The sequence below is a fragment of the Williamsia sp. z34 genome (genome assembly GCF_059553395.1).
The window spans coordinates 57,672-170,739 of record NZ_JCANWW010000007.1 but is presented as its reverse complement, the minus strand read 5'-3'; the positions used below and the strand labels follow the sequence as shown (position 1 = coordinate 170,739).

The window sequence follows — 113,068 nt, the reverse complement described above, 5'->3', positions numbered from 1 at the left end:
TCTGGGACTGGGTGGGTGGCCGATACTCGGTGGATTCGGCCATCGGGCTCTCGGTGATGGCGGCGATCGGCAAAAAGTCCTTCGCCGAGTTCCTCCACGGATTCAACATCGTCGATCACCACTTCCTCACCGCGCCACTGCATCAGAACGCGCCGGTGATCCTGGGCCTGATCGGGTTGTGGTACTCCAACTTCTGGGACACCTCATCGCGGGCGGTCCTGCCCTACTCCAACGACCTGGCGCGCTTTCCCGCCTATCTGCAGCAGCTGACGATGGAATCGAACGGCAAATCGGTCGACATCGAAGGCCATCACGTGACCACCAACACCGGTGAGATCTTCTGGGGCGAGCCCGGTACCAATGGACAGCACGCTTTCTATCAGCTGCTGCACCAGGGCACCAGGATGATCCCGGCCGATTTCATCGGCTTTGCCGAGCCCACAGACGATCTGCCGACCGCCGATGGCACCGGAAGCATGCATGACCTGCTGATGAGCAACTTCTTCGCACAGACCAAGGTGCTGGCGTTCGGCAAGACCGCGGACGAGGTCGCCGCCGAGGGTGTCGACCCACATGTGGTCGCACACAAGGTGATGCCGGGCAACCGTCCGACCACATCGATCCTGGCGCCCAAGCTCACCCCGTCGGTTGTCGGGCAACTGATCGCACTCTACGAACACCAGGTGTTCGTCGAAGGTGCCATCTGGGGCATCAACAGTTTCGATCAGTGGGGTGTCCAACTCGGGAAGACCCAGGCCTCCGAGCTGTTGAAGACGATCACCGAAGCCGATTCGCCGCGGACCCAGGATGATTCGTCCACCGATTCGCTACTGCGCTGGTATCGAACACATCGCGGCCGCAACGCATGAAACGCAGGGGAAGGTCCGGCGATACCACCCGCCCCGGGGTCCGGAGCGAGCGACTCGGTGTGCCAGATGACATCTTCTGGCGGACCCATCAGGGCCTGGGCCTTCCCCTCTACATGCAAGGACTCTGGCGTTTCGAGGCGGTTCTGACCGCGGCCGACCTCGAGCCGGCCCGTCGCGCCTTGGCGATCGGACCACTGAACCGGCGGGTCGTCCGGCCGCGGATCTGGCCCGCCCGCAACGCCTTTGTCCCCGACGCCGAGGTGGCACCGATCTACGAAGAGCCCGGACCCCTGGCTCCGGGGACCATCACCGCCTGGGCCGACGAGCGCGGGAACACCGATCTCGACATCGGTTCGGGTCCGGTGTGGGAGTTGTCGGTCGCCCGGCTCGAGACCGGCGGCAGCATCGTCTCGCTGGTCTGCTCGCACGTGGTCGCCGACGCGCGATCACTGGTGGTGGCCGCCGGGATCGCCGCGGACCAAAGCACCGCCGCCGCACAGCAGCTTTCCGGGACGACCGGGTCCCCGTCGTCACCCGGGCTCGTCGATGATCTCCGGGACGCGGCCTCGCAGCTCCGGATCGTGGTCGGCGGCGTCGCGCGAAGTCTCTGGAAGGGCTGCCGGGATCGAGAGCACCGCGCCGAGCTGTTCGCTGCCGCCAAACGCCCTCCCGCTGGGCCTTCCAAGGCCTTCGGGTCACCGCAGTGGCGAGAGCCGACAGCCATCTTCTCCGTGGATGCCGCCGCCTGGACCGCGACCGCCACGCAGCACGGTGGCACGCCGAATACCCTGTTCACGTCGCTGATCGGCGAACTCGTACTGCAGATCCGGGGTTCGGGCCCCGTTGATCTCTCGATACCGGTTGCCCAGAGCGGCGGCGAGGCAAACTCTTTGGCGGCCGCCGCGATCGCCGTCAGCTCGATCGACGAATGCCATGACCTGCCCCTGCTACGCCGGCGGGCCCGAGCCGGTTACGCCGCAGCCGGCGCCGAGTCCGGGATGGGACCGCCGGCGGGCATGCCCGCCGAACTGTTGCAGGTCATCGGACACCGCGCCGCGCATGCCCTCGTACCCGACCCTGGCTCGCGAGATGGTCTGGCCTCCAACCTCGGTCGGCTCGACGGCATCCTGTCGATGCTGGCCGGTCATCGCGGCCAGGTGATCGCGGCCCGCTCCGTACATCCGAGACTGACCGCCCAGGCCACGCGGACGACGCGGACGTCCGTGTCCGGCTGGGCGGCGACGTCGGATGGGGTGATCACCATCGCCCTGGCGATCCCCGACCCGGCAGTAGCAACCAGTGACGACCTACATGAATTGATCGACAAGGCTCTCGGACACTGGGAACTGGCAGCGACCTATTGGTGATCGACCCCGACTTTGCATCGCGGCGTTTGGACAGATGACACAAAGTACGTACGGTCAGTTGAATGACTGCCCAACCCCTGAGCACTCTGGCGAGCTCGTACTCCGCGTTCGAATGGACTGAGACCAACCGACTTTGGCTCATCGAGAACCCGATCCGCATAGTCGTGTACATCGTTGCCGGACTGCTCGCCCGGTATGTCGCGAACCGGGTGATCGACCGGGCCACGCGGCGTCCACCGGCGGATTCCCGCAACCCCCACGCACAGCCGGCGCTGTTGCGGCACCTCCGGGAACGGACACCCAGGTCCCTGCGGGATCCGAAGGTCGCGCAGCGACGTCAGCAGCGCGCCGAGACCATCGGATCGGTCCTCAAGTCGACGGCCTCGATCGTGATCCTGGTCTGGGTGGTACTGACCTGCCTGAGCGTTCTCGAGGTCGACATCGCCCCGTTCCTCGCCTCCGCCGGGCTCGTCGGCCTCGCCATCGGCTTCGGCGCCCAAAATCTGGTGAAAGACTTCGTCTCCGGCGTGTTCATGCTGCTCGAGGACCAATACGGGGTCGGTGACATCGTCGACCTCGGTGAGGCGATCGGCGAGGTCGAATCGGTGGGCCTGCGGGTCACCACCGTCCGCGACATCGACGGCACCCTGTGGTACGTCCGCAACGGTGAGATCATCCGAGTCGGCAACATGAGCCAGGACTACGCCGTGGCGCGGATCGAGATCCCGGTGGCACACAACGTGGACCTCGAACGCGCTCAGGAGGTCGCCCTCGAAGCAGCGCAGCAGGTGGTGGCCGACGAGTCGGTCGCCGACGACGTCCTCGGACCTCCGGAAATGCTGGGTGTCCAGGACATCTCGGCGGACATGGTCACCCTGCGCATCCTGCTCAAGACCCGGCCGAATGCCCAATGGGCGCTACAGCGACGGATCCGGAAGGAAATCCTGGCCGCCTACGAGGCCAACAACATCCGGCTCCCCTACCCCAGCGTCCGGGAGTTCGGCCCCTCGGCCATGTCCGGTGGTGCGGCGCAGGACGACGGATAGTCCTCAGTTCCAGCGAGACTCGTCGAACAGCTCGTCCGGGATCGGGTCGCCGGGCTCCACGCCGAGCACTTCCAGCCGGCCCATCATGACCGCGGCCAGGGCGACGTGGGTCACGATGTCGCGGGGCCCGCTGACCCGCACATCGGGTGCACCCCCGATGAATTCGAGTTCGAGGGTGGGAGCGCACGTCCCCATCGGCAGGCTGTTGTGCCCGGTCTCGGCGAGCCAGGCCTCGAACCCCGCGCCGTCAACGGCCTCGACGATGTCGCCGTTGTCGACGGCCGCCATCACCTCCGACAGCGTCGCCAGCTCTCCGCTCTCCCCGGTCGACGGATCGAAGCCGACCACCTGCTGTGGATCGACTGCGGGGTCGTTGTCGAGGGTGAAGTACAGAACGCCGCGCCAATCGCCGGCGTAACAGGTGATGTCGTCCCGACCGAAGATGTCGGACAGGAGGTCACTCATCGTGACCTGCATCTCGTATCCGTACAACTGGAACGCGCCGCGTCCGTGGACCTCGCCATCATCTTTTGCCATGGGTGTCAGCCTACGTCCTCCACCCCGGGCCGTTGACCACATCCGGTCGGCAGGTCCGCGTACACCATCCGACGCCCCGGCCCCCACCGCCGACCGTGCCGAAATCACCGCCGACCGTGCCGAAAACGACTGTATTTCAGTGTCTTTGGAACTCACACTTGTCGAACGTCAGAGATGCACACCTCACGCACTGACCGACTGCTCCTCGGTCAACGCCGCGACCACCGAATCTGTGGCGGCCCGATCGCCGACAGTGATCCGCACGCCGCGCAGTGCACCGGGCACCGCGCACACCTTCGCCGCCACACCGCCGCACCGCAGTTCGGCGGCCAGTTCCTGCGGCCGTTCCGACGGTACGAACACATGGTTCGCCTGACTTGCCAGGCTCGTGATCCCGATCTCCTGCAAGCCGGCCCGCAACCGGGTCCGCTCGTCACGGACAACCCGGACCCGTTGCCGTAGTGCGTCGGTGGCTGCCAACGCCGCAGGTACGGCAAGCGCTGCCGCCGATCCCACGGCGAACGGAACTTCGAATCGGCGCACCTTCTCGATCAGCGGCGCACCCCCGACCGCATAACCGACCCGCAGCGCAGCGAGTCCGTGCGCTTTGGAAAATGTGCGCAGCACAATGACATTCGGGTGATGGAGCAGCAACAGATGCAGGTCTGGTGTGTAGTCGGCGAACTCGAAGTACGCCTGATCCAGGATCACCACCACATCTTTGGGCACGCGGCGCAGAAAGCCGTGCAGTGCGGGCTCATCGATGACCGATCCGGTGGGGTTGTGGGGCGAACACAGCACCACCACCTTGGTCCCGGCCCCGATCGCTGCCGCCATGGCCCGCAGGTCCGTGCCACCGTCCGCACGCAACGGGACCGCGTCGACATGCACATCAGCGAGATCCGCCAGGATCGGGTAGCCGTCAAAAGTCGGTGTCGCGGTGAGCATCCGACCACCGGGCGGACAAAATGCCTGCAGAACCTGGTACGCCAGGCCGGTCGCGCCGGCTCCGATACTGACCCAGTCGCCGGGTACACCGAGGTGATCGGCCACTTGAGAACGCAGGGTGTCCGGGATGAACTCCGGATACCGGTTGGCGCTGCCGACACACTCGTGTAGGGCTGCCGCAACACCGGGCAGGGGCGGATAGGGACTTTCGTTGAGGTTCAACGGGATCAGCGCGGTCATCGCCCACCCCATCGGATCGCGGTGGCAGCCGCATAGTCACCGGCGTGGGCGAAGGCCGCCATCAGCACGATGTCGCCGGCCTGGATGCGGCCGTCGGTGATCGCCGTGTCGAGCGTCAGTGGCACACCCACGCCGAACAGATTCCCGCACTCCTCGAACGTATCCGGATGACGCTCCTTCGGCAGTTCCAGGGCGTCGCGCCAGTTGCGCAGGAAGATCCGGTTGGGCTGATTGGTGACGAACCAGTCGACGTCTTTGGTCGCGACCCCGATCTTGTCTGCAACGTCGTAGGCGACCTCCGGGACCAGCCGATTGCCGCGTGCGAGGACCTTGGAGATCTTGGTCTCGGTGAATCCGATGTGCACCTGACCCGGGCCGGCCTCCCAGTACTTTCGTTGGGGGTACGCCACCGACGTCATGTCACCGGCGTACTCGCCGTAGGACCGGCAGGTGGTGGCCAGGATCGGGGAGTCATCGCTGATCTCCAGCAGCGCCACACTCGATCCGTCACCGGGAATCGACGCCTGCGGTTTGCCGCGGACCTGATCCTGGACGAAGACCTGGCCGGCACTGTTCTGGGCATTGGCTATCAACGCTTTTCGGGCACCCGAGGCGATCATCAATTGTTGGGCCATCTTCATCATGTGGATGAACGATGCGCATCCGCCGTTGTGGACGTCGATCACCCACTCCGGTTTGATGCCGAGTCGCTGCGAGACCTCCCCACCGCATCCCACCACCGGGAGTTCCGGCAGCTGACTGTGTGTGATGAGGATGTCGACGTCGTCGAGGACCTCGGACCCGCGCCGGTCCAGCAGTCCGGACATCGCGCGTTCGATCATCTCGGCCGAGGTCTCATTCGGATCCGCATGGTGCCGGTACTCCGGCGCCCGGAACATGAGGTTGTCTGCCAGATCATCGGATTCGGCATACTGGGCGAAATAGGATGCCGGGACCCGGTTCTCGGGCAGGTAACTGGCGACATCGACCAGGGAGACTGTCGGGGGTGTCATCGGCTCATCCATTCTGGCTTGATCGGCAATCCGTTGTGATTGCGGTATTCGGCAATGGCTTTGAGGTTGTCCATCTCGAGTTGGTGTCCGGCGGAGAACATGTCCCAGAAGTCGCCGACCCAGACCGGACGCTCCGGCGGGGCCGTCTCCGGATAGCCGTTGTCGTCATAGAACGGGTGTTTGCAGTTGTTCCACAACACCACCGACCCCGGCTTGTTCAGCACCACCTGCGCATCGACCACGCGCATCAGATAGATCATCCACAGGTGTTTTCCCTGGTCCCAGGCGCAGTGGTAGTCGACGGTCATGGCGTCGGCGTGGGAGACCGTGCGGGTGAAGCACTTGGTGTCGTCGCCGAGGCGGTCCTGCGAGACCCACAGCCCCGGTTCGTCGGTAGGTGTGAATCCCCGCAGGCTGTAGGTCCACTCCTCCAGGGATCTGGTGTCGGAGAGCCAGTCGAAGAGCTCGCGCGGCGGCGCATCGACGTAGGCCTGAACCGGGCAGAACTCACCGAACACCTGGTCATGGGGGTACACCGACCGGAGCATGTCCAGGATGATCGGGGTCGCCTTCTTCCGGTCGTGGGTCTCGATCCGGTGCAGACCCGGGAGGCCTTCGGCATTGTGGCCGAGGTCTTCCAGCGCGGGCAGGGTGACGGTCATCGGTTCTCCTCGAGTGTTGTACGGGCGGCAAGAAACGGGGCAAAAGGTGGGAGTTCGTCCGGATCGGTCTGCACCACGAGGCAATGTGGGCCGTCTCCGTCGAAGGCGGTGTCGCCGCAGGCAAGCAGCTCGGTACGTGACCGGGCGCCACCGACGGTCAGGGAGGGGAACATCGCGGAGAGTCCGGCCTCGAAGTCGGTGGGCCGAAACCGATTGACGCTCGGGGTGTTCGGGAAGTAGAGCTGTTCACGGGTCACACACATTCCGTGGGCATTGTTGTTGAACAGGACAACGGTCAGCGGCAACCGGTGTTCGATGGCGGTGTGGATCTCCATGCCGTGCATGAGAAATGCCCCATCTCCGGCCAGGACCACCGAACGACGACCGGTGACCATCGCGGCGCCGATCGCGGCGCCGAAGGCGTATCCCATGCCGCCCATACCGAGCGCGACGACAAATCGTCCGCCGCGGTCCACCGGCAGGTGATGGATCGCCGCCGCGCCGACATTACCGGCGTCGGCAAAGACGTTGGAACCCAGCGGTATCCGATCTCCGATGGTCTGGATCACCTGGATGGACGTCAGCAACCCGGCGCCTCCGGGGCTCACCCGCGCCGGGGTCGGCAACGCTTCGATCCCGGGCCTGACCCTTCTCGTCCGGACCCCTCCGGTGTCGATGTTCTTGGTGATGACCTGCACCGCCCACCGTAGGTCGGCGATCTGGACATGGGTGTCCACATCGATCGTCGGCGACTCGGCACCGAGGTGGATGACGATGGTGTCGCCGGTATCGAGGCCGGCCCGGTCGGTCAGGCTCAGGCGGCTCCCCAGCACCAGCAGGACGGCCGACTTCGCGACCGCGGCCGCTGCCGACGGGTGTCCCATCACACCGGTCAGTCCCACCGTCGGTACGCCCGAATCGAGGACGTCGCGACCACCCGGTGTGGCGGCCAGGACCCCCTCGGCCGCGGTGACCAGGTCGGCCAGGTCATCTCCGAGCTGTTGCCGGGACGCCTCCTCACCGGCCAGGACCGTGACCGCGCCGCGCGCTTCGGACAGCGTTGCGGCGACCTCTTCCAGCTCCGCGACCGGTGCGACGGTGCGATCGGGAACACATCGAAGCCGTGGGCGGTCGACGACCAGGGAACTCTGGACGTCCTTCGGGATGATCAGTGCGACCGGAAGATTGGCTGCGAGAACTTCTTCGGCGGAGTTGAGGGCCGCATGGATTTGCTGCGGCGCATCGATTTTCAGACACAAACCGGTCACGGCCGAGAAGATCGACATGGCATCGATGGTGTCCGGCGGACTGAGCATGTCCTGAAAGCCGCCGTGACCCTCGAGTACGGCGGGAGCCGAACCGATCAAAGCCAGCACCGGTACCCGGCTGTCGAAGGATTCGGCCAGTGCCGCAACCACGTTCATCGCGCCGCCACCGGAGGTGGTCATCACCGCCGCCGGCTTCCCGGTGAGCCGGGCGGCCCCGTCGGCCATGGTCCCCGCCGAGAACTCATGTTTGGCCACAACAGGTTCGACGTCGGAGCCGGCCAGTGCCGCGGCGTACAGGTCTTCGATGTTCGCACCGTGTACGCCGAATATCCGATCGACACCGAGGGCACCGAGCCTCCGGATGATCACGTCGGCAACCGTTGCCTTCGCGGACTGTGGATCTGTCATGAACCAACCCTGCGCCCGCCGGCCTGAAGGGTTCCTGAAAGCGTTCCCCTGGTATCTGCCGATCGGCGGACATACTCTGGGGACTACCCGCAGCAACAGCTGGAAGGCCTGCCGATGGCCAGGACATGCAATGTCCGCGCGATGTTCCGCCGGAATCAGGGAGTGCGAATGCGCTCCACGATCGTGGCGACCTGCATCGTTGCCATCGCCATGTTCGTCGGCGCCGTCATCATGTTGTTCATGTTGCAGCGGTACCAGGACCGGCAGATGTACGAGTCCACCGGCACCCGGTCGTATGACATCGCGCATCAGATCAACGAGGGAGGTCTGGACTCGGTGGATCCTGATCTCCTCTTCACCACAACAGGTATCGACATCATCCAGGTCGTCGACCAGAACGGTGTCGTGGTGGCCGGCAGTCCAGGTGCCACCCAGGAACCGATCTCGACGGCGGCCCCGGGGTGGTGGCGGACGCAGCGGATCGACGACGTCGACATACCCGGGCGATCCGGACACTACTGCGGGCAGATCACCGGTGCCCGATACGACGGGATCGGCTACAGCGTCATCACGGTCGTCTCCACCAAGGTGTACGCATCGGCATTGCTGAATACCGCCGCCATCCTGGCCATCGAGTTCCCGATCGTGATCCTGATCGCCGGAGCCGCCATCTACTACTTCGTCGGCCGCGCCCTGGCCCCGGTCACCCGCATCACCAAGCAGGTATCGGCGATCACCAGCTCGGACCTGAGCCGCCGCGTCCCGGTGCCCTCGACCGACGACGAGGTGACGACGCTGGCGGTCACCATGAACACCATGCTCGACCGTCTCGAAAAGAGCCGGGCCAGCCAGCTCGAGTTCGTCGGCGACGCCTCACATGAGTTGCGGTCGCCACTGACCACCCTGGTCGGCATCCTCGACCTGGCCGACGACACCGATTCACCGATCGACGTCGACACGGTCCGCACCATCCTGTTGCCCGAAGCCCAGCGGATGAACACCATGGTCGCCGACCTGCTGCTACTCGCCCGCGCCGACGAACGCGGTATCCCGCTGACGGTCGACGAGGTCGACCTCGACGACATCGTCGGTTCAGAGGTCCAGCGACTCCGGTCGCTCGGCCTGGCAAAGGTGGTCGCCGACGTCACACCGATCCGGGTCATCGGCGACTCAGACAAATTGCAGCGGGCGATCCGTAATCTGACCGACAACGCGGCCCACCACGCGAACTCCACGATCACCATCAAGATGAAAAAGGACACCGACCGCTCCACCACGACCATCGAGGTCAGCGATGATGGGCCCGGTGTCCCGGAAGCTGTCCGGGACAAGATCTTCGACCGGTTTTACCGACACGAACTCGATCGTGGCCGCCATCAGGTCGGGTCGGGTCTGGGACTTCCGATCGCGATGGAGATCGCCCGCGCACACGGCGGGACGATCACCGTCACCGAGGCGCCGGGAGGCGGCGCATGCTTCGCGATGACCATTCGAACCGAGACCACGGTTCCACCGGTGGACGATCCCACCCTTCGCGACAGCCGAGAAGGCACACTAGCCGTCGGCCAGACAATACCCGGCACCCCGGACCGTCTGAATTGAGTTGGCGCCGAACGGGATATCGATCCGTTTTCGGAGATATCGGATGTACACCTCGACGATGTTCACATCACCGTCGTAGTTCACGTCCCAGATCGCCTGCATGATCTCCGTTTTGGTGACCACCCGACCCTTGTTGCGCATGAGGAACTCGAGCACCGAGTACTCACGGGGGGTCAATTTGATCGGGACGTCGCCGCGATGCACGCCATGATCGGACGGGTTGAGGCGCAGCGACCCGGCGGACAGGACCGCGGGCCGCTCCCGGACCCCCCGCCGCAACAATGCCCGCAATCGCGCCTTGAGAACAACCACAGAAAAGGGTTTGACCAGGTAGTCGTCGGCTCCGTAGTCGAGCGCCTCGGCCTGGTCGTACTCGCCATCCTTTGCCGAGAGCATCAGAACGGGGGTCCACACATGCCGGCCGCGCAATTCTTTGATGACCTGATAGCCGTTCAGCTTCGGGAGCATGATGTCGAGCACGATCACGTCGAAGTCGTTCTCCGTGCCCTGCCACAGCCCCTCGGCACCGTCGCGGGCGATGACCACGCTCCAACCATCGCTGACCAGCATCCGCCGGACCGTCTCGGCCGCGCGAACGTCATCCTCGACCACGAGAACACGCACCACCAAGCCTCCTCCGCGCTGACCAACGCGATTCCAGCGTACTTCGGCCGGTCCATGCAGACCGTTGACACCGAACACCTACCGATCGACATCCATCAGCACGAGAACCCAGATCGAAAGGATCAACCATGAGCAAAGTCTTGTCCACGCCACCTCCCGGTTCCGGATTGCGCGCGGTTCTCGGCCCCCGAAGCCTCCCGCTGGTCTCCACGGTCAGACTGGTCCGCCGACCGGCGGATCTCGCGGTCTCACTCCGCCGGGACCACGGCGACATCGCGCTGACCACTGCCCTGCGCCACAACATCGTGGTGGCACAGGGGCCGGCCGCCGCCGAAGAGCTGACATTGAACCGCCACAAGGCGTTCTCCACGGAGCCCGTCTACGGGTTTGCGCTGGGACGATTCTTCCAGCGGGGAATCCTCCTGATGGACTTCGAGGAGCACCATAGGGATCGGCGGATCATGCAAGAGGCGTTCACCGCCGACCGGCTGACCGCCTACCATCGGGACGTCGAGGCAAAGGTGCGTCGGTCGATCCGGGCGCTTCCCGTCGGTCCTGCCGTCGACCTGCGCACGGAGTTCAAGAACCTCACGTTGGACATCGCCCTGGAGGTGTTCGCCGGTGTCGAACTCGACCGTGCCGAGGCGATCGAGCTCAACCGCGCCTGTGTCGACCTGATCGAGGCCGGCGGAGCATTGGTCCGCTTCCCGATACCGGGACTTCGGTGGAGTCGTGGCCTGTCGTCCCGCCGACGGCTCGAGACGTTCTTCGGTGACCTCGTCACCGCGAAGCGGACCGGCGACGGGGACGACCTGATGTCCGAACTGTGCCGCGCGGAGGTGGACGGTCATCGACTCAGTGACGATGCGGTGATCGACCACATGATCTTCATGATCTTCGCGGCCCACGACACCGCGACCATCGCACTGACGGCCACCGCCTTCGAACTCGCGAAGAGCCCCACGTGGCGCGATCGGGTACGGACCGAGATGCAGGCGCTACCGGAGACGATCACCTACGACGACCTGGCCTCGATGCCGCTGGCGGAACGTGTCATGAAAGAGGCGATCCGGTTACGACCACCGGTCCCGGTGCTGCCGCGCGCGGCCGTGAAGGACACCGAACTGTGCGGTCACCACATCCCGGCCGGGACGTTTGTGGTGGTCCTGGTGGGGGCGAACCATCGCATCGACGACGTGTGGCCCGACCCGGGCCGCTTCGACCCCGACCGTTTCCTGGTTTCCGAACGCGAGGCCGGCAGGCATCGGATGGCGTGGATGCCGTTCGGCGGCGGGGTGCACAAATGCCTGGGCATGAACTTTGCCCGGATGGAGGTCCTCACGGTCATGCACCGCATGCTGCGTGAATTCGACTGGTCGGTGCCACCGGACTTCTCGATGCCCGCCGCAGACCGCTCACTGACGGTGAACACCGGATTCCCGGCGACGATCTGCCGACGGCGATCAGACCATCCGGCGGGTGATCGCGGCCGGCAGATGGCGTAGGGCCAGGTCGACCGCGGTCCACGGCCAGCGCGGTACCACCGCCCGACCGCGTTCGGACTCGATGGCCGCGACCAGCGCCGCCACCCCGGTATCGCGGTCGGTCATCATCTTCGATTTCACCCCGGCGTTGATGTCGGTGGCGATGTATCCGGGCAGGATCACGCTGACCTTGATGGGTGAACCGGCCAGTTCCGCCTGCAGACCCTCGCCCAGTGCGGACAGTCCGGCCTTGGACGCCGAATACGCGGCCTGGGCCTTCGGGAGTCCGTGTACCGCGCTCATCGAGCTGATCAGCACCAGATGTCCGGAGTTCTGCGCCCGGAAGATCTCCATCGCGGCCTCGATCTGCGCCAGCGCCCCGATCAGGTTCGTCCGCACGGTCTCGAGGTTGGCGTGGGCCTTGCCCGTTCCGATCGGCGCGCCCTTGCCCAGGCCGGCGTTCACGATCACCCGGTCGAGTCCGCCGAGCTCATCACGCAGGGCACCGAAGACGACCGGGACGGTGTCGACGTCGGTCACATCGAGCCCGGCCACCGCGATCTGCGAGGCCTGCCCGCCGAGCTCGGACTTCAACTCGTCGAGCCGCTCGGTCCGCCGTGCGCACAGCGCCAATGCACGCCCCTGTGCCGCATACGTTTTGGCCATACCCTCGCCCAATCCCGAGCTGGCACCGGTGATCAATATCCTGTTACGGCTCATGGCAGGCAACCTACCCTTCGCCGATGCCGGCCGCAGTCACCGGATTCGGTCGCACCGCCGAACCATCCGGCAGCCGGGACACAAATGTGCCGTCGCCCCAACGGAACGCCAACCCCGGCACCGGGAAGTCGGTGCTGATCATGTGGGCACCGGAGGCCAGCGCCAACATCGGGCGCCGGTGGTCATCGGCTTTGGCGGTCGAGACCGGGTCATCGGATCGGGTCCGGACCAGATATCCACGGTTCACCAACTCACGAATTCGGAGGAAGCCCTGACCGCGGGGATCGTTGTGCATCATAAACGCCGAATCCGGTTGTCCGGGAGGTGGAGTCGTGAACGCGACGCGGCCTTCCAGACTCGGCCTGCCGATCCGGTAGTTGTCGCGGATGTAGGTGCGGTCGCCGTAATCGAAGAAAACCAGGACAGTTCCGCGGACGTCGTCCACCGCGGGCCATCCCGAGTCCAGCACGGCCTGTTCCAGGGTGGGCGCGGTGCCGCGGACGCGGTCGGGTGTGAGCAGCGCCGACTCGTCGAAGACCGACCGGATCTCCACGTCGAGCAGTTCGAGTATCTCCGGTGTCCACCGCGGCACCCGCGCACCTCCGAACAGCACGGTCCGGGGCCAGGGGCCCTTGAGCTCGAGTTGGATCACCACCGGGACATGACCGGGATGCGCGGCCGACCAGCGCCGCACCGCCTGCAGGGCACCCCGCAGCGTCGGACAACTCGTCCGATAGTCGGCATCGGGGGCGTGCATGATCTTGAAACCCGGTTCGTCCCAAAGGGATTCGGGCCGGGGTCCCCGTCCCCGCCACGCCCGCGCCACCGGTTGCCGGTATCGCCCGCCCTCGGGATCGGGGTAGACGTCCAGTTCGATCCCCCTCACGTTCTGCTCACCGAGCTGCCGATCGAGCGGAGGGTGTTCGTAGCGGTACGAATCCAGATTCGATCCCATCAGCACACCGAATCGCTCGTCGGGCGCCATCAACCGGTGCGACGAGTTGTGGGTGGCCATGAACTGGATCTCGCCCAGCCGCAGACCCGCCGGAAGGCGGTCGCGACTCACTTGAGCAATCTCGACATCCGGCGATCGGCCAGGACCTTGCCACCGGTCTGGCAGGTCGGGCAGTACTGGAAAGATCGGTCGGTGAAGGAGACCTCCCGCACGGTGTCACCGCAGATCGGGCAGGGCAGACCGGTGCGGGCATGGACCCGCAGACCGGACCTCTTCTCCCCCTTGAGTTTTGCCACCTCCTGGCCCTCGAGGCGCCCGATCGCACCGCGCAGGACCTCACCGATCGCCGAGTACAGCGCGTCGACCTGTTCGGGGGTCAGCGTTTTCGAGGTCGCAAAGGGCGACAACTTGGCGGTGTGCAGGATCTCGTCGCTGTACGCGTTGCCCACACCGGAGAGGATTCTCTGATCGGTCAGCACCGTCTTGATCCGCGCCCCCGAGGTTTTCAGCAACTCTGCCAGTTCGTCTCGGTTCAGCGACAACACATCGGGACCGAGTGTCTTGATCCGTTCCACTTCGGCGGGGTCCCGGACGATCCAGACCGCCAGCCGTTTCTGGGTGCCGGCCTCGGTGACGTCGAATCCTTCACCGGGCAGACCGCAATGCACGCGCAGCGCGATGGGCCCCTTGCCGCCCGGACGTGGTGGCGCCGGGGACAGATTCTCCGACCACCGCAGCCAACCCGCCCGGGACAGATGGATGATCAGGTGGATCGGTCCGTCGCCGTCGGCCCCGTCACCCGATGCGGCGGTGGTGATGACCAGGTACTTCCCGATCCGGGTCACCGATTCGATGATCCGTCCCGCCAGCGCCGTATACGGCGGATCGGCGGTTTTGAGCACCGCCAGCGACGCCACGTCGACGCGACGAATCGGTAATCCGGCAGCCCGGCCGTCGACATAGTCGGCGATCGCCTGCACCTCAGGTAACTCAGGCATGAGGACAGTATGTTCTAGTAACCAGATGCGCTCCAGTGGTTCGGTGACCGATGCCGAGTTGGCCAGGATGTTGGCCGAAGGCGCCGGGAAGATCCTGGTGGACATCCGGTATCAGCATCTGCTGAGCGGATATCTGCTCGGCGATGTCGGTGATGCAATGGCCCAGGCCTGGATCGGTGCGGTTCTCTCCCAGCACCGTCCGGCCGACGCGGTGCTCTCGGAAGAGGCCACCGACACCGGCAAACGACTCACCTCTGACCGGGTCTGGATCATCGACCCGCTCGACGGCACCCGGGAGTTCGCGTCCGGACGCAACGACTGGGCCGTCCACATCGCCCTGGCCATCGATGGTCAGCCCGCGGACTGTGCGGTCTCGCTGCCGGCCACCGGCGAGATCTACACGACCGACACCGTGCCGACCGTCACCGGTGAGCTGACCGGCCGTATGGTCGCCTCCCGCGGTTGGGCCTCCTACGAATCCGGCCACGTCTCACAGCGCCTCGGACTCGACATGGTCCCGATCGGTTCGGCGGGCGCCAAGGCCATGGCCGTCGTCCGCGGTGACGCCGATGCCTACGTCCACGCCGGCGGGCAGTACGAATGGGACAACTGCGCGCCGGTCGGGGTGGCCCGGGCCGCCGGACTGCATTGCAGCCGCATCGACGGCACCGAACTCGAATACAACCGCCGCAGCCCGTTCATGCCCGACTTCGTCATCTGCCGCTCAGAACTCCGCGACCCGATCCTGTCCGCCCTCGCCGAGATCGCCTGACCCCAACCCCCGACCCCCGACCCCCGACCCCCAATGATGTGCCCTTTTGGCGAACAAAAGCCCAGGTGGGCTCCGCCAAAAGGCCACATCATCGGGGTTTGCGGAGCAGGTAGATGTCCATGATCCAGCCGTGGTCCGCCCGGGCGGCGTTCCTGGTTTCCCGGATCTGCTCACCGACCTCACCGACGGTGCCGGAGATCAGGAGCTGGTCCGGCGTCCCGAGGTAGGCGCCCCACCAGATCTGATCGTCGGGCGCGGCCGTCTGCAAAAAGGTGCAATCGGCGTCGAGCATCACCACCTGGTTGGCCGCGGCCCCGGCCGGGGTATCGGCCAGTCGACGTCCGGTGGTGATGTGGATGGGCTCGCCGATGCGGTTGAGCAGGATCTTGTGCGCAGCGGTCAACGAGGCAAAACTCGTGATGCCCGGGATCACCCGGTAGTCGAGCTCCAGGCGCCCGCGCGCGACGATCGTGTCGACGATGCGCAATGTGCTGTCGTACAGCGCCGGATCACCCCAGACCAGGATTCCCCCGACACCGTCTTCGGACAGCTCCCCGGCCAGCGCCTGCTCGATCAGATCGGCGCGAGCATCGTGCCAGCGCCGGACCTCGGCCGCGTAGTCGTCCGGACTTCGGTCCCGGGCTGGATCGGGGACTTCGACAAACCGGTAGCCCCCGTCGAGGTAACGGTCGCAGATCTCCTTGCGCAGACCCACCAGCGACTGCTTGACCGCCACGCCGCGTTCGGGCGCCTTGTCGAGGACAAAGAATGCGTCGACGGATTTCATCGCATCGATGGCCTCGATGGTGACCTGACGTGGATCGCCCGGCCCGATGCCGATGACCAGTAGTGTGCGCATGTCGTCAGGGCCTGGCCTTCGGGAGTCCGTGGAATCTGCCGGTGATGTCGCCGATGGTGCGGCGCGGCAGCAGGCGGCGCAACGCGAAGACGATGGGCGCCCGGTTCCCCTTGGCGTACAACGGCTTCGGGTCCTTCGCCAGCGCCGCCTCGACGATCACCTCCGCCATCGGCCCGACGGCCAGACCGGCATCCTCGTTGCGGCGGGTGGCCGCGGCGACCGTGTCGTAGTCACCGCGATAGGGCGAGTCGTCGGCGATGAAGTACTCCCGCCGATCACCGATACCGGTGGCGATGGTGCCCGGTTCCACCGTGCAGATCGCCACGCCGAACGGCGCGAGTTCGCGTCGACTGCCATCCGCGAACGCCTTGAGCGCCGACTTGGTGGCACCGTACGACGAGCGGAAGGCCAGCGGGAAACTGGAGAGCATCGAGCCGACCATGACGATGGTGCCGCTCCGGCGCACCCGCATCCCGGGGAGGATCGCCTTCGTCAGTGCGATCGGGCCGAACACATTGGTGGCGAACAGTTTTTCGATGGCCTCCATCGGGGTGTCCTCGAGTGGACCCATCTGCGACTGCCCGGCGTTGTTGATCAGGATGTCGACCGCACCGGCATGGTCGGCGCACCGCGCGATACTGGCCGGGTCGTTCTGGTCGAGTTCCAGGTAGGTCACCCCGGGGATCGGATTCTCGATGGCAGCGGGATGTCGGCTCGTCCCCAGAACCGTCAGTCCGCGGGCAACCATCTGCCGGGCGACTTCGGCGCCGATTCCGCTCGATACGCCGGTGATCAACACGGTTTTGCTCATCGCTCAACCCTAGGTCCAGGTTCTCCCGGAGAGCACCTGCACACCCCCGGCGTCGGTCGAACAACGCAAAATCAGTGGCGAAGCCGGAAAAATCAGTGGCGAACCTGGGAAATACCTGAGCATCCTGGATGTGTTGCACCCAAGAAGTGCACCCAAGAAGTGCACGCGAAGGGGTAGTCGAATGTTGCTCGGAGTGGGCTTGGCCGTACTCGCGGCGGTGGGCTATGGCCTGTCGTCGGTGATGCAGGCACTCGGAGCACGGCAGACGGCACGCGCGAACGCCGGTGATGAGCGGATGTCCACGGCGGCCGGGTCCCCGTCCTGGCGGTCCACCGTGGCCACCGCGATGACCGGCGTCTTCGTCGCCGGTGCGGTATTCGACGTCCTGGGCTTCGTGGCCGGGGCGGGCGCAGCCCGGATGCTGCCCCTGTTCCTGTCGCAGACCATCGTCGCCGGCAACCTCATCGTCACGGCCGTCCTCGGGGTCCGGCTCCTCGGGATCAAGCTGCACACCCGCGACTACATCGCGATGGGCACGGTCCTGCTGTCGCTGCTGCTCCTGGGTTCCGCGTCGCAGCCGCTGACCGAATATTCGACGCCACCCTCGTTGCACTGGGCGCTACTGGCGATCACCATCGTGTTGGTGTTGCTGTCCCTGTTCACGGTTCGCAAGATGGGACGAGCGGGGTCGGTTGCCGCCGGTGCCTCGGCAGGCCTGCTGTTCGGTGCGGTCGTGATAGGCGTGCGCATCCTCGACGGCATCGACCCTCTGTCGCTGCCGACCATGCTGACCGATCCCGCCGCCTGGGTGATCGCCATCGCCGGTGCGGCAGGGTTCTATCTGCACACCGTGGCGTTACAGCTCGGTGAGGTGAACGGGTCGACGGCGGCACTGGTTGTGGGGGAAACCACGGCGCCCGGGATCGTCGGGGTGCTCTGGCTCGGTGACTCGACGGTGCCGGGCATGCAATGGGTTGCCGTCGCCGGATTCACGTTCGCGGTTCTCGGCGCGGTTGCCGTGGCGATGTTCGGGTCCGCCGAGGCCGAACGTTCGGCCCAGGAGAACCTGGCCGGCACGGCAGGAGCCCATGAATCGGAGTCCGGTCGGGACAACGATTCGTTCAACGTACCGGCTGACTGCAGCTCGTCGGCGCATCCACGAGAGAACAAAAATCCGCCGGGCGGGTGGGCCGATAACTGGCCGGAACGCCGGCGTTGGCGATGATCTCGGAATAGGCGGCGACGGCCGGGGTGGGCCTGCGGGTCAGGCTCGGATCCGAGGTCGCATCCACCTGGTACAGACCGAAACGTGGTGTGTAGCTGCCCCACTCGTAGTTGTCGGTGATCGACCAGTAGTTGTAGCCGACAACGTTCATCCCGTCGGCCCGGGCCCGGGCGATCCAGTAGGCCGCGTCGCGCAGTTGGTCTTCTCGGCGGTACTCGTCGGGGCGGGCCTGCCCGTTCTCGGTGGGGATGCCGTTCTCGACGATGTACAGGGGCATACCGGGGAACTTCCGCGCGTAGTAGCGCAACGCGTAGTAGAGGCCATCGGCCGACGACGACGCTTTCCAGAATTGCTCGGATGCGGCGTTGTAGGTGTTCAGGTCGGTTGTCGCCACCGAGTAGTAATAGTCGATGCCGACGAAGTCCTGCTTGTCGGCGATCCGGTCGAGGAACATCGCATCGAGCGCCGGCTGAACGGTCGGCAGATACGCAGAGTTCGATGTCACCCAGGCGTCGGGCTGAATCGAGTGGATGTGGTCGTAGATGTCGCGATGCACTCGGACCAGCTGATCGAGCATCAACGGAACGTTTCGGGCTTCCACACCGCCGAAGGACAGTTCTTTGAGGTAGGTGTAGACCATCGGCTCGTTGATGGTGACCCAGATGGGATCGAACCGGGCATAGCGGTCAACGACCTTGCGCGCGTTCGTGAGCCAGCTCTGCGCCATCTCCGGGTTGTTCCAGCCACCGCGGTCGGCGACCCACCCCGGGTACACCCAGTGGTCCAACGTGATCATCGGCGTCATCCCCGCCAGCAGGATGTAGTGCATCACGCGGTCGTAGTATTCGAGCTCGCGCTGATCCCAGACGCCCGGCGAGGGCTCGATTCGCGCCCACTCGACGCTGAACCGATAGACGCTCACGCCCATGGCCTTGGCATTGTTGATGTCCTCTTCGAACCGATTCCGAAAATCGACCGAGGTGCCCACCTGCTCGTCGACGCGACCGCTGTTCGAATACCGCAACCAGTTGCTGTCCGGAGAGGAGCCCTCGGACTGAAACCCGGCCGACCCGACGCCCCAGAGAAAGCCCGGCCCGAGTCCGGGATCCTGGCCGGCCGCCGGTGCGGCCGGAATCGCGATGGCACATATCAGCGGAAGGATCACCGCCAACAGTCGTCGCATCTTCCCTACCCAGGATTCGCTGCCCGCTCACATCACATAGGCCAGGTTGGCCAGCACCTTCTCGAGCACCCGGTCCCCGTCGATCACTGCGGACCGAACATCACCAGTCGATCGACCCCCGACCAGCCGGGCGAATTCAGCATAATTGATCACCAAGGTCAGATCTGGAATTCGATCGAGTTCATCAACAATTCGCGCGCGGCCGATCCGCCTGGCTCATCGTTGCCAACGCGCCCTGCCGCCGAGCCATCACCGCGCGGTAGTCGGGTGAGTGGGCCCGGGAGATGCCCGGGGTACGTAGCCGTTGATTGCCGTCCTGAACTGCTGCGATACCCGGCCGCGGAGGCAGTGGTGCCCTAGGCAGGATTCGAACCTGCGACCTACCCTTTAGGAGAGGGTTGCTCTATCCCCTGAGCTACTAAGGCGCTTCGCGTCACGACATTACCTGCGCGGTCGGCGACACCGGGGTTCGGGCACAAAGAAACGCCGTACCCGCCCCGAGCGGGATGCGAGGTATGCCGGAATCGGCAACCAAGCGTAACCATTCCAATGACTGCTGTAATACTTAACTCGCTTGTCGCCGTTCGAGAGGGGTATGACATCAAGAAAATTTTGGCACCGGCGTTGATCTTCATCGGAATCGCCCTGGTGACCGCCGCAATCGCAGTACCGTTGTGGCTGGTTCCCAAGCTCAAAGTGGTTCCTCTGGACCTCGATATCACCTCTGTGGCGACGTCGGTTCCGGCAGGACTGACCGATGACAACAACACCCCGGCACGCGTCTTCAACCGCTGTTCGGTCAGCGAACCGAAGGCACAGGTCCTTGATGCGCATCTGACGCAGCAGCGTCGCAGCATCATCATCAACCCGTCGAACTCCGATCAGGCAACACTGCAGTCCGGGCAGACCGTGATGATCGATCTGATCCGCGACGGCGACGAGACCTACGAACCGACCGCAGGGGCGGCCAACGCCAAGCTCACCTGTGAAGATGCCGTTCTCACCTCGAACGTCGACGTCGTGTCTGTCGATCGCGACACCAGCACGCCGAATGGCAACATCGCTCGCATCCACACCGTCCAGGCACCCGAAGGCACGGTGACCATCGAGGACACCGACAACTTCGTCGAAGCGCCTCGCGAGGGATACCAGTACAAGTTCGGCTTCGACGTCGAGAAGACCGACCAGATCTACTACGACTCCAATTCCCGACAGGACGTCACCGCCACGTTCGTCGAGGAAGAAGAGATCAACGGCCTCACCGCATACCACTTCGTGAGCGATGTTCCCGAGGTCGATCAGGTGACACTTCCGACGCCGAACGGGGAGCCCGCACTGGGCACCTCGCTGGAGATGCCGGCCAGTTGGTGGGGTATCCAAGGTGTTCCGGCAGGCGAGAAGATCGTGATGGACCGTTTCGCCAAGGCCACCCGCCACGTCTGGGTGGAACCGCAGACCGGCACCATCCTCAAGGGCATGGAAGAGCAGCGTCAGTACTTCAAGTCTCCGGGCTGGGAAGACCCTGATCTGGCCGCGCCGATCCGCGAATTCGAGATGGACGCATTCGCCGCGACCATGGAGTGGGACGAGGCCACCGTCGAACGGCAGTCGGACAAGGCTTCCGGTTACGTCGATCAGCTTCGCCTCGGTGGGGTGATCCTTCCGGCGATCCTCGGAACCGTCGGCGGACTGCTCCTCATCGCAGGTGTGATCCTGCTGCTCCGGCGCCCGACCCCGGCCCCGGTCTCGGTCACCGACAACACCGAGCAGTTCCCCAGGAGCTGACCTCGCACGTCGCCTCTCTGACAGATCGCCGCAAGAGCCCTCGAGCGAACGCTCGGGGGCTCTTGTCATCTGCAGACCGGGGGTCCGCGGATCAGATGCGCAGGGCCAGGGCCACGACCAGCCGGGACGCGGCATCGGACAGATCCAGGCCCGTCAATTCCCGGGTTCGCCGCAACCGGTACCGCAGTGTGTTCGGGTGGATGTGCAACTCGCCCGCCGCCGCCCGGACATCGCCGAATGCGTCCAGGTAGGCCCGCAGGCTCCTCATCAACTCGGTCCCGTGCGCGGCGTCGTAGTCGCGCAGTGCGGTCACCCGGGGATCGACCAATTCGGGGTTGGCGGCCAGCAATCCGACGATCTCACCGAGCAACACCGGCGTCCGCGACTGCTCGATGGTGGTGACCGGGTCGATGAGCGCGCCTTCCCGGCGCGCGGCGTCGATCACCCGGTCCACCTCGCCGCGCAATCTGGCCGCATCGGCCACCCCGGCGCCTTCGGCGAGCACCGCCCGGATCCGGACACCGAACCTGCGTTCGGCTGCCGCGACGGTCTGGTGTGCCCACTGCACCGTCGCGGGCCCCCCGCTCGTCTGCGGGAACAGCACGTAGACCCGTCCGCCGACCGCCGCGGTCACCGAGTCGGGCCGAAAGGCGCTGGCGTGCAAGGTGAGCGCCGGCAGGTTCTGCTCCCCCGGACCCTCGTCGTGTCCCCGGGCCGCCAGGCCGACGACAACCACCGGGCCCTCATCCGGAATGTTCAGCGCCTGAGCAAGGTAGGTGACGTCCACCCCCTCACCCCGGAAGCCGAGCAAGCGCTGAACCTGCTCGCCGTGCACGGACGGCATCGCCGCCGACTGCGCGATGATGCGGGCGGCGACGGCGGATGCACCGGCGATCACCTCCGCGGAGTCCACCGCCAGGTCGGCGTCGGCCTGTTGCAACCACAGGGTTCCCAGATACGTCGTGCCGCCGGCTCCCCGGATCCCGACCGCCAGTCGGTGACGGAGCCCGAGGTCGTCGCGTCGGGCCACCGACACCACGTCCGTCCCGGCCCGCAGAGCACCGAAAACACCCCACTGTCGCAGCCAGTCGAGCATCTCCGGTGGACCTTCCCGGCCAAGGATCGACAAGCGCCGCAATTCGTCGGCGTGCTCGCCGGAGGTGCTGTAGGCCAGCACATGCGAGTCGGCGTCCTCGATGCTGACCAGTCCGCCGGTCCGGTCCGCGACTGCCTGCGCCAGCGCGAACAGATCGCCGGCGGTACCGCCGGCCATCGATTCCGCGGTTCCGGCGCGCGCCTGCTCCAGCACCCTCCCGATCAGGTTGTAGATCCGCTCCCAGCGGGCGTGCGGATCGACGGCGACCACCGCGACGCCCGCACCCGCCGCCCGGCGTACCAGCGTTGCCGTGGGCGACTTGACCAGGATCGCGCTGGGGGGCCGCGCCCCGAGCGTTGCCAGCCAGGTGATCACCCGTTCGGCACCGATACCGACCAGCAGTGCAAGGTCGGCTCGGCGGGCCGCACGGCCGACGCCGAGGTGAAGATCATCGTCGTCGAGCAAAGCCATCGACGACACCGGCCGATCCAGACCCTGCGGCGCCTCCACCAGCGTCACCAGCGTGCCGTCCAACGCCAGCAGTAGACGCCCCAGCGTGACCGAAGGCGGTAAACCGGGCTGGGACATCGCCATCTCCCTTGTTCAGCTGGACCAAGGATAAGCACACTCTTTGGCCTGTCGGCTATCGTTTCCGCGGCACAGCCCGGCTGTGATGGGTAGATGGACGCCATCACCACACCCCCACGCGCACACAACGAACCCGTGCACACCTACGCCCCGGGATCGCCCGAACGCCAACGGATCATCAGCGAACTGAACACTCTCACCGCCGACGGCCCGATCGACCTGCCCCATGTGATCAACGGAGCCCACGTCACCGGCGCCGGTACGCCGACCCCGGTGGTGCAACCCCACGCCCACCACGAGGTTCTGGGCACCTTCACGAACGCCACCCACGACGATGCCCGGGCCGCAGTGGACGCAGCCCTGGCGGCCGCACCGGCGTGGGCGGCGACCGATTTCGATGCCCGCGCCTCGATCCTGCTGCGGGCCGCGGATCTGATGTCCGGGCCCTGGCGCGAGAAGATCGCGGCCGCCACCATGCTCGGACAGTCGAAAACGGTGCAGCAGGCCGAGATCGACGCACCCTGCGAACTGGTCGACTTCTGGCGGTTCAACGCCGGATTCGCCCGCGAGATACTCGCCGAACAGCCGGTCTCGAGCCCCGGGGTGTGGAATCGACTCGATCACCGACCCCTCGAGGGGTTCGTCTACGCCATCACGCCGTTCAACTTCACCGCCATCGCCGCAAACCTGCCCACCGCCCCCATGTTGATGGGCAACACGGTGGTCTGGAAACCGGCACCCACACAGACCTTTTCGGCGTATCTGACGATGAAGCTGCTCGAAGCGGCGGGATTGCCCCCGGGTGTCATCAATCTCGTCACCGGTGACGGAATCGCGGTCAGCGATGTGGCCCTGCGTGATCCGAATCTGGCCGGAATCCATTTCACCGGTTCGACGAAGACCTTTCAGCGGCTGTGGCGTGAGGTCGGGTCGAACATCGACCGCTACCGGGGCTACCCCCGGCTGGTCGGCGAGACCGGTGGCAAAGACTTTGTCCTCGCGCATGTTTCGGCCGACGCCGACGTACTGAAGACCGCGCTGATCCGGGGCGCGTTCGAGTATCAGGGCCAGAAGTGTTCGGCCGCATCGCGGGCCTACATCCCGCGCTCGGTGTGGGACACGATGGGCGACGACTTCCTCGCCGAAGCGAACGACCTGAGCTACGGCGATGTGCGGGACCTGACCAATTTCGGTGGCGCAGTCATCGACCAGCGCGCCTTCGACAAATCGGCGGCGGCCATCGAACGCGCCAAATCCGTTCCGTCCCTGACCATCGCCGCCGGTGCCGATCACGATGATTCCGACGGCTTCTTTGTGCGTCCCACCGTCTTGCTCGGCGACGATCCGACCGACGAGGCGTTCAGCACCGAGTACTTCGGCCCGATCCTGTCGGTCCACGTCTATCCCGACAACGGGTTCGATTCGATTCTGCAACAAGTCGATTCGACGGCCCGGTACGCTCTCACCGGCGCCGTCATCGCCGACGACCGGTCCGCGGTCGCCGCTGCGATGTCGGGGCTGCGCAATGCCGCCGGCAACTTCTACATCAATGACAAGCCCACGGGCGCGGTCGTCGGACAACAGCCCTTTGGTGGCGGGCGCGCCTCGGGCACCAACGACAAGGCCGGATCCAAACAGAATCTGATGCGCTGGACCTCGACCCGGACCATCAAGGAGACGTTCATCCCGGCGACCTCGGCGGCCTATCCGCACATGGCCGACGACCCAGACGATGACCGATGAGCGGCCCGCTGGCAACCGCAAGCCGCGCCATCCTCCTCTCGGCAGGGCGCAGCGAGCGGATCAAACGGGCCGGCGAACGGCTACCGATCACCCGAAACGTTGTGCAGCGCTTCGTTGCGGGCCAGACCCACGCCGATGTCATCGAGGCGGGCCAGGCCCTGCTCGGCGCCGGCCGGATGATCTCCGTCGACCATCTCGGCGAGGACACCACCGACGAGGCACAGGCCGAACTCACCGTGTCCGCGTATCTGCAACTGGTCGGGATGCTCTCCGGAATCGATGCAGCAGAACATAATTCGGCATCGTCAGGACATCCGATGGAGATATCACTGAAGTTGTCTTCGCTGGGAAGCGCTCTGCCCCGACATGGAGAGAAAATCGCCCTGGAGAACGCCCACCGGATCACCTCCGCCGCCACCGCGGCCGGGGTGTGGGTGACCGTCGACGCCGAGGATCACACCACCACGGACTCAACCCTGCGGATCGTCCGCGAATTGCGCACCGACTTCCCCGATCTGGGCACCGTTCTGCAGTCCTGTCTGCGCCGCACCGAGGAGGACTGCCACGAGTTCGCCGGGCCGGGTTCACGAATCCGGTTGTGCAAGGGCGCCTACGCCGAACCTGCGAGCGTGGCCCACCAGAGCTCTCGTGACGTCGACGCTGCGTACCTGCGCTGTCTGAAGGTCTTGATGGAGGGCGACGGCTATCCGATGGTCGCCGGCCACGACCCGGTGATGATCGCAGCCGCCGAGCAGATGGCCGCCGACTCCCGTCGCAGCACCGACGAGTGGGAATACCAGATGCTCTATGGCGTACGGGGTTCCGAGCAGGAGCGCCTGGTCCGGGCCGGGCGCCGGATCCGGGTGTACGTCCCGTTCGGTTCCCAGTGGTACGGATACTTCATGCGCCGGCTGGCCGAGCGCCCCGCCAATCTGATGTTCTTCCTACGGGCCCTCGTCTCGCCCGATTGAACGGCTCTCGGTCACCCGGCCGGCTGCTCAGACGCCGATTGTCCGACGACGGCGTCGGTGTCGCCGATGAGCCGTCGCAGGAATGCCTCCTGTTCGCGGCGGCCCCGCACCGCGGCGCGTTCCGCACCGCCCGGTGTCACCCGGAACCAGGCACTGCGCGCCAGGTTCACCGGGATCCGCAGCGCCGGGTACCACGGTGGTACCCAGGCCGGCAGCCCGAGGGTCTTCATCGCCCTGGGTCCCAGGAACGCGCTGGTCACCGAGAGGTGCTGGGCTCGGGCGATGCGGCCGCGCAGTCCGGCCAGGTTCGGGTAGTCCCAGTTCAGCGGATCGTCGAGCATGGGCAGGGCCAGCCGACGTGTGGTCTCGTCGGGGTTGGTGATGGCGCCGAGGCAATGATGCAGCAACGCGACGCCGTCACCGAAGCTGTGCGGCAACCACTGATCCTCGACACCGATGAGCCAGCCGACATAGCGGGACAGGTGGGCCGCGGCGGCCGCTTCGCCGGGGGTGGGAATGAGGCCGAAGGCCATCCCGCCGACAAATGGTGCGAGTAGCGCCCCCATCAGGGTGGCCGCCATGTCGGTCTGGTTGATCGGTAGTCCCCAGTCCTCGCTGCGCCAGTCGGGCATGTCGGCGACATGGCGGCGGACGAGGGAATGGATCAGACGTACGTGCAGGGTCGAGCGGTAACCCGGCCCGAACTTGTCCATGCCGTGGTCATCGGAGATGTCCATGGCCCATTGCAGCGTCTCGGCGAACCGCCGGGCCGGCCCGGTTTCCAGTGCGCCCGTGCGGATCAGGGTCTTGTTGAAACCGGAGGCCAGGTATCCGCCGAGGAACGACACGTCGCGGGCAAAATAGACCGAGTCGGCGCCACCCGAACGAAAGACCCGTTCGCCGAGGCGCAATTGGCCGACTTCAACCCAGTCCGGGGTGTCCTCGACCATCTCGAAGAACGACCGCAACGGCATCGGCGCGTGCGGGACGCTGTCGATACCGGACCGGACCGCCTGCTCGAACAGCGGACGGGTCGACACCATGCCTTCGGCGACCATCCACTCGACCAACCGGTCCATCGGTTCGTCACCGACGAGCAGTGACCTGCCCAGCTCCTGCCAGCGCTGTTCGGAGGGCTCTCCGATCCCGAACAGCACGGCGAGGGGTCCGAGCCCGGGTGCCTTACGGGGTCGGTCGGGATGGCGCGTGGGAACGGCCTGGGACGTTGTCATCACGGTCCTCCTCCGGCGATGAGACGATGCCGTGTTTGATGAGCGGCACGATGGCGGTACGAACGAATGCGCGGGCCTGTTCGGTATCGGAGAAGTCCACACTTCCCCCGCTGCCCGGGGTGAGCATCAGTGAATGCGACAGCCTCGCAACGAGTTCGGCGACCGGACGCGGATCGTAGCGATCGATCAGGCCGGCCTGCTGCGCGTGGTTGAGCATCCCGACGATGTAGTCGATACCGATCCCGACCAGCCGCTCGCCCTGGACGGTGTAGAAGCTCAGCGCCTCCTCCGGTGCCACCCGCAGCAACTGCGTGACCAGGGTGTGGATCCTGGTCTGCAGCAACACATGCAGCATGGTGTCCTCGATCTGCGCATCGATACCCGGTGCCGTCGTGGCGATCGCGGTGACCTCGGCGAGCATGCGGCGGGTTTCCCGTTCGATGACCGCTTCGATCAGGTTGTCCTTGCCGATGAAGCGGCGGTGGATGGTGGCTCGATTCATCCCCACCCGGCGCGCGATGTCCTCGAGACTGGCCCGGCGGATCCCGACCTGCAGGATCCGCTCGAGGGTGGCATCCAAGATCTTCTCGTCCACTTCATCGCGCTCCGGCGTCATGTGACAACCCTACAAATTCTGTTGCATCGCGGGCAACGGTCGAAGACCTGCCACCTCCCCGGGAACTCGGCGCCCGGAGTCACGGGAGGTCGAGGACGTTGGGCTGGCCTGCGCGCCAACGGTCCTGGTCCAGCCGACGGGCACCGTCGAACTCGGCGATGGTCACGTGCGGCCACAACCGGGCCCGCGGCGCGTTCGAACCCGAGGCGTCCAGCACCGCGTTCGCCGCATTGCGGCCACCCTCGTTCGCGCTTTCCATCGTGGCCAGGTCGATTTGGCTACGGCAGTAATCACCGGCCAGGAACAGATTGGGGATCGCCGTCGGGGCGTTCGGCCGGTTGTCCCATGACCCGGCCGTGTTGATCAGCAGCGGATCCTCATTGCTGATCACCCCCGTCTGCGGGTTCCAGCCGATACCCGGATCGAGGTACCAACCGCGCAGATTCGCATCGGTCAGCTTGTCCGGCAACAGCAGTCGTCCGGATTGGGTGGTGACGACCTGGTGCCAGGTCTCCCGCGCGATCTCCTGCGGACTGCATTGCTTCGCCGTCTTGCCGGTCAGCGAACCCGGTGCGTTCCATTCGGAGATGTCGATCGAGAGGATGTCGCGGACGGTGCCGTCGCCGTAATCGCGGGCGATGTCGCGGCCGGGCCAGAACTGGCCCTGCTGGATGCCGGTGAGCCGCCACGGCGACTCGATGAAACCGATGTGTCCGGGCGCGATCGGCTCGTTGACGTCGAGGTAGAACTGGATACCGGTCATCCAGTCCACGTACAGCTTGGCGAGGCGCTCCAGCGACGGATCCAGACGCAGGATCTCCGACCCCAGCAGTGGCAGCACCCGCTCCGGCGGCACCGCGACGACGAACCAGTCCGCCTCCACCTCCCCCGGCCTCCCGTCGGCACCCACGATTCGTGCCGAGCGGATCCGCCCACCATCGGTGGTGAGCGACGCGATCGTGCTGCCGACCTCGAAGCGGACACCGAGACCGGTCAGATGCGCCACCCACGGGTCCATCCAGGCCTCATTGGTGGGCGCGTTGAGCACCATGTCCGGAAAGCCTTGCGCGCCACGGTTGATCAGGTTCAGCAGGAAGGCCTCGGCCATGTTGCACATGGTGCGGGCACTGGCGATGTTCTCCTTGGCCGCGACCAGGGTCCGGGTGACGGTGGAGATGACCCACATATAGCTCGGATGCGCGTTGACGCCGCGAGCAAACTGGGCAAACGACTGGTATTCGTATTGTCCGTAACGGCGTTCATCACAGCTGGTGAAGTACACCAGCAGGCGCTGGGCCAAGCCCAGCAGATCGAGATATGGCAGCCGTGGGGCGTAAATCAAACCACCGAGCATCGTCTTCGCCAAGCGCTCCGGATGCGCTGCCAACCCGATCGCATTGAAATCCAGGGCGAACGGCGCGGTGATCTCCGGGCCCTCGTAGACCCCGGTCGCCGTGAGCGCAGGCACGAGGTTGTCCCGGACCCCGTTCGGGTTGCCGGGGAACGGTATTCGCCGCATGGTGTCCGGGACCGCCTGATAGAACCCGGGGAAGAACCGGAAACCGTGCTCGCCGGGCAGCGGCCGCCGACCACCGGCGACCGGCATGGTGGTGGCGCCCATACTGCGGGCCTTGCCCCCGAGCGCACGTCGCTCGTAGACGGTGACCTCATATCCGCGCTCGGCCAATTCGTGTGCCGCGGTCAGCCCGGCGATTCCCCCGCCGAGCACCGCCACCCGGCGCGCGGCGGGCGCGGTGTGGGCCGGCCCGAGACCCCACCGTCCGGCCGCGGCCGCTCCTGCCAGCGCTGCTGAACCTGCCGCCATGCCACGTAACACCGCACGACGGGGCACACCCGGATTCGCCATGGGAAACCCCCTGCATTCGACCGGCGGCACGTCCGGTCAGTGCCGCCGTCTGTTCATCGCAACAAGTCAATGCAACATATATAGATACACTGTTGCATCGAGCTGGGGTGGCGAATTCGAAGAACTCGGGTGGTCAGTACCCGATGAATCGGTCGGTGTGCAGACGCCAGGGCTGCCACCGCAGTCCGGGTTCGGCACGCAGCAGCATCGGTTTGAGGGCGTCGAGCATCGCCGGCGGACCCGAGAGGTAGTAGTGCGATCCGGGATGCGCCACAGCGGCGATGTCGTTGGCGCCGACCAATCCACCGGTGACGGTCACGACCGTGGCGCCGGCCGCACGGGCCGCGTCGAGAACATCGGTGTACACCAGCCGATCGTCGCCGTTGGCCGCATAGATCATCGAGACCTTCGAAAGGTCCGCGCCGCGGTCCAGCAGATCGGCGAGCATCGATCGGAACGGGGTGACCCCGATACCGCCCGCGATGAACACCATCGGCGCCGACAGCGTGCGGGGCAACGTGAAGTCGCCGCCGACCTCGTCGATGTACAACTTCGCGCCGGATCCACCCTCGATCAGCCGCTGCTTGAACGCCGAGACGTTGCCTGCGGCGGTGAAGCCGAAGCGGGTGGCGGATTCGCCCGGCGCACCGGCGAGCGAGAACACTCGTCGCGTGCCCTGCTTGTCGGGTGCCGGATTCCAGGTCGGCGCCGAGATCTGAGCCCACTGGCCGGGCCGGAAACGCAGCCCCGGCGACGCGAGCACCTCGTAGGTGTCGACACCGATCGGTTGCACCGAGGTGACCGTCAACACCGGACGCCGCCAGCGGCGGGCGACGATGAAGGTGAACAGACTGCCCGCGAGCAGGGCGATCTCCGGGACAAAGGCCAGGGTGTAGTCGGAGGTGATCTCGAACGTCTGACCCCAGTACATGAGCACGCCGACGCCGGCCGCGTAGATCCCCTGCGCGATGCGGGTGGCCGGTGAGGTCAACGGTTCGGTGAGCATGATCGCCGCAACGAACAGCAACGGTGTCGACTGGAAACTCAGATCGAGGGCATCGCCGACCGGCGTTCCGTCGTCGAGCGCCACCACGATGATCGTGATCACCGAGGCGAGCAGGAAGACGCCGGCCATCCACCAGTCGCGGAGCTTCCAGACGACCGCTACGCCGATCACGATCATCGGGATCAGCAAGGCGTCCGCGGCCACCCACCAGATCGGGTACGCGAAGTAGCCGACCGAGAAGTACGCGAACAGGTAGCTGACCACCGCGCCCACCACGGCCGGATTCACGATGTGCCGACGTCTGATCGCCAGCACATACTTCGACGCACTCGCGATGGTCGCAGCCAGCACCAGACCCCAGGCGGTATCCGAGTCGGTCAGACCCGGGAAGATGAAGAACAGGATCAATGCGGTGATCAGCCAGGATTCACTACCCGGTGGTACCCGGACGATCGCCGCGCACAGGTATGTGACAGCGGCACAGACGACCACCAGGATCGCCAGCGAACCGACCAACTCTGTTGCGGTGTATTGGAAGTCGACGTCGGTTGCCGCCACGGCAATCGAGTAGACGGCCAGCACCACCAGGGCGAGCAACACGAACCGGTACATCGAGAGCCGGTCGACAAGCCGTAGGTACCTCACAGAAACAACTCCAGTTCTCGCGCATGCGAATGTTCCACGGTGCCGTTCGCCCGCACCACCACATAGTCAAACCGAAAGCGGCTCAAGAGTTTCTGAGGTGGACAGAAGAACAACGCGGTCGACAGGCCGTCGGCGGTCATCGCGTCGTCGGCAATGGCCCAGGTGGCCAGGACTTCTCGGGTGGGTGCTGAGGTGGTCGGATCGATGATGTGATGCCACTGGGCCCACGCCCGGCGATTGCTCGCCGATCCGCAGATCGCGTTGCCCTCGATCACCACCGTGCCGATGGCTTTGGTCGGATCGACCGGATGCTCCAACGCGATTCGGTGCCATTGTGATCCGGCCGCGATGTCGCCGCTGCCGTTGACGAGATAACTCTCGAACCCGCGGGCGGCGATCAGACCGGCGACCCGGTCGACGGCAAATCCCTTACCGGTGGCACCCACATCGATCAGGGCAGGCCTGACGAGTTCCAGCCCACCGGACCAACTGGCCAGTATGTCGTCCCACAACGGGACGGCGGCAACATGTTCCGCCGGCCGCAGCGAATAATCGCCGTCATATCCGGCGTCGTCGAGCGTCTGGCCGACGAACGGTGTCACTTTGCCGTCGGTGAGCTCGTAGAGTTCGCGATACAGGTCGATCATCGGCTGATCGGTCGAGGCAATCGGATACCGGCCGGCGCGCGATGCCATCCGAGCGACCGTCGAGTCCGCGCGAAACCGCGACCACACCTGATCGATTCGGTTGAGCTCGTGCGTGATCTCGGCCCTGAGGTCATCAGGGATGGGCACCGGCAAGGTCACGTCCCACGCCGTGCCGAGTGCCTCGAACTCCCAGACCGTCGGATTTGTCACCGTCGTGGAGGCGTCAGCCCTGGGCTTCGGTTTTGATCTGCTCGATGGCGTCGTTGAAACCGCCTGAGGTGAGCGATGATCCCGACACCTTGCTCACATCGAGCTCATCGATGCTCTTTCCGACCACCAGATCGTCGATGCCGCCGGCGAACTTGCCCTGGAACTCCGCGGACGTGCCCTTGGTCTGACTGGTATCGAGCGTCAGTGCGGTGATCACCGAGTTCGACAACGTGACGGTCACGCCGACCTCTTGCCGACCACCCGGCGATTGGTAGCTACCGAAGGCGCTGTATTCGCCGTCGGCGTACGGCGATGCCCCAGTACCGGATTCCGCCGCCGTCGACGTTTCGGCGACCGCGGAGTCGCCGGTTGCGGCGGTGGTTGTGGTGGCCGACGAGCCGCTGTCACCGTCATCGCCACAGGCGGCGATCACGGCGCCGGTGGCCGCGATGACCGCAGCAACCTTGCCTGCGTTGACAATTCGATTCTTCACTGCTGACGATGATGTCGAGGTCATGGCTTCCATTGTGCTCCCTGAAATTTGACCGTGGTCCGTTTGAATCCCGTTTTTCAGGAGACTCTCAGTTCTCAGGCATACCCGCGGGCCCTTTTACGCTGTCGCCTCGGTCTTGATCTGATCAATCGCATCATTGAATCCGATGGAGGTCAAAGAGGATCCCGACACCTTGCTCACGCTCAATTCGTCGATGCTCTTGCCGACAACGAGGCCCTGGTCGCTCACGCCGGTCTTGAACTTCCCCTGGAAATCCGCCGATGGACCGGTCGTGTTGCTGGTGTCGAGCGCCAACGCGGTGATGACCGAGTTCGACAACGTGACCGTGACACCGATCTCCTGCTTGCCGCCCGGAGACTGATAGTCACCGATTGCGGCGTACTCACCATCGAGGTACGGCGACTGCCCATCCGCCACCGGAGCGGACCCACCCGCGGCGACGGTTTCGGCGGCAGTCGAGTCCGCAGCCGGAGCGGCCGTGTCGTCGCTGTCGCCGCCACACGCCGCGACGACCATGGTTGCTGCAGCAACAACTGAGGCGGCCTTGCCTGCGTTGACAATTCGGGTGCGGGTAGACGCCGCCTTGAGACTCATGATCTCGATAGTGCCGTATCAATCCGGCCCACGGTCCGCTTTGACCGATTTTGTTAGGTTAGTCTCACCTATTCCGTGGCAGTAATCCGCCCGCTATCACCGGCCGGCGGCCTCGATCCGGGCGGCAACCGCGTCGACGAACACCGTCGAGATGTCCGCCGGGGTCTTGGCGATATAGCTGGTGCCCCCAGTGGCGTCCGCGATCTTCTTCAGCGATGCCGCGTCGGCGTCCTCGGTGATGCCGATGGTCAGGATCAGCACCGGTCGAGCCGGGTCCTCGAGTCTTTTCAATTCGGCCAGGAGTTCATCGAGAGTGATGGAGTCATCGTCCTCGTTCTGTCCGTCGGTGAGCAGGATGACGCTGTTCGAGAAGTTCGGGTCATACGTGTCCTGCACCTCCTTGTACGCGGCCAGGGTCGTGTCGTAGAGACCCGTCGCGCCACCCACCCGGCCCGGGAACGTCAGGAGCTCGGCCTCCACACGTTCGCGGTGCGTCCGCCCGTCGTCGCCGACGGTGTCGAGGCGTTCGATCGGCACCAGCGGCAGCCAGTCCTGCCCCCGGCCGCCCATGTTGATGGAGAACAGCCAGGTACCCATCGCCGTGGTGTTGGGGAACAGTCTCAGTCCGTTCTGACTGGCTTCGACCAGCATCTGGGCCCGGGTCGAGTTGCCCGCGGGAGCCGCCATCGACCCGGAGGCGTCCTCGACCACCAGGGTGCGAATCGGCACACCGAGCACCGCCCACTGCCGCAACGCTTTCGCCTCACGCTCCGGGTCAGCAGATGTGAGAACGGTCACATCGCCAACGCCTCCCTCAGGCGACGGTGCGTCGACGCCGGTGCGGAATCCGGCGGCGGCCAGGGTCTTGGCGCCGTTTTCGGACGTGATCGCCTCGAGCAACTCGTGCCCGGCCTTGGCCGCCGTGTCCTTGCGGGCCGCCGACGCCGTGTTGAGCATCGGGAAATCGAGGACGACCGTGCCGTCGGACGGGACGGACGCCGACAGTGCGCTGGTGGGATCAGCGACCTGATATTCGATGAAATGCTGTTCACTGACCACGGTCGGGAAGTCGCCCACCCCGGCGAGCGCGAGCCGGTCTCCGTCGGCGTCTCCACCGACCCGCGTGTTGCCCTGCTGCAACGCGAGCAGGGTCATCGCGTCGGTGAACGCCTTGCGGTCGATGGCACCGGCCTGCTCGGCGGCCAGCGCGCCGATGATCGGGGCGTCACCGGTACTCGAGTCGATCGGATTGCCCAGCCGCAGCCCCGGCAACTTCATCACCTCGACCCAGTTCTGCAGGGGCGGAACGTCTTTTCCTGCCACCACAACCGGACTGGCAGCAACTGACGGGGCGATCACATCGTTGCCGACGCGGGCCTGATCGGTGACCGTGCGGGCCCGGGTCGTCGAATCGGCGATCCAGAGGTCCGGTGCCGCCTCGCCCTTGGTGAGCTGCCCGGCAACGTTGGCACCACTGACCGCCGTCACCGTGAAGTCGTAACAGGAGCCACCCGACGCGGTACCCGCGAGTGGCTTGATGGTGGCCGCCATCGAGGGATCCGCGATGACCGCGACCGACTCCCGCGAGTCGCAATCCGACGCTGATCCATCCCCGACCGTGCGCCACAGGATCACACCGGCGACGAGCAGCGCCACGATGACCAGCGCCCCCAATATCCACGCTGTTCCGTGCCCCCGGTCGCCATCTCGGTGTCCGCTGAATCCGAACTGGCCTTCAGCGTTACCGTCGACCCCATGCCGCCCCATCCGTTACCGCCCTTGTTTCGAGGTTCGCCGGATTCTATACACAGTCACCGCCAGGCGTTGCCAATCATTTGGGAACCGAAATCGGCAATGTGCCAGGGGTCTTCACTCAGGCGTACAGATCGTGAAATTTCTCCAGCGACGACTCGATCTCACTCTTGACAACCTTGGCCGTGATCTTGCCGACCGGACCGATCATGGCCAACCCGCCGAGCTCTATCTCGAAGGTCAGTTTCGAGCCTTGCGGTGCCGGGTCCACCGCGAGGATCAGCGTCACCTTGACGCCCCCCTTACCGGAGCCCTTCAGGCTGACGCGATGGGGCGGATCGAAGGCGTCGACTTTCCAGTCGAACCTGACCCGGGTACCCCGGGAGGCGATGACAGAGGACATCTTGAGGCCCTTGCCGATCTCATCCGGGCCAGGAAGCGGACTGCGCCAGGCTTCGTGGAGCGTCAACCATTCGTCGTAGCTCGACAGATCCAGCACCCGCTCCCAGGTCGCCTCCGGCGTCACACCTACCTCTATCGTGTCCTTCACCTTTGCCATGGCGCTGACGTTAGCGGTCCGGCGCCGGCTTCACCGCTCACGCCGGGCACGTGTCGGGTGCGGGTTGCCCGGCGAACCGATCGGCGATCCATGCGACGGCGTCATCGGTGACACCCAGATTGGTGTGCCCGCCCTCGGGCTTGCGAACGATCTCGATCACGTCGCCCTGCGCACAGGCGCGCTCCAGGGCGGCAGTTGTCCAGGCGGACAGGATGATCGAGTCCTTGTCCCCGTAGGCCACGAACAGTGGGCCGTCGGCCGGTTCGGCGGGCAGCGCATCGGAGCTCAGGATCCCCCGGAGCCGCGCGAGTGCCTCTTCGTCGGCGATCCTGGCGTCACCGGGCTCGATGTCCGTGGCGGCGGAGAACTTGTCCGCCATCGAGGTGGGGCCACACGAGGTGAATGCCTCGGCCCCGGCGGCCAGGCCGCCGCGCATGTAGTCGTCGGGATCGAGATCGGGGTGCACCTCACGCAGTCCCGCGACAAGGTTGGGGATGAAGATCTTCTGAGCGTCGGTGTAGGCCAGATCGAGGCCCGCATCGGTGATCGGAGACAGATCGGCGGCCGGTGCGAGCGCCGCCGAGCCGACGAAGTCGAGCCCCTGTCCGTAATCATCGGCGTGCTCGGCAGCCGCCCACGCGGCCTGTCCACCTTGAGATGCGCCCATTGCGGCCCAGGTGCGGGAGGCTTCGGGAACCACGTTGCGGGCTGCGCGCACCGCGTCGATCATGTTGTACGCCGCAGTGTTCGGTTCCAGATAGGGATGCGTTCGCGGGCTCTCGACACTGGTCCCGAGTCCCTGGTAGTCACTCGCGGCGACCACGTATCCGCGAGCCAGCAGACGCGCGACGTTGCCGTCCTCGCCGAGCAGGTCCGGATAATCGGACGGACCGCACTTCACGTCGGTTCCGGTGGTGCCGTGGCCGAGCGCGACGACCGGCCACCCACCGGGTGGCGGAACACCGGCCGGCACGGCGATCACCCCGGACACGTCGGTGCCGAAACCACCGGCATATCCGGCCGTCGAGCGGTAGACGACTCGCAGCATCCGGCCGGCGTCGGCCAGTACGCTGCTGCCCTGGAACGGTCGTTGCGTCAACACCGCGCCGCGGTCGGCCAGGGCCGGTGGTGGTGGCGGCGGGACTGTCGATGATTCAGACAAAGCCGGCGAAGACGGTGGATTCACACCATCGTCTCCGCCGCTCGAACAGGCCGTGAGGACCAGAACACCGGACATCAGCAGACCTCCGGCCCACCGGACCGCCGGTCTCCGGGCGCGTCTCAAGTTCTTCTATTCGCCGCGTCGTCTGCCCACCGTCAGGTCCGTCCTAGTGGGACTTCGGCTGGTCCGGATTCGAACCGCCATCCTGCGCGAACTTCTTCGCGGCGTCCGCGCCCTTCCGGACCTGGGCGGAGTACTTGCCCTTGGTCGCCTTGTTGACGGCGTCGGCACCCTGGTCGATGACCTTGGTGTTCTTGCTCAGCGTCTGCTTGCCCTTGTTGATCAGACCCTTGATATCCATGTTCGGTCTTACCTTTCTGCGGCGCCGGAGACGTTCTCGGCGGTATTTGTGTCATTTGATTTGAGTTTCAGCTTACTGGACCACGCTGCGAAGACGGGGTTCAGTCGCCACAGAACCTCCACCGCGACGATCCCGACGGCGGCCGTCACCAACCCGATGGTCGTCTTGCCCCAGTCGGTCGGGTCCAGTTTGAACATCTCCTGGGTGAACGGCAACGAGAAGATCAGCACGTACATGAGCACAGATACGGTCAGCAACACGATCTTCCACCAGTTGTAGGGCCGCGCAATCACCGCGAGGACCCACATCGAGACAGCGATCATCGTGATCAGGGCGGTGGTCGCGGCCTGCATCTGATCCGGCGGCAGTTCCACCGAATCCTTGGCACCGAGTTCGACCCCGGATCCACCCGGATAGACCAACGCGTAGGCCACGAAGGTACAGACCGCGACCACGATTCCCGACGGGACCGCCAGCCGGAGCACCCGGCCGACGAAGCCCGTCCGGGCCCGTTCGTTGTTGGGGGCCAGCGACAACACGAAGGCCGGCACACCGATGGTGAACCAGGCGGCGATCGTGACGTGGATGGGCTGGAACGGGTAGGACATCGGCGTGAAGCCGAAGACCTTGCCCAGCACCCCGGCGACCCCGATGGTGATGGCCAGCAACACCGCGTACACGGTCTTCGTCAAGAACAACGTGGAGACACGTTCGATGTTGCCGATGACCCGCCGGCCCTCACCGACCACATAAGGCAGTGTGGCGAACTTGTTGTCCAGCAGGACGATCTGCGCCACCGCGCGGCTGGCCGAGCTTCCTGCGCCCATCGCCACACCGATATCGGCGTCCTTGAGTGCCAGCACGTCGTTGACGCCGTCGCCGGTCATGGCGACCGTGTTTCCGCGAGACTGCAACGCGCCGACCATCGCCCGCTTCTGATCCGGCCGGACCCGGCCGAACGTGGTGTGCGAGCTTACGACGTCGGCGAGTTCGGCGGTATCGGTCGGTAGTTTGCGGGCGTCGACCGCGTCGTCGGGTGTTCCCAGACCCAGCGACCCGGCCACCGCACCCACCGAGATCGCGTTGTCCCCGGAGATGACCTTGACCGAGACGTTCTGCGACGCAAAGTAGTCCAAGGTCTCGCGGGCATCCGGCCGGACCCGCTGCTCGAGCGCGATCAGTGCGCGCGGGGTGACCTCACCGGGCGCGGACAGCTCGTCGGACGAGGCGGTGTCGACCGGCACATCGGTGGAGGCCAGCAACAACACCCGCAGGCCACCGGAACCCAGTTCGTCTGCCTGGGCCGCGATTTCACCCTCGGCCGGCAGCAACATGTCCGGCGCACCGAGCAGCCAGTTGCCACGAGGTTCACCCGAAGCGCTGTCGGAGAAGGAGATCCCACTCCACTTCTTCGCCGAGCTGAACGGGGCGACGCTGCCGGGTGTCCAGGCCGGGGCGTCACCGAAAGCCTCGGCCATGGCCTGGACACTCGCGTTCGGACGCGGGTCGTGCGCCGCCAGCGCGGCCAGGGCCCGTCCCAGTTCGGCCCGGTCCCCCTGTACCGGAACCAGTTCCGACAACCGCATCCCGTTCTCGGTCAGTGTGCCGGTCTTGTCCGCGCAGACCACATTGACCCGGGCCAGTCCCTCGATGGCGGGCAGTTCGTTGACCAGGCACTGTCGCTTGCCGAGCCGGACCACACCGACCGCGAAGGCGATCGAGGTCATCAGTACCAGGCCTTCGGGCACCATCGGGACCAGTGCCGCAACCATTCCGAGCAGGCTCGCCTTGATGCCGTTGTCGCTGATGAACAACTGGTTGACAATGGTCAGCACACCCGCCGGGATGAGCAGATAAGTGATGATCTTCAGGATCTTGTCGATGCCGTTGCGCAGTTCGGAGTTGACCAGCGTGAACTTGCTGGCCTCTTCGGCCAATTGCGCGGCATAGGCATCGCGGCCGACCTTCGTCGCGCGGTACGCACCGGAGCCGGCGACCACGAAGCTGCCCGACATGATCGGATCGCCGACGGCTTTGTCCACCGCATCGGCTTCACCGGTCAGCAACGACTCGTCGATGTCGAGGGACGCCGATTCGACGGTCTCGCCGTCGACCACGATCTGGTCGCCGGGACCGAGTTCGATGATGTCGTCGATCACCACCTCGCCCGGATCGATCTCGGTGGCAACACCATCGCGACGGACCATCGGCCGGGTCTGGCCGACGATCGCCAGCGCGTCGAGCGTCTTCTTCGCGCGAACCTCCTGGATGATGCCGATGCCGCTGTTGGCGATGATCAGCAAACCGAAGGCGCCGTTGATGATCGAACCGGTGCTCATCACGATGATGAACAGCACACCGAGGATCGCGTTGATCCGGGTGAAGATGTTCGCGCGGACGATGTCTGCCACGCTTCGGCCCGACCGGTCCGGCTGGACATTGACCTGTCCCGCGGCCACCCGGTCGGCGACCTGCGCGGCGTTCAGTCCTGAGGCCAGATGTTTCTCGTTGATCGCGGTCATGCCGCGGCCTCCCACCAATCCTGGGTCTGAAAACCGTGTCCACTGCGTGAGGGGACATCAAAACGGGCGCCGGGCATCGGGGTGATCACCGGAATGTGCAATTCCTGCGCCGCCGGGAGCAGTCGCTGCACCGGATCAGCCCACTCGTGCAACGCGAGATTGAATGTGGCCCAATGGATGGGCAGCAACAGCGACTCGGACAGGTTGGTGCGATTGAGCATTCGGTGCACGTCCGCCGCTTCCTCCGGGTTGAGATGGATGTCGGGCCAGAGCCGGTCGTAGGCACCGATCGCGATCAGCGACAGCCCGAAGGGACCATGGTCGGCGCCGACCTGCTCGAAGGAATCGCTGATGCCGGTGTCACCCGAGAAGAAGAAACTGTTCCGTGGCCCGGTCACCGCCCAACTGGCCCACTGCGTGGTGTTGCGCTGCAGCCCCCGGCCGGAGAAATGCCGGGCGGAGCAACAGTTGAAGGAGAGGGCGCCGATGGTGACCGACTCGCCCCAATCGGCCTCGCGGATCCGGAAGGCGTCGATGCCCCAGTACTGCAGGTGTGCACCGACTCCGATCGGCACCACGAACACCGCCTCCGGATGGGTTCGGGCGAGTGTGCGGACCGTGGCGGTGTCGAGATGGTCGTAGTGGTCGTGGCTGATCAGGACGACGTCGATGGCGGGCAATTCCTCGAGCGTGTGCGGCACGGGGTGCAACCGGGCAGGTCCCACCACGCTCGACGGTGAGCAGCGCTTGCTCCACACCGGATCGGTGAGGATGCGATATCCGTCGAGCTCCACGAGGACCGAGGCATGACCGAACCAGGTGGCGGCGAGGTCGGCGACCTCGGCGGGCAACGGCGAGGCATCGAACTCCAGGCGGGCGCGCGGTTTTCCGACATCACCGCGGCGGAGCATTGCCAGTGCTGCTGCTTTGTCACCGTCGACGGGCCGCGGTGGTTCGAGGTTGGCAAACGTGCCGCCGGTTTGATGCCGGGAGCCACTGATATGCGGGAGCACAAGATCTTTCGACGCCCCCATTGCCCGGTACACCTCCGTCCCGGCTGTGACGCCGGCGGCCGCGACCGCCGCGCCGGCTGTTGCCGCACCGGCCAAGAGCCTGGGACCGGTCATCGGATTCGGTAGGCGCACCACCCTGGACACACTACCGGCCACGTGTCCCAATTCATCGATCCACCAGCATGGCGTCGATCAAGAGTCGGCACGGTGGAATATTTCGGCGTATACCTGACTTGTATAGATACTAGTCAGCCAAGGAGAAGATCATGCCCCAGATCGTTGATGCAGTAATCGTCGGTGCGGTACGAACTCCGATCGGAAAGGGCAAGCCGGGTCGCGTCGTCGACGGTGTGACCGTCGGCGCCGGTGGACTCCACGACGTTCACCCGGTCGACATGCTCGCCCACAGCCTGCGGGCACTCGTCGAACAGACCGGCATCGACCCGGCGTTGATCGACGATGTCATCGCCGGTGCGGTCACCCAGGCCGATGAACAGGGCCAGAACATCAGCCGCAAGGCCGCACTGGCCGCCGGCTTCCCGGAATCGGTCCCGGGCACCACCATCAACCGGCAGTGCGGTTCGAGTCAGCAGGCGATCTCGTTTGCCGCTCAGGCCGTCATGTCGGGTGTGCAGGACGTGGTGGTCGCGGCCGGTGTCGAATCGATGAGCCGAGTGCCGATGGCGTCCGATGTCCGGCCCGGCGTCGACGCGTCCGGCGTGGGATTCTCGCAGCGGTACTCGGACGGACTGATCTCCCAGGGACTGGCCGCCGAGCTGATCGCGGCCGACTGGGGCTTTTCCCGGACCGAACTCGACGAGTTCGCGTTGTCGAGCCACGACAAGGCGGTGGCGGCGACCAAGGCGGGAAAGTTCGATCGCGAGATCGCGCCGCTGGCCGGGTTGCGCACCGATGAGATGATCCGCCCGGGCGGCACCGTCGAGCAGTTGGCCACCCTCAAGCCTGCGTTCTATCAGCCGGCGATGCTCGAGCGCTTCCCGCAGATCGAATGGCAGATCACCGCGGCCAACTCGAGCCCGCTCTCCGACGGCAGCGCCGCGGTGCTGATCATGAGCGCCGCCAAGGCCGCAGAACTCGGCCTCACCCCGTTGGCCCGACTGCACAGCTTCTCGGTGGTCGGCTCCGATCCGCTCTACATGCTCACCGGCGTCATCCCGGCAACGGAAAAGGTGCTCTCCGCAGCCGGCCTGACCATCTCCGACATCGACCTGTTCGAGGTCAACGAGGCGTTCTCCCCCGTCGTCCTGGCCTGGGCCAAGGACACCGGCGCCGACCTGTCCAAGACCAACGTCAACGGCGGCGCGATCGCCCTCGGCCATCCCCTCGGCGCGAGCGGTGCCCGCATCATGACGACCATGGTCAATGCCCTACAGCAGTCCGGCGGCCGTTACGCCCTGCAGACCATGTGTGAAGCCGGCGGGATGGCCAACGCCACCATCATCGAACGCCTCTGACCCTCACCGCACCCCACCCCGCCCACCCCCACCGCAAACGAGCCGGTAATACGAAGACGAGCCACAAATTTGTGGCTCGTCTTCGTAAAGGTGGCTCGTTTGCGGCGGGGTGGGTCAACCGAATCCGGCCCGCCGCAGGCCATTTCGTAGGATCCCGTGCAACCGTTCCGGGTGAATCAGGTCATCCCAGCCCCAGCGTGAGACCACAAACCCGAGTTCGTTGAGGCGTTCTTCGCGACGCTTCTCGCGGTACACCGCATCCGCAGTCGTCTCGCCGGGACGAAGATGACGGATGTACTTTCCTTTGCCGTCGAACTCGCCGAGCAGGTGGTCTCTGATCCGAAAATCGGTGCGCGCCACCTGTTCACCGTCGGAATCGTAGATCTCCGGCTGCAGCTGCGGCACCGGGACGTCGGACATGGCGTACATCCGGGCTCGCGACAGCGACTCGCCGACGCTTTCCGAAGCACCGTCGGCCAGCGATACCGCCCGTCTGGCGTTGCCCACACCCTTGCGTCGGCCTGCCCGCGCAAGCACCATCTCCAATTCTGCGCGGGACGCACCCATCCGAAGGGCCGCGTCGCACACACAGAGCGCCTGTTCGAAACTGCCCAACCGGCTGATGTCGACAGCCGTACGCGCAAGCGTGGTCACCAGCAGTCCAGGCAGGCTGATGACCTCGTCCGGTTCCCACGGCGTCGCATGGATCCGGCACGCCCGCGCGCGTCCGTGCCCGCCCTCGGCCCGATTGACGGTGAAATGGACCCGGTCGAGATCGCCGTCGAACGTCGGCATGCCCAGTAGCGCCGCCGCCGACCAGTGACTGACCGCTTTGGTATCCCCACCTGCATCAACCGCTCCGAGAACCTTGAAGCGGTATCTACGCTCACGCTCTTCCCGACTCACCACCTCACCCGGCGGACAACTCGGCAGATAAAGCCCCCGATAGACCCGCTCGAGTGTCCCCGCCTTGACGGCCGCGTGCAGCGAGTGGTCGTTGTGGCCGGCCGAAAGCGCCGTACGACGCAAGACCAGGCCATCTGCATTCAGTTCGTGTTCCCCCATCCTTCCGATGTTGACCCATCACCCCCTGGACCCGGTCCCGCGGCGACGAGATTGTGGACAATTTCCCGGGGTGTGCACAACCCCTGCCCGCCCCAAACGAGCCGGTAATACGAAGACGAGCCACAAATTTGTGGCTCGTCTTCGTAGAGGCGGCTCGTTTGGGGAGGGTAGGGCCACTAGGCTGAGGTGGTGGTAGAAGATCTGGTCCTGGCGGTCGACCTCGGCGGTACGAAAGTGGAGGCAGCACTGGTCGACCCGGACGGAAATGTCTTATCCGAGAGCCGAAGTCGAGCCCTCACGGGCCCGCATTCCTCTCCCGCCGACCTTGCCACAGCAGTCTTGGATGTGGTCGATCACGCACTCGCGAACGTGCCGGGCTCCGCCGACGTGGTCGGCGTCGGAATCGCGGCGGCCGGACCGGTCGACGAAGCCGCCGGGACACTCTCCCCCATCAACATTCCACAGTGGCGCAACTATCCCCTACGAGATCTGGTCGCCGACCGTGTACGAGAGCCCTTGGGCGACATACCCATCCACTTCCATCGCGACGGCGTGGCGATCGTCCTGGCGGCCCAGTGGATCGGCAATGCGGCGGGAGAAGAGAACCTCTTGGGCATGGTCGTCTCCACCGGAATCGGCGGCGGTTTCATCGTCGACGGACGAGTGCTGGCCGGTAACAGCGGACACATCGGCCAGATCCAATTGTCCGGTTTCACCGGTGAACTCAGTATCGGCAGCCGCACCACCCTCGAGTCCGTGGCTTCCGGACCACACACCGTCGCCTGGGCCAACACCCAAGGCTGGACGGGACGGACCGGCGAAGACCTGGCGCGGGCGTATCGCAACGGCGACGACATCGCCGGCCAGGCCATCGCCCGGGCGTCCGAGGCGTTGGGTCAGGCGATATGCAGTGCCGCAGCATTGGTCGAAATCGATGTGGTGGCCATCGGTGGCGGATTCGCGCAGGTCACACCCGACCTGATCACCATGATCCGCCGGATCGTCGAACGGCATCCGTTGCGGTACATTTCGCGGGTCCAGGTCATCGATGCGGGCCTGCCCGACACCGCACCGCTGGTGGGTGCCGCCGCACTGGTCTACCGCCGCGCCCATGTCGGACTCCCCGTCTGACTGCCGTCCATTCGCAGACGAGCCACATATACGAAGACGAGCCACATATTTGTGGCTCGTCTTCGTATATGTGGCTCGTTTGCGATTACGTGGCGAGCGACCGGCTGATCACCAGACGCTGGATCTGGTTGGTGCCCTCGAAGATCTGGGTGATCTTGGCTTCTCGCATCAGACGTTCGACGCGGAAATCCTTGGTGTAGCCGTAGCCGCCGAACACCTGGACCGCATCGGTGGTCACCTTCATCGCCGCATCGGTGGCGATCAGCTTGGCCACCGAGGCATTGCGCGAATACGGCACACCGGCATCGCGACGACGTGCGGCGTCGATGTACGTCGCGCGCGCCGAGTCCACCGCGGCGGCCATGTCGGCGAGCAGGAAGCCCAGGCCCTGGTGGTCGATGATCTTCTTGCCGAACGTCTGCCGCTCCTGCGCATAGGCGACGGCCTCGTCCAACGCGGCCTGCGCGATACCGACAGCAACCGCCGCGATGCCGAGCCGACCCGAATCCAGTGCACTGAAGGCGATCTGGAGACCCTGGCCTTCGGCGCCGATGCGGCGGTCCTCGGGGACAAACGCGTTGTCATAGCTCGCCGACGTGGTCGGAACCGCGGTCAGGCCCATCTTCTCTTCCGGTTTCCCGAAGCTCAGACCCTCGGTGTCATCGGGGACGAGGAAGCACGAAATGCCCTTCGACCCGTCGCCGGTGCGGGCGAACAGGTTGTAGAAGTCGGCGACGCCACCGTGGGTGATCCACGCCTTCGATCCGTTGATCTTGTACCCGCCGTCGGTGGCGGTGGCCTTGCAGGCCAGGGCCGCGGCATCGGAGCCGGCCTGCGGTTCCGAGAGGCTGTAGGCGCCGATCTTCTCGCCGCCGAGCATCTCGGGCAGCCAGCGCTGTTTCTGCTCGTCGGTGCCGAATGCCATCAGCGGATGGCACGAGAGGCTGTGCACACTCACCGCGACCGCCACCGCCGCCCAGCGCGCCGCGAGCTCTTCGAGCACCTGCAGGTAGACCTCGTACGGCTGACCACCACCGCCCCACTCCTCGGGGTACGGCAGGCTCAGCAGCCCGGTCTGGCCCAGCACCTTGAACGCCTCGGCCGGGTACTTCTCGGCCTTCTCGTATTCGTCGACGATGGGTTTGAGCGTCTTGTCCGCGACGTCGCTCGCCAGCTGGACCAGGTCGCGGGCTTCTTCGGTGGGCAGCAGCCGGTTGACGGGCATCGCGCACGCCTTTCGATCGTCGGAACAGGCAATCGGTCAGGCCCGACGACAGTACTGCGCCGCGCCCTTCAGTACCGAAGACAGTACTCCACGCCCTCGCGCAGTACCATCAGCCCATGGTTCCGACCGTTTCCCCGGCCCACGCGACCGCTCGCCGCGCGCAGCTGTTCGACGAACTGGTGGCACTGTTCCTCCGTGAGGGTTTCGCCCACCTGACCCTGGACCAGATCGCGGCGCGCCTGCACTGCTCCAAGTCGACGCTGTACACACTCGCCGGCAGCAAAGATGAGTTGGTCCGCGAAGTGACGGTGCATTTCTTCCGGGCCGCGACCACCGAAGTCGAGGCGGCAGTGGCCGGCGCCACCGGGACGACCGAACGGTTGACCGCGTACCTGACCGCGGTCGGGGTCGCACTGCAGCCCGCCGATGAACAGTTCATGGAAGACCTGGCCGGCTTCCCACCGGCCCGCGACATCTACGAGCGCAACACCCGGGCCGCAGCGGATCGCGTCCATGAGCTGATCAACGACGGTGTTGCCGCCGGTGACGTCCGCGATGTCCACGCGGCATTTGTCGCCGACGTGGCATCGTCGGTCATGGTCCGGATCCAACAGCGCACGATCAAAAGCACTCTCGGGCTCGATGATTCACAGGCCTATCTCGAACTCGCCCAGCTGTTGACCACCGGCATCAGCGCGCGGTAGCCAACCCGGGCGCATGATGGGCGGTGTCATGGCGCGCAATCGTCAAGGCGCCCACGATGATTCCGAAAACGACCCCGAGCGCGGTGTCCGCCACCCGGTCCAGGGCAACGTCGGAGGTCAACCCGGCACCGAGGGCGGTGAGAAGCAAGGCCATCGGGGTGACGGCCATCGAACACAGTCCGTAGTTCACCGCGACCAGAATCTCGGCGGCGGTCTGCAGCAGGACGATGAGCACCACCGCACCCCAATATCCCAGGGGCAGGGCCAGCAGCGCGGCTGCGATCATGGCGCCGACGACATTTCCGATCAGTCGCTGCACTCCCCGATGGACGGTGTGGTGAAAGTTCAGGCCCTGCAACGTCGCCATCGCGCCCATCGCGGCCCACATCGGATGCGACAGACCGACACCGGCGGCAACACCGGCCGCGAGACCGCAGGCGATGGCGATGCGCGCCGCGGACACCAGCAGATCCCGATCGCCGACGCGGCGCAGGTCGGCCCGCAGGGTCCCCCGCGATCCGCCTGCATTTCCGATGCCCCGGGCCCACTCGAACAACCATGGCGCCAACGAGGCACCGATCCCGACGATCGCACCGAGTACCGCGGCGACCGTTGCCGTCACGACGTCGCCCACAGAGGACGCAAAGGTCACCGCACCCGCCGCGGCGAACAGCATCACGACCGGCCCCGGGCCGACCACGCGAGCGGCCCCCAGGATCAACACCGCGACAGCGGACGCCACCGACAGCCCGACGATCTGAATCGGCACCGGTGCGCCGGTCGCGCCCAGAATGCCACCCAACACCACGAACCCAGCCAATGTCCCGGCCGTGACCACCAGTTTCGGCAGACGGATGCGGTACGCATCAGCGCGGCAGAAAGCCGAGGTCAACGCACCGAGCGCGGCGAATCCGGCAACATCGGTACGGCCGATGAGGCCCCCGACGACCAGGACCACAGCGATCGCCAGACCCACCCGGATGGGCACCCACACCGCCGCATTGGTGCGGTTGAGCGTGAGCGCCGCATCACGCCAGGTCCGCGGGGTCACCGAATGCGCCAACGCCTGTCGCCTGCGCATGACGTGGTCGGAGAGAGTGTCTGTTGTCGCCACCCGATGTAATTTACACCTATTTTACTGATGAAGTAAATCTTGAACATGCCTTACGATGACACCGTGAGCCCCGACCCGAACCCGCCCGACGTCGTCGAACGCGTGAGCCAGGAATGGGCGCGCGCCTATCCCGACCTCGATACCCAGCCCATCGAGGTGGTCGCCCGCGTCAATCGCATCGCCACCGTGCTCGCACACCAACTCGACCTCGACCTGGAATCGCACTCGATCACCCGCTCGGAGTTCGACGTACTGGGTGCACTCGCCCGGTCGGACCGCCCCCTCCGCGCCAGCGAGGTCGTGTCGACGACCATGCTCAGCGGGGCTTCCATCACCAAACTCAGCGAACGCCTGCGCGACCTGGGTTTGTTGCAGCGCAAGAAGTCCGAACGGGACGGCCGGGTTGTCCTGCTCGAATTGACCGATGCCGGACGCGAACTCGTCGACATCCAGTTCCCTCGGCGCCTGGCCCGCGACACCGCGATGCTGGGAAGCCTGAGTCCGGATGAGCGGTCGACACTGATCACGTTGTTACGCAAGATCTCCCGGACCCTCGACAGCCGCTAGGCGGGATCCTGCGTTTCCAGATTCTTCGACGCCCACGCGCCGAGTTCATCGAGTATGGGCAGCAGGGCTTCACCCGACGGGGTCAGACGGTAGGACACCGACACCGGCGGGCCGGGCTCGACCTGCCGCTCGATCACACCCGCGTCCGCCAATTCGACCAGCCGCGAGGACAACATCGAGTCGCTGATCCCGCCGATCGCGGTCCGTAGTTCAGCGAAGCCTGCCGGGCCGTGCATCAAAGTGCCCAGCAGGACCCCGTTCCATCGTTTACCGAGCAGGGTGAATGCCGAACGCAGCGCGCCGTCACAGGCACGTGGCTCGTGCGTGACTTCGACTTCCCTGGGCATCGGCTCAGCATACCGTTTGCCACAGCCGCTCAAAGATGCTTCTATTTTAGAAGTCCCTCTAGATCCAGGAGCGTTAGCCATGCCAGACACAATCCACACCCTCGACGCCGACGCGCGCGCACTCCTCTTCCGCAACGCCCGCACGGCCAACACCTTCAGCTCTGAGCCGGTGAGCGACGAGGTACTCAAAGAGGTCTGGGATCTCGCCAAGTGGCCGCCCACCGCCGCAAACACCCAGCCGCTGCGCGTGCTCTATGTCCGCAGCGACGAAGCCAAGGCGCGCCTGCTGCCCCATGTTGCCGAAGGCAACGTCGAGAAGGTCCGCAGCGCACCGGTGACCGCTGTGCTCGCGATGGATTCGGCGTTCCACGAACACATCCCGACGGTGCTGCCTTTCCGGCCCGAGATGAAGGACATGCTCGACGCCAACGAGGACGCCCGCAACTCGATGGGCACGTTCGGCAGCACCTTGCAGGCCGGATACTTCATCCTCGCCGTGCGCTCCGTGGGCCTGACCGCCGGCCCGATGGCCGGATTCGATTCTGCCGGTGTCGATTCGGAGTTCTTCGGCGACGGCCGCTGGAAGTCGACGCTCCTGGTGAACATCGGCCATCCGGGCAAAGATGCCTGGTTCGATCGACTCCCCCGTCTCGACGAGGCCGAGGTGCTGCGCTTCGCCTGAACTTCGCCCGACAGACTCGGTCTAACCGAGGTGGTCGAGGAGACGGTCGAGAAACGGGCGCTGGCCCTTCAGCAGTTTGTCCCCGGCCGTCTCGAGATCACACCACGCCACCCGGTCGATCTCGGGATAGGTCTGCATCCGGCCCGACCCGCGTGGCCATTCCATCTCAAAGGTGTTGCTGACGGCGTCGGTGATGTCGAGGTCCGCCTCGATCGCGAAGGCGGTCACCAGCTTTCCACTCGGTTGCTTGATCTCCCCGAGTTCGATGACCTCTCCGTCGGGAACGGTGAGACCGACTTCCTCGACGAATTCCCGGTAGGCCGCAGCCAGCGGCTCCTCACCGTCGTCGTACAGCCCTTTGGGTATGGACCAGGCGCCGGAATCCTTACGCGCCCACAACGGTCCGCCCGGATGCGCGATCAACACCTCGACGTCGACGCCCGCCTCCGCCTCGGAACGACGGAACAGCAGGATCCCCGCACTTCGTTTCGGCATCGGTGCCTCCGGCCTTCCCAGTCCGCGGACCACTGTGCCCGCCAGGACCACACTAGTCCTGGCGGGCACAGTCACCGCCGGTAGGGAAACCTCTGCGCTACTCGACGAACGAGTCGGCCACGGTCAGCGCCGCGTCAAGGATCTCGAGGCCTTCGGCGACCTCATCAGCGGTGACCGTGCACGGCGGCACCATATGTATCCGGTTGAAGTTGGCAAAGGGCAGCAGGCCACCCTTCTTGCAGGTGGCCAACACCTCGGTCATCGCCGGGCTCGAACCCCCGTAGGGCGCCAGTGGCTCCCGCGTCGCCGGATTCTTGACCAGTTCCACGGCCCAGAAGACGCCGACACCCCGGACCTCCCCGACGCTGGGATGCTGGGCGGCGAGCTTCTCCAAACCAGGTCCCAGGACGTCGGATCCGATCGTCGCGGCATTCTCCACGATGCGCTCGTCGGTCATCGCGTTGATCGTCGCGACCGCGGCCGCGGTGGCCAGCGGATGACCGGAATAGGTCAGGCCGCCGGGGTACGGCCGATCTGCGAAGGTCTGGGCGATCTCGTTGCTGATGGCCACGCCACCGAGCGGGACGTATCCCGAGTTGACCCCCTTGGCGAAGGTGATCAGGTCAGGGATGACCTCGGAATGGTTGATGGAGAACCACTTTCCGGTCCGGCCGAATCCGGCCATCACCTCGTCGGCGATCATCACTATCCCGAAGCGGTCGCACAGCTCACGCACTCCGGCGAGGTAACCGGCGGGCGGCACCATGATGCCCGCGGTCCCCGGAACCGGCTCCAGCACAACAGCTGCGATCGTCTGCGGCCCCTCCATCGAGATCACCGACTCGAGATGTTCGAGCGCACGCTCACATTCCTGCTGCTCGTTCTCTGCGTGAAACTCGCTGCGGTACAGGAACGGCCCGAAGAAGTGGACCACCCCCGCCGACCCGTAGTCGTTGGGCCAGCGCCGCGGGTCACCGGTCATGTTGATCGCGGTATCGGTACCCCCGTGATAGGAACGGTAGCGGGTGAGTACCTTGCGCCGGCCGGTGTGCAGTCGCGCCATCCGCACGGCATGTTCCACCGCGTCGGCGCCGCCGTTGGTGAAGAACACCTTGTCGAGGTCACCGGGGGTCCGCTCGGCGATCAGGCGCGCAGCCTCCGAACGCGCCTCGTTGACGTGTGCGGGCGCGACGGTGCAGAGCTTGTTCGCCTGTTCGGCAATCGCCGCAACGACTTTGGGGTGCTGATGACCGATGTTGGTGTTGACCATCTGCGACGAGAAATCGATCAGGCGGTTGCCCTCACCGTCCCAGACATACGACCCCGACGCACCCAGGATGGTCATCGGATTCAGCTGCGCCTGCGCCGACCAGGAGTGGAACACATGCGCCCGGTCCAGCTCGTACGCGGTACGGCCGGCCGTCTTGGCCGCTTCCAGCTCGGCGGCGTCGGCAAACGGCGAATCGCCGCCGAAGCCTGTGTTGTCATCTGCCATCAGAGGGCACCTTCCACCATGCGACCGACGGTCTCGGTCAGAACGTCCACGCCGGCCGTGAGGTCGGCGTCGTGAGTGTATTCATTCTCCGCGTGAGAGACACCGTCGACGCTGGGTATGAACAGCATCACCGTCGGGACCAGGTCTTTCATGTTCGTCGAGTCATGTCCGGCCCGGGTCCGCACCTGCATGTGGCTGTGCCCGAGCGCGTCGATGACATTCTCGGCCAGCGCCACCCCCTCGGGCTGGTAGGTATGTCCCTTCCAGGTGTGGGCGAACCGCCGCTCGATCTCGACGTCGGCCGCGACCTCGATCTCCGCGAACGCCCGGTTGAGCTTCACGTCGGCCTCGGCGAGCAATTCATCGGACGGCGACCGCAGATCCAGATGCATGTGGACCTCACGGGCCACCACCACCGGCGAGTTCGGATACACCGTCAGCTGCCCGCAGGACGTATGCAGATCCTCACCGTATTCGTCGGCCAACTCGCGCAGCGCGACAACAGCTTTCGCGGCTCCGTAGAGCGCGTCCTGCCGGTCGGCGATGGCCGTGGCACCGGTGTGCGCCTGCGACCCGATGACCGAGATCTCGTACTTGTTGGCACCCCAGGTCGACGGCACCACACCCATCAGGACACCGGCCTTGTCGAGTTCGCGGCCCTGCTCGATGTGGATCTCGGCATACGAGGCGACCTGCAGGCCGCCGGGTGTGTGATGCTGACCGGTGGTGAAGACGTCCTTGTCCCCCAGCATGTCCAGTTCACCGAGCGCGTCGGCGACCGAGGCGCCGGCGACGTCGGTGGTGGCGAGCGCTTCGGACAGGTCGAGCTTGCCGGTGAACACACCGCTGCCCTGCATCGACGGCTTGAAGCGTGATCCCTCTTCGTTGAACCAGTTCACGACGGCCAGGTTGTACACGGCTTCATCGGGATGGTCGAGGTAGTACTGCCGGAGCCGGTCCATCGCGTGCGCCGCGGCCAGGACACCGTAGGCACCGTCGTAGCGACCGCCACGCGGCTGGCTGTCCAGGTGGGATCCGGACAGCACGTACGGTGCGCCGGGCACCAGTTCGTACAGTCCGAACATGTTGCCGATCCGGTCGTACGCCACCGTGAAACCACGCTCGGCCAGCCACCCGGCCAGCCATCGGCGATTGGCACCGTCGGCTTCGGTGGCGGCCTGGCGCTCGACCCCGCCCGCCGCGGTCGCACCGAAGGTCGACATGGTGGTGAAGTCGTCGATGAAGGCGCTGTCCGTGGCCGGGTCGGCGGCGACTCGAACTGCGCTGCCCCGTGCTGATTCTGAAGAACTCATCGAAGATCCTTTCGTCCGGGGTGGTTACGAGCGGGCGGCGAGCGTCGGCGCCATGGCCGGGATGACCTTCTCCCCGTACGCTTCCAGGGTCTGGTCTTTGCCGTCGTGCTGCAGGTAGATCGAGAACTGGTCGACGCCGAGGTCGCGTAGCTCCTCGAGCCGGGCAATGTGCTGTTCCGGCGTGCCCAGCAGGCAGAACCGATCGACGATGTCGTCGGGCACGAAGTCGGCGTGGCTGTTGCCGACCCGGCCGTGCTCGTTGTAGTCGTAGCCCTGCCGGTTCTTGATGTAGTCGGTCAGCGCGGCCGGCACCTCGGAACCATCGCCGTATTTCTCCACCAGATCCGCGACGTGGTTGCCCACCATCCCGCCGAACCACCGGCACTGATCACGTTGGTGCACAACGTCATCGCCGACATAGGCGGGGGCCGCGACCACGATCTTCACCTCATCGGGGTCACGTCCGGCAGCTTCGGCGGCGGCCTTGACCCGCTTCACCGTCCACTCGACGATCGCCGGATCCGCCAGTTGCAGGATGAAACCGTCGGCGACCTCACCGATCAGGTCGAGCGCCTTGGGTCCGTATCCGGCACCGTAGACGTCCAGCCGGGAACGAGCCGCCCACGGGAACCGGATGTCGGTGTCGTTGATGGTGACGTTGCGGCCATTGCCCAATTCCTTGATGACATTGATGCTCTCGCGCAGGGTCGCCAGCGTGGACGGTTTGCCGGAGAGCACGCGGACCGCCGAGTCACCACGGCCGATGCCGCAGACGGTCCGGTTGCCGAACATCGAGTTCAGCGTTGCGAACGTCGAGGCCGTGACGGTGGCGTCCCGGGTCAGCGGATTCGTCACCATCGGCCCGACGATCACGTTGCGCGTCGCCGCCAGGATCTGGCTGTAGATCACGTTCGGCTCTTGCCACAGCACATGCGAGTCGAACGTCCACACGTACGTGAAGCCCCGGTTCTCGGCCGCGACGGCGAGTTCGACCACTCGCGATGCGGGCGGATTGCATTGCATGACAACACCGAAGTCCATGTCGTGCTCCTTCTCGATTGTATTTCGTCGTATCGTCCTGGCGGCGGCTCTAGATGAGGTTCTGTGAGAGTTCGCGCCGCACAAACCGTCCGTCGGTCTTCTTTCCGAGATACTCACCGGCGTCGACGATCACGGAGCCGCGCGAGAGCACTGTCTGCACCGCACCGTCGATCTCGTACCCCTCCCACGCCGAGTAGTCCATGTTCATGTGATGGCTTTTGCCCAGACCGATGCTGGTGTGCCCGGCCGGATCGTAGATGACGACGTCGGCATCGGCGCCCGGTGAGATGACACCCTTGCGCGGGTACATGCCGAACATGCGGGCCGGGGTGGTGCAGCAGACCTCGACCCATTTCTCGAGGCTGATCCGCCCGTCCACCACGCCCTGATACATCAGGTCCATCCGGTGCTCGACGCCACCGATCCCATTGGGGATCTTGGAGAAGTCGGCGATACCGAGTTCTTTCTGATCGACCATGCAGAACGGGCAGTGGTCGGTGGCGACCCCGGCGACGTCGCCGGTCCGGATGAACTTCCACAACTCGTCCTGATGTCCCTCGGCCCGCGACCGCAGCGGTGTCGAACAGACCCACTTCGCACCCTCGAATCCCGGTGCGCCGAGCTGTTCTTCGAGTGAGAGGTACAGATATTGCGGGCACGTCTCGGCGAACACGTTCGCGCCCCGGCCACGCGCGGTGGCGATCTGTTCGAGTGCCTGCCGCGCCGACACGTGCACCACGTACAGCGGCGCCCCGGTGACATCGGCCAGCATGATCGCCCGGTGCGTGGCCTCCTCTTCGAGCTGCCACGGCCGCGAGACCCCGTGGTAGTACGGCGATGTCTCACCGCGCTTGAGGTGCTGCGAGACCAGTTCGTCGATGGCGATGCCGTTCTCCGCGTGCATCATCATCAGCGCGCCGGTGTCGGCGGCGCGTTGCATCGCCCGCAGGATCTGACCGTCGTTGGAGTAGTAGACACCGGGATAGGCCATGAACAGTTTGAAACTGGTGACACCTTCGTTGATCAATTCGCCCATCGCGGAGATGGATTGGTCGTTCACGTCCCCGATGATCTGGTGGAAGCCGTAGTCGATGGCGCTGCGACCGCCGGCCTTCTGGTGCCACAACGCCAGGGTGTCCTGCAGTTGTTCACCCGGGGTCTGGATGGCGAAGTCGACAATCGTGGTCGTCCCGCCGAATGCCGCCGCGCGCGTGCCGGTTTCGAAGGTGTCCGAGGCCTCGGTCCCACCGAACGGCATCTGCATGTGGGTGTGGGCATCGACCCCACCGGGGATCACATACTTGCCGGTGGCGTCGATCACCGTGTCGACGTTGGCTGCGAGGTCGGTGCCGAACGTCGCGGCGCCCGGCTCGATGAGCGCGACAATGGTCTCACCGTCGATCAGCACATCGATGAGCTGCCGGCCGGTGGCCGAAACCACCGTGCCACCATGGATGAGGGTTGTTTCCATCAGCTTCCCTGCTTTCCTGCGAGTTCTTCGTCCGGATCCTTGTCCGGCCCACTGACCACGTTGCCGGAGCCGACGGCGGTCGGGTCGACCGGCTCGGTGGTCTCTGTCGTGGAATCTACCTCCACGGTGCCGCGCCAGGTGCCGATCACGCGCATCACGTGATAGACCACCACCGCGGAGATCGCACCGAGCGCGATACCGCCGAAGCTGAGATCGCCGATGGTCCAAGCGAAGTCGGCGATACCGACAACCAAGGCGATGGCCGCGGTGAACTGGTTGATGGGCTGGGAGAAATCGACCTTGTTGGTCACCCAGATGTGCACACCGAGGATTCCGACCAGGCCGTAGAGGGCGACGGTGACGCCACCGAGGACGCCCGGCGGGATGGAGGCGATGACCGCACCGACCTTGGGCGAGAGGCCGAGCAGGATGGCGGCCGCACCGGCAACCCAGTAGGCAGCGGTCGAGTAGACCTTGGTCGCTGCCATGACACCGATGTTCTCGGCGTAGGTGGTGGTGGCCGAACCGCCACCACTGCCGGCGAGCACCGTGGCCAGACCGTCTGCGGCCAGGGCCTTTCCGATCCGATGATCGTTGTTGATGCCGGTCATGGTGTTGATGGATTTGACGTGGCCGATGTTCTCGACGACCAGGACCAGGACCACCGGGATGAACATCGGCAGAACCGACAGGTGGAAGGTCGGGGCGGTGAAATCGGGCAGCCCGACCCAGTCGGCGGCACCGATGGGATCGGTGTCGACCTCGCCCCGTGCCAGTGCGATGAAGTAGCCGATCACCACGCTCAGGAAGATCGCCAATCGGCCGAGCAGTCCACGAAAGAGCACCAGCGACAACACCAGCATCGCCAGCACGATGAATGCGGTGACGGGCTCGGTCTCGAAGTTGCTCTTGGCCACGGGCGCCAGGTTGAAGCCCACCAGGGCGACGATCGACCCGGTGACCACCGGGGGCATCAGCTTTTCGATCCAGCCGATCCCGACGAAATGCACGACGACGCCGATGATCGTCAGCAACGCACCGACCACCACGATGCCACCGAGCGCGCCGGACGGGCCGTGCGATGTGGAGGCGGCGATGGTGGGCGCGATCACCGCAAAGCTCGATCCCAGGTAGCTGGGCAGGCGGTTACGCGTGATGAGCAGGAACAGGATCGTGCCGATGCCGGAGAACAGCAGCGTGGTGGCCGGCGGGAACCCGGTGAGGACCGGGACCAGGAACGTGGCGCCGAACATGGCGACCACGTGTTGCAGGCCGATGCCCACGGTCCGTGGCCAACTCAGCCGTTCATGCGGTGCGACAACGGAGTCACCGGTCTTGACCTGCCACTCGAATAGGGACATGTGGTGGTTCCTTTCAGCGCACGGGCGTGCGTGAGGAGAGGTGATGGGAGGGGGTTCGACTCCGCTGTCGAGGCAATGCGTCCGTGATCAAGTGCCGAGCTCGGTTGCTCAGCTGTGGGATTCGAGTTCGAGGTGATTGAGGCGGAAGGCGTTGCCCTCGGGGTCGAGGAGCACCGACTGCCAGGCGCCGTAGTAGGTGCGGGACGGTTCCTTGACGCAGGTCGCTCCGGCCGCGACAGCCGCAGCGGTGAGTCGATCGACCTGGGCGTCGTCGGCCATCTCGAAGGTCAGGAAGCTGCTGACGCCGGCGTTCGGTGGCTCGGGGGCAACCAGATTGAGCATGTCGTAGGCGGTGTGCGCACTGAATCCGAGGATGGTGTCACCGATGTTGAGGCCGCGGAAGTGGTCTGACCGGAGCTCCATCACCTCATCGAGACCGAGGAGCTGTTGGTAGAACTCGGCCAGGCCCACAAAATCCTCGGCCATCACACTGGCGAAAGACAGACCAACTGTCATAGGACTACTCACTTCTCTAGAGGTCGAGCACCAGGCGCGGTGTCTGCGACCTGCTGACACACAGGATGATTCGTTTTCCGGCCGATCTGGCCCGTTCGGAGAGCACGGTGTCCCGATGGTCGGGAACCCCGTCCAGCACGGTGGCCACGCAGGCACCGCACTCCCCTTGCAGGCAGTGGAACTCGGCGGTCGGCACCGCCTCCCGCACCGCGGCCAGCGCGGTGCGGTCGGACGGTACCCTCACCACCGCACCCGTCCGGCGGAGCTCGATCTCGAACGGCCCAACCGCACCGGCGGACATCAGGACGGGCTCAGCACAATCGTTTTGGCGAACTTCGCGGTGAGGTGATCACCGGAGCTGATCGGTGCGTATCGCGGCTGCTCACCCTCGGCGACACAGGTGGGCAGGCATTCGATCATGGCGTCGTAGTTGGGCTGGTGGAAGAACACCAGCGACATCCGGCGGGTGTTGCCCTCGGCGTCGGGATGCGGGGTCCGGACCCGGTGCCGGGTGGAGGTCCACAGATCATTGGTCCACTGCGCCATCAGGTCTCCGATGTTGACCACCAGTGCGTCGGGCACCACCGGCACCGGGATCCAGTCGCCGTCCTTGGTGAAGACCTCCAGCCCGCCGGGCGCCTCCTCCTGCCGGACGATGGTCAGGCTGCCGTAGTCGGAGTGCGCGCCGGCCCGCATCTGGCCCGGCTGCGGGGGTGTGGTCAGGTGTGGGTAGTTGATGGCGCGGAGCATCGAGATGTCCTTGTCGATGGTGTCGACGAAGAAGTCGGGGTTCAGGCCGAGTCCGAGCGCGAAGGCACTCATGAGCTTGCGCGAGAGTTCATTCATCGCGCGGAAGTAGGTGGTCCAGGCCTGCTCCATGTCCGCGGGTTTCTCGGGCCACTGGTTGGGTAGAAAGTGGGGTCCGGCGTTCTCTTTCGAGAAGTACGGATCGGAGCTGTCGAAGTCGACGGGTCCGACGTCGAACTTCTCGTGCAGATCCCGCGGCTGATGGACGTCCTCGCTGTACGAGAACGCCTGCTCACCGATCGATGAGTACCCGCGGACCGTATCCGGGCTGGGTTGCGCGACCCGACGCTTCTCGTCCTCGGGCAGACCGAAGAAGGTGTCGGCGCTCTGGTACATCGCGTCGATGATGTCCGGCGCGATCCCATGGTTCTTGATCTGGAAGAACCCGATCTCGCGGCAGGCGCGGTCGAGTTCGGCGGCCACCGCCGACTTCGCCTCGTTGTCGTCGCCGTACAGCGCAGAAATGTCGATCACCGGCACCACAGACATGTGTTCTCGCTCCCTGTCGTCGTCTCCTCTCAAGTCTGGGGCGCGGTGGGGACGACCAACAAGAGCTCCGGGTGCTCACAGATCCGCAGGGTCGATGTCACCTGCGGTCAAGGGAAACATCTGCGTAACACTCGATTACGCAACCGACTCACGCGTGATCGTTCCGGTAACAAACCTTCGGCGCCCGGGTCACCGACGGGTGCGTCGGCCGAAGGTCGTCTGCCTCGTGTACTTGTCGGTGAGATGACGGCCGGCGATCAACGCGTCGGTGAACTGCTGATCACCGCCCCGCAGCGGCGACACCGCGACGTCGGCGTTGGGATGCTGATAGAACGCGAACTCCAGCCGGGCGCTGTCCAGCGCCACCGACCGCGGCGGGTTGGCCGTCCGGTTGAGCGTGGCGGGCCAATGATCGTCCGTCCATTCCGCCAGCAGGTCACCCACCAGGACCACCAGCGTGGCCGGCGTCGTGGACACCTCGAGCCACTCACCGTGCGGGCCGAGGACCTCCAGGCCGCCCGGTGTCGATTCGCCGGACAGGACCGTGAACGCACCGTAGTCGGTGTGGATCCCGGCCCGCGACTGATGCGGCAGCGGGGGTTCGGCCTGAGCCGGGTAGTACAGGGCCCGCAGCATGCTCAGCTCGGTGTCGAACCGGGGGACGAAATGATCGGGCGACAAGCCGAAAGCCTCCGCGGCCATCGACATCAGTTCGCCGCTGACCCGCTGCATGTGCCGGTAGTACTGCTCCCAGACCGGCCGGAACCCTGCCGGCGCCGTCGGCCACAGGTTCGGGTACGCCATCGGTCCGGCCCCCGGTTCACCCACCACCGGGGCGTCAACGGCCCCGATATCCATTTTCTCCTTGAGGTCGCCGTGCGATTCCTCGCCGATGGAATACGTCATGCCCTCCGATCCCGAACCCGACCAGCCGCGCACCTGATCCGGAGCCGGTTGCGCCACGGCCCCCTTCACCAGCTCGGGCTGCAAGAAGAACTGACGGGTCACCGAGTACATGTCGGAGAGCAGCGCCGTCGGGATCTGGTGGCCGACCAGGTAGGCGTGACCACTGCGCGCACAAGCCGTGTCCAGCAGTTCGATCTGACGGGCCCGCGACCGGGAACCACGGGCAGCCTCGGAAAGGTCGACGGACGGAATGGAGAGCACCCGACTACTCTGCCTCACAGCCAGGTTCCTGGCCCACGGAGGAGGAAAGTCGTGTCGAGCCCGATGGCCACGGTCGCCGAATTGGCGGTCGCGACCGGCGTCCAGATCGCGACGCCACCGTCTCGATGGGAAGCCGTGGTGACGTCGGTGGTCGACGCGGAGGCCGCCCGCGAACTGATCTCGCTCGACGGCGTGCTGGTCATTGTCGATTGGAAACCGGCGCGGCCGAGTGATCCGCTCCCCGACCTTCCGGCCGTCCTCGAACCGCTGGTGGCGAGGAAGCCGGCCGCGATCCTGGTGAACCCGGCCCGGCAGGTCAATCCCCCCAGGCGGGCGGTCACGCTGGCCGACCGGGCGCAGGTGTGTCTGCTCTGGAACACGGTGCCCGACAACGGCATCGACGTGGCATCGCACCTGCAACGGCTGCTGGTGCCCCAGCCGCCTGCGCCGATCAACGACGAGGTGGTGGCCGCATCCGACCTGCTGCAGATCTTACATCAGGCCGACAACCTCGACGGCCTACTCGCCGAGATCGGGGTGCGACTGCACGCCACGGTCCGCCTGAGCGAGTCGTCCACCGGGCTGCCCCGTCCGGCGGCGCCGGTCGCCGTGTTCCCACTGGCGGGCATACCCGGGCACAACCCGGCGCTGGAGATCACCAGGGACACCGCCCTCACCCGCGGCGAGACCGCGATGCTGGAAGCCCTGTTGCCCGTCGTCCGCCTGCACATCAAGCTGCGGAACTCCGAATCCGATGACGCCGCCATCGAAATCGCCCGCAATCTGAAGAACATCCTCGGTGAGGACCTGGTCCTGCGTGAAGCCGGACTCCGCAAAGGCCGCCGCCTTGCCCTGTTCCCCCGACATCCGGTGGTCTGTCTGGCCATCGAGCCCTTCGGTGTCGCGGTGGACATGAGCGGCCTGCACGACCTGAAGTCCGCTCTGGCGCCGGTGGCCACCCGGTTCGACGCCGACGCGATCACCATCGTCAACGAGGGCGTGCTGGTCGTGATGATCAAGGCGACAACAGATTTCGATGCGTTGTCCCGGGCCCTGTACCGCGGGGTGCAGGTTCCGCTGGCGATCGGGGCCGGCGAACCGGTGGACAACGCGCGCAGTTACCCCGGGGCGTTCCGGCAGGCGGTCCGGGCGGTGGCCGTCGGCCGTCGCATCGGTGCGATCAATCGCGTCACGGGTTACCGCGATCTCGGGGTCCTCGGCGTGCTCTATCAACTCCCCGAGCACGCCCGGCGGCAGTTTGTCGGCGAGACCCTGGGCTCGGTCGCCGACGAGACACCGGATGGCCTCGACCAGCGCCGCATCCTGCGGGTCCTGCGGGCCACCGATTGCAACATCGCCGAATCAGCCCGCGAACTGTTCGTGCATCCGAACACGTTGCGCAGCCGGATCGCCCGGATCGAGGCGATCACCGGTCCGTTCATGAATGAACCCGACCGCCGGCTCACGATCTTCACCGCCCTGTCGATGTTTTCCCTCGACAGCAACGTCGAAGGCGACTGACGCCCGCTTCCGCACCCCGATGATGTGCCCTTTTGGCGACCATTTCCCCAGGTGGACGCCGCCATAACCCCACATCATCGGAGTGCGGGAAACATGGGATGTTAGGTTCTTTCCATGTCCACGCAGATCGAGCGTCCCCGCCGCACCAGTGAGGTCGTGGTCGAGCGCATGCAGGAACTCATCCGCACCGGCGATTGGCCGGTCGGGTCGCGCATCCCTGCCGAACCCGAACTGGTGGAGCAACTCGGCGTCGGACGCAACACCATCCGGGAAGCCGTTCGCGCCTTGGAGCACGCCGGATTCCTCGAGCCCCGGCGCGGCGACGGAACGTACGTCCGCAGCCGAAATCTGCTGGCCGCCGCGATCGGCCGCTGTGTGTCGAGCAGCGAGGTCCTCGAGTTGTTGCAGGTGCGCCGCGCACTCGAACGGGAGGCCGTACAGTCGGCCGCGCACAATCGCACCGACGATCAGGTACAGACGCTCCGCGGCCTCCTCGTCGAGATGCGGACGGCCTTCGAGGACAACCACTTACAGCGGTACATCGACGCCGACATCGCGTTCCACACCGCTTTGGTTGCCGCTGCGGGCAATTCACTGCTCTCTGAGTTGTATGCCGGGCTGGCCGAGGTCATGGGAAGGACACACGCGACGCTGATCGCCGCCGACGTCGACGCCCATCCCCACCCCACCGGACACGCAGAGGTGGTCGAGGCGATCAGCAAGGGCGACGCGAATGCCGCCCTCGCCGCCGTCGAGCACTACCTCAACCGATCGATCGAAGTGCTGTCATGACATCCACACCCTCAACGACACTCGGCTCGGACCGAACCCCCAAGGCCGGCTCGACGCGGCGAACCGCGGCGATCTTTACGGCACTGGGCATCATGGTGGTCTCGGCAAATCTACGGCCGGCAGTGGTCGCCGTCGGACCACTCATCGACGACATCAAGGTGTCGGAGGGCTTCGGTAGCGCCGCGGCCGGACTGCTCACCACCTTGCCCGTGCTCTGCTTCGGCCTGGTAGCGCCGATCGCACCGCGGATCGCCGCGCGGTTCGGCATCGAGCGCACGATCTTCGCGGCCATGGCCCTGCTCTGCGTCGCCATCGTGGCGCGCATGGTCCCCAACATGTTCGCGCTGTTCGTCGGATCCGCGCTGGCCGGTGTTGCCATCGGCATCTGCAACGTCGTACTCCCGGCGCTGATCAAACGTGATTTCTCCCATCGCTCGGGCCTGATGACCGGCCTGTATTCGATGACGCTGTCCGGCGGCGCGGCGCTGGCGGCGGGCCTGACGGTGCCGATCTACACCGCCGTCGACGAGAACTGGCGGGTTGCGCTGGGCAGCTGGGCGCTCCTGGCCGCACTCGGCCTGGTGTTGTGGATCCCGCAGCTGTCCCGCATCCACCGGATCAGCACCACACCCCTGCCCGCGTCCCTGTGGCGCAACAAGATCGCCTGGGCCATAACCGTTTTCATGGCGTCCCAATCACTGATCTTCTACACCTTCACCGCGTGGCTGCCCGAGTACCTGATGGACCGGGGGACCTCCAAGGCCGCCGCCGGCGGCATGCTGGCCCTGGCCCAGACGGCCGCCCTGCTGATGGCGCTCGTCGCGCCGATCATCGCCGTCCGATTCCGTGACCAGCGGGTGCTGACACTGGCGTTCTGCGCCGTCTGCGCCATCGGATTCATCGGTCTGGTGACCACCGATGAGCTCACCATTCTCTGGGTGATGCTCATCGCGAGCGGCCCCGGCGCCGCCATCAGCCTGGTCCTGCTGTTCATGGTGCTGCGGAGTTCGAGCACCGTACAGACCAGCCAGGTCTCCGGGATGGCCCAATCGGTCGGCTACTGCCTGGCCGCCGTCGGCCCGCTGGCGATCGGCGCACTGCACGACATCACCGGTTCCTGGACGCTGTCGATGGCGGTGCTGGCACTGGCACTGATCCCCCTCAGCGGATCAGCACTTGTGGCCGCCAAAGATTCCAAGATGACCCGCTAGCGCGCGCAGCCTCCAAAAAGGGCCCGCCACCTCTGAGAACTGCACCACATCGCCCTATTTCTGGTATACAAAATGAGCATCCACGTGGTGAACTACGAGTTCAGTTCAGTTTTGGATCCTTAAGGAGCAGGGAAAGATGTCGAGTAGTACTGAAGTGGGCACCCCCACCGGGTCTACGGCCCTGACCAGCGCCCGCAGCATCAAATGCCACAACGATGTGCTGGCCGCAACCCAGGAATTGCTCGCCGAGGGCGGCCTTCACGCCGCCACCATCGACGCGATCTCCGAACGGTCGACGGTCAGCAAGGCCACGATCTACAAGCATTGGCCCAGCCGGATCGCGGTGGCCGCCGAGGCGTTCAGCCTCTCGGTCCGCGATGCCCTGCCCACACCGGACACGGGCAACATCGTCGACGATCTCACCGAGCATGTACGCAACGTCAGCATGTTCTACGCCACCCCCAGGGGCAAGGTGTTCACCCAGCTCCTGGCCGCCTGCGTCGACGACGAGGCCGGAGCGGACTACTTCAAGCGGTACTACCTCGACGGCCGGAGAGCGCTGACCGCCAGGCTGTGGGAGCGCGCAGTCGAACGTGGAGAAGTGCATCCCGGCACCGACATCCAATTGGTTTCAGACGTCCTGTTCGGCCCCATGGCATTGCGCCTGATCACCGGGTCGGCACCGTTCGACGCAGCGCAGGCCGAAGGGTTTGCCCGAGTGGCATTGCACGGACTTCTCAGCGTTCCCTGACCCGATCCAGGACAATGGCCTGATGGAGTACATGAACCTCGGCAATTCCGGCCTCACGGTCTCGGCTCTGACATTGGGCTGCATGAGTTTTGGAGCGTCCGGCCAGGGCACGCACGCCTGGACGCTCGACGAAGACGCGAGCCGCGGCATCATCAGGGCAGCCCTCGAGGCCGGGATCACCACGTTCGACACCGCAAACATGTACTCCCTCGGCAGCAGCGAGGAGATTCTCGGCAGGGCCCTGGCCGACTTCGCATCACGGGAAGACGTGGTGGTCGCGACCAAGGTCTTCAACCGAATGCGCCCCGGACCCTACGGAGCCGGGTTGTCCCGCAAGGCAATTCTCGCCGAGGTCGACAACAGCCTGCGCCGCCTGGGAACCGACTACATCGACCTCTACCAGATTCACCGCTGGGACTACCAGACCCCGATCGAAGAGACCATGGAAGCACTGCACGATCTGGTGAAGTCCGGCAAGGTCCGCTACATCGGCGCGTCCTCGATGTACGCCTGGCAATTCGCGAAAGCACTGCACACCGCCGAACGCGGCGGATGGACTCGGTTCATCTCCATGCAAGACCACTACAACCTCATCTACCGCGAGGAAGAGCGAGAGATGTTGCCCCTCTGCGCCGATGAGGGCATCGGCGTGATTCCGTGGAGCCCATTGGCCAGAGGTCGTCTGACCCGGCCGTGGGACGAACGAACCGCCCGCACCGCCACCGACGAATTCGGCGCATCCCTGTATTCCGAGGACGACAAGGTGATCGTGGAACGCGTACTGGAGATCGCCGCCACCCGCGGTGTTGCCCCCGCCGCCGTCGCCTTGTCCTGGGTGGCCGATCGCACCACCTCACCGATCGTGGGAGTCACCAGGCCCACACATCTCATCGACGCGGTGAGCGCATTGGATCTGACTCTCGACGAGTCCGAGGTCGACTACCTCGAGGAGCCATACCAGCCCCATCGGGTCGCCGGCTTCGTCTGACGTCCCTGAAAACTGTCAAATAACCGGGCACCGAGGGCTGATAGCCCTCGGCAGCCCGGTATTCGACAGCTTTGAGGGTCACTGACCGGCCGACACCGCCTCGGCCGGATCACTGTGTGCCACCGGGCATCCGCGCGGGAACGTACCCAGGTCGGTGAGCTGGTAGCCACCCGGATACGACCGGATGTTGGGCAGGTCGCGGGCGTGGATCGGCTGTTTGCGAACCGGGAAGAACCGCACCAGACGGCCGCGCGCTTTCAGCGCCGCCCGAGAGATCGCCCGGACCGGACGCGGTGGATGCCGGTAGCCGAACGCGTCGAGCAGCGGATCGTCCATCAACGAGCGGGCGAAGATGTTGATCAACCACTTCGGCGCCCTGTCATTCGGCGGGAAGGTGGTCATCAGATCCAGGGTCGAATCAGCGACCTTGCGGGCACCCTCGTTGTACGCGAAGTGGGTGGCCTCGTACTCGTCGAGGAACCGGGCGAACTCGGTGTAGTTGGCGGGAACGTCCTTGATTCCCATCAACGTTCCCAGGCGGCGGTAGTAGTTGGTCGCACCGACCACCTCGTTGTGGGTCAGCCGGCGCCAGCCATACTGTTCGATCCACCGCACCGGCGTCACCACGAAAGTCGCCAAGACGTACCGCATGTCGTCGTTGGAGATGTCGTAATTGCCGTGCATCTGGTTCACCCGACGAATTCCGTTGCGCCCCTCCACACTGTCGAAGCCGTGTTCGAGCACCGCATCGAGCAGCAGCGTGGTGTCGTCGTAACGCTTCTGGACCCGTTCGGTGAACTCTCCGGTGTCGAACAACAACTGACCGACCGACGGCACGGCGTAGGTGCGGAACAGCGCAAAGCTCAGAGACTGGTTGATATCCCAGGGAAACTCGACCGTCGCCAAGAGCCGGTTGATCTGCTCGAAATCCCGCTCGGGATCGAGTTCATCGGTCTTCTTGCGCACTGCATATCGCTTCATGTGGGCTCCCCTTCTCTGACCGTCCGACACCGGTCACCTCAAACTTCGCGCGTGTGACGCAACGCACACCCGACCGTACCGGACCTGAGCGGGCGATCGGTCAACCCCCTCACCTTCAGCCGACGAGCCGCCTGGTGAGCTCGGCGATCTCCCGGGAGAACGCGACGAGCGTGACGATGTCGACGCTGACATCGGCCGTCTTCACCGCTTGGACCTGCTGGGCCACCGCATCGGCGACGGGCCATCCGTAGGCCCCGCCCGAAATCAACGGGAACGCGATCGACGACACCCCCAACGACCGGGCCAGCAGCAGGCTGCGCTGGTAGCAACTTCGCAATTGCGCCGATCGGTCTTCATGCCCGGAATACCGCGGCCCGACGGTGTGGATCACCCACCGCGCGGGCAGGTTCCCCGCACCGGTTGCCACCACGGCTGCGACGTCGAGACCATTCGGCAGCGTGGTCGAGCGCAGGAACCGGCACTCCTCGAGAATCCCGGGTCCACCGGCGCGGTGGATGGCGCCATCCACACCCCCACCGCCGAGCAGCGAGGAGTTCGCGGCGTTGACGATGGCGTCCGCGCGGGTTTTCGTGATGTCACCCTGGGTGACGTCGATGACGGTCATTGTGTTGCCTCCTGGGAGTTCGTCTTGATGATCCGGTCGGTGAGTGCGCGCAGATCCGCGGCCCTGGCCCCGGGGTACCCGTGCAGCAGGTCCAGCCATTCGGCGGGGATCGAGGAGATACCACCACAGGCACCGACCAATCCGCCCGCGATCGCGGCGGTGGTGTCGGTGTCATCACCGGCCCGGACACATAGTTCGAGGGTCTGCGGCAGGTCGCCATCGGCCGCATTGATCGCCCACCAGGCCGTCTGCAGGGCGTGGACGACCCAGCCATTGTTGGGAAAGTCTGCGGGCGAGCCGGTTTCGGCCAGGTCTAGCAGGGGCGACCAGTAGTCCCTGGTCGATGTCGGGGCGGTGTCCAAGAACGTGCGGACGCCACCGACCGAGCCGGTGAGGACGGCGTCGCGGATGCCGGCACTCCACATCTGACACGCCTCCCGGGCCCGGACATCACAATGCGTGAGGTCACTGATGGCACCGGCGGCTTCGACGCAGGCCTCGAGGTCATCGAGGAAAGCCAGTGCCACCGGCGCGGTCCGCATCAGCGATCCGTTGCCACCGGTGCGCCCGGACAGCTTCGCGGCCGCCGCGGCCATCTCCGCAGCGTCGGTGGCACGCGCCGAGAGGACGGTACGCGTCTGGTTGCCGATGTCTGGGGGATTCGACCGATACCAGCGCATGAATCCGGCAGCGATGGCGTCGAGGTCGGCGTGCCCGAACGCGAGCCCCTCGGCGACGCAGAGCGCCATGGACGTGTCGTCCGTCCACTCCCCCGGCGCCCAGTCGAATGTCCCGCCGCCCTTCATGAATATCGGTGTATCCGCTGTCGGATAGGTGAACTCGTAGCCGGCACCGAGGGCGTCACCGGCGGCGGTCCCCGGGAGGACGCCGGCGGCACGATCCCTCTGCGCTTCGGTCAGGTGTTGTTCGATCCGCGTCATCAGATCCTCGCCCTCTGCTTAGCTCAACATTGAGCTAAAGATTAGCGCACAGATGCGCTAATGTGCAAGACATGGTGTGGCGAGATTCGGAGGGTAAGACCCTGGACGACTACCCACGGCCTTCGGTGGCGGTTGATGTGGCGGTTCTGACCGTGCGGCACGACCAACTCTGCGTGGTGACCGTGGACTCCGAACGCGGATTGTCACTGCCCGGCACCTTCCTCCACCCCGGCGAGACGCTCCGGGATGCCGCCGCGCGGGCCCTGCAGACCAAGGCCGGCATCACCGACCTCGCGTTTCACCAGCTCGGGATGTACGACGCCCCGTCCCGTGACGACCGGGGATGGGTTCTGTCGATGGCGCACAGCGCGGCCATCGCCCACGACCGGCTGCCGGCCACCGCCGCGCTGGTCACGGTCACCGACGGTGTGGCCGACGAACCGTTGGCCTTCGACCACGGCGAGATGGTCACCCGCGCGGTGGTCGATCTGCGACAACGCTATTCGCCGCGACCCGACCCCGACCACCTGCTGCCCGATCAGTTCACCCTGCTGGAGCTACGGCGACTGTACGAGACGATCTTCTCCGAGACCTTCCCCAAGGACACCTTCCGCCGCCGGTTCATCAGCCAACTCGAGGGCACCGGACAGCGCTCGTCGGCAGAGACCGGCCGGCCTGCCGAACTGTTCCGACGACGGTGAGGCCACGTCAATCGAAGAGGATGACCTGCCGGATGGCCTTGCCGTCGGCCAGTTGATCCATCGCGGAGTTGATGTCCGACAAGGTGATCCGGGAAGAGATCAGCGCTTCCACCGGCAGCAGTCCGTCGCGCCACATCTGCGCATACCTGGGGATGTCCCGGCGTGGAACGGCCGAGCCCAGATAGCTCCCTACCACCGTGCGTGCCTCGGCTGTGAGAGTCAGTGGCGAAATACGCGACCTGGCGTCGGGCGCGGGCAGACCGACGGTCACCGTGGTACCGCCGGGTGCCGTTGCGGTGAACGCGGTTTCGAAGGCCCGCGCGCTGCCGGCACATTCGATGACGTACGTCGCCTTGATCCCCGACTCCGCGACCGCTTGCGGCGTATACGATTCGTGCGCGCCCAGCCTGCGGGCGTACTCCAATTTCTCGTCCAACATGTCCACGGCGATGATCCGCGAAACGCGTTGCGCAACAGCGGTGATCAGTGCCGCCATCCCGACCCCGCCGAGTCCGACGATCATGATCGAATCACCTTCGGCCGGATCGGCGGCATTGAGGACCGCACCACCGCCCGTCAGGACCGCGCAACCCAGCACAGCCGCGACATCGGGTGGAACATCGTTTCCGACAACGACTGCCGACGCCGCGTCCACGACAGCGTGGTCGGCAAAGCCGGACACCCCGAGATGATGGTGCACCGGCCGGCCGTGGTCGCTGACCCGCCGTCCGCCGCCGAGCAGTTCACCGGCATTGTTCGCCGCACTGCCCGGCCCGCAGGGCAATCGGCCGTCGGCCGCGCAACCCGCACAGTCCTCGCAGCGAGGAAGAAAAGACATCACGACCCTTTGGCCGATCGCAAAATCGGTGACGTCGGTGCCGACCTGACGGACGATGCCCGCGGCTTCATGACCGAGGAGCATCGGCACGGGTCGGACGCGATTACCGTCCACCACACTCAGATCCGAGTGGCAGACACCGGCCGCCTCGATCTGCACGAGCAGCTCGGTCGGACCCGGTGGGTCCAGGTCGAGCTCGCGGATGACGATGGGGGTCGATTCCGCATACGGCCGTGGTCGACCGATCTCTTCGAGCACCGCTCCCCGGATCAGCACGTCATCGCCTTCTCGTTCCGAAAACCCCGAACCATCTGCACCCCACCACTATGCACCTCGTAGTCTCTGATGAGGCATTCGCCGCGAGAGAGGCTGAACAGTGAGCGCACCCGGAACCCCGGTACCCGAGGACTATCCCGTGCTCTGGCCGATGCCGACCCGCTGGGACGACAACGACCACTACGGCCATGTCAACAACGTCACGTACTACTCGTACTTCGACACCGCGGTGAACGCGTGGTTGATGTCGGCCACCGGCACCGACATTCGGCAGCTGCCCGCGATCGGGATCGTCGCCGAGACATCGTGCAAGTTCCTGAGCGAGCTCACCTTTCCGGAGCTGCTCCAGGTCGGCATCTCGATCGAGCGACTCGGCAACCGCAGCGTCGTCTACGCGCTGGCCATCTTCTCCGAGCAGGCCGACGGCAGCCTCAAACCCGCTGCCACCGGCCGATTCGTGCACGTGTACGTCGACCGGGACGATCGTTTACCGGTGGCCATCCCCGCCGGGATCCGCACCGCGGTGCAGACGTTGACCATCGGCCGGACCGGGAGCTGATGTGACCGCGACCGTGGCCACGTCGCTGTTCTGGATTCTGCTCATCGCGGTGCTGGCCCCGCTGATCGCCGGTCTCATCCCCGGGAAGCGCATCCCCGAGGTTGTCATCCTGCTGGTGGGCGGCATCCTCCTCGGGCCCCACGTACTCGATTTCGCCACCGACGGGTCGGCGATCGACCTGCTCCGCGAACTCGGCCTCGGCTTGCTCTTCCTGCTCGCCGGCTACGAGATCAAGACCTCGGAGGTCGTCGGCAAGGAAGGACGCCGGGCGCTGTACACGTGGATCTGCTGTCTGGCCCTGGCCTTCGCGGTCACGTTCGGCATCGGCATGACCACCCTGGTCACTGCGGAAAGCGCGGTGGCGATTGCCATGTGTTCGACCGCTCTGGGCACGTTGCTGCCCATCCTGCGCGACACCGGGATGTTGAACCAGAGACTGGGCCAGACGGTCCTGAACCACGGCGCATTCGGCGAACTCGGTCCGGTGATCGCCATGGCAGTACTGCTGGGCGCCCGCGGATCGTTGAAATCGGCAATCGTGCTCGCCGTCTTCGCAATTGCCGCGGTGTCGGTCTGGCTCCTGACCGAAAAACTTCTTCAGCGCCAACGCTGGCTGATGACCCTGGTCTCAGCGGGTTCGCAGACCACCGCGCAGACCACCGTGCGGATCACCATGTTGCTGCTCGTCGGGCTGATGGCCCTGGCCTACGCGTTCGACCTGGACACCATCCTCGGCGCGTTCGCCGCCGGATTCATCCTGCGACGCATCCTTCCCGACGGCGACGAGATCTTCGAACACAAGCTCGACGGTCTCGCGTTCGGACTACTGATCCCGATCTTCTTCATCACCTCGGGGATGGCGATCGACGTCTCCGCCGTGGCGGGCAAACCCGGACTCCTCATCGCATTCATCCTGATGATCCTGATCGTTCGCGGTCTCCCGGTGTTCATCTCCACCCGATGGGATCGCGGCAACTCGGGCGACGAGCCCCCGTTTACCACCGGCGAGCGAGTCCAGATAGCGCTGTACTCGGCGACCGGATTGCCGATCATCGTCGCGGTCACCGGTGTTGCGGTCTCCGCCGGACACATGTCGGAGGGCAACGCATCGGTCCTGGTGACGGCGGGCGCGCTCACGGTCCTGCTGCTTCCGCTGGCCGCGACGATGCTCGGTTCGCGCGCCGGCAAGACCGACGCCGACCAACCCACCAGCTGACCACCCGATCCCGTCCGGTCGCGCCGACTCTCGGCACGCGGTCTCCGCGATCGGGATAATGGGGAAGATGGTGTACGTCTCAGCGATCGTCGGCTTTGTGGTGCTCTTCGCCACGACCGCGCTCGCCTTCGTCGGCACCGAGTGGATCAGGTCGATCGACTGGTCGGCAGTATTCCGGAGAGCAGCACTTCCCCGCGCCGACACCGGCGTCGGGACACGGCCTGGATCGCAGCCGGAGTCCGACGATCCCGGCCCGCAGCGCGGGCCGGTACCCGAGGTCGGGCTGACCGGTCTGGCGAAAACGACCAACACGCCTTACTGGATCAATCATCTCGGTGGGCCGCGGCCCGGTGAGGCGACCAGCATCCGGTTCGCGTTCATCGCGGTGGACACCTGGCGCGGCGACCCCGGGCGCATCGACCTCACCGACCTGCTGGATCGCAACGCGGGCCAGGTCGACGACTGGGCCGTCCGCAGCGACGAGGGCCACTATCCGCGCACGCTGCGGCGACAGCTGCGCCAATCGCATCTGTCCCATGACGACCAGACGACGATCGACGAGATGCGCGCACACCCGATCGGCAAACTGGCCTACTTCGCCTGTTCGACCGCAACCGCCATCGAGCAGAGTGCTTCCTGGCGCCACGACATCTTCGACGACAAGATGATTCGGGTCGACCTCGACGCCGAGGTCGCCGAGATCAGCCGCAGCTGCGCACGGCTCCGCGATTCCGTCGACAAACTCGGACCACTTCCGGACGGCGACCTCGGGGACGATCCCGACATCGTCGCGATCCACGTCGGCCGGGCCCAGGTGCACGACGAGCGGCTCGGCCTTCTGGTCCAGCGGCTGCGCGCGTTCGCCCGCTACCGCGCGGGCATCGAACAGGTCGATCGCCAACTCGCCAAACTCGAATGGGTGATCAGGATCGGCACCGAGGACGATTCCGACGAGTACCTCGTCGCGGCCGAAGACGAACTCGGATCCGAGCGTCTCCATCGGGCCGCCGAGGAGTTCGATGCGGTCTCCGGCGCGATCATCGACAGTATGCTCACCGACGCCAAGAAGCTGTCGCGCATCGTGCGCTATTCCTGATCGACGCGATGAACAACCAACACAGATCCGTCAACGCAGGAAGTCGGTCACCAGCCGGTTGAACTCACCGGTCCGGTCCCGGTGGACACTGTGACCGGCCTCGATCTGACCGAAATGCCCGTCCGGCAGAGCTTCCGACAGACTGAGCAGATGGCGCGGCGGCAAGAAACTGCGTCGGCCACCCGAGACCACCAGGGTCGGAAACGTCAGCTGTGACAACGACTCCCACCAGTCGGCGTCGACGGCCTCGAACTGGCGGGCCACGATGTCCGACATCCGGTGATCGAACCGCAGCACCGGACTCGGATAGCGCACCATCGACCACAGCCCACGTAGCCGGTCGGCGACGCCACTGAACGGCACGATGTGTTCGTCGACGTCGGCCTGATCACGCGGCATCGGCGGGATCTCTTCGAGCACCAGTTTCCCGATCCGCGCCGGATCGAGCGCGGCGAGCCTGATCGCGGTCTGACCGCCCAGGGAATGCCCGACCACGTCGATCTCGTCGACGCCGAGACCGTCGAGGACAAAGCTCAGATCATCACGGAAGTCGTTCAGCAGATACGACGGCGACCGCGAACTGCGACCGTGCCCGCGCTGGTCATAGGTGATGACCGTCCGGCCCCCGGCGCGCAACTCCCGGGCCAGCGCTCGCCAGGTCTGATGATCGCCGCCCATGCCGTGGACCAGCAACACCGGTTTGCCGGTCAGCGGACCGGACGTTCGAACGGCCAGCCGAACCGCCCCGGGTCCGTCGGTGCGGGTCAAAGTGTTCACCGCTGACAGGGTAGTCACCCGGACACCGGACACATCCGGGCTACTGCGGTGCGTCCAGGCCCACCCGGCGGCGCTCGATGATCAGGCAGCGGTTTTCGACGTAGAGCAGGCCGGCCTTCTCGGCGATCTCTCGAGCCTCCGCCGACACGATCCCCAGTTGCAGCCACAGTGCCGTGGCGCCGGCTGCCACCGCTTGGCGGGCGATCTCCGGCGCGTCCTCCGACGGGCGGAACACATCGACCAGACCCACCTGTTCGGGAATATCGGCCAAGGTCCGGTAGACCTTCTCACCGAACAGCTCATCCGCCTTGGGATTCACCGGGATGATGCGCCATCCGTGCTTCTGCATACTCACCGGGACTTTGTGCGCGGGCTTTTCCGGGGACGCACTGGCACCAACAACGGTGATGGTCTTGTAGGTGGAAAGGATTTGCTCGACCAAGTCGTCTGTATCAGCCATGCCTACGATCGTAGAGGTCCGCCCCGGCTCGGCCTCCGGGGTGTTCAATCGACGGTATGGCACAACGAGTGGTTCTCATTCGCGCGGTGAACGTCGGTGGCGCCAAGCTGCCGATGGCCGAGCTCCGAGAGATGGCGGCCGACCTGGGCGCCACCGACATCTCGACGTACATCGCCTCCGGAAACCTGCTGTGCACACCGCCCGACGATCCCGCCGCCTTCGACCGCGCACTCGAGGAGGCGATCACCAAGCGCTACGGCTACTTTCGCGAGGTCATCAGCAGGTCGGCGGACGATCTCGCCGCCGCGTCGGCCGAGCACCCGTTCGATGTCGTCGAGCCGAAATACTCGTACGTCTACTGCCTCACCGCAACCCCGGAACCAACTGCGGTCGCAACGTTCCACCGCCGCGATTTCGGAAATGACGTGTTCGAGGTCATCGGCGACAACCTCCACATCCGCTACGAGGCGGGCGCCGGGACGTCCAAACTCACCGCGCCGGTCATCGCCAAAGGATTGGGAGTCCAGGGCACCGGACGGAATCTGCGCACCATCGAGAAGCTGATCGCCCTCGCCCGCGAGTAGCCGGCCGCGAGGAAACCTACCCTGCGGTGACGTCCCGGCGTGACATCGTCAAACCGATCACGCCCATGCAGACCACGGCATAGATCGCCAGCGTCGTCAGGGTCTGCGCCTGCGACAACGCACCTGGCCGCTCCGGCTGCACCAGCGACCGCATGACCAACCCCGGGAACCAGCGCTCCGCCCAGTCACGGTTTTCCGCAAGGACGTTTTCGACGGGTCCGAACCACAGCAGGCAGATTCCCAGCGCGATGGGCGTCGACTTCACCAGTACCGCAACTGTAGTCCCGATCAGGGCGTACATCGCCACGAACACCAACAGCCGGCCGTAGTCTGTGAGCCCACTGCCGAGCGCATCTGCCCCGAACCAGCCGGCGGTGTCGACGTCCACCGACGGTGCCGCCACCGCCGCGGTCAGCGCTCCGACGGTCAGTGCCACGGCCATCAGCACTGCGGCCAGGCTGATTCGTGCCGCGAGCTTTCCGGTGACCAGCGACAACCGGCTCGGTTGGCGGGTCAGCGCGGCCCGCAACGTACCCCGGCTGATCTCATTTCCCATCGCGGCCGCAAATGCTGCGACCACGAGCACCGTGGCGACGCTCATCGACGCGATGATCGCAGCGGTGGCGCCACCGGACCCGACGAGCGCTTCGAGAGACACCTGAGGTCCGTCGCCTCCGCGGCCAACAGGCTGCGCGGCTTCTATCAGCAGCCAGGTGGCCAGCACACTGAACACCACGGTGGTGATTCCCAGGCCCGCCCACAGACGTGGCCGGTTCAGCAAGATCCATTCGGACCGAAAAGAATTCAGCAAATTCATCACATGCCTTTCCAGAAATTCTCCAGATGTCAGATCGGGGACGTGTGGATCAATTTGAGATAGCGGGCCTCGAGATCGGCACGGCGATGGTGTAATTCGGCAAGGACGATCCCGGCTGCATGGGCCCGGGCGTTGATCTCCGCGGCCAATCGCCGGGCATCGTCGTCGTCGGTGAGGGCGATGACCACGCTGATCCCGTCCAGCCTGATCTCGAGCCCCGTCGCCTGTGCGATGGCCCCCAGATCGGCGAGCCGTGATTCGTCCGCGGGTGCCAGGACCAGGGCATCGGCCGTGGCTCCCAGCGATTGCGGTGTTCCGGCGTGGACGAGTCCGCCGTGGTCCAGGACCACCAACCAGTCACAGACCTGTTCGAGTTCGGCGAGCAGATGCGATGACACGATGACGGTGCGTCCCTGCGCGGCGATGCGCCCGATGAGGTCCCGAACCTCTTGCATGCCCTGGGGATCCAGGCCGTTGGTCGGCTCGTCGAGTATCACCAGTTCGGGGTCACCGAGCAGGGCAGCTGCAATTCCGAGTCGCTGCTTCATCCCGAGCGAATAACTGCCGAAGCGGTCCTTGCCCCGGTCCCCGAGACCAACCAGGTCCAGTAGCCCGTCGACACCGCCGGTGGCCTGACCGGATAAGACCGCCAGCGATCTCAGGTTGTCCCGAGCAGAGACGGCCGGGTGAAATGCCGGCGACTCGATGAGCGCACCGACTCGCGGAAGATATTGCGCACGTTGATGAATCGGCGCATCGAGAACGGTTCCGTCACCACCGCTCGGTTTGACGAGACCGAGCAACATCGCCATCACGGTGGTTTTTCCGGCTCCGTTCGGACCGATCAGACCCGTGACCGAACCAACCGGCACCGTGAAGGACACGTTGTCGACGACGGTTCGATTCCGATATCTCTTCGTCAGACCCTGCACCGAAACTGCCACGTCCGCATCCTGATTCGCCGACTCGATCCCCGATGTCCGATCGTGGATTGTCGTGTTCGTTTCCATGCGGGCAACGATGCCGTGGCCGGAGCCCGAAGTCGTCAGCCTGATGTCGACATCGGCACTACGTCAGATGTGGACCAGCCCGTGCCGGTAGGCGAACACCACCAGCTGTGCCCGGTCACGGGCCTGGAGTTTGGTCATCGCCCGGCTCACGTGGGTGCGCACCGTCGCATTGCTGACGAACCATCGGGCGGCGATCTCGTCGTTCGACAACCCGGCCGCCACCAACCGGACCACCTCGAGTTCGCGCGTGGTGAGCAACTCGACGACGGCATCCGGCGCCACCGGTGCCGGGGCCGTGGCGGGTTCCTGGGCGAACTCGGTGATCAGTCGCCGTGTCACACCCGGTGACAACAGCGCCTGGCCGGCCGCGATGACGTGCACGGCCTGGATCAGTTCGGCGGGCTGGGTGTGTTTCACGAGAAACCCGCTGGCTCCGGCTCGCAGCGCCCCGAAGACATACTCGTCGAGTTCGAAGGTGGTCAGGATCAGCACCTTCACCGCAGCCAGATCGTCGCGAGCAACGATCTGCCGGGTTGCCTCCAATCCATCGCAGCCGGGCATCCGGATATCCATGATGATGACGTCCGGCCGCAGGTCGACGCACACCGCGACTGCTTCATCTCCGTCAGCGGCCTCCCCGACCACCTCGATGTCGCCCTCGGCGTCGAGCAGCGCGCGAAACCCGGTCCGTACCAAGAGCTGGTCGTCAGCCAGTACCACCCGAATCATGAAACCCCGGTTCCGCCCGCCACCTTGTTCGACGAGTCCTCGTTGCTTTTCCCGAGCGTAACCACCGCCGCCGCGCGCGGCGACCGCCTTCCGGCCAATCTCCACACCTGCCGTACGTTCGCACCCTGAACATCAGTCGCCGGGCGCGATCTCAACGGCAAACCGACGCGCGCAGGCACCGATCGACCCTACGATCGGCCAGGTGGACGTCAGATGGTCGAACAGAGTGCGCGAACTCGGCGTGCGCGGACCCGACCTGGCACTTGCGATGGTGGTGGTCATCCTGGTCGTCCTCGGCAGCTCCCTCGGGCACACCGGTCCGGACGGCCGGTCCATCGACGGTCTCGCGATCACGCTCGGGATCGTCGGTGCCCTGTCGTTGACTCTGTCCGGCCGCCACCCACAGGTGATGATCGGTGTCGCCGCGGCCGTGGTCTTCGGTTATCTCGCCCGCGGATATCCCGGTGGCCCAGCACTTTTGGTGGGACCACTGTCGATGGCACTGGGTGGGTATCGCGCCTCCCGCACGGTGGCACTGGTGGGTGCCGCGGTGATGTCGGCTGCGGTGATCGCCGGGAGGTGGATCGGCGCCGGAGCACTCGGGACCATCGGAATCGCCGGCCCGGCGTGGGCTTTCACGCTGGCCCTGGCGGGTATCGCGCTCTCGGCGCGCACCGAACGCGCTGCGGCCCAGCGTGAACGCGACGAGTTGCGTCGTCGGCAGGCGATGACCGATGAACGCCTGAACATCGCACGCGACCTGCATGATTCGGTCGCCCACGCGCTGGCCACCATCAATGTGCAGGCCGGTGTCGCGGCACATCTTCTCGACCGGCACCCGCAGCAGGCGAAACCTGCCCTCGAGGCCATCCGAGCGGCCAGTAGCGAGGTCCTCGACGAGCTCGGCACCATGCTCGAAGCCCTGCGGGACCGTGACCAGGCAGCTCCCCTGACGCCGGCGCCGACACTCGGTCAGATCCCCGGTCTCATCGAGCGCGCCCGTGCGGACGGCTTGATCGTGAACTTCGACAGCGAAGGCGACACCGCTTCGGTGCCGTCGGCGATGGGGGTGGCGGCGTATCGCGTTGTCCAGGAATCCCTCAGCAACGTGCGTCGCCACGCGGGGGTAGCACCGATCGTGGAGGTCTCGGTGGCCGCCGATCCGCCGCATCGACTGGTGGTGAGCGTGTCCGACGACGGCGGTCGGCCGGGCGGTCCGAAACCTGTTGCACCGCAACCTGGTACCGGCCTGGGCATCACCGGGATGCGCGAACGGGTCGAATCCGGTCGCGGGACACTCGACGTGGGAGTCGGGGCCCGGGGCCGCGGCTACCGTGTTGTCGCCCGCTGGGACACCACTTCGGGCGACTGACCCACCAGTTCAGTCGAACTGCGTCAGCAGATGCGTTTCGGCGTCGAACAGGTAGCGGTCCATCGCCGCGGCCGACTCCTCGATGTCCCCGGCGGCCATCAGGTCCACGATCTCGGCGTTTCGTTCGACATACCGCGTGTGGAAGCCACGCGCCGATGCGCTCCGGAAGAACACCAGCCGCATCTCTGCCAGCAGCAGGTTCATCTCCACGTCGAGGCGATTGCTGCGGGCCTGAGCCACCACCGCACGATGGAAATGCTGATTCGCCGAGGCCACCGCGTCGCCATCGCCCGCCGCGATCGCGGCCCGCCCCTCCGCCACTGCGGCAATCATCGCGTCCAGGTAGGGCTGGGCTCCGCGACCGACCCGGATCGCCCCCGACTCGATCACCCGACGCGCACGGTAGACATCTCGCACGTCATCGGCGCCGGGCGTCCGGATGAGAACACCCCGATTGGGTACCCGCTCGAGGATGCGTTCGGAAACCAGCCGGCCGAGCGCTTCCCGCAGCGTGTTGCGCGAGATACCGAGCGCGCGAGCGATCGACTCTTCCGGTAGTCGGTTACCCGATCGCAGCCGCCCTTCGTCGACCTGGGTACGCAAGATCGCTGCGGCCCGCTCGGCGGACGACGTGCGGACCACGTCCCCGCGGGCCGCGACCAACACGTCGAGCACGTCGTCCAGTCCAGACTCGTTCTCCACATCAGGAGTCTACGAGAACGTAGGATTACAGGATTGTTGAACAATCCTTCTCGTTGCGGAAACATCCTGGAACCTCGGTTACGAGGCATTGACGACGTTTGGAGACCTGTGATGACCATCGACCTCAACAGCGACATCGGTGAATCGTTCGGTCGCTGGGACCTCGGCGACGACGAGGCCATGCTCGATGTGGTCACCAGCGCCAACATCGCCTGCGGCTTCCACGCCGGTGACCCGAGCACGATCGCCCGCACCGCGGGCTGGTCGGTCGATCGAGGTGTCCGGATCGGGGCGCAGGTGGCCTACCGCGACCTCGCCGGTTTCGGTCGGCGGTTCGTCGACGCCACCCGCACCGAACTGACCGACGACATCGTCTACCAGATCGGTGGCCTGCAAGCGCTGGCCGCGGCAGTCGGTGGACGCGTCACCTATGTCAAACCCCATGGTGCGCTGTACAACACCGCCGTCCACCATGAAGAACACGCACTGGCACTGGTCGATGCGATCGCAGCACTCGATCCCGAGCTGGCCCTGCTCGGTCTTCCCGGTTCGCGGCTCCTCACCCTCGGCGAGGAACGCGGCCTGCGCGTGGTGCGGGAGGCATTTGCCGACCGCGGGTACACCGCGGCCGGAACCCTGGTGCCGCGCGGCGAGCCCGGGGCGATGCTCGACGATCCTGCCGTCGTCGCCGCCCGGGTGTTGCGGATGGTGACCGAGTCGGTGGTCGAATCCGTCGACGGGACAGATGTCGCCATCGACGTGGATTCGATTTGTGTACACGGAGATTCACCGGCTGCAGCGCAGATGGCAGTGGCGGTCCGCGACCTGCTCGCAGCCGAGGGTGTCGAGGTGAAAGCGTTCACATGAACCTACTCGCCTACGGCGATCGATCACTGATGATCGAGGTGGACACCACCGACGCGGCCATCGCCTGGACCTTCGCCCTCACCAAGGCAGAATTGCCCGGGATCGTTGACATCATCCCCGGCGCCCGGACGGTTCTGCTCGTCACCGACTCCCCCACCCGGTTGCCCGCACTTCGCACCGCCGTGGGTTCGATTGCCCCTGAGTCCGCCGACACCCCGACCTCGCACACCACCGCAGGCGCCCTCGTCGTCGAAGTACCGGTGACCTACGACGGGGAAGATCTCGAAGAGGTCGGCCGGCTCACCGGGCTGACCACCACCGAGGTCATCGCAGCACACACCGGACGACCATGGAAGGTGGCCTTCGGCGGGTTCGCGCCCGGCTTCGCCTACCTGATCGGCGGGGATGCCCGGCTCGGGGTGCCCCGCCGCGACGAGGCACGGACCAGGGTTCCGGCAGGTGCGGTCGGACTTGCCGGCGAGTTCAGCGGCATCTATCCACGCACCTCACCCGGCGGCTGGCAACTGCTCGGTCGTACGGATCTGTCCATGTGGGACGCGACGCGCAACCCGCCGGCGCTCCTGCGGCCTGGTGCCCTCGTGCAGTTCCGCGAGGCCCGGCGATGACGGCATTCGAGGTTCTGGCCACCGGCCCGCTGAGCACCGTGCAGGACCGGGGACGCCCCGGGTTCGCGGCACTGGGGGTCGGCAGATCGGGTGCGGCCGACCGACGTGCCCACGCGCTGGGCAATCGACTCCTGGGCAATGACGACGGAGCTGCCGCAGTCGAGGTGACCCTCGGTGGCCTGTCCCTGCGCGCACAGCAGGGGGCCTGGCTGGCGGTCACCGGCGCAGATCTGGATGTGCTGGTGGACAAGGGATCCGGTGCGCGGCCGGTCGGGATGAACGCACACTTTCGGCTCCTGGCCGGTGACGTGGTCACCCTCGGCATGGCCCGCGCCGGACTGCGCGCCTACGTCGCCGCACGTGGCGGCTTCGACGTGCCCGCCACGCTGGGGTCGTGCAGTACCGACACGCTGTCCGGACTCGGGCCCGCCCCACTGGCGGTCGGCGATGTCCTCGAAGTCGGGCCGCGACCGGGCGATCTGGCCGAGATCGACATCGCCGCGGTGCCCACCCCGACCACCGACGAGGTCGAACTCCGCGTGCATCGCGGACCGCGAGACAACTGGGTCGACGATGCCGACGACCTGGTGCACACCCGCTGGCAGGCATCCGACCGCAGCGACCGGGTCGGAATGCGGTTGAGCGGCAACGCCTCCCGGCTCGCCCACCGCGATCCCGGACGACAGCTACCGAGTGAGGGCATCGTGCGCGGCGCCATCCAGGTGCCACCGAGCGGCGAGCCGGTGATCTTTCTGGCAGACCATCCCGTCACCGGCGGATATCCCGTGGTCGGCGTTGTTGTCGATGACGACGTCGACCTCGCCGCACAGATCCGGCCCGGCCAGCACATCAAATTGCGGTGGGCCAGATAAAGGGCCACTGCCCTGGCGATCGGTCATGCCCCCGGGCACATGGTCATCACCGACTCCCGGGACAGCACCTATCTCGTCCCCGGACCACCGGTAGGCTGGACACACCTGATCACCAGAAAGAAGCAACTGCGTAATACGGAGGATCAAGATGTCGGTGAGCCTGGCCAAGGGTGGAAACGTATCGCTGAGCAAAGAGGCCCCCAACCTGACGGCGGTGACCGTGGGACTCGGCTGGGATGTCCGTGTCACCACCGGAGCCGACTACGACCTCGACGCCAGCGCACTCGGAATCGACAGCAACAAGAAGATTCTCGACGATTCGTACTTCGTCTTCTACAACAACCTGCGATCCCCTGACGGCGCGATCGAGCACACCGGCGACAACCGTACCGGCGAGGGTGAGGGAGACGACGAAGCGATCAACGTCGACCTCAAGGCGCTGGCACCCCAGGTCGATTCGATCATCTTTCCGGTGACCATCCACGATGCCGATGTGCACGGCCAGAGCTTCGGCCAGGTCCACGGCGCCTTCATCCGCGTGGTCGATCGCTCCGACGGCCGCGAACTGGCCCGCTACGACCTCAGCGAGGACGCCTCCACCGAGACCGCAATGGTTTTCGGTGAGATCTACCGCCGTGGCAACGAGTGGAAGTTCCGTGCCATCGGTCAGGGTTACGCCTCGGGCCTGGCCGGCATCGCCCGCGAATACGGCGTCAACATCGGTTAGTTCGGGAGTCGGCTGCGGGCAACATCATCGAGCACTGCCGCGTCATCGCAGAGCGATCTTCTTTCCCGGGATCGCCGCGATGAGTTCTCGGGTGTACTCGTGATGCGGGTCGTCGAAAACATCTGCGATGCGGCCGGTTTCGACGATCCGGCCGTTGCGCATCACCGCGACCCCGTCACTGATCTGCCGGACCACGGCCAGGTCGTGGGAGATGAAGAGGTAGCTCAACGAATGTTCTCGCTGCAGCTCTGCCAGTAGGTCCAGGATCTGCGCCTGGACCGACACGTCGAGCGCCGAGACCGGTTCGTCGAGAATCACCAACTGTGGATTGAGTGCCAGCGCCCGGGCTATCGCCACCCGCTGGCGTTGCCCCCCGGACAGTTGCGCCGGATGCCTGGACAAATACTTGTCCCCCAAGGCAACTCGGTGGAGCAGTTCGCGCACCTTCTCGCGCCGATCTCGTGCCGTCCCGATCCCGAAGGCCTGCAACGGTTCGGCGACGATCTTGTCGACGGTGAGCTTGGGATTCAACGAGGCGTACGGATTCTGGTGGACGAGTTGTACGCTGCGGCGTAGGGCACGCAGCTCTTTGCCGCGCACAGACGAGATCTGATGACCCTCGAACCCGACCGTGCCGGACGACGCGGTCTCGAGCCGGGCCACGATCCGCGCTGTCGTGGACTTACCCGATCCGGACTCCCCCACCAGCGAAAACGTCTGCCCCCTGGGCACATCGAACGAGACGTCGTCGACCGCGAGCAGCGAACTGCCGCGTCCGACGCGGAAGGTCTTCGACAGATTCCGAACCGACAGCAGCGCCGAAGCGGCTTCTGCGTGCCCGGGCCTGCGTGCCGACACAGCCGTCCCCGCCGTCATGCTCGGGACCGCGGCGAGAAGCTTGCGGGTGTAGTCGTGCCGAGGATCGGTGAGTACTTGCTCCGCGGTACCGGTTTCGACGATCCGCCCCTCGCTCATGACGACGATGCGGTCCGCTCGGTCGGCGGCAACACCGAGGTCATGGGTGATCAGGAGTACTGCCGCTCCGGTCGCGGCGATGCGCTCATCGAGATGATCGAGGATCCGGCGCTGCACCGTGACATCGAGTGCACTGGTCGGTTCGTCCGCGATGATCAGATCCGGCTCGCACGCCAGGGCGATACCGATCAGCACACGCTGCCGCTGTCCACCGGACAGATCCTGTGGATACTGCCGCATGCGGAGTTCCGGATTGTCGAGCCCGGCCTCGGTGAGAATGCGCAGCGCCTCGATCCGGGCCCGGCGCCGGTCGGCCCGGCCGTGGATGCGCAGCACCTCGGCCACCTGCTCGCCGATCCGGGTCACCGGGTTCAACGACGTCGTCGGATCCTGCGGCACCAGCCCGATATGAGCGCCACGGATCTTCTCCAGCGCCCGCTCGGGCGCGTTGTCGATCCGGTTCCCCTTGAAGGACACCGTCCCGGCCGTGATGCGCCCGGTTCCCGGTAGCAGCCCGATGATGGCGTGGGCGGTGGTGGATTTGCCGGACCCGGATTCACCGACGATGGCGACGACCTCGCCGGGTGCGACCTCGAGGTCCACCCCATCGACCGCGGCGTCGGCGTCGGATCCGTACTGAACGTGCAGACCTGAAATCTTCAGCACCGGTGGTGGATTGGTCATCGAACCCCGCCTCGATCAAGATGATGGCCGACGCGGTGGGCCGAGAGCACGACCGCGATGATCACGAGTCCGGGAAGGGTGGTCATCCACCACGCGACGGCCAAATAGTTGCGGCCTTCGGCGATCAACGATCCCCACTCCGGTGTCGGTGGCGCGGCACCGAATCCGAGGAAGCTCAGCGCAGAGACCGCCAGGATGGCCATGCCGAACTCGACTGCGGCCAGGGAGATCACCGGTGCGTACGAGTTGCGCAGGATATGCCGAAAGAGCACTGTCGGCCGGCGGACGCCGGAGGCAAAAGCGGCCTCGACATACGTGGCACGGCGGACCCGCAACACCTCCGAACGCGTGACGCGGGCAAAACTGGCGACCATCGCCACCCCGACCGCGATCGCGACGTTGACCGTCCCGAAGCCGAGCGCGGTGACCAGCGCCAAGGACAGCAGCAATGCCGGAATCGACAGCAGCACATCGACCACCCTCATGAGGACCGCGTCGACGATGCCGCCGATCGAACCGGACAGCAAACCGATCAGCGTGCCCACGACCAGCGCGATCCCCACCGCCAACAACGTCGCGGTCAAGGACAGTCCAGATCCGTGCACCACCCGGGTGTACACGTCCCGACCGATGTTGTCGGTGCCGAACCAATGCCGGGCGCTCGGTGCCTCGAACTTGTCCGCCGGCACACCGGTCAACGGATCACCACTGGCGAACACCGAGGGAAAGAGTGCGAAACCGATGACCAACAGCAAGACGATGATCGCCAACGCCGGCACCGCATGCCGCAGTATGTTCCGTACCCCGAAACGACGGCGTACGGGACGCTTGTCCGGCGGGCGTGCCGCCTCGGCCTCGCGGGCCCGGATCTCGTTGTCGGCGAGGACGAGGTCAGACATGCGCGGCCTCCCTCTCGGTGGTGCCGGACGCCGGGGCGTCGCTGGACGGCGGCTTCTTCCGGAACGTCTCGACGATCCTCGGGTCGATGAGTGGGTACAGCAGATCGACGACGAGATTGATCACGACATATGCCACCGTCGAGAGCACCACGATGCCGAGCACGACCGGGATGTCCTGGGCCATCACCGACGTCTGCATCAGGCGGCCGACCCCGGCCCGGGAGAAGACGGTCTCCACAACCACCGCGCCGGCGATCAGATTGCCGATCAGCACGCCCGCGATGGTCAGCGCCGGGATGCTGGCCAGCCGCACGACATGATGCGTCACGACCCGGAACCGGCTCGCCCCCTTGGCCTGTGCCGTTTCGACGAACGGCTGCCGCCAGGTGGTGCCCATACTCGAGGCGAGGACCTGGGCGATCACCGCACCCGTCGGCAGAGCCAGCGTGATCGCCGGCAGCACCAGAGTCGAGAAGCCACTGTCCCCGAACGCCGGGAAGAGGTGCAGGTTGAACGAGAAGGCCTGCAACAACATCAGCCCCACCCAGAACGTCGGGACCGCAACCCCCAACGGCGGCAACGCCTGCAGTGCAGTACGCAACCACCCGGCCCGCGTATAGGTGGTCGCAAAGGCGATCAGCCCACCGAACAGCAGCGCGAGGGTCAACGCGGACAGTGCCAGTGCCAGCGTGTTGGGCACCGCGTCGCCGATGGCGGTGGTGACCGGCTGCCCCGTGGAGATCGAGGTACCGAAGTCGCCGCGGACCGCGTGGGTGAGCGAGGTCCAGTACTGCGACAACAACGACTCGTCGAGTCCGTACCGGGCCTGCAGATCCGCAACGGCCTGCTGATCTACCGGCGTCGCCGAATTGCCCTGTACGGCAATGCTGACCGGATCAGACGGTAGGGCGAACAGGATCAGGAAGGCCACCGTGAACGATGCCCAGAGCACGCCGACCGCCTGCAGCGCCCGCAGTCCGACATAGCGGATCACGATCAGTTCCCGGAGATCCAGGTGTCGAAGAACACGAGTCTGGCCGAGGCGTCGAACTTGAGGTCTTCTGTCGTCGATCCGATGCCGATGACCTGGGACAGTTCGGTCGTCGGGATCCAGAGACCGTCCGAGATGACCTGTTCCTGCGCGGTGGCGAGCAGGGCGCCGCGCTGCGCTGTGTCCGTCGTCGCGAGCTGCTCGGTGAGGGCCTCATCGAGCACCGGGATCGGGCCACGTTGATTCAGGTTGCGGCTCTCGAGTCCGAAGGTCGTTCGCAGGATGTCTCCGTCGGCGCGAGTGCTGTTGTAGTACAACGCGTCGTAGTCTCCGCTTGCCTGCAACGCGGTGAACTCGGCATTCGACAGGAGACCGAGTTGCAGATCCACCCCAACGGCCTTCAGCTGCTGTTGGACCAACTCGAGAATTGCCTGATTACCGGTGAACACGGCGCTGAACGACAGCGTGAATGCGAGCTTTCGTCCATCTTTCTCCCGGATTCCATCATCACCTTCGTCCCACCCTGCCTGGTCCAGAATTGAGCGCGCCTTGTCCTGATCGAAGGTCACCTCCGACGACAGGTCGGTGTACCCGGGCGTATTCGCGGCCAGGGCGGTGGTGGCCACATTGAAGTCGTCGCCCAATACGGTGTCGACGAGTTCCTGTCGGTTGATGGCCGGGATGATCGCCTGCCGCACAGCCGGATCGGAGAGGACCCCGCGGGTGACATTGGGCTGGAATCCGAACGTGATGCCCGGGTTCGGCGTGGTGAGGACCTGGCCACCGACCGCTTCGATCTGCGGCGCGTCCTGGGGCAGCGCATCACTGACCGCATCGAGCTGGTCGGAGGACAGCGATCCGGTGCGCACGCCCGACTCCGGGATCACGGTGAAGTCGATGCGATCGAGATACGCCTCGCCGGTATGGGCGAAGACCGGTGAGCTCCAGTTGTAGCCGGTGCGCTTGACCAGCGACACCGACCGGTCCTGCTGCCAGTCCGCGTAGGTGAACGGCCCGCTGCCGATATTGGTCCCGAGGCACCGCTCTTCGACGGTCTGGGCGATGGTGGCGTCGGCCTGCAGACCGAGCTGCGAGGTCGATGTGGCCTGCAGGAACTGCGCGTTCGGTGTGCTGAAGTCGATCTTCGCCGTCAGCGGGTCGACCACGGTGGTTCCGATATAACCGGACAGATAACTCGAGGCCAGCGGGGTTTTTGCGGCGCCCAGGGCGAGGATCGAGTCGAAGTTCTTCTTCACGGACTCCGCGGTGAGCGGCGTGCCATCACTGAATGTGACACCGTCGCGGAGCTTGAACGTGAACGATTTGGCATCCGGGCTGATCTCCCAGCTCTCCGCGAGCCACGGCGTGATGTCGCCGGTTCCCGGATCCTGGTCGGTCAGGGAGTCGACCACCTGGCGGGTGACATAAATCGTCTGGTTGGTGGCGCCCTGAGCGGGATCCGAACAGGTCGGCGCCCCGGACAATCCGTAGCGCAGGGTTCCACCCGGCGTGGCGGGGCCGGCGTCGCCCTCGCCGCCGGAGGCGTCGGACCCGCAGGCACTGAGCAGGGTTGCTGTCATCAGCGCCGCGCCGAATACGGCGAGTAGCGGTCGGGACACACTTGCATTCATCGATTTCCTTCGTCGATCCTGGCGGTGGCACGCTTCTGCGGCGAAGCGGCGGCTGCTTCACCCACTGTCAGCTCACTGATGAGGTTAAACCGTTGCGCCCCAATATCTTCAATAAAATCAGGTTGGTTTTGAACCAACTCGATCACGCCACACCCTGGATATCCCTGTCGCGCTTTGCGACTTCCTCACGAACGATCGGAATCACATACCGGCCGAAGTCGATCGCGTCGTCGAGCAGGTCGTAGCCGCGCGCCGAGAGGATCTCGATCCCGAGGTCGTGGTATTCGAGCAGCGCGGCCGCCACCGTCTCCGGAGAACCGACCAGCGCATTGGAGTTTCCGCCGCCCCCGGTCGCTTTGGCCGTTGCCGTCCATCCCGCGGCTCCGAACCGCTCGATTGAATCAGCGATCTCCAGCAGACGCTGAGAGCCGGCGTTCTGAGGCGATGTCAGAGAGAATCCGCGTGGGAATTGGGCGGCGCCGGCTGCCCGGGCATTGAGCTGACCGAGTATCGATTCGGCCTTCTGCCAGGCCAATTCATCGGTCGGTGCGATGATCGGCCGAAACGCGACCTGTAGCCGCGGGCGCTTTTGTCGACCTGCGGCTTTCGCGGAGGCGGTGATCGACGCGATCTGCTCGGCGGTGTTCTCGAGGGGTTCACCCCACAGCGCGTAGATGTCAGCCTCCGCGCCACCTACCGCATAGGCGGCCGGCGACGACCCGCCGAAGGAGATGTCGGGCCGTGGCTGCGCCACCGGGAAGACATCGGAGACGAAGTCGTTGAACCGGTAGTGGGTGCCGTTGTGGTCGAACGGTTCGCGGCTGGTCCACACCTTCTTGACGATCTGGATGTACTCACGGGTGCGTTCGTACCGCTGGTCTTTCGTCAGGAAGTCACCTTCCCGCTGCTGTTCGGTGTCGTTGCCGCCGGTGATGAAGTGCACCGTCACCCGTCCCCCGGAGATCTGGTCGAGGGTGGCGAAGGTCTTGGCGGCGAAGGTCGGGTACGAGACATTGGGACGGTGCGCCAGCAGGATCTCGATGCGGTCGAGGTTGCTTGCGATGTACGAGGCCGCCGCCGCGGGTTCCGGAGCACCGGCGCCATAGGCGAACAGGATCCGGTCCCACCCGAAATCCTCGTGTGCACGAGCGAGTTTGAGTGTGTACTCGCGGTCGAACGAACCGGCGGTGGTACGAGGGTGGGTCTCGGTGCCGTCATTCGTGGCTGCGATCCCCAGGAACTCTACTGGCATGGTTGTCCTTTTTCGAAGTGTCAGAGGAAACGTGTGGACGTGCGGCGGCCGACATATGTCGACGGCGGGATCCGGGTCGGGGCAGTCACGACAGCACCTCCAACGCGGTGGGAGTGGCGATCGGGCGACTCGGGATCTCGCGCCGCAGCACCGGGGCGATCTCGGACTGGAAGAGTTCGAGCGAGTCGCGGTGCTGGGCATTGCTCAGGCCGCCGGCGTCAGCATGCAGATGCATCACCTCATGGCCGAACTTCTCGTGGTACCGCAACACCTTGTCGATCACCTGTTGTGGACTTCCGAGTAGTAGCGAGCTGCGTTCCACAGCGTCTTCGAGGGTCGGAAACACCAGAGGCAGACCGAATGACCCGATTCTCGCCAAGGTGGCATCGAAGATCGGGCGGTAGGTGTTGATCGCATCCTGCGAGTTCTTGGTGGCGTAGTACCCGGCCGATCCGGCACCCACAAGAGCATCCGCCGGGTCGTGCCCGTATGCCGCCCACCGTGCTCGGTAGTGGTCGATCAATGCCGCATAGGGTTCGACCGGGTTGGTGACGTTGGCAGAGAACAGCGGATCCCCGTAAAAGGCTGCCAGGTCGACTGATTCACGGCTCGTGGCACTACCGTGCCAGACGCGGATCTTCTTCTGCAGCGGGCGGGGCAACGCCTCGGCGTCGATCAACGACGGACGGTACTTGCCGGTCCAGGTGACCGTGTCGTCCTCCCACAGTCGCCGGAACAGTTCGTAACCTTCGCGGTTGCGCTCCCATTGGTCGGCCTCGGTGACTCCGAACAGCTTGGCCTGCGCGGCGCCGTTACCCTTGCCGATCATCAGTTGCAGTCGACCGCCGGAAAGATTGTCGAGGGTCGAGTAGTCCTCGAAGGCGCGGACCGGGTCGAGCAGACTGAGCGTTGTCACCGCGGTGAACAGCGCGATCGTCGAGGTCCGTGCGGCGATGTTACTGAGCACAACCGGTGGCGACGAGGAGATGAACGGCCTCTCGTGCCGCTCGCCCACCCCGAAGCCGTCGAACCCCAATTCCTCTGCGAGGACCGCATTGTCGATCACTTCTCGAAACCGCTGCGCCGGGGACACGGTCTCGCCGGACAACGGGTGGGGCGTGTGGGTGATCAGACTGATCAACAGAAACTTCACCCGGACTCCTGAACTGATGACATGACACAACCTTCATCGGTCCCGGCAGTAGCACCCGCACCCGCCGAGGCGGGGGGTTGCTGCGACGTCAGCGAGCCGGGTCTCTCAGTCGCTCTTGATGATCCTTGTGCACAGTAGGCCCGTGCTCACCCACCGTGGAACGGTTAGATTCAGTCGGGTTCAAACCCCCGGTCATCGATGACCCCGGGGTGCTGCAATGTCACACAGAACAAACGCGATCTCGCGCCCTGTCATCAGCAACGATCAGTTGCCGACCGTGCGCACTTGGGGTTCGGCAAGATGCTTGCACCCGCAACGACTTTTCGCCAACCCCCGCAGCCGACCGAGTCGGCGATCGACCAGGCGCCTATGCCGGCGGCCGCTGCAGGTGCTCGCGCACGTCAGCGAATGCCCGGCCCACCACGGCAACATCGCGCGTACTCAGCAGATCGAACATGTTTCGCCTGACCTCGGCGACATGTCCGGGGCTCGCCGAGGTCAGCTTCTGCATCCCGGCGTCGGTCAGTTCGGCCAACATGCCCCGTTTGTCGTCTTCGCATTCGACGCGGCAGACCCATCCGGCGTCCACCAGACGACCGATTGCCCTGGTGGCGCCGCTTCGTGTGGTGGTGATCGCATCAGCGAGATCCCGCATGCGCAGTCGGCGCTGCGGCGCCTCGGACAAGACGACGAGCAGTTCGAAGTCGGTGAAGGACAAGCCCGCATCCCGCGCGAGCTGCTGATCGAGCGTCCGCAACAGCAACCGGGTCGCATCCAGGTACGCGCGCCACGTCCGCTGCTCGTCCTCACTGAGCCACTGTGTTGGTTCCACGGTTCAGAGCATAGCCAAAGTAGTTGACAACGCAATCAGTTGCGGTACGCTACCAAAGTAGTTGACAACGCAACCATTTACCTCTGGCCACTCGAAGCGCACACTGGATGAAGACCCCCCGCACGGAAGGACCGGCCATGAGCACCGCCGACACCGAGGACAAGCGCTCGCAGGAATACGCGGGCAGACGTGAGGCGATCCGTGCCAGACACCTGGTACCCGCCGACTCCCGCCCGGCGTCCTCGGCCCGCGGTCTGCACCACACCGCACTGGTCAGCGGCGATGTCGAACGCACCGTCCGGTTCTACCAAGACCTGCTCGGGTTCCCGCTGACCGAACTCATCGAGAACCGCGACTATCCCGGCTCCTCGCACTTCTTTTTCGACATCGGCAACTCAAACCTCCTGGCGTTCTTCGACTTTCCCGGCCTCGACGTCGGGCCGTACCAGGAAGTCCTCGGCGGACTGCACCACGTCGCGATCAGTGTCGAACCGCAGTGCTGGAAACACCTGCGCGACAAACTGATCGACGCAGGCGTTGAACTCATCGAACACAGCGAGGTGTCGCTGTACTTCCGCGATCCCGATGGCGCCCGCCTCGAACTCATCGCCGATCCGCTCGGCGAGATGTACGGCTCGCACGTTCTCTAGGCACGACCTGTAGGCGATACCGCTCCACCCGAAAGGCCCCACCGATGACCACCGCAACACCTCCCACCCGATTCGACCTCCGCCGCGCCGACAGCCGCTTCAAGACCGATGCGGGCTGGCTCGACTCCAAACATTCCTTCTCCTTCGGCCACCACTACGACCCGGCCAACACCCACCACGGCGTCCTGATGGTCAACAACGACGACATCGTGTTGCCCCGGCAGGGTTTCGATACCCATCCCCATCAGGACATGGAGATCGTCACCTGGGTTCTGCAGGGTTCCCTGGTCCATCAGGATTCGATGGGACACAACGGCGTCATCTACCCCGGCCTGGCACAACGGATGAGCGCCGGCACCGGGATCATGCATTCGGAGAAGAACGACGTCTGGCGCCAGGACAGCGCGGACGAGACCCACGATCCGGTGCACTTCGTCCAGATGTGGGTTGTCCCCGACGAATCCGGGATCACACCGGGATACGAGCAACTCGAGATCGACCATGAATTGTTGTCCGGTGGATTCGTTCCGGTGGCCTCGGGCATGCCCCGGTACGCCGACCACTCCGCGATCCGCATCAAAAATCGTTATGCCACCATGCATGTGGCGCGCATGACCCCCGGGCAGCGTCCACTGACCCTGCCGGACGCTCCCCTGTTGCACGTCTTCGTCCCGCGCGGTGAGGTCGAGATGGAGAGCGTCGGGGAGCTCGGCACCGGCGACGCGGTCCGCGTCCACGGTGATGGCGGACAGCAGCTGACCGCCACCTCCGATGCCGAGGTCATCGTGTGGGAGATGCATGCCGCGATAGCGGCCTGAGGGAGTGGGCACGTGGACTCCGATCCGATGGGTACCTTCGCGGAGCGTTTCGAAGAGCAACGCAGCCGGATGCTGTCGGTGGCGTACCGGATCACCGGCAGTATCAGCGATGCCGAAGATGCCGTCCAGGAATCCTGGTTGCGCCTCGATGCGGCCGATAGCGACTCGATCGATGATCTCGGAGCCTGGCTGACGACCGTGGTCGGACGAATCTGTCTGGACCGTCTCAAATCCGCCGCCGTCGTCCGCGAAAAGCAGGTGGGCCAATGGCTTCCGGAGCCGGTCGTGACGCAGGTCGTCCCCTCCCCCGAGTACGACGATCCCCTGCACGCCGTCATCGCGGCAGAGGACAGCCGCTACGCCGCGATGGTGCTGTTCGAAACCCTCACCCCGGCAATGCGCGTTGCGTTCGTCCTCCATGACGGATTCGGCGTGCCCTTCGCCGACATCGCCGAGATCCTCGGGTCCTCGACCCCCTCGGCACGCCAACTCGCCTCACGAGCCCGCCGAATCGTCTCCGACCTTCCGGCCCCGGTCAGCGACACCGAACAGGCCGAAGCCGTCGGTCGTCTCGTCGCGGCGATGGCGGCCGGTGACATGGATGCGGTGCTGGCTGCTCTGGACCCGGACGCGATGGTCGTCGGCGACGCCAACCGCACCACCCCCACCGCGGTTAAGGCGATCCGCGGTGCCGCCGGCGTCGCCCGGTTCCTGTTCTGGCTCCTGCGCCGTTACGGGCCAGATGCGCTCGCCCTGCAGATCCCGGTGCGGGTCAACGGCGAACTCGGCACCTACTCCGCCGGCTGGGAGGCCGACGGCGATCGTCGCGCCTCACCGGCCCGGGTGGTCTGCTTTGTTGTCCGCGACGGCCTGGTCGTGTCCATCTACGACATCGCCGACCCCGCCAAGCTGTCCGCCATCGATGCCGCTCAGTTGGTGCCCGTCTCCGAGGCAGCCCCGTCGACGGCCCAGGGCACCCGGCACGAATCCGTGGAGAACCCCTGATCGGTGATGCCCAACGCCGCGTACATCCGGGAGCGCTGGTTCTCCAGTGAGATCTGGTAGGTCAGCTCGATCAGTCCGTCGACCCCGAATCGCTCGCGCAGGTCGTCGACCTGCTCATCGGTCACCGTGGGTGGCGTCGCGGTCACCGCGTCCGCGTAAGCGATCGCGGCCCGCTCATCGTCGCTGTAGGCCGGCGACGTCTCGTAGTCGGCGATCTGCCGCAAACGGTCGATGTCGAGGTCGTCGTGCTTCTGCAGCATCGTGCCGAAGTCGATGCACCAGGAGCAGCCGACCACCCAGGCCGTGCGGTACACCGCGATCTCGCGAATGTTCGGCGGCAACACCTTTGACGCCCGCTCGACCACACTCTCGTGCACTCCCGACGCCAGGAACAAGCCCCGGTGGTGTGCCAGGATCGCAAACGGCTCGGGCACCGACCCGAACCTTCGCGCGGCGTACCGGTACGCACTCTTGACGATCAGACCCGCGTCCCGCGGCGCCAGTGCTGGTATCCGTGCCATGTCTGTTCCTCCCAATCCTCGGCGCGGTGTGCGCCGCTATGGGGTAGACGAGACAGCCGGCGAAAACGTGACAGCTCGATGCGCCGACGAAAACCGCCCCCTGGCGGGACGCCGAGGGAAACCTGCCCTCCGAGGCTGCTCAGGGGGACGATTCAGACCGGCAGGTCGACCGAATCCGGTGCCCAGATGCGCTCGTAGTGATACGGGTCGAACGTTCCGTTGCGTTCCCGGAACGAGCGCCCGGTGCCGGGCCAGAGCAGGGTGAGCCGACGACTGGTCGGATCCAGATACCAACTACTGCACCCACTGAGCCACACCGTCGACGCACTGCGCTCGTCGATCTCCCGGGTGTAGGCCTGTTCGGCGGCAGCCGTCACCTCCACCGCGCGGGTACCGCTGTCGTTGAGGTGGTCGAGCGCACCGAGGACGTAGTCGATCTGGGTTTCGATCATGTAGATCGCCGAATTGTGGCCCAGTGCGGCATTCGGTCCGTCGAGGACGAACATGTTGGGGTAACCGCTGATGGCGGTGGACGCATACGAGACCATCCCGGCCCGCCAATGCTCCGACAGCCGTTCACCGTCGACCCCGATGATGCGGGTGGCGAACTCCGGGCGGGCCGCGGAGAAACCGGTCGCCATCACGACGGTGTCGAGTTCGTACGCCTTCCCACTGGCGGCAACCGCTCGGGTCCCGTCGAACTCTGCCAACGCGGAGGGTTCGAGCGTGACGTTCGGCCGGATCATGGTGGGATAGAAGTCGTCGCTCAACAGGATTCGCTTGCAACCGATCTCGTAGTGCGGCGTGAGGTCGGCACGCAGGTCCGGATCGGTGACCTGCGCATGGAGATGGCCCAGCGCCCGGTCACGGATCTGGTCGATGTCGGGGTGCAGGCCGCGGCGCTGCCCAAAAGCCTTGTCCGCCTCGGTGAACAGCTCCTCCCGGAGACGATCGGCGTTGGCCTTGACCTGTAACTCTTCACGCTCGGCCGGGCTGTAGGGCCGGTTGCCGCGCGGCACCACGTACGGCGCGCTGCGGGAGAACACCACCAGTTCCCCTGCGCGCCGCGCCAATTCGGGGACCAGCTGAATCGCCGAGGCACCGGTGCCGACCACGCCGACCCGAGCACCGTCGATCGGCGCGGAGTTGTCCCAGCGCGCCGTGTGGAAGACACTGCCCGGGTACGCATCCATCCCCGGGATCGGCGGAACGAGCGGGTCGGCCAGACGTCCCACCGCGACCACCAGTACGCGCGCCCGGAGTTCACCGGCCGTGGTCGAAACGGCCCAACACAGTTCGTCGGGCAGCCATTTCGTCTGGGTCACGTCGACGCCGAGATGCAGGTGCGGCAGCAGCCCTTCCTCCGCGGCCGCCTGCTCCAGATAGGTGTGGATCTGTTCGCCCGCGGCAAACAGCGATTCCCAGTCGCCCGGCGGACGGAACGAGAACGAATACACGTGTGCGGGCACGTCACAGGCCACCCCCGGGTACCGGTTGTCCCGCCAGGTACCGCCGACCGCGTTCTCCCGTTCGAGGATCACGAAACTCTCGTCGCCGCGGCGCGCGGTGCGGATCGCCATCCCGAGCCCGGCGAATCCGGCCCCGACGATCGCGACATCGACGTAGTCGGGCAGCGGGTTCGGCCCGGTCATGCAAAAACCCGTCGCAGGACGTCGCGACGATCGGCCGGAGCGCAGCCGTAGGGAGTGGTGCGCTGGCGGACGGACCGGCGCAGGTCCGCGGCCAGGCGGTCCACATCGGCAGGCAGCAACTGCCTGCCGCTCTCCGGGCCGGCGCCCGGCATCAGGGTCCCGTCGATCAGCACGCCCCCCACGTCGTCGGCACCACCGCGCAGGACCGCCATGAGCGCTTCGGCGTCGAGCTTGGGCCAGGCGGCCTGGACGTGATCGAACGACGCCTGCAGCATCAGCCGCGCCACCGCGTGCACCGCCCTCGTCTCCCGCAGCGACGGACCGCGGGTGGCCCGCTCGCGCAGATGCGGTGGAGCCAACTCCGGCAGCATCGGCATCAGGATGAGTTCGGTGAAACCGCCCGTACGCGCCTGGATCTGGCCCAACAGCCGCAGATGTGCCACCTGATGCTCCGGCCGTTCGAGGTGCCCGTAGAGCATCGTCGCGGTGGACTTGAGGCCGACATCGTGCGCGGTGGATATCGTCTCGACCCACGCCTGAACCGGCAGCGCCTGACCGGTCGGCGAGAGCGCTTCCCGGACTGCGTCATCGAGTATCTGCGCGGCGGTCCCGGGGACAGTGCCGACCCCGGCGGCGCGGGCAGACGACAAGAAGTCGCGGACGGTGATCCCGAGGCGGTCGGCGGCATCGATCACCTCCGGTACCCGATAGGCGTGCAGATGCATCTCCGGCGCGGCGGCCCGAATACGTTCGACCACCGTCAGGTAGTCGCTCGCCGGCCGCGACTGCGGCACCGGACCCTGCAGGCAGATCTCGGTGGCGCCGAGCGTCCAGGCTTCGACGACGAGGTCCTCGAGTCGCGGCGATGCGCCGAGGTCGAGCACGGCACCGGTGTCGAGGTTCCGGTTGGCAACAAAGGTGAGTTCGTCGCCGACCGCGGTGCGACGGGCAGAATCTGCCAGTTCACACAGTTCGTCCAGCTCGTCACCCTGCGCTTGCAGCAGCAGAATCCACTCGTCATCGTCGAGCGACGCCGAATTGTCGGCAACCCGGCGCAGCGCCGGCCGCACCGTGGACCCGGGGAGCCGAGTGTCTTCGGCCCAGGACCTTCGCATCGTCATCCTTCGACTCTAGAACCGGACCACGACCGGTGTTCGCCGCAGGTACACCTCAGACACCCGCCATCAAAGACGCCGGCCCGGGCCAACTGGGCCACTAGAGTTACCGCAGAGTCGTCGATCCAGTGACAATCACCACGTCAGCGCAGGGAGAAGCAGACACGATGGCGGAATCTCGGGCTGTTTCCGACGGTGGTCTCGGCTCGGTACGCGGGATCGGGATGCTCTGCGTTCTCGCGGTTGTCTGCGGCATCTTGATCGGCTTCGTCGGCGGCGCATTCCGGTGGTGCCTGCGCGAGGCCGACCAGTGGCGCGGCGACATGCTCGAGTGGGCGCACGAGCTGCCCGGACCCGGGTGGCTGATCCCGGTGGCCGTCACCGCGACCGGCGCGGGACTGGCCGCGCTGATCGTCCGGTGGGTCCCGCAGGCCTCGGGCAGCGGTATCCAACGCGTCGAGGCGGTTTCTCGGGGCGAGGCGAAGGCGTCACCGCTGCGGGTGCTGCCTGCCAAGTTCTTCGGTGGCCTGCTGTCGATCGGGTCCGGACTCGTCCTGGGCAGGGAGGGCCCGACAGTCCACATGGGGGCGGCGATCGGCGCCGAGGCCGGCCGCCGGGTCCAGCTCGGCGACGACGATGCCCGACTGCTGGAGACGTCCATTGCCGGAGCCGGACTCGCCGTTGCCTTCAACGCCCCGTTGGGCGGCGCGTTGTTCGTCTTCGAAGAGGTGACCAAGACGTTCCGGGCACGCACGGTCATCACGACGTTGCTGGCAGTGGCGGTGGCGGTGGGCTGCTCGCGCATCATCCTGGGAGACCACCCCGATTTCCGGGTCGTCGACGTCGATTCCCCGTCGATCACCCTGCTGCCGGTGTTCGTGGTCTTCGGCCTTCTCACCGGCGTCCTCGGCGTGTTCTACAACAAGCTGATCCTCGGGTCACTCGATCTGGTGGCGCGCTTTGCCACCGTCCCGCGAGAAGTCAAAGCGGCCATCATCGGCGCGATCGTCGGTGCACTCCTGGTCGTCGACCCGCTGGCCGCCGGCGGCGGGGATGACCTGGCGCAGAAGCTGATCGGCGGCGGCAATATCGCACTGACCGCGGTCGTCGGCTACCTCGTGGTCCGGTTGTTCGCCGGCCCCTTGTCCTACGCGTCGGCGACGCCGGGTGGTCTGTTCGCCCCGTTGCTCGCGGTCGGCGCCCTCTGGGGCGTTCTGTTCGTCGGTGTCGCAGACGTTTTCGTGCCGGGCGTGGACTCGTCACTGAAGATCGCGATGGCCGTTGTGGGTATGGCGGCGTTCTTCGGCGCCGTGGTCCGGGCCCCGCTGACCGGGATGCTGCTCGTCATCGAGATGACTGCGGTCACCTCCGTGACCGTTCCGATGATCGCGGCGACGGCGATGGCCGTGGTGGTCGCCCAGCTCGCGGGTTCGCAACCGATCTACGACAGCCTCCGCGTACGGATGCTCAATTCCAAGCCGCACGCGTGACCGGCCACCGCGTCACTCACACCCGGGTCAGATCTCACTCAGACCGGTGGCCACCAAACGTCGTCGCTCACGAAAACCGAGGCGCTCGTACCGCCTGATCGCCGACGTGTTCGTGATCGCCGCATGCAGGAACATCTGTTCCCCGCGGGCGTGGATCTGACCGGCCAAGGTGTGGATCAGACGTGCCGCCAGGCCCTGTCCGCGGTGGCTGCGGGCCGTGCAGATCGCACTGATCTCCGTCCAGCCGGACACCCGCATCCGCTCCCCCGCCATCGCCACCAGTTGTCCCTGGTCCCGGATACCCACGTAGGTTCCGAGTTCGATGGTCCGGGCCGTGAACGGACCGGGCTTGGTCGCTGCGGTCAGCGCCAACATCTCGGGTACGTCGGCCTCATCCAGAATCACCGCGTCGGGATCACCTGCACCACCGACATTTTCGGCCACCATCTGCACGAGGTCGACAGTGCTGGACGCCGGCCAATACTCCGGTACGACGTAGGGCGTGGCACTGAACAGAATCACCCCGGACGAGACCGCCAGGGCTGCTGCCGCCGCCCAATCGTCAGGTGTGGGGTCCGGGGGAATCGACATGAACTTCGAGACTCCGGGCTCAAATCGTCGCACCCGCCCGGCGACCTGGGCGAGGTGGGCATGAAAGCCATGGAGCGAGGCGCCGATCGGATCATCGAGCGCCTCGACGGCGGGAACGGGCTGAGATCTCATAGTTTCCGCTCCGCCTCCGTCATCAAGTTCCTTGTCAGTCCACGAAACCGATCGAACTGGCCGTGCGTTCCGTACTTGCTCTTCAACGTCGAGTACACCTGAAACTCTGCTGCACCTGCAATCGAATTGGATTCCGGCAAATAGCTCGGCAGCACGTTCTGGATGTTCGGATCGCGCCGTAGCTTCATGATCGTCGACTGGTGGACGGTCGAGTTCGCTCGCATCTTCGTGATCACCACGCCGAGTTCGACGATCTGTTGGCCGATCTCGTCGCTGAACTCCTTGACCCGCCGCTGGATCTGGGGGATGCCGTGGGTCGACAGCACGTCCGGGATGGCCGGGATGATGTAGCCGTCGGCCATCGCCAGGCCGTTGAGGGTGATCGGGCCGACGTTGGGCGGGCAGTCGATAAGGATGTAGTCGTAGGAGTCGCGGATCGGTGCGATCGCGTCCCGCAGGATGGTGACCGCGGCCAACGTGTCGTCGGCCCGCACCCGCAGCGCGCTGACCTCTTCCTGCACTTCGATGAGATCGAGCGAGGACGGCAAGAGGTCGAGGCCGGTCACCGCCCCGACCGACGACACCGACCGCTGCACCGCGGACCCGATCGCGAAGTCCGCGGTGCCGTCCAGTGCGTCGTTGAACAGGGTGGCAAGTGTCCGCCCGGCTCGATTCAGTTCCAGCCAGCGCTGCTCACCGATCATCATCGTGGTCAGGTTGATCTGGGAGTCGAGGTCGACGACGAGGACCCGCTGCCCGAACTCGCCGGCCAGGAACTCCGCGACTCCGGCCGTCACCGTCGTTTTGCCCACGCCTCCCTTGAGGCTGATGGTCGCGATCACCTTGGCCACGCGGAGTGCTCCCTACAGCCGGTTCGGCGGATTCTGCTGATCAACTTACGACGGAGAGGCCCACCTCACACCTCGAACAAATAGTTCAAGACAGGCATCTGACCAGCTCGGATACGGATCTGTCGGACCCTGCCATTAACGTAGAACGTGCTAAATGACCGTAACGATCAGATGCGCTATAGGGTCACAGTCAAACGGTCCAGCAACAGTCAGGAGCAACCATGACCGATCCGTTCGACTTCGACAGTTCGATGGATGATTCGTGGGCGCAGTTCCGGCTATCGCTGGCCGACACCCTGGCCGATTTGAAGCAGGGTGACCGCTACGTCCTGGACCGACCCGACACCCCGTTCGAAGAACATGCGCAGGCGTTGACCTTCACTGTCACCGGCGCCGGACGGATCCGTTGCGGTCTGTCGTCGGAGTTCCCGAAGTACCTCTGGCCTGACCAGAGCGCGGCTCCCCAAGCCCTGCTCGAACGCGGCTGGCGGGCACTGAACTCGGGCGAGTTCACGCTGTCGGTCGGTCGCCGCCACGTCGACCGGCTCGCCGCCGAGGCCACCGCGGTGATCCGTGACCACTGGCAGGTGGTGCACCCCGCATTCTTCGACCGACCCGTCCCGGGCAACGACGACGGCGCACCCCCGGCAGACGTCTCGGTCCGGCCCAGCGGCCCGGCCCACCTGCAGGCCCTGGTCGAGGGTGTCCTGGCCCAGGTGACCTGCGACCCCATCACCAAAGATCACGACGGCGACATCACCTTCACCCTCGGCGGTCTCACCTCGTGGCTGCGCGTGCGGACCACCGAGTCCTACGTCGACCTGTTCACGATGCTCGCGCCGGACATCGACACGAACCCGCACGTGCGCGCGGTCTTCGACATCCATGGCCCGCACTGGCCCGAGGTCGACTTCGTCATCTCCCACAATCACGCCGTCGCCCAGATCAGCATCGACGCGGAAGTGTTCACGCCCTCGGTTGTCGAGGACGCCATGCATGCCTGGTTCAAGTTCATGCGGATCGGCGCCGGCGTGATCGCCCGCGAAATCGCGTGTGCCGGAGTCACCGGTGACGTCACGGGCGCCGCCCTTGATTCAGCCGACCACAACGACGGCCTACCGCCGGCACTGATGGTCCTGCTGCACCTCGACCCGGACGGAACGGGTGTCCTCGCTCCCCACGAGGTCGCCGAGATCTGCGACTACGACCGCGACGCGATCCTGCGGTACCTCCGGATCAGCACCGACGAGACGATCTCCTGGCGTCGCGCCGCAGACGACGCCGCCGAACGCGGCGACGTCGACGAGGCCCGTGCCTGCATCCATGAGGCCGACGGATGGGCCTGCACCAAAGAGGCCCTGCGGTCCGGTCTGCGTGCGGTGGTGTTGCCCGGCGATCGCACCCGGCGCAAGGCCAGGACCACGTCCTCCGACGTGGATGCACTCCGGCCGGACTGACCGAGTCCGCTTGTGTTGTTCGGCTGTGGTGTTCGGCGACGGCGGGTCCGCCGGAGTCAGATCCCTGTCGCTTCATGAGGCGGCAGAGCCGGCAACTCCAGATTCTCGCGGAACGTGATGTGAAGACGACCTCCGCGAACCGCGCTCCGAGCTCGATGCCACCTGCCCGGTGACGGTCTTCACGGGCGTCTGCGTTCGCTCATGTCGACACCGGCACATCGAATCGAGCGAGATCCAGCGCCTCCAAGAACCCTGCCAAGTCGTCCAGATGAACGACGTGCCCGGCGTCACGAACGGTGCGCACCTCGAACCCGGCGGTACGCAGTTCCGCGGATACCAGGTTGCTCGGATCGGCGAGCACCCGATGGATCGACCCACCGTCGGACATTGACCCTCGACTGTGCGCCAAACACCCACGAAGAGGACACATGAGCCCGTTGACCATCGCGATCGTCGGCGCCGGCCCACGCGGAACGGGTGTACTCGAGCGTCTGCTGGCCTGCGTCACCGACCGCGACCTTCACGTCCACGTCATCGACCCGTTCTCTCCAGGGGCGGGCCGCATCTGGCGCGAAAGCCAACCTCCGCTGCTGTGGATGAACTCCATCGCCGCCGACGTCACGATGTTCACCGACGACACCACCACGATCGACGGGCCCCTGCGCCCCGGCCCCACGCTGGCCGAATGGGTGCAGGCCACGCCAGCGGTCCCCCTCCGCTGCGCCTGGAACAGTTGCTCGCGCTCTCCCGTGCGGGCGTGGTCCGCTTCCTCGGGCCCGAGGTCTCGTTCACCACTGACGCCGCCACCGGGACATTCCGCGCGAGCAGCACCGCTTCTTTCGTCACAACGATTTCCAGGCGTCCGAACTGCTCAGCGTGGACGTCAGCGCACACTTCGATCAGCCGAGCGTGGCGGCGACCCGGTAACCGCGCCCATCTCAGCTGCCGGGGACCTCGCGGAATCTGGGGAGCACTCCGGTCCCGAAGTGCACTGCCTCTTCCAGATGCGGGTAGCCGGAGAAGATGAACTCCTCGATACCCACGTCCCGGTATTCCTCGATGCGCGCGGTCACCTCCTCGTGGCTTCCGACCAGTGCCGTGCCGGCTCCCCCGCGCACGAGGCCGAACCCGGCCCACAAGTTGGGCGCGACGAGCAGTTTCGAGCGGTCGCCACCGTGCAGGTCGAGCATGCGGCGTTGGCCAACCGAACCCAGTGTCCGCAAAGCTTTTTGCCGACGTTCGATCGTCTCGTCATCCAAGCCGGCGATGAGGTTCTCCGCCGCATCCCACGCCTCGCCGGCGCTCTCGCGCGTGATGACGTGCAATCTGATGCCACCTCGGACAGACCTGCCCTTCTCGGCGGCACTGGCCTTGACCACGGCCAGCTTCTCGGCAACCTCCGCCGGCGGCTCGCCCCACGTGAGGAATACGTCGGCTTGCGCCGCTGCCACCTCGATCGCCGCCGCCGAGGAACCGCCCAGATACACCTCGGGTAGCGGCACCGGATCGTACCCACTGAACCCGCCGCCGTCGCGCTCTACCGTGTAGAACTCACTGTCCACCCGCACGTCTTGGCCATTCCCGACCGCTCGTGCGATCTCGAGAAACTCCTGTGCCCGACGGTAGCGATCGTCCTTGCCCGCCGTGTCGCCGTACGCACGCTGTTCCGAATCGTCGCCGCCGACAACCACGTTGAGAAGAGCACGCCCACCGGACAATCGTTGGAACGTACTGACCATCTGCGCCGAGAGCACCGGAGCCACCGCACCCGGACGGAACGCGACGAGGAACTTCAACCGCTCGGTGGCGGCGATCAAAGCAGATGTCACGAGCCACGAATCCTCGCAGTGCGCCCCGGTCGGTGTCAGGACGGCGTGAAACCCCAAGCGGTCCACGGTTTGCGCGATTTCTGTCAGGTAGTCCAACGTTGCGTCGCGATGCGCACCGGACTTACCTGCGACGCCACTGGTGGCGGTACCGCCGCGCGCAATCCCGACGCCATGCGAGCCTGCGCCGAGTTGTTCGTCATCACCTCCGGTCGGCAGAAACCATGAGAACTTCATGCTCGCCTCCTTCTCCGGTCGGCCACCGCGCACAGCAACCCGAGACTGCGGCCAACGGTATCGTCGCCGAAAGTCAGCGCCAGGCCGAACATCTGGGAAGATCGGGCGGAGGCGCGTGGGTCAACCTGCAGCGCTGATATCGCTGCCACCGCGCTCGCGTCGCGTCAGTGGTTCACGTAGGCCCAAGTGCCCGCGCAGGGTATCTGTGTCGTACGCGATCCGATAGGCGCCGCGTTCTTGCAGCTCCGGCACCAACCAATTGACGATGTCATCGAGCCCGCCCGGCACGATGTACGGCGAGATGTTGAACCCATCGGTCGCACCACTGCGAACCCACTTGACCAGTTCGTCGGCCACCTGTCCTGGTGTGCCGGCAAATCCGGAGCGCGCCGTCGTCGCGATGGCCACCTCCCGCAGCGACAGATTCTTCGCCTCGGCCAATGCCCGCCATTCCTGGGCGATCACGATCGGGTCCTTACCGTCCCGGGCCGCCCCTCGCGTCACCGAGATAGGTGCCGGTACTGGATCCTCCTCAGGTAGTGGACCATCGGGATCACGATCGGAAAGGTCACGGCCCCACACCTGTCCGACAAGCGAGAGCGCCGTCTGCCCGGTGAACTGCCCCTCGCGGACCCACCGCTCCTTCTCCTCGACCTCGGAGGCGTTCTCCGCCAACACGATCTGGGTACCGGGCAGGATCTTGATGTCATCGTCCGGTCGGCCGGCCTTGCGCAGGCGAGCCCGGATGTCGGTCGCGAACGCCAGCGCATCATCGAAATGCGTTCCGTGAGCGGAGAAGATCACCTCGGCATGGGCGGCCGCGAAGTCACGCCCGGTCGGTGAGTCACCGGCCTGGAAGATCACCGGATGCCCCTGGGCGCTGCGCGGAAGGGTCGGGGTCACCTCCACGTCGAACTGCGACGTCGTGTGGCGAACGGTACGGACTGCATCCTTCGCCGCCCAGGAATCCGCATCCCGAGACGAGGAGATCGCATGGTCATTCCACGAATCCCAGATCTCTCGCGCGACCTGGATGAACTGTCCGGCACGCTCGTACCGCAGTTCGTGGTCGAGGAACCCGCCGCGCCGGAAGTTCTCCCCCGTCCACGCGTTGTCGGTTGTCACCACATTCCACCCGGCGCGGCCACCCGAGAGAATATCGAGTCCAGCGAGGCGTCGGGCGAGGTCCGCCGGCTCGTTGTAGGTGGTGTTCTGGGTCGCTACGAGTCCGATGTGCGACGTGATCCCGGCGACGGCCGACAGTTGCGCGATGGCATCGGGCCGTCCGGCGATGTCGAGATCGAGGATCTTGCCCTGCTGTTCGCGCAGACGCAGGCCTTCGCCGAGGAAGAACGCGTCGAACAATCCGCGTTCTGCAGTGGTGATCACACGGCGGAAGCTCTCGAAGTCGATCTGCGACGCACTCGCCGGATCGGACCAGATGGTGGTGTGGTTGACGCCCTGGAAGAAGACACCGAAGTGCACGTGGGCATCGGGGCGGAGAACGGTCATGACGTATCAGGCCTTCTGGTAGCGACTTGCGGGACGGGTGAGGCCGAGGTTGGCGCGCAATGTCGACCCCGGCACCGGACGATGGCTGGTGCCGGCGGCGAACAGGCGCGGCAACACGTGGCGAGCGAGAACCACCAGATCCTCATCGACGACGGCGGGATGGATTCTGACGCCGTCGACATGGCCGGCCAACTCCGTCAGGAGTTCGGTGAGTTCGTCTCCACTGCCGATGAATTGGAGACGCCCCGACTCCTGGGCCGGCGTGTACGAGTTCAGATGCTCCAGTCGCTCGGCACCCGATTCGGTGGCGGTGTCGAGGGTGACATCGAGTTCGGCAAAGGCAAGCCTGTCGAAGGCCCTCGCGGCCGTGGCAATCGCGGCGACGGAAGGCGCCGAGACCAGGCGTACATCGACGTCGCCCGCGGTTCCGAACACCACCAATTGTCCCTGCGGTGGCCTGGGAACGATCGCCGGACCCTTCACGGAGAAACTCTCACCCTGAAAATCGATGTAGTGCAGCTTGTCTCGATCGAGAAACCGGCCCGAGGCGAAATCGCGGATCACCGCATCGTCCTCCCAGGAGTCCCACAGATCACGGGCGACGGTGATCGAATCATGCTGTTCGCGTGCACGTTCTGACTCGCCCACCACCACGGGTCGGCCCCATACCTTCGACGCGGCACTGTCGGTGACGGGTGCCGCGATCCACCCGGCCCGTCCACGCGACGCGTAGTCGAGAGTGGCCAATTGTGAAGCCGTATGGAACGGTTCGGCGTATGTCGTACCGATCAGCGGTACAAGTCCGATGGTCGATGTCGTCGCGGCCACGAAGGCCGCCCGGTTGGGCGCGTCGATGCGACCGACGATCTCGCTGGTAGCACCGACGATCGAGTCGTCGAACGTCGCCAACGTGAAGCCGGCGTTCTCCGCAGCAGCCACTCTCCGTCGCACGGTCTCTCCGGTCAGCAAGGCGTCAGGTGCATGAGATGCCCGTCGCCACGCCGCCGGATGACGTCCCTCCCCATCGAGCTCGATACCCAGGGCGAAAACGCTCATGCACAAACCTCTTTCGAATCCAGATTCTTCTCGAACGGATGCACGCCGACCTCGTCGGAGGGCAGTGTGGTGTCGTACAGCGGCGTGTAACCGGCAGCGAGATACAACGCCACTGCCTCGGGCTGGTTCCATCCGGTTGTCAAAAAGATTCGGCGATAGCCACGGCTGGTTGCGATCGTCTCGAGTTCTGCCACGATTGCCTTGCCGTACCCCCGGCCCCGGTACGCCGACGCCGTCCAGATGCGCTTGAGTTCGGCGGTGGTGGCGTCGTACTGACGGAACGCACCACCGGCGACCGGGGCACCGTCGGCCAATGCGACGATCAGCACACCCCCCGGCGGCGCGAACTCCTCTGCGGGATAAGCCCGCAGTTCGCTGTACTGCTCCCCCGGGCTGCGCCCGTAACGAGAGCTGTACTCGAGAGCCAACTCCTCGATCAGCGGGGAAGCCAGCGGATCGTCCTGATGGACCGTGGTGATCTGCAGGTGTGCAGTATCAGCCGTGGCGGTGGCCGCTCGGCCGGCTCCACTGGGTCGTGCACTCACTCGTCTTCCCTCCATCGGGAGACCTATCCTTCGGTACGTGGAAGTCCGGGCGGGTTGATCTCCGAGACGGTGACGGCCTCGGACTGCAGGCCCCAACGGTCGATGACCTTCTGATAGCTGCCGTCTTCAATAGCGTGGTTGATCGCTTCGTTGATGGCCTGGATGAGGCCGTTGTCTTTCTTGGTCAGAACCGCGATCTCGCCCTGCAGTGCATCACCCGCACCGGAGAACACGCCGATCACCTCGGTGTCGCCCGAGGTCGCAGCGTGGTAGACCGACGACGGGTTGGGACCGAAGTATCCGTCGATGCGCCCCGAACCCAGAGCCAGGTAGTAATCGGATGCGTTCTGGTAGTACGCGATCTCTGCCGGCGCGAGACCTTCGGCGACATTTTGTTCGTTCCAGTCGACCAGCAGCTGTTCCTGATTGGTTCCGGAACCGACTCCGATCTTCTTGCCCGCAATATCCTTGCGGCCTTCGACCTTCCAGCCACTGTCCTTGGGCGCTTCGAAGGCGAGGTTGTCCAAACGGTACGTGGCGAAGTCGTACTTGTCCTTGCGCTCTTCGGTCACGGTGACATTGGAGATGAACAGGTCGTTCTCACCGGAGTCGATCTTGACGAAGTTCTGCGACCAGTCAGCAACCTTCAGATCAACGTCGAGGCCGAGGATATCGCCGATCAGGTACGTGAAGTCGACCTCCGATCCGATGATCGTCCTGTCATCGGTGGCGTAGAACCGCAGCGGTGGAGCGGTACCGCCGGCACCGGTCACGACCAGCGTGCCCCGATCGCGGATCGCTTGGGGCACCTTGGCCGCGATGTCGTCGACCTTGTCGACGCGGACTCGGCTGGACTGCTCCGGCGACAGGTCGAAACTCTGTCCGTCGGACGTGACCACTTCGGACTCGGCAGCGGGTTCGCTGCACCCGGTGACCAGCAATGCGAGCGTGGCAAATGCGGACGCGACGACCGCGAGTCGACGGCTTGTTCTGGACATGGTTGTTCCTTGTTTGTCGGATTGAGTGAAGACGGTTCAGAGGACGTGCGCGAGAAAGGCTTTGGTGCGTTCTTCCTTGGGAGAGTCGATGAGTTCGGTCGGGGTTCCCTGTTCGACGATGACGCCGCCATCCATGAAAACCACCGTGTCGGCGATCTCGCGTGCGAAACCCACTTCGTGGGTCACGATGACAAGCGTCGCACCGTCGCGGGCGAGCCCACGGATGACTTCGAGTACTTCGCCGACGAGTTCGGGATCGAGCGCTGATGTCGGCTCGTCGAACAGGATCACCTTGGGCCGCAGTGCAAGTGCGCGAGCGATCGCAACCCGCTGCTGCTGCCCACCCGAGAGCCTGCGTGGGTATTCGTGCGCCTTCTCACCGACGCCGACGCGCTCGAGCAAAGCCACTGCCTCAGGCTCGACGTCCGACCGCTTGCGTCTCTGTGCCGAGATCGGCGCCTCGATCACATTCTCCAGTGCGGTCAGATGCGGAAACAGGTTGAAGTTCTGGAACACAAAACCGATCCGCGAGCGCTGCTGCAGAATCTCCTTGTTGCTCAGCTCGTGAAGCTTGTTTCCCTTGCGTTTGTACCCCACCAGGTCACCATCGACACGGACGGTGCCGTGATCGACTTTCTCCAGGTGGTTGAGGGCACGCAACAGCGTCGACTTGCCTGATCCCGACGGACCGATGATCGCGGTGACCTCACCTGGGCGTACCACCAGATCGACACCCTTGAGCACCTCCAGATCGCCGAAAGACTTGTGAACTCCCCTGACCTCGACCGCGTACCTCGAATTCTCTATCGCCTCGGTCATCGGGTCGCCCCGCGTGGAGCAAAGGAGATGTCGGAGAACCGCTTTCGGATCTGCTGCACCGGCGTCAACGGAATGGTCCGCAGCGCGCCCTTGGCATAGTGCCGCTCCACGTAGAACTGCACCACCGACAAGATCGACGTCAGGACGATGTACCAGACAGTGGCAACCATCAGCAGCGGGACGACCCGTCCACTGCGCCCGTAGATGACCTGCACCTGGTAGAACAACTCGGCAATTGCCATGACCGACACGATCGAAGTGCCCTTGAACAAGCTGATGACCTCGTTCGCGGCGTTCGGAAGGATTCCCCGCATCGCCTGCGGCAGAATGATCTTGAAAAACTCGCGGCGCTTCGGAATACCCAGTGCGGCAGCGGCTTCGAGCTGACCCTGATCCACCGAGATGATCCCGGCCCGGATGATCTCCGCCGAATACGCCGCCTGGTGCAACGCCAGACCGATGATGGCCGCAGCCGAACCACTGATCACATTGTTGACGTTGAACTCGAAGAAGCCCGGCCCGAACGGAACTCCCACCGACAGCGACTGATAGAGGTACGCGAGGTTGAACCAGAACAGCAACTGGACGATCAAGGGGATCGAACGAAACGCCCAGATGTAGAACCAGGCAATCACCTGCAGTACCGGATTTTTCGACAGCCTGGCCGCGGCCAGCGCGATGCCGATCGCAAATCCGAACAGCGATCCCCAGAACGTCAACTGGATGGTCAGCCACAACGCAGACATCACCGACGACGCGGTGAAGTACTGCGCGAACGTCCCCCAATCCCAGCCCGGGTTGGTCGCAAATCCGTGCAAGAACTGGGCGACAACGATCAGCGCGGCAATCGCGATGATCCAACGCCATGGATGCCACTTCCGCGCGATGACCAGGTCGGCGTCGTCCACCGCCGCGGGTTCGTCGAGCGTGGAGCGGATATCTATCTGGGTCACTGTGACCACCGGTGTATGCGCGCAGCGAGCATCGCTGAAGGGCCTTCCAATAGGGCAAGAATGTGTGGGTGAGGTGGGTCAGACCTACGTACAGACGCCGGTGCCCGCTCGGCACAGGTCGACGTGCAAACGTCTCCACGAAGCGCGATCCATAATCGTTCCTCCATCGTTCTTGGCGGTAGCACCCACACGTCCTGCGACGGGGTTGCTGCGACGTCGACGAGCCAAGTCTCTCGGTCGCTCTGGATGGTGAGGAGGAATCTATGCGGTCGATGGACCAGACGTCAAGGGGTAGAATTTGATTTGCCTTGCGACACTGGGCTTTCGGGTTGCAATCACCATGTTTTAAACCTTGCGCCCCACCCTTGTGTCTGAAATCGGAACTCGTGTGACAGACAAAAGATCGCCCCCTCAAAAAGCTTGAGGGGGCGATCAGTCGGGTCAGTGCACGTCTACTCGACGTCCGCCTTGTCCACCACAACCGTTCCGCGCCAGCCGCCGACCACGCGCATGACGTGGTAGATCAGGAGTGCCGCCAGCGCACCGAGTGCGATGCCACCGAAGCTCAAATCGCCTATCGTCCACGAGAAGTCGGCGATACCGATCACGAGTGCGATGGCGGCGGTGAACTGGTTGACCGGTTTGGAGAAGTCCACCTTGTTCGTCACCCAGATGTGCACGCCCAGGATGCCGACCAGACCGTAGAGCGCGGTGGTCACACCACCGAGGACACCCGGCGGGACCGATGCGATCACCGCACCGACCTTCGGCGACATACCCAGCAGCACCGCGGCGATGCCGGCCACCCAGTAGGCGGCCGTCGAGTACACCTTGGTCGCTGCCATGACACCGATGTTCTCGGCGTACGTCGTTGTGGCAGAACCGCCGCCGCTACCGGCCAAGACCGTGGCGATACCGTCGGCAGCCAAGGCGCGACCGATCTTGTGGTCGTAGTTGATCCCGGTCATCGTGTTGATCGACTTGACGTGCCCGATGTTCTCGACCACCAGCACCAGCACCACCGGCAAGAACATCGGCAGCACCGACAGATGGAACGTCGGCGCCTGGAAATCGGGCAGGCCGACCCAATCGGCGGCTCCGATGGGGTCGGTGTCGACCTTGTCGCGGGCCAGGGCGAACAGGTAGCCGATGACAACGCTGGTGAAAATGGCGAGTCGTCCGAGCAGTCCCTTGAACAGCACCAGCGAGGCAATCAGCAGCACCAGGACCAGCGTGGCCGTGACCGCATCCTGCTCGTAGTTCGACTTGGCCGTGGGCGCGAGATTCAGGCCGATCAACGCGACGATGGTTCCGGTCACGATCGGCGGCATCAACGCGTGGATCCAGCCGGTGCCCGCGAAGTGCACCACCACGCCGATGACGACCAGCACCGCGCCCACCATCACGATGCCGCCCAGCGCGGAACCGTGCCCATGAGAGGCCGTCGCGGCGAGTACCGGAGCGATGATCGCAAAACTCGAACCGAGGTAGCTCGGCAATTGGTTGCGGGTGATCAGCAAGAACAGGATCGTGCCGATTCCGGAGAACAGCAGCGTCGTCGCCGGTGGGAATCCGGTGAGTACCGGAACGAGGAATGTCGCACCGAACATGGCCACCACGTGCTGCAGGCCGATGCCCACCGTGCGCGGCCACGACAGCCGTTCGGTCGGAGCAACCACCTCGTTGCTCCCGGCCGGCGACCAACCGAACAGCGGCGACCGGGTTTGGGTGGTCGCCTTGCCGGACGCAGCCGGCTTCAGATCTTCCTCAGACATGGGCAACAGTCTGCCGCGTTATGTGCCGATCCACGCCATTGCCTCCGATTCTCCGGCGCCACGTGGCCCGCACTGATCGCAAGACGGTAAAGTTACCGGCGGTGTGCCGGGAAGTCTGGTCGGCCGCGTGCTCAAGATTCCGTCGTTTCGACGGTTCGCGCGTGTCGTGTTTCTCCGACCCCTAGACAGGACACAACGTTGTCAGCGCAGGATCGAAAAACCCCCTCGACACTCTTTGCCCGCGGCTCATGGGCGGAGGCGTCGCGCATCGCCGACATCCTCCGCAAAGAAACCATCGGTGGGGCAATCCTCCTGGTGGCCACCGTGGTCGCACTGATCTGGGCGAACTCGCCGTGGTCCGATGCGTACGTCGAGCTGAGCGAGTTCCGGGTCGGCACCGACGCCCTGGGCGTGCACCTCGACTTGTCTCTGGCCACCTGGGCCGCCGACGGATTGCTCGCGATCTTCTTCTTCGTGGTCGGCCTCGAGCTCAAACGTGAGTTCGTCGCCGGCGACCTCCGCGATCCGAAACGTGCGGTCCTCCCGATTGCCGCAGCGGTCGGCGGCATGATCGTGCCGGCGATCATCTTCGTGGCGTTCACCGCCCACGTCGGCGATGGCGCCACGCAGGGCTGGGCCATTCCCACCGCGACGGACATCGCGTTTGCGGTGGCCGTCCTGGCGGTCATCTCCACGCATCTACCGGTGGCGTTGCGGACGTTCCTGCTCACCCTGGCCGTGGTCGACGACCTGCTCGCCATCACCGTCATCGCAGTCTTCTACAGCGAGGACATCGATCTCGGCGCGCTCGCGCTCGCCGCGATACCGCTGGTGCTGTTCGCCATCTGTGTGCAGCGACGAATCCGGTCTTGGTGGCTGCTCATTCCGCTGGCCACCCTGACCTGGGTGTTCGTCCATGAGTCCGGGATCCACGCCACGGTCGCCGGTGTTCTGCTCGGGTTCACCGTTCCCGTGCTTCGCAGCAAGGCCGCCGGCGGCCCGGAAGCCGGGATCGGTCTGGCCGAGCACTTCGAACACCGGATCCGGCCCATCTCGGCCGGCATCGCGATCCCGATCTTTGCGTTCTTTGCCGCCGGCGTCGCGATCGGCGGGTTCGACGGTCTGACCGATGCGTTGAGTGACCCGATCGCCCTGGGCATCATCTTCGGTCTGGTCTTCGGCAAAGCGATCGGCATCTTCGGCACCACCCGACTGCTATCGGCATTCACGCGCGCCTCCCTCGACGCCAGCGTTCGCTGGATCGACGTCTTGGGCATCTCGATCCTCGCCGGCATCGGTTTCACCGTCTCGCTACTCATCGGTGACCTCGCCTTCGGCCTGGGCACCGAGCGCGACCAGGTCGTCAAGATCGGCGTGCTGACCGGATCGCTGTGCGCGGCCCTGATCGCATCAATCCTGTTGCGTGCCCGAAATCGGCACTACCGCAGGATTCAGGAAGAAGAAGAGCGCGACGACAACCACGACGGCATCCCCGACATCTACCAGAACGAAAACAACAGCTAGCCAACCACTCTCACGCCACGACGGTTACCAACTTCGACCCCGTGAGGCACCGACAAGGGTAAATGACCCTTCGTCGGTCCTCAGCGGGCCGAAGTTGGCGGTGTTTCAAGCAGTACTCAGAGTTCCTCAACCGTGATGAGGCCGTCCTGGAGCGCGCGTGCCAGCAGCGAGGTCTTCGACGTGGCCGATCGACCGACCGCGTCGTATTTGTCGCGGATCCGCGCGATATGGGTGTTCACGGTTGCCGAGGAGATGAACAGCGTGCGGGCAGCGACATCCTTCGAGTCGCACAGCAGCCACGCACGAAGGACCTCAATCTCCCGCGCACTCAAGCTCGGCCTGGCCAGTATCTCGGCGGTCGCCTGATTCATCGTGAACATTTTCGATCCGATCTTTCGTTCGACAGCCGAGGGGTTTGACTGCCTGTCTCCCACTAAAGCTAGTGGCACAGTCCGACAACATCCAGCCAGCCTTTTCAATGCCCCCCGAACGGGGGGCATTGTTCACAACAAAAATATCGTTGCCCAAAGCTGCTGGCTCCGTTGATCTTGCGGTCCGCGGCCGCGCGGATAGTCTGCGACTCACCCCCGTGACACCACGAATCAACAAGCGTGACTTCGCCATTCATATCCGTAGCCAGAAACCGATCATTCCTGTCCGGACAAGCCCCTTGCCCCACATCACTTTTGAGATCTCAAAAGCCGACCTCGCGCACCGAGCGATCCGAACGGCCGACCGGTGCGCGAGAGCAACTCGCTACTCAGTCGATACCGGGAGGACGGGTTCGCGTACCGGACGTTTGGATCCCAGACGCCAGATCGCGTGTTCGGTATGGAGAACGTTCCAGTGCTTCTGTATCGCGACGTCTCTGATGAGTTCGCTCGCCACCGCGGGCGTCACCTCGTCGACGGGGATCTCCAGAACACGCGCGACATGGTTCACGATCACACGATCGACCTTCACGGCAGGGACTCCTGCGAGGGTCAGTACATACGCCCAGGTGACACCCGAGCGCTGACCCGGCACCGCCAGCCACGATTTCTTGACCGCGTCGAGGGCATCCGAATCGGCCACATCGCGCAGGTCAGCGGTGGTCTCGATCCCGAGGTCGACAGATCGGCCCGCTGCCTCTTTGACCGCCTGCGCTTTCAGCGGCGCACCGGGCGTCGACGATGTCGGCCTTCGATTGCCGATCGTGGATGCCCACTCCGACGCGTCCCCCAACTCGTGAAACGTCCGGAGCAGTTCGGGCGCTCCGTCACGCGTGATGTCACCGCCCTGCGCGGCCCGGTAGATGCCGTACCGCTCAAAGATGTTCTCAACCGTCACGTGACGCGCACCCGTCGAATAGATGGCGTCGATGATGCACAGCGCCAACGCTTTCGGATATTCGCGCGGCGTGATCCATCCCGCCGGATCTCCCAATTCTCGTTCACACGCGCTCGCGAGCGCACCGACACGAGATTCCACCCCTGCAGACATTGTTTCCCCCTTGCTGTCGTCGCCCATCCCCATGGGCGACTCGTGGGCGCACCGTATCGCCGGGCACCGACAGCCCGGAGACCGTTCGTCCTCGCCTGCCCGAGATGAAACGGCGCCAAATCGGACCAGCCACCGCACCCCGCTGCGGCTCGCCCGCGAATCGATCGAATTCCTGCAACAGGCTTTCAGTGGTCCAATCCGCGAACGACGTGGTCGACGAATCCCTAGGTCGTCTCAGCTGCAGGTTCGACCCGATCTCGGCCACGACGGCGCAACCGGCGGATCGGTGACAGCCCACCCGACATGTGAGCTGAAATACATCCGCGACCGTGAATGCGGGGTGCAACGATCAGACATAACGTTGACACATAGAGTGTCAAGGTCAACGACCACCGTCGGATCGCGGCGGGTGATCGATCAACGAACCCATTTGGTGTGAGGGGTAGCCGCAAATGTCCACAGATGATGTGACGGCAACGCGTACGAAGTCGTCCGGTCTGCGCGAGCTGACGCTGAGAGGGATCATCCTCGGTGGTCTGATCACTCTCGTATTCACAGCCGCGAACGTCTATCTCGGCTTGAAGGTCGGACTCACCTTCGCCACCGCCATCCCGGCGGCCGTCATCTCGATGAGCATCCTGCGCAATTTCGCCAACCACACCGT

At 65.4% G+C, this 113,068-nt stretch carries 111 protein-coding genes, 1 tRNA gene, 1 pseudogene and 2 riboswitches (2 of these 115 only partly in view); of the genes and pseudogenes, 38 read left to right on the top strand and 75 right to left on the bottom strand.

Features of this window, described 5'->3' with window-relative positions:
• The 3 genes from pgi to AC51GT_RS18510 form a co-directional block, all read left to right on the top strand.
• Positions 1-869 carry the 3' portion of a glucose-6-phosphate isomerase gene (gene pgi, locus AC51GT_RS18520; protein ID WP_496329732.1) on the top strand. 814 nt of this gene lie to the left of the window's left edge, so the window shows 869 of its 1,683 coding nt (coding positions 815-1,683); the start codon falls outside the window, past its left edge; it ends in the stop codon at positions 867-869.
• A 59-nt stretch (positions 870-928) separates the two neighbouring features.
• The gene (locus AC51GT_RS18515; RefSeq protein WP_496329731.1) at positions 929-2,236 is read left to right on the top strand and encodes a hypothetical protein; all 1,308 of its coding nucleotides are present in this window, start codon (positions 929-931) and stop codon (positions 2,234-2,236) included.
• Between the two features lie 62 nt (positions 2,237-2,298).
• Positions 2,299-3,282, top strand: a complete 984-nt coding sequence (locus tag AC51GT_RS18510; protein ID WP_496329730.1) for a mechanosensitive ion channel family protein — start codon at positions 2,299-2,301, stop codon at positions 3,280-3,282.
• A gap of 3 nt (positions 3,283-3,285) precedes the next feature.
• On the opposite strand, the gene AC51GT_RS18505 is transcribed toward AC51GT_RS18510, so the two are convergent.
• The 5 genes from AC51GT_RS18505 to AC51GT_RS18485 form a co-directional block, all read right to left on the bottom strand.
• Positions 3,286-3,819 (bottom strand): hypothetical protein, encoded by a 534-nt coding sequence (locus AC51GT_RS18505; protein ID WP_496329729.1) that lies wholly within the window; start codon positions 3,817-3,819, stop codon positions 3,286-3,288.
• 183 nt (positions 3,820-4,002) lie between these two features.
• Positions 4,003-5,007: a pyridoxal phosphate-dependent aminotransferase gene (locus tag AC51GT_RS18500; protein WP_496329728.1), complete on the bottom strand. Its 1,005-nt coding sequence runs from the start codon at positions 5,005-5,007 to the stop codon at positions 4,003-4,005.
• The gene (locus AC51GT_RS18495) at positions 5,004-6,020 is read right to left on the bottom strand and encodes a 3-oxoacyl-ACP synthase III family protein (RefSeq protein ID WP_496329727.1); all 1,017 of its coding nucleotides are present in this window, start codon (positions 6,018-6,020) and stop codon (positions 5,004-5,006) included. Before AC51GT_RS18495 ends, AC51GT_RS18500 begins: the two co-directional genes overlap by 4 nt.
• Positions 6,017-6,682, bottom strand: a complete 666-nt coding sequence (locus AC51GT_RS18490; RefSeq protein WP_496326547.1) for an SRPBCC family protein — start codon at positions 6,680-6,682, stop codon at positions 6,017-6,019. The genes AC51GT_RS18495 and AC51GT_RS18490 overlap by 4 nt, the downstream gene beginning before the upstream one ends.
• Positions 6,679-8,358 carry a thiamine pyrophosphate-binding protein gene (locus AC51GT_RS18485; RefSeq protein WP_496329726.1) on the bottom strand — a complete coding sequence of 560 codons (1,680 nt, stop codon included), beginning with the start codon at positions 8,356-8,358 and terminating at the stop codon, positions 6,679-6,681. Before AC51GT_RS18485 ends, AC51GT_RS18490 begins: the two co-directional genes overlap by 4 nt.
• A gap of 168 nt (positions 8,359-8,526) precedes the next feature.
• On the opposite strand from AC51GT_RS18485, the gene AC51GT_RS18480 reads away from it, so the two are divergent.
• Positions 8,527-9,960: a sensor histidine kinase gene (locus tag AC51GT_RS18480; RefSeq protein WP_496329725.1), complete on the top strand. Its 1,434-nt coding sequence runs from the start codon at positions 8,527-8,529 to the stop codon at positions 9,958-9,960.
• On the opposite strand, the gene AC51GT_RS18475 is transcribed toward AC51GT_RS18480, so the two are convergent.
• Positions 9,913-10,584, bottom strand: coding sequence for a response regulator transcription factor (locus AC51GT_RS18475; protein ID WP_496329812.1), 672 nt, complete (start codon positions 10,582-10,584; stop codon positions 9,913-9,915). The genes AC51GT_RS18480 and AC51GT_RS18475 overlap by 48 nt on opposite strands.
• A gap of 128 nt (positions 10,585-10,712) precedes the next feature.
• Here AC51GT_RS18475 and AC51GT_RS18470 point away from each other — a divergent pair, with 128 nt between their 5' ends.
• Complete coding sequence (locus AC51GT_RS18470) at positions 10,713-12,089, top strand: cytochrome P450 (protein WP_496329724.1); 1,377 nt, start codon at positions 10,713-10,715, stop codon at positions 12,087-12,089.
• On the opposite strand, the gene AC51GT_RS18465 is transcribed toward AC51GT_RS18470, so the two are convergent.
• Genes AC51GT_RS18465 through AC51GT_RS18455 form a run of 3 tightly spaced genes read right to left on the bottom strand, consistent with a single transcriptional unit; the run spans position 12,048 to position 14,741 of the window.
• On the bottom strand, positions 12,048-12,788 hold the full coding sequence (locus AC51GT_RS18465) for an SDR family oxidoreductase (RefSeq protein WP_496329723.1): 741 nt from the start codon (positions 12,786-12,788) through the stop codon (positions 12,048-12,050). The two genes, AC51GT_RS18470 and AC51GT_RS18465, sit on opposite strands and share 42 nt — an antisense overlap.
• Before the next feature lie 10 nt (positions 12,789-12,798).
• The gene (locus AC51GT_RS18460; protein WP_496329722.1) at positions 12,799-13,854 is read right to left on the bottom strand and encodes a Ca2+-dependent phosphoinositide-specific phospholipase C; all 1,056 of its coding nucleotides are present in this window, start codon (positions 13,852-13,854) and stop codon (positions 12,799-12,801) included.
• Positions 13,851-14,741: an Fpg/Nei family DNA glycosylase gene (locus tag AC51GT_RS18455; RefSeq protein ID WP_496326541.1), complete on the bottom strand. Its 891-nt coding sequence runs from the start codon at positions 14,739-14,741 to the stop codon at positions 13,851-13,853. The genes AC51GT_RS18460 and AC51GT_RS18455 overlap by 4 nt, the downstream gene beginning before the upstream one ends.
• A 25-nt stretch (positions 14,742-14,766) precedes the next feature.
• Here AC51GT_RS18455 and AC51GT_RS18450 point away from each other — a divergent pair, with 25 nt between their 5' ends.
• A complete protein-coding gene (locus tag AC51GT_RS18450; protein WP_496329721.1) occupies positions 14,767-15,513 on the top strand; it encodes a 3'(2'),5'-bisphosphate nucleotidase CysQ in 747 nt (248 codons plus the stop codon).
• 88 nt (positions 15,514-15,601) lie between these two features.
• On the opposite strand, the gene cobF is transcribed toward AC51GT_RS18450, so the two are convergent.
• Positions 15,602-16,372 (bottom strand): precorrin-6A synthase (deacetylating), encoded by a 771-nt coding sequence (gene cobF, locus AC51GT_RS18445; protein ID WP_496329720.1) that lies wholly within the window; start codon positions 16,370-16,372, stop codon positions 15,602-15,604.
• 4 nt (positions 16,373-16,376) lie between these two features.
• Positions 16,377-17,183, bottom strand: coding sequence for an SDR family oxidoreductase (locus AC51GT_RS18440; protein ID WP_496329719.1), 807 nt, complete (start codon positions 17,181-17,183; stop codon positions 16,377-16,379).
• Positions 17,184-17,364: 181 nt separating this feature from the next.
• Between AC51GT_RS18440 and AC51GT_RS18435 the strand changes: the two genes are divergently transcribed.
• Positions 17,365-18,408, top strand: a complete 1,044-nt coding sequence (locus AC51GT_RS18435; protein ID WP_496329718.1) for a hypothetical protein — start codon at positions 17,365-17,367, stop codon at positions 18,406-18,408.
• Here the strand turns inward: AC51GT_RS18435 and AC51GT_RS18430 are convergent.
• The gene (locus AC51GT_RS18430; protein WP_496327100.1) at positions 18,305-19,591 is read right to left on the bottom strand and encodes a family 1 glycosylhydrolase; all 1,287 of its coding nucleotides are present in this window, start codon (positions 19,589-19,591) and stop codon (positions 18,305-18,307) included. The two genes, AC51GT_RS18435 and AC51GT_RS18430, sit on opposite strands and share 104 nt — an antisense overlap.
• 349 nt (positions 19,592-19,940) lie before the next feature.
• Positions 19,941-20,016 (bottom strand) — tRNA-Arg (locus tag AC51GT_RS18425).
• Between the two features lie 187 nt (positions 20,017-20,203).
• Here AC51GT_RS18425 and pgfA point away from each other — a divergent pair.
• The gene (pgfA, locus tag AC51GT_RS18420; RefSeq protein WP_496329717.1) at positions 20,204-21,376 is read left to right on the top strand and encodes a cell envelope lipid trafficking protein PgfA; all 1,173 of its coding nucleotides are present in this window, start codon (positions 20,204-20,206) and stop codon (positions 21,374-21,376) included.
• Positions 21,377-21,467: 91 nt separating this feature from the next.
• On the opposite strand, the gene AC51GT_RS18415 is transcribed toward pgfA, so the two are convergent.
• Positions 21,468-23,060: a PucR family transcriptional regulator gene (locus AC51GT_RS18415; RefSeq protein WP_496329716.1), complete on the bottom strand. Its 1,593-nt coding sequence runs from the start codon at positions 23,058-23,060 to the stop codon at positions 21,468-21,470.
• A gap of 93 nt (positions 23,061-23,153) precedes the next feature.
• On the opposite strand from AC51GT_RS18415, the gene pruA reads away from it, so the two are divergent.
• Positions 23,154-24,803: an L-glutamate gamma-semialdehyde dehydrogenase gene (gene pruA / locus AC51GT_RS18410; protein WP_496329715.1), complete on the top strand. Its 1,650-nt coding sequence runs from the start codon at positions 23,154-23,156 to the stop codon at positions 24,801-24,803.
• Positions 24,800-25,774: a proline dehydrogenase family protein gene (locus tag AC51GT_RS18405; protein WP_496329714.1), complete on the top strand. Its 975-nt coding sequence runs from the start codon at positions 24,800-24,802 to the stop codon at positions 25,772-25,774. Before pruA ends, AC51GT_RS18405 begins: the two co-directional genes overlap by 4 nt.
• Before the next feature lie 11 nt (positions 25,775-25,785).
• Here AC51GT_RS18405 and AC51GT_RS18400 read toward each other — a convergent pair whose 3' ends face one another.
• The 13 genes from AC51GT_RS18400 to AC51GT_RS18340 form a co-directional block, all read right to left on the bottom strand.
• Positions 25,786-27,006 carry an oxygenase MpaB family protein gene (locus AC51GT_RS18400; RefSeq protein WP_496329713.1) on the bottom strand — a complete coding sequence of 407 codons (1,221 nt, stop codon included), beginning with the start codon at positions 27,004-27,006 and terminating at the stop codon, positions 25,786-25,788.
• Complete coding sequence (locus AC51GT_RS18395; protein ID WP_496329712.1) at positions 26,957-27,622, bottom strand: TetR/AcrR family transcriptional regulator; 666 nt, start codon at positions 27,620-27,622, stop codon at positions 26,957-26,959. Before AC51GT_RS18395 ends, AC51GT_RS18400 begins: the two co-directional genes overlap by 50 nt.
• A 79-nt stretch (positions 27,623-27,701) precedes the next feature.
• Complete coding sequence (locus AC51GT_RS18390; RefSeq protein WP_496329711.1) at positions 27,702-29,489, bottom strand: hydroxysqualene dehydroxylase; 1,788 nt, start codon at positions 29,487-29,489, stop codon at positions 27,702-27,704.
• A 133-nt stretch (positions 29,490-29,622) separates the two neighbouring features.
• Positions 29,623-31,140, bottom strand: coding sequence for an oxidoreductase (locus AC51GT_RS18385; RefSeq protein WP_496329710.1), 1,518 nt, complete (start codon positions 31,138-31,140; stop codon positions 29,623-29,625).
• On the bottom strand, positions 31,137-31,997 hold the full coding sequence (locus AC51GT_RS18380; RefSeq protein WP_496329709.1) for an FAD:protein FMN transferase: 861 nt from the start codon (positions 31,995-31,997) through the stop codon (positions 31,137-31,139). Before AC51GT_RS18380 ends, AC51GT_RS18385 begins: the two co-directional genes overlap by 4 nt.
• A 13-nt stretch (positions 31,998-32,010) precedes the next feature.
• Complete coding sequence (locus tag AC51GT_RS18375; protein ID WP_496329708.1) at positions 32,011-32,514, bottom strand: FMN-binding protein; 504 nt, start codon at positions 32,512-32,514, stop codon at positions 32,011-32,013.
• A gap of 93 nt (positions 32,515-32,607) precedes the next feature.
• Complete coding sequence (locus tag AC51GT_RS18370; protein WP_496327089.1) at positions 32,608-33,105, bottom strand: FMN-binding protein; 498 nt, start codon at positions 33,103-33,105, stop codon at positions 32,608-32,610.
• A gap of 96 nt (positions 33,106-33,201) precedes the next feature.
• Positions 33,202-34,872, bottom strand: a complete 1,671-nt coding sequence (locus AC51GT_RS18365) for a substrate-binding domain-containing protein (RefSeq protein ID WP_496329707.1) — start codon at positions 34,870-34,872, stop codon at positions 33,202-33,204.
• A gap of 106 nt (positions 34,873-34,978) precedes the next feature.
• Positions 34,979-35,416, bottom strand: coding sequence for a type II toxin-antitoxin system Rv0910 family toxin (locus tag AC51GT_RS18360; RefSeq protein WP_496329706.1), 438 nt, complete (start codon positions 35,414-35,416; stop codon positions 34,979-34,981).
• Positions 35,417-35,453: 37 nt separating this feature from the next.
• Complete coding sequence (locus AC51GT_RS18355) at positions 35,454-36,653, bottom strand: lipase family protein (protein WP_496329705.1); 1,200 nt, start codon at positions 36,651-36,653, stop codon at positions 35,454-35,456.
• 91 nt (positions 36,654-36,744) lie between these two features.
• Positions 36,745-36,939 carry an antitoxin gene (locus tag AC51GT_RS18350; RefSeq protein ID WP_496327085.1) on the bottom strand — a complete coding sequence of 65 codons (195 nt, stop codon included), beginning with the start codon at positions 36,937-36,939 and terminating at the stop codon, positions 36,745-36,747.
• Between the two features lie 8 nt (positions 36,940-36,947).
• On the bottom strand, positions 36,948-39,461 hold the full coding sequence (locus AC51GT_RS18345) for an HAD-IC family P-type ATPase (protein ID WP_496329704.1): 2,514 nt from the start codon (positions 39,459-39,461) through the stop codon (positions 36,948-36,950).
• On the bottom strand, positions 39,458-40,588 hold the full coding sequence (locus AC51GT_RS18340) for an MBL fold metallo-hydrolase (protein WP_496327107.1): 1,131 nt from the start codon (positions 40,586-40,588) through the stop codon (positions 39,458-39,460). Before AC51GT_RS18340 ends, AC51GT_RS18345 begins: the two co-directional genes overlap by 4 nt.
• A gap of 152 nt (positions 40,589-40,740) precedes the next feature.
• Here AC51GT_RS18340 and AC51GT_RS18335 point away from each other — a divergent pair, with 152 nt between their 5' ends.
• A complete protein-coding gene (locus AC51GT_RS18335) occupies positions 40,741-41,949 on the top strand; it encodes a thiolase family protein (RefSeq protein WP_496329703.1) in 1,209 nt (402 codons plus the stop codon).
• Positions 41,950-42,063: 114 nt separating this feature from the next.
• Here the strand turns inward: AC51GT_RS18335 and AC51GT_RS18330 are convergent, their stop codons facing one another.
• Positions 42,064-43,014: a hypothetical protein gene (locus tag AC51GT_RS18330; RefSeq protein WP_496329702.1), complete on the bottom strand. Its 951-nt coding sequence runs from the start codon at positions 43,012-43,014 to the stop codon at positions 42,064-42,066.
• Between the two features lie 189 nt (positions 43,015-43,203).
• Here AC51GT_RS18330 and AC51GT_RS18325 point away from each other — a divergent pair, with 189 nt between their 5' ends.
• The gene (locus AC51GT_RS18325) at positions 43,204-44,145 is read left to right on the top strand and encodes an ROK family protein (protein WP_496329701.1); all 942 of its coding nucleotides are present in this window, start codon (positions 43,204-43,206) and stop codon (positions 44,143-44,145) included.
• A gap of 85 nt (positions 44,146-44,230) precedes the next feature.
• Here the strand turns inward: AC51GT_RS18325 and AC51GT_RS18320 are convergent, their stop codons facing one another.
• Entirely contained in the window at positions 44,231-45,370 is a 1,140-nt protein-coding gene (locus AC51GT_RS18320) for an acyl-CoA dehydrogenase family protein (RefSeq protein ID WP_496329700.1), read from the bottom strand.
• 116 nt (positions 45,371-45,486) lie between these two features.
• Here AC51GT_RS18320 and AC51GT_RS18315 point away from each other — a divergent pair, with 116 nt between their 5' ends.
• Positions 45,487-46,074, top strand: coding sequence for a TetR/AcrR family transcriptional regulator (locus AC51GT_RS18315; protein ID WP_496327079.1), 588 nt, complete (start codon positions 45,487-45,489; stop codon positions 46,072-46,074).
• Here AC51GT_RS18315 and AC51GT_RS18310 read toward each other — a convergent pair.
• Entirely contained in the window at positions 46,061-47,188 is a 1,128-nt protein-coding gene (locus AC51GT_RS18310) for an FUSC family protein (protein WP_496329699.1), read from the bottom strand. The two genes, AC51GT_RS18315 and AC51GT_RS18310, sit on opposite strands and share 14 nt — an antisense overlap.
• 45 nt (positions 47,189-47,233) lie before the next feature.
• Between AC51GT_RS18310 and AC51GT_RS18305 the strand changes: the two genes are divergently transcribed.
• Positions 47,234-47,755 (top strand): MarR family winged helix-turn-helix transcriptional regulator, encoded by a 522-nt coding sequence (locus AC51GT_RS18305; protein ID WP_496327077.1) that lies wholly within the window; start codon positions 47,234-47,236, stop codon positions 47,753-47,755.
• Here the strand turns inward: AC51GT_RS18305 and AC51GT_RS18300 are convergent.
• Positions 47,752-48,102: a winged helix-turn-helix transcriptional regulator gene (locus tag AC51GT_RS18300; protein WP_496329698.1), complete on the bottom strand. Its 351-nt coding sequence runs from the start codon at positions 48,100-48,102 to the stop codon at positions 47,752-47,754. The genes AC51GT_RS18305 and AC51GT_RS18300 overlap by 4 nt on opposite strands.
• Before the next feature lie 79 nt (positions 48,103-48,181).
• Between AC51GT_RS18300 and AC51GT_RS18295 the strand changes: the two genes are divergently transcribed.
• Positions 48,182-48,784 carry a malonic semialdehyde reductase gene (locus tag AC51GT_RS18295; RefSeq protein ID WP_496327075.1) on the top strand — a complete coding sequence of 201 codons (603 nt, stop codon included), beginning with the start codon at positions 48,182-48,184 and terminating at the stop codon, positions 48,782-48,784.
• Between the two features lie 21 nt (positions 48,785-48,805).
• Here the strand turns inward: AC51GT_RS18295 and AC51GT_RS18290 are convergent, their stop codons facing one another.
• The 10 genes from AC51GT_RS18290 to AC51GT_RS18245 all read right to left on the bottom strand — a co-directional run bounded on the left by AC51GT_RS18290 (position 48,806) and on the right by AC51GT_RS18245 (position 58,957).
• Complete coding sequence (locus AC51GT_RS18290) at positions 48,806-49,279, bottom strand: NUDIX hydrolase (RefSeq protein WP_496329697.1); 474 nt, start codon at positions 49,277-49,279, stop codon at positions 48,806-48,808.
• Positions 49,280-49,376: 97 nt separating this feature from the next.
• Positions 49,377-50,774: an aspartate aminotransferase family protein gene (locus AC51GT_RS18285; protein WP_496329696.1), complete on the bottom strand. Its 1,398-nt coding sequence runs from the start codon at positions 50,772-50,774 to the stop codon at positions 49,377-49,379.
• Positions 50,774-52,087 carry a M20 family metallo-hydrolase gene (locus AC51GT_RS18280; protein ID WP_496329695.1) on the bottom strand — a complete coding sequence of 438 codons (1,314 nt, stop codon included), beginning with the start codon at positions 52,085-52,087 and terminating at the stop codon, positions 50,774-50,776. The genes AC51GT_RS18285 and AC51GT_RS18280 overlap by 1 nt, the downstream gene beginning before the upstream one ends.
• Before the next feature lie 24 nt (positions 52,088-52,111).
• The gene (locus AC51GT_RS18275) at positions 52,112-53,128 is read right to left on the bottom strand and encodes a TIGR03842 family LLM class F420-dependent oxidoreductase (RefSeq protein WP_496329694.1); all 1,017 of its coding nucleotides are present in this window, start codon (positions 53,126-53,128) and stop codon (positions 52,112-52,114) included.
• Between the two features lie 49 nt (positions 53,129-53,177).
• A complete protein-coding gene (gene hydA, locus AC51GT_RS18270; protein ID WP_496329693.1) occupies positions 53,178-54,599 on the bottom strand; it encodes a dihydropyrimidinase in 1,422 nt (473 codons plus the stop codon).
• Positions 54,599-55,960: a uracil-xanthine permease family protein gene (locus AC51GT_RS18265; protein ID WP_496327069.1), complete on the bottom strand. Its 1,362-nt coding sequence runs from the start codon at positions 55,958-55,960 to the stop codon at positions 54,599-54,601. The genes hydA and AC51GT_RS18265 overlap by 1 nt, the downstream gene beginning before the upstream one ends.
• Positions 55,961-56,068: 108 nt before the next feature.
• Positions 56,069-56,476: a VOC family protein gene (locus AC51GT_RS18260; protein ID WP_496329692.1), complete on the bottom strand. Its 408-nt coding sequence runs from the start codon at positions 56,474-56,476 to the stop codon at positions 56,069-56,071.
• 16 nt (positions 56,477-56,492) lie between these two features.
• The gene (locus tag AC51GT_RS18255) at positions 56,493-56,720 is read right to left on the bottom strand and encodes a 2Fe-2S iron-sulfur cluster-binding protein (protein ID WP_496329691.1); all 228 of its coding nucleotides are present in this window, start codon (positions 56,718-56,720) and stop codon (positions 56,493-56,495) included.
• 56 nt (positions 56,721-56,776) lie between these two features.
• Complete coding sequence (locus tag AC51GT_RS18250) at positions 56,777-57,772, bottom strand: isopenicillin N synthase family dioxygenase (RefSeq protein WP_496329690.1); 996 nt, start codon at positions 57,770-57,772, stop codon at positions 56,777-56,779.
• Between the two features lie 189 nt (positions 57,773-57,961).
• Positions 57,962-58,957, bottom strand: a complete 996-nt coding sequence (locus tag AC51GT_RS18245; RefSeq protein ID WP_496329689.1) for an isopenicillin N synthase family dioxygenase — start codon at positions 58,955-58,957, stop codon at positions 57,962-57,964.
• Between the two features lie 33 nt (positions 58,958-58,990).
• Between AC51GT_RS18245 and AC51GT_RS18240 the strand changes: the two genes are divergently transcribed.
• From AC51GT_RS18240 to AC51GT_RS18220, 5 genes are all read left to right on the top strand, one after another.
• On the top strand, positions 58,991-60,460 hold the full coding sequence (locus AC51GT_RS18240) for a PucR family transcriptional regulator (protein ID WP_496329688.1): 1,470 nt from the start codon (positions 58,991-58,993) through the stop codon (positions 60,458-60,460).
• A gap of 114 nt (positions 60,461-60,574) precedes the next feature.
• Positions 60,575-61,252, top strand: a complete 678-nt coding sequence (locus AC51GT_RS18235; protein ID WP_496329687.1) for a FadR/GntR family transcriptional regulator — start codon at positions 60,575-60,577, stop codon at positions 61,250-61,252.
• Entirely contained in the window at positions 61,249-62,463 is a 1,215-nt protein-coding gene (locus tag AC51GT_RS18230) for a CynX/NimT family MFS transporter (RefSeq protein WP_496327062.1), read from the top strand. Before AC51GT_RS18235 ends, AC51GT_RS18230 begins: the two co-directional genes overlap by 4 nt.
• A gap of 136 nt (positions 62,464-62,599) precedes the next feature.
• The gene (locus tag AC51GT_RS18225; RefSeq protein WP_496329686.1) at positions 62,600-63,214 is read left to right on the top strand and encodes a TetR/AcrR family transcriptional regulator; all 615 of its coding nucleotides are present in this window, start codon (positions 62,600-62,602) and stop codon (positions 63,212-63,214) included.
• A gap of 22 nt (positions 63,215-63,236) precedes the next feature.
• Positions 63,237-64,202, top strand: a complete 966-nt coding sequence (locus AC51GT_RS18220; protein ID WP_496329685.1) for an aldo/keto reductase — start codon at positions 63,237-63,239, stop codon at positions 64,200-64,202.
• 78 nt (positions 64,203-64,280) lie between these two features.
• Here the strand turns inward: AC51GT_RS18220 and AC51GT_RS18215 are convergent, their stop codons facing one another.
• From AC51GT_RS18215 to AC51GT_RS18205, 3 genes are all read right to left on the bottom strand, one after another.
• Positions 64,281-65,183, bottom strand: a complete 903-nt coding sequence (locus tag AC51GT_RS18215) for an oxygenase MpaB family protein (protein WP_496329684.1) — start codon at positions 65,181-65,183, stop codon at positions 64,281-64,283.
• Positions 65,184-65,298: 115 nt separating this feature from the next.
• Positions 65,299-65,808 (bottom strand): O-acetyl-ADP-ribose deacetylase, encoded by a 510-nt coding sequence (locus tag AC51GT_RS18210; protein WP_496329683.1) that lies wholly within the window; start codon positions 65,806-65,808, stop codon positions 65,299-65,301.
• A complete protein-coding gene (locus AC51GT_RS18205; RefSeq protein WP_496329682.1) occupies positions 65,805-66,749 on the bottom strand; it encodes an ADP-ribosylglycohydrolase family protein in 945 nt (314 codons plus the stop codon). The genes AC51GT_RS18210 and AC51GT_RS18205 overlap by 4 nt, the downstream gene beginning before the upstream one ends.
• Positions 66,750-66,820: 71 nt before the next feature.
• On the opposite strand from AC51GT_RS18205, the gene AC51GT_RS18200 reads away from it, so the two are divergent.
• Positions 66,821-67,450, top strand: coding sequence for an NUDIX hydrolase (locus AC51GT_RS18200; protein ID WP_496329681.1), 630 nt, complete (start codon positions 66,821-66,823; stop codon positions 67,448-67,450).
• A gap of 7 nt (positions 67,451-67,457) precedes the next feature.
• Here the strand turns inward: AC51GT_RS18200 and AC51GT_RS18195 are convergent, their stop codons facing one another.
• A complete protein-coding gene (locus AC51GT_RS18195) occupies positions 67,458-68,564 on the bottom strand; it encodes an alcohol dehydrogenase catalytic domain-containing protein (RefSeq protein WP_496329680.1) in 1,107 nt (368 codons plus the stop codon).
• A 151-nt stretch (positions 68,565-68,715) separates the two neighbouring features.
• Here AC51GT_RS18195 and AC51GT_RS18190 point away from each other — a divergent pair, with 151 nt between their 5' ends.
• From AC51GT_RS18190 to AC51GT_RS18180, 3 genes are all read left to right on the top strand, one after another.
• Positions 68,716-69,123 carry an acyl-CoA thioesterase gene (locus AC51GT_RS18190; RefSeq protein ID WP_496329811.1) on the top strand — a complete coding sequence of 136 codons (408 nt, stop codon included), beginning with the start codon at positions 68,716-68,718 and terminating at the stop codon, positions 69,121-69,123.
• 1 nt (position 69,124) lies between these two features.
• Positions 69,125-70,339 carry a cation:proton antiporter gene (locus AC51GT_RS18185; protein ID WP_496329679.1) on the top strand — a complete coding sequence of 405 codons (1,215 nt, stop codon included), beginning with the start codon at positions 69,125-69,127 and terminating at the stop codon, positions 70,337-70,339.
• Between the two features lie 67 nt (positions 70,340-70,406).
• Positions 70,407-71,435 carry a hypothetical protein gene (locus tag AC51GT_RS18180; protein ID WP_496329678.1) on the top strand — a complete coding sequence of 343 codons (1,029 nt, stop codon included), beginning with the start codon at positions 70,407-70,409 and terminating at the stop codon, positions 71,433-71,435.
• Positions 71,436-71,465: 30 nt separating this feature from the next.
• Here AC51GT_RS18180 and AC51GT_RS18175 read toward each other — a convergent pair whose 3' ends face one another.
• Together AC51GT_RS18175 and AC51GT_RS18170 are read right to left on the bottom strand one after the other, a co-directional pair.
• Positions 71,466-72,212 (bottom strand): alpha/beta fold hydrolase, encoded by a 747-nt coding sequence (locus AC51GT_RS18175; protein ID WP_496329677.1) that lies wholly within the window; start codon positions 72,210-72,212, stop codon positions 71,466-71,468.
• A gap of 40 nt (positions 72,213-72,252) precedes the next feature.
• On the bottom strand, positions 72,253-72,672 hold the full coding sequence (locus tag AC51GT_RS18170; RefSeq protein WP_496327051.1) for a CoA-binding protein: 420 nt from the start codon (positions 72,670-72,672) through the stop codon (positions 72,253-72,255).
• Between the two features lie 56 nt (positions 72,673-72,728).
• On the opposite strand from AC51GT_RS18170, the gene AC51GT_RS18165 reads away from it, so the two are divergent.
• Positions 72,729-73,256: a DUF1697 domain-containing protein gene (locus tag AC51GT_RS18165; RefSeq protein ID WP_496327050.1), complete on the top strand. Its 528-nt coding sequence runs from the start codon at positions 72,729-72,731 to the stop codon at positions 73,254-73,256.
• A gap of 16 nt (positions 73,257-73,272) precedes the next feature.
• On the opposite strand, the gene AC51GT_RS18160 is transcribed toward AC51GT_RS18165, so the two are convergent.
• The 3 genes from AC51GT_RS18160 to AC51GT_RS18150 form a co-directional block, all read right to left on the bottom strand.
• The gene (locus AC51GT_RS18160) at positions 73,273-74,073 is read right to left on the bottom strand and encodes an ABC transporter permease (protein ID WP_496329676.1); all 801 of its coding nucleotides are present in this window, start codon (positions 74,071-74,073) and stop codon (positions 73,273-73,275) included.
• 29 nt (positions 74,074-74,102) lie between these two features.
• Complete coding sequence (locus AC51GT_RS18155; RefSeq protein WP_496329675.1) at positions 74,103-75,083, bottom strand: ABC transporter ATP-binding protein; 981 nt, start codon at positions 75,081-75,083, stop codon at positions 74,103-74,105.
• A gap of 63 nt (positions 75,084-75,146) precedes the next feature.
• The gene (locus tag AC51GT_RS18150; protein ID WP_496329674.1) at positions 75,147-75,812 is read right to left on the bottom strand and encodes a response regulator transcription factor; all 666 of its coding nucleotides are present in this window, start codon (positions 75,810-75,812) and stop codon (positions 75,147-75,149) included.
• 202 nt (positions 75,813-76,014) lie between these two features.
• On the opposite strand from AC51GT_RS18150, the gene AC51GT_RS18145 reads away from it, so the two are divergent.
• On the top strand, positions 76,015-77,184 hold the full coding sequence (locus AC51GT_RS18145; RefSeq protein ID WP_496329673.1) for a sensor histidine kinase: 1,170 nt from the start codon (positions 76,015-76,017) through the stop codon (positions 77,182-77,184).
• A 9-nt stretch (positions 77,185-77,193) separates the two neighbouring features.
• On the opposite strand, the gene AC51GT_RS18140 is transcribed toward AC51GT_RS18145, so the two are convergent.
• On the bottom strand, positions 77,194-77,886 hold the full coding sequence (locus AC51GT_RS18140; RefSeq protein WP_496329672.1) for a GntR family transcriptional regulator: 693 nt from the start codon (positions 77,884-77,886) through the stop codon (positions 77,194-77,196).
• A 111-nt stretch (positions 77,887-77,997) separates the two neighbouring features.
• Between AC51GT_RS18140 and AC51GT_RS18135 the strand changes: the two genes are divergently transcribed.
• From AC51GT_RS18135 to AC51GT_RS18120, 4 genes are all read left to right on the top strand, one after another.
• The gene (locus AC51GT_RS18135; protein ID WP_496329671.1) at positions 77,998-78,753 is read left to right on the top strand and encodes a LamB/YcsF family protein; all 756 of its coding nucleotides are present in this window, start codon (positions 77,998-78,000) and stop codon (positions 78,751-78,753) included.
• Positions 78,750-79,379, top strand: coding sequence for a 5-oxoprolinase subunit B family protein (locus tag AC51GT_RS18130; protein WP_496329670.1), 630 nt, complete (start codon positions 78,750-78,752; stop codon positions 79,377-79,379). The genes AC51GT_RS18135 and AC51GT_RS18130 overlap by 4 nt, the downstream gene beginning before the upstream one ends.
• Positions 79,376-80,251 carry a 5-oxoprolinase subunit C family protein gene (locus AC51GT_RS18125; RefSeq protein WP_496329669.1) on the top strand — a complete coding sequence of 292 codons (876 nt, stop codon included), beginning with the start codon at positions 79,376-79,378 and terminating at the stop codon, positions 80,249-80,251. The genes AC51GT_RS18130 and AC51GT_RS18125 overlap by 4 nt, the downstream gene beginning before the upstream one ends.
• A gap of 148 nt (positions 80,252-80,399) precedes the next feature.
• Positions 80,400-80,978 carry a TerD family protein gene (locus AC51GT_RS18120; protein WP_496329668.1) on the top strand — a complete coding sequence of 193 codons (579 nt, stop codon included), beginning with the start codon at positions 80,400-80,402 and terminating at the stop codon, positions 80,976-80,978.
• Positions 80,979-81,020: 42 nt separating this feature from the next.
• Here the strand turns inward: AC51GT_RS18120 and AC51GT_RS18115 are convergent, their stop codons facing one another.
• The 8 genes from AC51GT_RS18115 to AC51GT_RS18080 all read right to left on the bottom strand — a co-directional run bounded on the left by AC51GT_RS18115 (position 81,021) and on the right by AC51GT_RS18080 (position 89,395).
• On the bottom strand, positions 81,021-82,637 hold the full coding sequence (locus AC51GT_RS18115; protein ID WP_496329667.1) for a dipeptide ABC transporter ATP-binding protein: 1,617 nt from the start codon (positions 82,635-82,637) through the stop codon (positions 81,021-81,023).
• On the bottom strand, positions 82,634-83,536 hold the full coding sequence (locus tag AC51GT_RS18110) for an ABC transporter permease (RefSeq protein ID WP_496329666.1): 903 nt from the start codon (positions 83,534-83,536) through the stop codon (positions 82,634-82,636). Before AC51GT_RS18110 ends, AC51GT_RS18115 begins: the two co-directional genes overlap by 4 nt.
• Positions 83,529-84,530 (bottom strand): ABC transporter permease, encoded by a 1,002-nt coding sequence (locus tag AC51GT_RS18105; protein WP_496329665.1) that lies wholly within the window; start codon positions 84,528-84,530, stop codon positions 83,529-83,531. Before AC51GT_RS18105 ends, AC51GT_RS18110 begins: the two co-directional genes overlap by 8 nt.
• A 2-nt stretch (positions 84,531-84,532) precedes the next feature.
• Positions 84,533-86,158: an ABC transporter substrate-binding protein gene (locus AC51GT_RS18100; RefSeq protein ID WP_496329664.1), complete on the bottom strand. Its 1,626-nt coding sequence runs from the start codon at positions 86,156-86,158 to the stop codon at positions 84,533-84,535.
• Positions 86,155-86,304 (bottom strand): hypothetical protein, encoded by a 150-nt coding sequence (locus AC51GT_RS18095; protein WP_496327036.1) that lies wholly within the window; start codon positions 86,302-86,304, stop codon positions 86,155-86,157. The genes AC51GT_RS18100 and AC51GT_RS18095 overlap by 4 nt, the downstream gene beginning before the upstream one ends.
• Positions 86,301-87,410 (bottom strand): LLM class flavin-dependent oxidoreductase, encoded by a 1,110-nt coding sequence (locus AC51GT_RS18090; protein WP_496329663.1) that lies wholly within the window; start codon positions 87,408-87,410, stop codon positions 86,301-86,303. The genes AC51GT_RS18095 and AC51GT_RS18090 overlap by 4 nt, the downstream gene beginning before the upstream one ends.
• Before the next feature lie 85 nt (positions 87,411-87,495).
• Complete coding sequence (locus AC51GT_RS18085) at positions 87,496-88,563, bottom strand: LLM class flavin-dependent oxidoreductase (protein WP_496329662.1); 1,068 nt, start codon at positions 88,561-88,563, stop codon at positions 87,496-87,498.
• A gap of 30 nt (positions 88,564-88,593) precedes the next feature.
• Positions 88,594-88,688: riboswitch (SAM riboswitch) on the bottom strand.
• A gap of 242 nt (positions 88,689-88,930) precedes the next feature.
• Entirely contained in the window at positions 88,931-89,395 is a 465-nt protein-coding gene (locus tag AC51GT_RS18080) for a MarR family winged helix-turn-helix transcriptional regulator (RefSeq protein WP_496329661.1), read from the bottom strand.
• Positions 89,396-89,532: 137 nt separating this feature from the next.
• Here AC51GT_RS18080 and AC51GT_RS18075 point away from each other — a divergent pair, with 137 nt between their 5' ends.
• The 3 genes from AC51GT_RS18075 to sigJ are packed head-to-tail and all read left to right on the top strand — an operon-like array spanning position 89,533 to position 91,868.
• Positions 89,533-90,045, top strand: a complete 513-nt coding sequence (locus AC51GT_RS18075; RefSeq protein WP_496329660.1) for a VOC family protein — start codon at positions 89,533-89,535, stop codon at positions 90,043-90,045.
• 44 nt (positions 90,046-90,089) lie between these two features.
• A complete protein-coding gene (locus AC51GT_RS18070) occupies positions 90,090-90,863 on the top strand; it encodes a pirin family protein (RefSeq protein ID WP_496327031.1) in 774 nt (257 codons plus the stop codon).
• 27 nt (positions 90,864-90,890) lie between these two features.
• Positions 90,891-91,868, top strand: coding sequence for an RNA polymerase sigma factor SigJ (gene sigJ, locus AC51GT_RS18065; RefSeq protein WP_496329810.1), 978 nt, complete (start codon positions 90,891-90,893; stop codon positions 91,866-91,868).
• On the opposite strand, the gene AC51GT_RS18060 is transcribed toward sigJ, so the two are convergent.
• The 3 genes from AC51GT_RS18060 to AC51GT_RS18050 all read right to left on the bottom strand — a co-directional run bounded on the left by AC51GT_RS18060 (position 91,793) and on the right by AC51GT_RS18050 (position 95,162).
• Positions 91,793-92,389 carry a carboxymuconolactone decarboxylase family protein gene (locus AC51GT_RS18060; protein WP_496329659.1) on the bottom strand — a complete coding sequence of 199 codons (597 nt, stop codon included), beginning with the start codon at positions 92,387-92,389 and terminating at the stop codon, positions 91,793-91,795. The genes sigJ and AC51GT_RS18060 overlap by 76 nt on opposite strands.
• Before the next feature lie 152 nt (positions 92,390-92,541).
• Positions 92,542-94,041, bottom strand: coding sequence for a flavin-containing monooxygenase (locus AC51GT_RS18055; protein WP_496327029.1), 1,500 nt, complete (start codon positions 94,039-94,041; stop codon positions 92,542-92,544).
• Positions 94,038-95,162: an FO synthase gene (locus tag AC51GT_RS18050; protein ID WP_496329658.1), complete on the bottom strand. Its 1,125-nt coding sequence runs from the start codon at positions 95,160-95,162 to the stop codon at positions 94,038-94,040. The genes AC51GT_RS18055 and AC51GT_RS18050 overlap by 4 nt, the downstream gene beginning before the upstream one ends.
• A gap of 161 nt (positions 95,163-95,323) precedes the next feature.
• On the opposite strand from AC51GT_RS18050, the gene AC51GT_RS18045 reads away from it, so the two are divergent.
• Entirely contained in the window at positions 95,324-96,646 is a 1,323-nt protein-coding gene (locus AC51GT_RS18045) for a ClC family H(+)/Cl(-) exchange transporter (protein WP_496329657.1), read from the top strand.
• A gap of 27 nt (positions 96,647-96,673) precedes the next feature.
• On the opposite strand, the gene AC51GT_RS18040 is transcribed toward AC51GT_RS18045, so the two are convergent.
• On the bottom strand, positions 96,674-97,369 hold the full coding sequence (locus tag AC51GT_RS18040) for a GNAT family N-acetyltransferase (RefSeq protein WP_496329656.1): 696 nt from the start codon (positions 97,367-97,369) through the stop codon (positions 96,674-96,676).
• Positions 97,366-98,220: a ParA family protein gene (locus tag AC51GT_RS18035; RefSeq protein WP_496329655.1), complete on the bottom strand. Its 855-nt coding sequence runs from the start codon at positions 98,218-98,220 to the stop codon at positions 97,366-97,368. The genes AC51GT_RS18040 and AC51GT_RS18035 overlap by 4 nt, the downstream gene beginning before the upstream one ends.
• Before the next feature lie 221 nt (positions 98,221-98,441).
• On the opposite strand from AC51GT_RS18035, the gene AC51GT_RS18030 reads away from it, so the two are divergent.
• Positions 98,442-99,677: a TY-Chap domain-containing protein gene (locus tag AC51GT_RS18030; RefSeq protein WP_496329654.1), complete on the top strand. Its 1,236-nt coding sequence runs from the start codon at positions 98,442-98,444 to the stop codon at positions 99,675-99,677.
• A gap of 199 nt (positions 99,678-99,876) precedes the next feature.
• Here the strand turns inward: AC51GT_RS18030 and AC51GT_RS18025 are convergent, their stop codons facing one another.
• The gene (locus AC51GT_RS18025; RefSeq protein WP_496329653.1) at positions 99,877-100,065 is read right to left on the bottom strand and encodes a hypothetical protein; all 189 of its coding nucleotides are present in this window, start codon (positions 100,063-100,065) and stop codon (positions 99,877-99,879) included.
• Between the two features lie 40 nt (positions 100,066-100,105).
• Here AC51GT_RS18025 and AC51GT_RS18020 point away from each other — a divergent pair.
• Positions 100,106-100,324: pseudogene (locus AC51GT_RS18020) on the top strand (FAD/NAD(P)-binding protein); the annotation flags it as partial.
• 291 nt (positions 100,325-100,615) lie between these two features.
• Here the strand turns inward: AC51GT_RS18020 and AC51GT_RS18015 are convergent.
• The 8 genes from AC51GT_RS18015 to AC51GT_RS17980 form a co-directional block, all read right to left on the bottom strand.
• On the bottom strand, positions 100,616-101,740 hold the full coding sequence (locus AC51GT_RS18015) for an LLM class flavin-dependent oxidoreductase (RefSeq protein ID WP_496329652.1): 1,125 nt from the start codon (positions 101,738-101,740) through the stop codon (positions 100,616-100,618).
• Between the two features lie 120 nt (positions 101,741-101,860).
• Positions 101,861-103,252 (bottom strand): NtaA/DmoA family FMN-dependent monooxygenase, encoded by a 1,392-nt coding sequence (locus AC51GT_RS18010; RefSeq protein WP_496329651.1) that lies wholly within the window; start codon positions 103,250-103,252, stop codon positions 101,861-101,863.
• A 6-nt stretch (positions 103,253-103,258) separates the two neighbouring features.
• On the bottom strand, positions 103,259-104,308 hold the full coding sequence (locus AC51GT_RS18005) for an LLM class flavin-dependent oxidoreductase (RefSeq protein WP_496329650.1): 1,050 nt from the start codon (positions 104,306-104,308) through the stop codon (positions 103,259-103,261).
• A complete protein-coding gene (locus AC51GT_RS18000) occupies positions 104,305-104,853 on the bottom strand; it encodes a GNAT family N-acetyltransferase (RefSeq protein ID WP_496327019.1) in 549 nt (182 codons plus the stop codon). The genes AC51GT_RS18005 and AC51GT_RS18000 overlap by 4 nt, the downstream gene beginning before the upstream one ends.
• A gap of 23 nt (positions 104,854-104,876) precedes the next feature.
• Positions 104,877-105,851, bottom strand: coding sequence for an ABC transporter substrate-binding protein (locus AC51GT_RS17995; protein ID WP_496329649.1), 975 nt, complete (start codon positions 105,849-105,851; stop codon positions 104,877-104,879).
• Between the two features lie 36 nt (positions 105,852-105,887).
• Positions 105,888-106,670: an amino acid ABC transporter ATP-binding protein gene (locus tag AC51GT_RS17990; protein ID WP_496329648.1), complete on the bottom strand. Its 783-nt coding sequence runs from the start codon at positions 106,668-106,670 to the stop codon at positions 105,888-105,890.
• Entirely contained in the window at positions 106,667-107,632 is a 966-nt protein-coding gene (locus AC51GT_RS17985) for an amino acid ABC transporter permease (RefSeq protein ID WP_496329647.1), read from the bottom strand. The genes AC51GT_RS17990 and AC51GT_RS17985 overlap by 4 nt, the downstream gene beginning before the upstream one ends.
• A 151-nt stretch (positions 107,633-107,783) precedes the next feature.
• Positions 107,784-107,876, bottom strand: a riboswitch (SAM riboswitch).
• 199 nt (positions 107,877-108,075) lie between these two features.
• Positions 108,076-109,398, bottom strand: coding sequence for a uracil-xanthine permease family protein (locus tag AC51GT_RS17980; RefSeq protein WP_496327015.1), 1,323 nt, complete (start codon positions 109,396-109,398; stop codon positions 108,076-108,078).
• Between the two features lie 198 nt (positions 109,399-109,596).
• On the opposite strand from AC51GT_RS17980, the gene nhaA reads away from it, so the two are divergent.
• Entirely contained in the window at positions 109,597-110,922 is a 1,326-nt protein-coding gene (gene nhaA, locus AC51GT_RS17975; protein ID WP_496329646.1) for a Na+/H+ antiporter NhaA, read from the top strand.
• A 116-nt stretch (positions 110,923-111,038) separates the two neighbouring features.
• On the opposite strand, the gene AC51GT_RS17970 is transcribed toward nhaA, so the two are convergent.
• Positions 111,039-111,293: a LuxR C-terminal-related transcriptional regulator gene (locus AC51GT_RS17970; protein WP_496327013.1), complete on the bottom strand. Its 255-nt coding sequence runs from the start codon at positions 111,291-111,293 to the stop codon at positions 111,039-111,041.
• A gap of 385 nt (positions 111,294-111,678) precedes the next feature.
• On the bottom strand, positions 111,679-112,404 hold the full coding sequence (locus AC51GT_RS17965; protein ID WP_496329645.1) for a DUF8548 family protein: 726 nt from the start codon (positions 112,402-112,404) through the stop codon (positions 111,679-111,681).
• Positions 112,405-112,856: 452 nt separating this feature from the next.
• Here AC51GT_RS17965 and AC51GT_RS17960 point away from each other — a divergent pair, with 452 nt between their 5' ends.
• A protein-coding gene (locus tag AC51GT_RS17960) for an OPT family oligopeptide transporter (RefSeq protein ID WP_496327011.1) crosses the window boundary here: on the top strand, positions 112,857-113,068 show its 5' end (the start). It continues 1,792 nt past the right edge of the window; only the first 212 of its 2,004 coding nucleotides appear in the window; its start codon is at positions 112,857-112,859; its stop codon lies beyond the right edge, outside the window.

What these genes read in the sequence shown, in the direction of transcription:
- AC51GT_RS18510 (WP_496329730.1), top strand. Translation starts at nt 2,299, where the DNA reads ATGACTGCCCAACCCCTGAGCACTCTGGCGAGCTCGTACTCCGCGTTC.
- AC51GT_RS18505 (WP_496329729.1), bottom strand. Translation starts at nt 3,819, where the DNA reads ATGGCAAAAGATGATGGCGAGGTCCACGGACGCGGCGCGTTCCAGTTG.
- AC51GT_RS18500 (WP_496329728.1), bottom strand. Translation starts at nt 5,007, where the DNA reads ATGACCGCGCTGATCCCGTTGAACCTCAACGAAAGTCCCTATCCGCCC.
- AC51GT_RS18495 (WP_496329727.1), bottom strand. Translation starts at nt 6,020, where the DNA reads ATGACACCCCCGACAGTCTCCCTGGTCGATGTCGCCAGTTACCTGCCC.
- AC51GT_RS18490 (WP_496326547.1), bottom strand. Translation starts at nt 6,682, where the DNA reads ATGACCGTCACCCTGCCCGCGCTGGAAGACCTCGGCCACAATGCCGAA.
- AC51GT_RS18485 (WP_496329726.1), bottom strand. Translation starts at nt 8,358, where the DNA reads ATGACAGATCCACAGTCCGCGAAGGCAACGGTTGCCGACGTGATCATC.
- AC51GT_RS18480 (WP_496329725.1), top strand. Translation starts at nt 8,527, where the DNA reads ATGCGCTCCACGATCGTGGCGACCTGCATCGTTGCCATCGCCATGTTC.
- AC51GT_RS18470 (WP_496329724.1), top strand. Translation starts at nt 10,713, where the DNA reads ATGAGCAAAGTCTTGTCCACGCCACCTCCCGGTTCCGGATTGCGCGCG.
- AC51GT_RS18465 (WP_496329723.1), bottom strand. Translation starts at nt 12,788, where the DNA reads ATGAGCCGTAACAGGATATTGATCACCGGTGCCAGCTCGGGATTGGGC.
- AC51GT_RS18455 (WP_496326541.1), bottom strand. Translation starts at nt 14,741, where the DNA reads ATGCCTGAGTTACCTGAGGTGCAGGCGATCGCCGACTATGTCGACGGC.
- AC51GT_RS18450 (WP_496329721.1), top strand. Translation starts at nt 14,767, where the DNA reads ATGCGCTCCAGTGGTTCGGTGACCGATGCCGAGTTGGCCAGGATGTTG.
- cobF (WP_496329720.1), bottom strand. Translation starts at nt 16,372, where the DNA reads ATGCGCACACTACTGGTCATCGGCATCGGGCCGGGCGATCCACGTCAG.
- AC51GT_RS18440 (WP_496329719.1), bottom strand. Translation starts at nt 17,183, where the DNA reads ATGAGCAAAACCGTGTTGATCACCGGCGTATCGAGCGGAATCGGCGCC.
- AC51GT_RS18435 (WP_496329718.1), top strand. Translation starts at nt 17,365, where the DNA reads ATGTTGCTCGGAGTGGGCTTGGCCGTACTCGCGGCGGTGGGCTATGGC.
- AC51GT_RS18430 (WP_496327100.1), bottom strand. Translation starts at nt 19,591, where the DNA reads ATGCGACGACTGTTGGCGGTGATCCTTCCGCTGATATGTGCCATCGCG.
- AC51GT_RS18415 (WP_496329716.1), bottom strand. Translation starts at nt 23,060, where the DNA reads ATGTCCCAGCCCGGTTTACCGCCTTCGGTCACGCTGGGGCGTCTACTG.
- pruA (WP_496329715.1), top strand. Translation starts at nt 23,154, where the DNA reads ATGGACGCCATCACCACACCCCCACGCGCACACAACGAACCCGTGCAC.
- AC51GT_RS18405 (WP_496329714.1), top strand. Translation starts at nt 24,800, where the DNA reads ATGAGCGGCCCGCTGGCAACCGCAAGCCGCGCCATCCTCCTCTCGGCA.
- AC51GT_RS18400 (WP_496329713.1), bottom strand. Translation starts at nt 27,006, where the DNA reads ATGACAACGTCCCAGGCCGTTCCCACGCGCCATCCCGACCGACCCCGT.
- AC51GT_RS18395 (WP_496329712.1), bottom strand. Translation starts at nt 27,622, where the DNA reads ATGACGCCGGAGCGCGATGAAGTGGACGAGAAGATCTTGGATGCCACC.
- AC51GT_RS18390 (WP_496329711.1), bottom strand. Translation starts at nt 29,489, where the DNA reads ATGGCGAATCCGGGTGTGCCCCGTCGTGCGGTGTTACGTGGCATGGCG.
- AC51GT_RS18375 (WP_496329708.1), bottom strand. Translation starts at nt 32,514, where the DNA reads ATGACCTCGACATCATCGTCAGCAGTGAAGAATCGAATTGTCAACGCA.
- AC51GT_RS18370 (WP_496327089.1), bottom strand. Translation starts at nt 33,105, where the DNA reads ATGAGTCTCAAGGCGGCGTCTACCCGCACCCGAATTGTCAACGCAGGC.
- AC51GT_RS18365 (WP_496329707.1), bottom strand. Translation starts at nt 34,872, where the DNA reads ATGGGGCGGCATGGGGTCGACGGTAACGCTGAAGGCCAGTTCGGATTC.
- AC51GT_RS18360 (WP_496329706.1), bottom strand. Translation starts at nt 35,416, where the DNA reads ATGGCAAAGGTGAAGGACACGATAGAGGTAGGTGTGACGCCGGAGGCG.
- AC51GT_RS18355 (WP_496329705.1), bottom strand. Translation starts at nt 36,653, where the DNA reads ATGTCCGGTGTTCTGGTCCTCACGGCCTGTTCGAGCGGCGGAGACGAT.
- AC51GT_RS18350 (WP_496327085.1), bottom strand. Translation starts at nt 36,939, where the DNA reads ATGGATATCAAGGGTCTGATCAACAAGGGCAAGCAGACGCTGAGCAAG.
- AC51GT_RS18345 (WP_496329704.1), bottom strand. Translation starts at nt 39,461, where the DNA reads ATGACCGCGATCAACGAGAAACATCTGGCCTCAGGACTGAACGCCGCG.
- AC51GT_RS18340 (WP_496327107.1), bottom strand. Translation starts at nt 40,588, where the DNA reads ATGACCGGTCCCAGGCTCTTGGCCGGTGCGGCAACAGCCGGCGCGGCG.
- AC51GT_RS18335 (WP_496329703.1), top strand. Translation starts at nt 40,741, where the DNA reads ATGCCCCAGATCGTTGATGCAGTAATCGTCGGTGCGGTACGAACTCCG.
- AC51GT_RS18330 (WP_496329702.1), bottom strand. Translation starts at nt 43,014, where the DNA reads ATGGGGGAACACGAACTGAATGCAGATGGCCTGGTCTTGCGTCGTACG.
- AC51GT_RS18320 (WP_496329700.1), bottom strand. Translation starts at nt 45,370, where the DNA reads ATGCCCGTCAACCGGCTGCTGCCCACCGAAGAAGCCCGCGACCTGGTC.
- AC51GT_RS18315 (WP_496327079.1), top strand. Translation starts at nt 45,487, where the DNA reads ATGGTTCCGACCGTTTCCCCGGCCCACGCGACCGCTCGCCGCGCGCAG.
- AC51GT_RS18305 (WP_496327077.1), top strand. Translation starts at nt 47,234, where the DNA reads ATGCCTTACGATGACACCGTGAGCCCCGACCCGAACCCGCCCGACGTC.
- AC51GT_RS18300 (WP_496329698.1), bottom strand. Translation starts at nt 48,102, where the DNA reads ATGCCCAGGGAAGTCGAAGTCACGCACGAGCCACGTGCCTGTGACGGC.
- AC51GT_RS18295 (WP_496327075.1), top strand. Translation starts at nt 48,182, where the DNA reads ATGCCAGACACAATCCACACCCTCGACGCCGACGCGCGCGCACTCCTC.
- AC51GT_RS18290 (WP_496329697.1), bottom strand. Translation starts at nt 49,279, where the DNA reads ATGCCGAAACGAAGTGCGGGGATCCTGCTGTTCCGTCGTTCCGAGGCG.
- AC51GT_RS18285 (WP_496329696.1), bottom strand. Translation starts at nt 50,774, where the DNA reads ATGGCAGATGACAACACAGGCTTCGGCGGCGATTCGCCGTTTGCCGAC.
- AC51GT_RS18280 (WP_496329695.1), bottom strand. Translation starts at nt 52,087, where the DNA reads ATGAGTTCTTCAGAATCAGCACGGGGCAGCGCAGTTCGAGTCGCCGCC.
- AC51GT_RS18275 (WP_496329694.1), bottom strand. Translation starts at nt 53,128, where the DNA reads ATGGACTTCGGTGTTGTCATGCAATGCAATCCGCCCGCATCGCGAGTG.
- hydA (WP_496329693.1), bottom strand. Translation starts at nt 54,599, where the DNA reads ATGGAAACAACCCTCATCCATGGTGGCACGGTGGTTTCGGCCACCGGC.
- AC51GT_RS18265 (WP_496327069.1), bottom strand. Translation starts at nt 55,960, where the DNA reads ATGTCCCTATTCGAGTGGCAGGTCAAGACCGGTGACTCCGTTGTCGCA.
- AC51GT_RS18260 (WP_496329692.1), bottom strand. Translation starts at nt 56,476, where the DNA reads ATGACAGTTGGTCTGTCTTTCGCCAGTGTGATGGCCGAGGATTTTGTG.
- AC51GT_RS18250 (WP_496329690.1), bottom strand. Translation starts at nt 57,772, where the DNA reads ATGTCTGTGGTGCCGGTGATCGACATTTCTGCGCTGTACGGCGACGAC.
- AC51GT_RS18235 (WP_496329687.1), top strand. Translation starts at nt 60,575, where the DNA reads ATGTCCACGCAGATCGAGCGTCCCCGCCGCACCAGTGAGGTCGTGGTC.
- AC51GT_RS18230 (WP_496327062.1), top strand. Translation starts at nt 61,249, where the DNA reads ATGACATCCACACCCTCAACGACACTCGGCTCGGACCGAACCCCCAAG.
- AC51GT_RS18225 (WP_496329686.1), top strand. Translation starts at nt 62,600, where the DNA reads ATGTCGAGTAGTACTGAAGTGGGCACCCCCACCGGGTCTACGGCCCTG.
- AC51GT_RS18220 (WP_496329685.1), top strand. Translation starts at nt 63,237, where the DNA reads ATGGAGTACATGAACCTCGGCAATTCCGGCCTCACGGTCTCGGCTCTG.
- AC51GT_RS18215 (WP_496329684.1), bottom strand. Translation starts at nt 65,183, where the DNA reads ATGAAGCGATATGCAGTGCGCAAGAAGACCGATGAACTCGATCCCGAG.
- AC51GT_RS18210 (WP_496329683.1), bottom strand. Translation starts at nt 65,808, where the DNA reads ATGACCGTCATCGACGTCACCCAGGGTGACATCACGAAAACCCGCGCG.
- AC51GT_RS18205 (WP_496329682.1), bottom strand. Translation starts at nt 66,749, where the DNA reads ATGACGCGGATCGAACAACACCTGACCGAAGCGCAGAGGGATCGTGCC.
- AC51GT_RS18200 (WP_496329681.1), top strand. Translation starts at nt 66,821, where the DNA reads ATGGTGTGGCGAGATTCGGAGGGTAAGACCCTGGACGACTACCCACGG.
- AC51GT_RS18190 (WP_496329811.1), top strand. Translation starts at nt 68,716, where the DNA reads ATGCCGACCCGCTGGGACGACAACGACCACTACGGCCATGTCAACAAC.
- AC51GT_RS18180 (WP_496329678.1), top strand. Translation starts at nt 70,407, where the DNA reads ATGGTGTACGTCTCAGCGATCGTCGGCTTTGTGGTGCTCTTCGCCACG.
- AC51GT_RS18170 (WP_496327051.1), bottom strand. Translation starts at nt 72,672, where the DNA reads ATGGCTGATACAGACGACTTGGTCGAGCAAATCCTTTCCACCTACAAG.
- AC51GT_RS18165 (WP_496327050.1), top strand. Translation starts at nt 72,729, where the DNA reads ATGGCACAACGAGTGGTTCTCATTCGCGCGGTGAACGTCGGTGGCGCC.
- AC51GT_RS18160 (WP_496329676.1), bottom strand. Translation starts at nt 74,073, where the DNA reads ATGAATTTGCTGAATTCTTTTCGGTCCGAATGGATCTTGCTGAACCGG.
- AC51GT_RS18155 (WP_496329675.1), bottom strand. Translation starts at nt 75,083, where the DNA reads ATGGAAACGAACACGACAATCCACGATCGGACATCGGGGATCGAGTCG.
- AC51GT_RS18150 (WP_496329674.1), bottom strand. Translation starts at nt 75,812, where the DNA reads ATGATTCGGGTGGTACTGGCTGACGACCAGCTCTTGGTACGGACCGGG.
- AC51GT_RS18135 (WP_496329671.1), top strand. Translation starts at nt 77,998, where the DNA reads ATGACCATCGACCTCAACAGCGACATCGGTGAATCGTTCGGTCGCTGG.
- AC51GT_RS18130 (WP_496329670.1), top strand. Translation starts at nt 78,750, where the DNA reads ATGAACCTACTCGCCTACGGCGATCGATCACTGATGATCGAGGTGGAC.
- AC51GT_RS18125 (WP_496329669.1), top strand. Translation starts at nt 79,376, where the DNA reads ATGACGGCATTCGAGGTTCTGGCCACCGGCCCGCTGAGCACCGTGCAG.
- AC51GT_RS18120 (WP_496329668.1), top strand. Translation starts at nt 80,400, where the DNA reads ATGTCGGTGAGCCTGGCCAAGGGTGGAAACGTATCGCTGAGCAAAGAG.
- AC51GT_RS18115 (WP_496329667.1), bottom strand. Translation starts at nt 82,637, where the DNA reads ATGACCAATCCACCACCGGTGCTGAAGATTTCAGGTCTGCACGTTCAG.
- AC51GT_RS18110 (WP_496329666.1), bottom strand. Translation starts at nt 83,536, where the DNA reads ATGTCTGACCTCGTCCTCGCCGACAACGAGATCCGGGCCCGCGAGGCC.
- AC51GT_RS18100 (WP_496329664.1), bottom strand. Translation starts at nt 86,158, where the DNA reads ATGAATGCAAGTGTGTCCCGACCGCTACTCGCCGTATTCGGCGCGGCG.
- AC51GT_RS18090 (WP_496329663.1), bottom strand. Translation starts at nt 87,410, where the DNA reads ATGCCAGTAGAGTTCCTGGGGATCGCAGCCACGAATGACGGCACCGAG.
- AC51GT_RS18075 (WP_496329660.1), top strand. Translation starts at nt 89,533, where the DNA reads ATGAGCACCGCCGACACCGAGGACAAGCGCTCGCAGGAATACGCGGGC.
- AC51GT_RS18070 (WP_496327031.1), top strand. Translation starts at nt 90,090, where the DNA reads ATGACCACCGCAACACCTCCCACCCGATTCGACCTCCGCCGCGCCGAC.
- sigJ (WP_496329810.1), top strand. Translation starts at nt 90,891, where the DNA reads ATGGGTACCTTCGCGGAGCGTTTCGAAGAGCAACGCAGCCGGATGCTG.
- AC51GT_RS18060 (WP_496329659.1), bottom strand. Translation starts at nt 92,389, where the DNA reads ATGGCACGGATACCAGCACTGGCGCCGCGGGACGCGGGTCTGATCGTC.
- AC51GT_RS18055 (WP_496327029.1), bottom strand. Translation starts at nt 94,041, where the DNA reads ATGACCGGGCCGAACCCGCTGCCCGACTACGTCGATGTCGCGATCGTC.
- AC51GT_RS18050 (WP_496329658.1), bottom strand. Translation starts at nt 95,162, where the DNA reads ATGACGATGCGAAGGTCCTGGGCCGAAGACACTCGGCTCCCCGGGTCC.
- AC51GT_RS18045 (WP_496329657.1), top strand. Translation starts at nt 95,324, where the DNA reads ATGGCGGAATCTCGGGCTGTTTCCGACGGTGGTCTCGGCTCGGTACGC.
- AC51GT_RS18040 (WP_496329656.1), bottom strand. Translation starts at nt 97,369, where the DNA reads ATGAGATCTCAGCCCGTTCCCGCCGTCGAGGCGCTCGATGATCCGATC.
- AC51GT_RS18030 (WP_496329654.1), top strand. Translation starts at nt 98,442, where the DNA reads ATGACCGATCCGTTCGACTTCGACAGTTCGATGGATGATTCGTGGGCG.
- AC51GT_RS18025 (WP_496329653.1), bottom strand. Translation starts at nt 100,065, where the DNA reads ATGTCCGACGGTGGGTCGATCCATCGGGTGCTCGCCGATCCGAGCAAC.
- AC51GT_RS18015 (WP_496329652.1), bottom strand. Translation starts at nt 101,740, where the DNA reads ATGAAGTTCTCATGGTTTCTGCCGACCGGAGGTGATGACGAACAACTC.
- AC51GT_RS18010 (WP_496329651.1), bottom strand. Translation starts at nt 103,252, where the DNA reads ATGACCGTTCTCCGCCCCGATGCCCACGTGCACTTCGGTGTCTTCTTC.
- AC51GT_RS18005 (WP_496329650.1), bottom strand. Translation starts at nt 104,308, where the DNA reads ATGAGCGTTTTCGCCCTGGGTATCGAGCTCGATGGGGAGGGACGTCAT.
- AC51GT_RS17995 (WP_496329649.1), bottom strand. Translation starts at nt 105,851, where the DNA reads ATGTCCAGAACAAGCCGTCGACTCGCGGTCGTCGCGTCCGCATTTGCC.
- AC51GT_RS17990 (WP_496329648.1), bottom strand. Translation starts at nt 106,670, where the DNA reads ATGACCGAGGCGATAGAGAATTCGAGGTACGCGGTCGAGGTCAGGGGA.
- AC51GT_RS17980 (WP_496327015.1), bottom strand. Translation starts at nt 109,398, where the DNA reads ATGTCTGAGGAAGATCTGAAGCCGGCTGCGTCCGGCAAGGCGACCACC.
- AC51GT_RS17970 (WP_496327013.1), bottom strand. Translation starts at nt 111,293, where the DNA reads ATGAATCAGGCGACCGCCGAGATACTGGCCAGGCCGAGCTTGAGTGCG.
- AC51GT_RS17965 (WP_496329645.1), bottom strand. Translation starts at nt 112,404, where the DNA reads ATGTCTGCAGGGGTGGAATCTCGTGTCGGTGCGCTCGCGAGCGCGTGT.